This window comes from Sphingomonas sp. GW821-FHT12D09 (genome assembly GCF_058807215.1).
Window position 1 is genome coordinate 110,634 of record NZ_JBXAQL010000005.1, and the last position, 109,191, is coordinate 219,824.

The 109,191-nt window shown below is 65.9% G+C and carries 120 protein-coding genes, 2 other RNA genes, 1 pseudogene and 1 riboswitch (2 of these 124 running past the window's edge); of the genes and pseudogenes, 71 read left to right on the forward strand and 52 right to left on the reverse strand.

Annotated elements, in window-relative coordinates; all coding sequences use genetic code 11:
* Both AC1RPL_RS20250 and AC1RPL_RS20255 read right to left on the reverse strand, forming a co-directional pair.
* Positions 1-677 carry the 5' portion of an alpha/beta hydrolase family protein gene (locus AC1RPL_RS20250; protein ID WP_493071986.1) on the reverse strand. 19 nt of this gene lie to the left of the window's left edge, so only the first 677 of its 696 coding nucleotides appear in the window; the start codon lies at positions 675-677; its stop codon lies beyond the left edge, outside the window.
* Positions 674-946, reverse strand: coding sequence for an acyl carrier protein (locus AC1RPL_RS20255; protein ID WP_180140008.1), 273 nt, complete (start codon positions 944-946; stop codon positions 674-676). Before AC1RPL_RS20255 ends, AC1RPL_RS20250 begins: the two co-directional genes overlap by 4 nt.
* Before the next feature lie 72 nt (positions 947-1,018).
* Between AC1RPL_RS20255 and AC1RPL_RS20260 the strand changes: the two genes are divergently transcribed.
* The 3 genes from AC1RPL_RS20260 to AC1RPL_RS20270 all read left to right on the forward strand — a co-directional run bounded on the left by AC1RPL_RS20260 (position 1,019) and on the right by AC1RPL_RS20270 (position 6,305).
* Entirely contained in the window at positions 1,019-2,602 is a 1,584-nt protein-coding gene (locus AC1RPL_RS20260; RefSeq protein WP_493071988.1) for an acyl-CoA ligase (AMP-forming), exosortase A system-associated, read from the forward strand.
* Complete coding sequence (locus AC1RPL_RS20265) at positions 2,599-3,786, forward strand: pyridoxal-dependent decarboxylase, exosortase A system-associated (RefSeq protein ID WP_493071990.1); 1,188 nt, start codon at positions 2,599-2,601, stop codon at positions 3,784-3,786. Before AC1RPL_RS20260 ends, AC1RPL_RS20265 begins: the two co-directional genes overlap by 4 nt.
* Before the next feature lie 326 nt (positions 3,787-4,112).
* Positions 4,113-6,305, forward strand: a complete 2,193-nt coding sequence (locus tag AC1RPL_RS20270; RefSeq protein ID WP_493071992.1) for a hypothetical protein — start codon at positions 4,113-4,115, stop codon at positions 6,303-6,305.
* Between the two features lie 112 nt (positions 6,306-6,417).
* Here AC1RPL_RS20270 and AC1RPL_RS20275 read toward each other — a convergent pair whose 3' ends face one another.
* The 3 genes from AC1RPL_RS20275 to AC1RPL_RS20285 all read right to left on the reverse strand — a co-directional run bounded on the left by AC1RPL_RS20275 (position 6,418) and on the right by AC1RPL_RS20285 (position 10,714).
* The gene (locus AC1RPL_RS20275; RefSeq protein WP_493071994.1) at positions 6,418-8,835 is read right to left on the reverse strand and encodes a TonB-dependent receptor plug domain-containing protein; all 2,418 of its coding nucleotides are present in this window, start codon (positions 8,833-8,835) and stop codon (positions 6,418-6,420) included.
* 162 nt (positions 8,836-8,997) lie between these two features.
* Positions 8,998-10,263: a hypothetical protein gene (locus tag AC1RPL_RS20280; RefSeq protein ID WP_493071996.1), complete on the reverse strand. Its 1,266-nt coding sequence runs from the start codon at positions 10,261-10,263 to the stop codon at positions 8,998-9,000.
* An 85-nt stretch (positions 10,264-10,348) separates the two neighbouring features.
* A complete protein-coding gene (locus tag AC1RPL_RS20285; RefSeq protein WP_493071998.1) occupies positions 10,349-10,714 on the reverse strand; it encodes a hypothetical protein in 366 nt (121 codons plus the stop codon).
* A gap of 422 nt (positions 10,715-11,136) precedes the next feature.
* Between AC1RPL_RS20285 and AC1RPL_RS20290 the strand changes: the two genes are divergently transcribed.
* From AC1RPL_RS20290 to AC1RPL_RS20335, 10 genes are all read left to right on the forward strand, one after another.
* Positions 11,137-11,775 carry an XrtA/PEP-CTERM system exopolysaccharide export protein gene (locus AC1RPL_RS20290; protein ID WP_493071999.1) on the forward strand — a complete coding sequence of 213 codons (639 nt, stop codon included), beginning with the start codon at positions 11,137-11,139 and terminating at the stop codon, positions 11,773-11,775.
* Between the two features lie 10 nt (positions 11,776-11,785).
* Positions 11,786-13,300, forward strand: a complete 1,515-nt coding sequence (locus tag AC1RPL_RS20295; RefSeq protein WP_493072000.1) for an XrtA system polysaccharide chain length determinant — start codon at positions 11,786-11,788, stop codon at positions 13,298-13,300.
* A gap of 1 nt (position 13,301) precedes the next feature.
* Entirely contained in the window at positions 13,302-14,411 is a 1,110-nt protein-coding gene (locus AC1RPL_RS20300) for an AAA family ATPase (RefSeq protein ID WP_493072002.1), read from the forward strand.
* Positions 14,408-15,997, forward strand: a complete 1,590-nt coding sequence (locus AC1RPL_RS20305; protein ID WP_493072004.1) for a hypothetical protein — start codon at positions 14,408-14,410, stop codon at positions 15,995-15,997. Before AC1RPL_RS20300 ends, AC1RPL_RS20305 begins: the two co-directional genes overlap by 4 nt.
* Before the next feature lie 16 nt (positions 15,998-16,013).
* The gene (locus AC1RPL_RS20310) at positions 16,014-17,138 is read left to right on the forward strand and encodes an AAA family ATPase (protein WP_493072006.1); all 1,125 of its coding nucleotides are present in this window, start codon (positions 16,014-16,016) and stop codon (positions 17,136-17,138) included.
* 5 nt (positions 17,139-17,143) lie between these two features.
* Positions 17,144-18,013 (forward strand): XrtA system polysaccharide deacetylase, encoded by an 870-nt coding sequence (locus AC1RPL_RS20315; protein ID WP_493072008.1) that lies wholly within the window; start codon positions 17,144-17,146, stop codon positions 18,011-18,013.
* A complete protein-coding gene (locus tag AC1RPL_RS20320) occupies positions 18,010-19,083 on the forward strand; it encodes a FemAB family XrtA/PEP-CTERM system-associated protein (RefSeq protein WP_493072010.1) in 1,074 nt (357 codons plus the stop codon). Before AC1RPL_RS20315 ends, AC1RPL_RS20320 begins: the two co-directional genes overlap by 4 nt.
* Positions 19,083-20,333 (forward strand): TIGR03087 family PEP-CTERM/XrtA system glycosyltransferase, encoded by a 1,251-nt coding sequence (locus AC1RPL_RS20325; protein ID WP_493072012.1) that lies wholly within the window; start codon positions 19,083-19,085, stop codon positions 20,331-20,333. Before AC1RPL_RS20320 ends, AC1RPL_RS20325 begins: the two co-directional genes overlap by 1 nt.
* 128 nt (positions 20,334-20,461) lie before the next feature.
* Positions 20,462-22,003 carry an exosortase A gene (gene xrtA / locus AC1RPL_RS20330; protein WP_493072013.1) on the forward strand — a complete coding sequence of 514 codons (1,542 nt, stop codon included), beginning with the start codon at positions 20,462-20,464 and terminating at the stop codon, positions 22,001-22,003.
* 122 nt (positions 22,004-22,125) lie between these two features.
* Positions 22,126-24,018, forward strand: coding sequence for an XrtA/PEP-CTERM system amidotransferase (locus AC1RPL_RS20335; protein ID WP_493072015.1), 1,893 nt, complete (start codon positions 22,126-22,128; stop codon positions 24,016-24,018).
* Here the strand turns inward: AC1RPL_RS20335 and AC1RPL_RS20340 are convergent.
* From AC1RPL_RS20340 to AC1RPL_RS20355, 4 genes are all read right to left on the reverse strand, one after another.
* Positions 24,015-24,494: an MAPEG family protein gene (locus AC1RPL_RS20340; protein WP_493072016.1), complete on the reverse strand. Its 480-nt coding sequence runs from the start codon at positions 24,492-24,494 to the stop codon at positions 24,015-24,017. The genes AC1RPL_RS20335 and AC1RPL_RS20340 overlap by 4 nt on opposite strands.
* Before the next feature lie 59 nt (positions 24,495-24,553).
* Positions 24,554-25,135, reverse strand: coding sequence for a TetR/AcrR family transcriptional regulator (locus tag AC1RPL_RS20345; protein WP_493072018.1), 582 nt, complete (start codon positions 25,133-25,135; stop codon positions 24,554-24,556).
* A gap of 177 nt (positions 25,136-25,312) precedes the next feature.
* Positions 25,313-26,392, reverse strand: a complete 1,080-nt coding sequence (locus tag AC1RPL_RS20350) for a 1,9-bis(guanidino)-5-aza-nonane synthase (RefSeq protein WP_493072020.1) — start codon at positions 26,390-26,392, stop codon at positions 25,313-25,315.
* Between the two features lie 187 nt (positions 26,393-26,579).
* Positions 26,580-27,803: a type III PLP-dependent enzyme domain-containing protein gene (locus AC1RPL_RS20355; protein WP_493072022.1), complete on the reverse strand. Its 1,224-nt coding sequence runs from the start codon at positions 27,801-27,803 to the stop codon at positions 26,580-26,582.
* A 153-nt stretch (positions 27,804-27,956) separates the two neighbouring features.
* Between AC1RPL_RS20355 and AC1RPL_RS20360 the strand changes: the two genes are divergently transcribed.
* From AC1RPL_RS20360 to AC1RPL_RS20390, 7 genes are all read left to right on the forward strand, one after another.
* Entirely contained in the window at positions 27,957-28,925 is a 969-nt protein-coding gene (locus AC1RPL_RS20360; RefSeq protein WP_493072024.1) for a threonine ammonia-lyase, read from the forward strand.
* Positions 28,926-28,929: 4 nt separating this feature from the next.
* Complete coding sequence (locus AC1RPL_RS20365; protein ID WP_493072026.1) at positions 28,930-29,106, forward strand: hypothetical protein; 177 nt, start codon at positions 28,930-28,932, stop codon at positions 29,104-29,106.
* The gene (locus tag AC1RPL_RS20370) at positions 29,106-29,273 is read left to right on the forward strand and encodes a hypothetical protein (RefSeq protein ID WP_493072027.1); all 168 of its coding nucleotides are present in this window, start codon (positions 29,106-29,108) and stop codon (positions 29,271-29,273) included. Before AC1RPL_RS20365 ends, AC1RPL_RS20370 begins: the two co-directional genes overlap by 1 nt.
* An 85-nt stretch (positions 29,274-29,358) precedes the next feature.
* The gene (locus AC1RPL_RS20375) at positions 29,359-30,201 is read left to right on the forward strand and encodes an alpha/beta hydrolase (protein ID WP_493072029.1); all 843 of its coding nucleotides are present in this window, start codon (positions 29,359-29,361) and stop codon (positions 30,199-30,201) included.
* A 39-nt stretch (positions 30,202-30,240) separates the two neighbouring features.
* Positions 30,241-30,450: a DUF2093 domain-containing protein gene (locus AC1RPL_RS20380; RefSeq protein WP_493072030.1), complete on the forward strand. Its 210-nt coding sequence runs from the start codon at positions 30,241-30,243 to the stop codon at positions 30,448-30,450.
* A gap of 74 nt (positions 30,451-30,524) precedes the next feature.
* On the forward strand, positions 30,525-30,863 hold the full coding sequence (locus AC1RPL_RS20385; protein WP_493072031.1) for a hypothetical protein: 339 nt from the start codon (positions 30,525-30,527) through the stop codon (positions 30,861-30,863).
* 14 nt (positions 30,864-30,877) lie between these two features.
* Positions 30,878-31,306, forward strand: a complete 429-nt coding sequence (locus AC1RPL_RS20390; protein ID WP_493072032.1) for a hypothetical protein — start codon at positions 30,878-30,880, stop codon at positions 31,304-31,306.
* A gap of 19 nt (positions 31,307-31,325) precedes the next feature.
* Here AC1RPL_RS20390 and AC1RPL_RS20395 read toward each other — a convergent pair whose 3' ends face one another.
* On the reverse strand, positions 31,326-31,982 hold the full coding sequence (locus AC1RPL_RS20395; RefSeq protein ID WP_493072034.1) for an alpha/beta hydrolase: 657 nt from the start codon (positions 31,980-31,982) through the stop codon (positions 31,326-31,328).
* A 97-nt stretch (positions 31,983-32,079) separates the two neighbouring features.
* On the opposite strand from AC1RPL_RS20395, the gene AC1RPL_RS20400 reads away from it, so the two are divergent.
* From AC1RPL_RS20400 to AC1RPL_RS20435, 8 genes are all read left to right on the forward strand, one after another.
* The gene (locus tag AC1RPL_RS20400; RefSeq protein WP_493072035.1) at positions 32,080-33,156 is read left to right on the forward strand and encodes a cysteine desulfurase family protein; all 1,077 of its coding nucleotides are present in this window, start codon (positions 32,080-32,082) and stop codon (positions 33,154-33,156) included.
* Positions 33,153-34,244, forward strand: a complete 1,092-nt coding sequence (locus AC1RPL_RS20405) for a cysteine desulfurase family protein (RefSeq protein WP_493072037.1) — start codon at positions 33,153-33,155, stop codon at positions 34,242-34,244. The genes AC1RPL_RS20400 and AC1RPL_RS20405 overlap by 4 nt, the downstream gene beginning before the upstream one ends.
* Positions 34,241-34,573 carry a 2Fe-2S iron-sulfur cluster-binding protein gene (locus AC1RPL_RS20410; RefSeq protein WP_493072038.1) on the forward strand — a complete coding sequence of 111 codons (333 nt, stop codon included), beginning with the start codon at positions 34,241-34,243 and terminating at the stop codon, positions 34,571-34,573. Before AC1RPL_RS20405 ends, AC1RPL_RS20410 begins: the two co-directional genes overlap by 4 nt.
* Positions 34,574-34,738: 165 nt before the next feature.
* Complete coding sequence (locus AC1RPL_RS20415) at positions 34,739-34,963, forward strand: hypothetical protein (RefSeq protein WP_493072040.1); 225 nt, start codon at positions 34,739-34,741, stop codon at positions 34,961-34,963.
* A gap of 98 nt (positions 34,964-35,061) precedes the next feature.
* Positions 35,062-35,159, forward strand: an RNA gene (ffs, locus tag AC1RPL_RS20420) — signal recognition particle sRNA small type.
* Positions 35,160-35,526: 367 nt separating this feature from the next.
* Positions 35,527-37,149, forward strand: a complete 1,623-nt coding sequence (locus AC1RPL_RS20425; RefSeq protein ID WP_493072042.1) for a DNA polymerase III subunit gamma/tau — start codon at positions 35,527-35,529, stop codon at positions 37,147-37,149.
* A gap of 2 nt (positions 37,150-37,151) precedes the next feature.
* The gene (locus tag AC1RPL_RS20430) at positions 37,152-37,472 is read left to right on the forward strand and encodes a YbaB/EbfC family nucleoid-associated protein (protein ID WP_493072043.1); all 321 of its coding nucleotides are present in this window, start codon (positions 37,152-37,154) and stop codon (positions 37,470-37,472) included.
* 61 nt (positions 37,473-37,533) lie between these two features.
* Positions 37,534-37,818: a hypothetical protein gene (locus tag AC1RPL_RS20435; RefSeq protein ID WP_493072044.1), complete on the forward strand. Its 285-nt coding sequence runs from the start codon at positions 37,534-37,536 to the stop codon at positions 37,816-37,818.
* 3 nt (positions 37,819-37,821) lie between these two features.
* Here the strand turns inward: AC1RPL_RS20435 and AC1RPL_RS20440 are convergent, their stop codons facing one another.
* The 4 genes from AC1RPL_RS20440 to AC1RPL_RS20455 form a co-directional block, all read right to left on the reverse strand.
* On the reverse strand, positions 37,822-38,217 hold the full coding sequence (locus AC1RPL_RS20440) for an NUDIX hydrolase (RefSeq protein WP_493072046.1): 396 nt from the start codon (positions 38,215-38,217) through the stop codon (positions 37,822-37,824).
* Positions 38,218-38,895, reverse strand: a complete 678-nt coding sequence (gene mtgA / locus AC1RPL_RS20445) for a monofunctional biosynthetic peptidoglycan transglycosylase (RefSeq protein ID WP_493072412.1) — start codon at positions 38,893-38,895, stop codon at positions 38,218-38,220.
* Positions 38,896-39,210: 315 nt separating this feature from the next.
* A complete protein-coding gene (gene rpoH, locus AC1RPL_RS20450; RefSeq protein ID WP_493072048.1) occupies positions 39,211-40,113 on the reverse strand; it encodes an RNA polymerase sigma factor RpoH in 903 nt (300 codons plus the stop codon).
* Between the two features lie 53 nt (positions 40,114-40,166).
* A complete protein-coding gene (locus tag AC1RPL_RS20455; protein WP_493072050.1) occupies positions 40,167-41,114 on the reverse strand; it encodes an RluA family pseudouridine synthase in 948 nt (315 codons plus the stop codon).
* Between the two features lie 18 nt (positions 41,115-41,132).
* On the opposite strand from AC1RPL_RS20455, the gene AC1RPL_RS20460 reads away from it, so the two are divergent.
* On the forward strand, positions 41,133-41,531 hold the full coding sequence (locus AC1RPL_RS20460; RefSeq protein WP_493072052.1) for a M67 family metallopeptidase: 399 nt from the start codon (positions 41,133-41,135) through the stop codon (positions 41,529-41,531).
* 3 nt (positions 41,532-41,534) lie between these two features.
* Here the strand turns inward: AC1RPL_RS20460 and AC1RPL_RS20465 are convergent, their stop codons facing one another.
* Complete coding sequence (locus AC1RPL_RS20465) at positions 41,535-41,996, reverse strand: hypothetical protein (protein WP_493072054.1); 462 nt, start codon at positions 41,994-41,996, stop codon at positions 41,535-41,537.
* Positions 41,997-42,104: 108 nt separating this feature from the next.
* Positions 42,105-44,090 carry a sensor histidine kinase gene (locus tag AC1RPL_RS20470; protein ID WP_493072055.1) on the reverse strand — a complete coding sequence of 662 codons (1,986 nt, stop codon included), beginning with the start codon at positions 44,088-44,090 and terminating at the stop codon, positions 42,105-42,107.
* A gap of 149 nt (positions 44,091-44,239) precedes the next feature.
* On the opposite strand from AC1RPL_RS20470, the gene AC1RPL_RS20475 reads away from it, so the two are divergent.
* The gene (locus AC1RPL_RS20475) at positions 44,240-44,386 is read left to right on the forward strand and encodes a lmo0937 family membrane protein (protein ID WP_493072057.1); all 147 of its coding nucleotides are present in this window, start codon (positions 44,240-44,242) and stop codon (positions 44,384-44,386) included.
* 200 nt (positions 44,387-44,586) lie between these two features.
* Here AC1RPL_RS20475 and AC1RPL_RS20480 read toward each other — a convergent pair whose 3' ends face one another.
* Positions 44,587-45,861, reverse strand: a complete 1,275-nt coding sequence (locus AC1RPL_RS20480; RefSeq protein WP_493072059.1) for a serine hydrolase domain-containing protein — start codon at positions 45,859-45,861, stop codon at positions 44,587-44,589.
* Between the two features lie 146 nt (positions 45,862-46,007).
* Here AC1RPL_RS20480 and AC1RPL_RS20485 point away from each other — a divergent pair, with 146 nt between their 5' ends.
* The 14 genes from AC1RPL_RS20485 to AC1RPL_RS20550 all read left to right on the forward strand — a co-directional run bounded on the left by AC1RPL_RS20485 (position 46,008) and on the right by AC1RPL_RS20550 (position 56,160).
* A complete protein-coding gene (locus tag AC1RPL_RS20485; protein WP_493072061.1) occupies positions 46,008-46,652 on the forward strand; it encodes a histidine phosphotransferase family protein in 645 nt (214 codons plus the stop codon).
* The gene (locus AC1RPL_RS20490; protein WP_493072063.1) at positions 46,652-47,050 is read left to right on the forward strand and encodes an SMI1/KNR4 family protein; all 399 of its coding nucleotides are present in this window, start codon (positions 46,652-46,654) and stop codon (positions 47,048-47,050) included. Before AC1RPL_RS20485 ends, AC1RPL_RS20490 begins: the two co-directional genes overlap by 1 nt.
* Before the next feature lie 91 nt (positions 47,051-47,141).
* Positions 47,142-47,366, forward strand: coding sequence for a hypothetical protein (locus AC1RPL_RS20495; RefSeq protein ID WP_493072064.1), 225 nt, complete (start codon positions 47,142-47,144; stop codon positions 47,364-47,366).
* Between the two features lie 67 nt (positions 47,367-47,433).
* Positions 47,434-48,504 (forward strand): serine hydrolase domain-containing protein, encoded by a 1,071-nt coding sequence (locus AC1RPL_RS20500; protein WP_493072065.1) that lies wholly within the window; start codon positions 47,434-47,436, stop codon positions 48,502-48,504.
* A 72-nt stretch (positions 48,505-48,576) separates the two neighbouring features.
* Positions 48,577-50,898: a chemotaxis protein CheA gene (locus tag AC1RPL_RS20505; RefSeq protein ID WP_493072066.1), complete on the forward strand. Its 2,322-nt coding sequence runs from the start codon at positions 48,577-48,579 to the stop codon at positions 50,896-50,898.
* Positions 50,898-51,323: a chemotaxis protein CheW gene (locus AC1RPL_RS20510; protein ID WP_493072067.1), complete on the forward strand. Its 426-nt coding sequence runs from the start codon at positions 50,898-50,900 to the stop codon at positions 51,321-51,323. The genes AC1RPL_RS20505 and AC1RPL_RS20510 overlap by 1 nt, the downstream gene beginning before the upstream one ends.
* 85 nt (positions 51,324-51,408) lie before the next feature.
* Positions 51,409-51,774 carry a response regulator gene (locus AC1RPL_RS20515; protein WP_180140099.1) on the forward strand — a complete coding sequence of 122 codons (366 nt, stop codon included), beginning with the start codon at positions 51,409-51,411 and terminating at the stop codon, positions 51,772-51,774.
* A 131-nt stretch (positions 51,775-51,905) separates the two neighbouring features.
* Positions 51,906-52,865, forward strand: a complete 960-nt coding sequence (locus AC1RPL_RS20520) for a chemotaxis protein CheB (RefSeq protein ID WP_493072413.1) — start codon at positions 51,906-51,908, stop codon at positions 52,863-52,865.
* A 38-nt stretch (positions 52,866-52,903) separates the two neighbouring features.
* Entirely contained in the window at positions 52,904-53,707 is an 804-nt protein-coding gene (locus AC1RPL_RS20525; RefSeq protein WP_493072415.1) for a CheR family methyltransferase, read from the forward strand.
* 32 nt (positions 53,708-53,739) lie between these two features.
* Entirely contained in the window at positions 53,740-54,441 is a 702-nt protein-coding gene (locus AC1RPL_RS20530; protein WP_493072068.1) for an N-acetylmuramoyl-L-alanine amidase, read from the forward strand.
* Between the two features lie 107 nt (positions 54,442-54,548).
* Positions 54,549-54,851 carry a heavy metal-binding domain-containing protein gene (locus tag AC1RPL_RS20535; protein ID WP_493072069.1) on the forward strand — a complete coding sequence of 101 codons (303 nt, stop codon included), beginning with the start codon at positions 54,549-54,551 and terminating at the stop codon, positions 54,849-54,851.
* A gap of 32 nt (positions 54,852-54,883) precedes the next feature.
* Positions 54,884-55,254, forward strand: an RNA gene (gene rnpB, locus AC1RPL_RS20540) — RNase P RNA component class A.
* 64 nt (positions 55,255-55,318) lie between these two features.
* Positions 55,319-55,855 carry a J domain-containing protein gene (locus AC1RPL_RS20545; protein WP_493072070.1) on the forward strand — a complete coding sequence of 179 codons (537 nt, stop codon included), beginning with the start codon at positions 55,319-55,321 and terminating at the stop codon, positions 55,853-55,855.
* Positions 55,852-56,160 carry a (2Fe-2S) ferredoxin domain-containing protein gene (locus AC1RPL_RS20550; RefSeq protein WP_493072071.1) on the forward strand — a complete coding sequence of 103 codons (309 nt, stop codon included), beginning with the start codon at positions 55,852-55,854 and terminating at the stop codon, positions 56,158-56,160. The genes AC1RPL_RS20545 and AC1RPL_RS20550 overlap by 4 nt, the downstream gene beginning before the upstream one ends.
* 51 nt (positions 56,161-56,211) lie before the next feature.
* Here the strand turns inward: AC1RPL_RS20550 and AC1RPL_RS20555 are convergent, their stop codons facing one another.
* From AC1RPL_RS20555 to pspA, 11 genes are all read right to left on the reverse strand, one after another.
* Positions 56,212-56,616 (reverse strand): SufE family protein, encoded by a 405-nt coding sequence (locus AC1RPL_RS20555; RefSeq protein ID WP_493072073.1) that lies wholly within the window; start codon positions 56,614-56,616, stop codon positions 56,212-56,214.
* 25 nt (positions 56,617-56,641) lie between these two features.
* Positions 56,642-56,830 (reverse strand): hypothetical protein, encoded by a 189-nt coding sequence (locus tag AC1RPL_RS20560; RefSeq protein ID WP_493072417.1) that lies wholly within the window; start codon positions 56,828-56,830, stop codon positions 56,642-56,644.
* A gap of 82 nt (positions 56,831-56,912) precedes the next feature.
* Positions 56,913-57,185: a hypothetical protein gene (locus AC1RPL_RS20565; RefSeq protein WP_493072075.1), complete on the reverse strand. Its 273-nt coding sequence runs from the start codon at positions 57,183-57,185 to the stop codon at positions 56,913-56,915.
* A gap of 31 nt (positions 57,186-57,216) precedes the next feature.
* Positions 57,217-57,345, reverse strand: coding sequence for a hypothetical protein (locus AC1RPL_RS20570; protein WP_493072076.1), 129 nt, complete (start codon positions 57,343-57,345; stop codon positions 57,217-57,219).
* 78 nt (positions 57,346-57,423) lie between these two features.
* Positions 57,424-57,693: a hypothetical protein gene (locus AC1RPL_RS20575; RefSeq protein ID WP_493072078.1), complete on the reverse strand. Its 270-nt coding sequence runs from the start codon at positions 57,691-57,693 to the stop codon at positions 57,424-57,426.
* 12 nt (positions 57,694-57,705) lie between these two features.
* Positions 57,706-58,026: a hypothetical protein gene (locus AC1RPL_RS20580; RefSeq protein WP_493072079.1), complete on the reverse strand. Its 321-nt coding sequence runs from the start codon at positions 58,024-58,026 to the stop codon at positions 57,706-57,708.
* Positions 58,027-58,049: 23 nt separating this feature from the next.
* On the reverse strand, positions 58,050-58,358 hold the full coding sequence (locus AC1RPL_RS20585; RefSeq protein WP_493072081.1) for a hypothetical protein: 309 nt from the start codon (positions 58,356-58,358) through the stop codon (positions 58,050-58,052).
* Positions 58,359-58,383: 25 nt separating this feature from the next.
* Positions 58,384-58,617, reverse strand: a complete 234-nt coding sequence (locus AC1RPL_RS20590) for a hypothetical protein (protein ID WP_493072083.1) — start codon at positions 58,615-58,617, stop codon at positions 58,384-58,386.
* Between the two features lie 51 nt (positions 58,618-58,668).
* Complete coding sequence (pspC, locus tag AC1RPL_RS20595; RefSeq protein WP_493072419.1) at positions 58,669-59,046, reverse strand: envelope stress response membrane protein PspC; 378 nt, start codon at positions 59,044-59,046, stop codon at positions 58,669-58,671.
* Complete coding sequence (gene pspB, locus AC1RPL_RS20600) at positions 59,046-59,318, reverse strand: envelope stress response membrane protein PspB (RefSeq protein ID WP_493072085.1); 273 nt, start codon at positions 59,316-59,318, stop codon at positions 59,046-59,048. The genes pspC and pspB overlap by 1 nt, the downstream gene beginning before the upstream one ends.
* A gap of 3 nt (positions 59,319-59,321) precedes the next feature.
* The gene (gene pspA, locus AC1RPL_RS20605; protein ID WP_493072086.1) at positions 59,322-59,990 is read right to left on the reverse strand and encodes a phage shock protein PspA; all 669 of its coding nucleotides are present in this window, start codon (positions 59,988-59,990) and stop codon (positions 59,322-59,324) included.
* Positions 59,991-60,386: 396 nt separating this feature from the next.
* On the opposite strand from pspA, the gene pspF reads away from it, so the two are divergent.
* The 3 genes from pspF (at position 60,387) to AC1RPL_RS20620 (ending at position 62,809) form a co-directional block, all read left to right on the forward strand.
* Positions 60,387-61,424: a phage shock protein operon transcriptional activator gene (gene pspF / locus AC1RPL_RS20610; protein WP_493072088.1), complete on the forward strand. Its 1,038-nt coding sequence runs from the start codon at positions 60,387-60,389 to the stop codon at positions 61,422-61,424.
* 192 nt (positions 61,425-61,616) lie between these two features.
* The gene (locus AC1RPL_RS20615) at positions 61,617-62,240 is read left to right on the forward strand and encodes a superoxide dismutase (protein ID WP_493072090.1); all 624 of its coding nucleotides are present in this window, start codon (positions 61,617-61,619) and stop codon (positions 62,238-62,240) included.
* A gap of 221 nt (positions 62,241-62,461) precedes the next feature.
* Positions 62,462-62,809: a hypothetical protein gene (locus tag AC1RPL_RS20620; RefSeq protein WP_493072091.1), complete on the forward strand. Its 348-nt coding sequence runs from the start codon at positions 62,462-62,464 to the stop codon at positions 62,807-62,809.
* A 1-nt stretch (position 62,810) separates the two neighbouring features.
* Here AC1RPL_RS20620 and AC1RPL_RS20625 read toward each other — a convergent pair whose 3' ends face one another.
* The 3 genes from AC1RPL_RS20625 to mtaB are packed head-to-tail and all read right to left on the reverse strand — an operon-like array spanning position 62,811 to position 65,567.
* Positions 62,811-63,425, reverse strand: coding sequence for an inner membrane-spanning protein YciB (locus tag AC1RPL_RS20625; RefSeq protein ID WP_493072092.1), 615 nt, complete (start codon positions 63,423-63,425; stop codon positions 62,811-62,813).
* Entirely contained in the window at positions 63,418-64,353 is a 936-nt protein-coding gene (ftsY, locus tag AC1RPL_RS20630; protein WP_493072094.1) for a signal recognition particle-docking protein FtsY, read from the reverse strand. The genes AC1RPL_RS20625 and ftsY overlap by 8 nt, the downstream gene beginning before the upstream one ends.
* Positions 64,350-65,567 (reverse strand): tRNA (N(6)-L-threonylcarbamoyladenosine(37)-C(2))-methylthiotransferase MtaB, encoded by a 1,218-nt coding sequence (gene mtaB / locus AC1RPL_RS20635; RefSeq protein WP_493072096.1) that lies wholly within the window; start codon positions 65,565-65,567, stop codon positions 64,350-64,352. Before mtaB ends, ftsY begins: the two co-directional genes overlap by 4 nt.
* On the opposite strand from mtaB, the gene AC1RPL_RS20640 reads away from it, so the two are divergent.
* Positions 65,568-66,143: a DUF924 family protein gene (locus AC1RPL_RS20640; protein WP_493072098.1), complete on the forward strand. Its 576-nt coding sequence runs from the start codon at positions 65,568-65,570 to the stop codon at positions 66,141-66,143.
* Between the two features lie 126 nt (positions 66,144-66,269).
* Here AC1RPL_RS20640 and AC1RPL_RS20645 read toward each other — a convergent pair whose 3' ends face one another.
* On the reverse strand, positions 66,270-67,910 hold the full coding sequence (locus AC1RPL_RS20645) for a putative bifunctional diguanylate cyclase/phosphodiesterase (protein WP_493072099.1): 1,641 nt from the start codon (positions 67,908-67,910) through the stop codon (positions 66,270-66,272).
* Between the two features lie 268 nt (positions 67,911-68,178).
* Here AC1RPL_RS20645 and ffh point away from each other — a divergent pair, with 268 nt between their 5' ends.
* From ffh to AC1RPL_RS20685, 8 genes and pseudogenes are all read left to right on the forward strand, one after another.
* Positions 68,179-69,681 (forward strand): signal recognition particle protein, encoded by a 1,503-nt coding sequence (gene ffh / locus AC1RPL_RS20650; protein ID WP_493072101.1) that lies wholly within the window; start codon positions 68,179-68,181, stop codon positions 69,679-69,681.
* A gap of 30 nt (positions 69,682-69,711) precedes the next feature.
* Positions 69,712-70,164, forward strand: a pseudogene (gene rpsP, locus AC1RPL_RS20655) (30S ribosomal protein S16); the annotation flags it as partial.
* 216 nt (positions 70,165-70,380) lie between these two features.
* Entirely contained in the window at positions 70,381-70,914 is a 534-nt protein-coding gene (rimM, locus tag AC1RPL_RS20660) for a ribosome maturation factor RimM (protein ID WP_493072103.1), read from the forward strand.
* Positions 70,911-71,636: a metallophosphoesterase family protein gene (locus tag AC1RPL_RS20665; RefSeq protein ID WP_493072104.1), complete on the forward strand. Its 726-nt coding sequence runs from the start codon at positions 70,911-70,913 to the stop codon at positions 71,634-71,636. Before rimM ends, AC1RPL_RS20665 begins: the two co-directional genes overlap by 4 nt.
* 82 nt (positions 71,637-71,718) lie before the next feature.
* Complete coding sequence (locus AC1RPL_RS20670) at positions 71,719-72,060, forward strand: hypothetical protein (protein WP_493072106.1); 342 nt, start codon at positions 71,719-71,721, stop codon at positions 72,058-72,060.
* Between the two features lie 54 nt (positions 72,061-72,114).
* Positions 72,115-73,632, forward strand: a complete 1,518-nt coding sequence (locus tag AC1RPL_RS20675) for a serine hydrolase domain-containing protein (protein ID WP_493072108.1) — start codon at positions 72,115-72,117, stop codon at positions 73,630-73,632.
* 34 nt (positions 73,633-73,666) lie between these two features.
* Positions 73,667-74,245, forward strand: a complete 579-nt coding sequence (locus tag AC1RPL_RS20680) for a glycine-rich domain-containing protein (RefSeq protein WP_493072109.1) — start codon at positions 73,667-73,669, stop codon at positions 74,243-74,245.
* Between the two features lie 5 nt (positions 74,246-74,250).
* On the forward strand, positions 74,251-75,087 hold the full coding sequence (locus AC1RPL_RS20685) for a TIGR04222 domain-containing membrane protein (RefSeq protein ID WP_493072111.1): 837 nt from the start codon (positions 74,251-74,253) through the stop codon (positions 75,085-75,087).
* A gap of 45 nt (positions 75,088-75,132) precedes the next feature.
* Here AC1RPL_RS20685 and AC1RPL_RS20690 read toward each other — a convergent pair whose 3' ends face one another.
* From AC1RPL_RS20690 to AC1RPL_RS20700, 3 genes are all read right to left on the reverse strand, one after another.
* The gene (locus AC1RPL_RS20690; RefSeq protein ID WP_493072112.1) at positions 75,133-76,038 is read right to left on the reverse strand and encodes a hypothetical protein; all 906 of its coding nucleotides are present in this window, start codon (positions 76,036-76,038) and stop codon (positions 75,133-75,135) included.
* Positions 76,035-76,688, reverse strand: coding sequence for a hypothetical protein (locus tag AC1RPL_RS20695; protein ID WP_493072113.1), 654 nt, complete (start codon positions 76,686-76,688; stop codon positions 76,035-76,037). Before AC1RPL_RS20695 ends, AC1RPL_RS20690 begins: the two co-directional genes overlap by 4 nt.
* Before the next feature lie 104 nt (positions 76,689-76,792).
* Entirely contained in the window at positions 76,793-77,695 is a 903-nt protein-coding gene (locus AC1RPL_RS20700) for an NAD(P)/FAD-dependent oxidoreductase (RefSeq protein ID WP_493072115.1), read from the reverse strand.
* A 34-nt stretch (positions 77,696-77,729) separates the two neighbouring features.
* Between AC1RPL_RS20700 and trmD the strand changes: the two genes are divergently transcribed.
* Both trmD and rplS read left to right on the forward strand, forming a co-directional pair.
* A complete protein-coding gene (trmD, locus tag AC1RPL_RS20705; RefSeq protein WP_493072117.1) occupies positions 77,730-78,464 on the forward strand; it encodes a tRNA (guanosine(37)-N1)-methyltransferase TrmD in 735 nt (244 codons plus the stop codon).
* A complete protein-coding gene (gene rplS, locus AC1RPL_RS20710) occupies positions 78,464-78,853 on the forward strand; it encodes a 50S ribosomal protein L19 (RefSeq protein WP_493072118.1) in 390 nt (129 codons plus the stop codon). The genes trmD and rplS overlap by 1 nt, the downstream gene beginning before the upstream one ends.
* A 96-nt stretch (positions 78,854-78,949) precedes the next feature.
* Here rplS and AC1RPL_RS20715 read toward each other — a convergent pair whose 3' ends face one another.
* A complete protein-coding gene (locus tag AC1RPL_RS20715; RefSeq protein ID WP_493072119.1) occupies positions 78,950-79,402 on the reverse strand; it encodes a PA2169 family four-helix-bundle protein in 453 nt (150 codons plus the stop codon).
* 81 nt (positions 79,403-79,483) lie between these two features.
* Entirely contained in the window at positions 79,484-79,861 is a 378-nt protein-coding gene (locus AC1RPL_RS20720) for a VOC family protein (protein WP_493072120.1), read from the reverse strand.
* Between the two features lie 79 nt (positions 79,862-79,940).
* On the opposite strand from AC1RPL_RS20720, the gene soxR reads away from it, so the two are divergent.
* Complete coding sequence (gene soxR, locus AC1RPL_RS20725) at positions 79,941-80,408, forward strand: redox-sensitive transcriptional activator SoxR (protein WP_493072122.1); 468 nt, start codon at positions 79,941-79,943, stop codon at positions 80,406-80,408.
* A 2-nt stretch (positions 80,409-80,410) separates the two neighbouring features.
* Here soxR and AC1RPL_RS20730 read toward each other — a convergent pair whose 3' ends face one another.
* On the reverse strand, positions 80,411-80,917 hold the full coding sequence (locus AC1RPL_RS20730) for a group I truncated hemoglobin (RefSeq protein WP_493072124.1): 507 nt from the start codon (positions 80,915-80,917) through the stop codon (positions 80,411-80,413).
* Positions 80,918-80,928: 11 nt separating this feature from the next.
* Entirely contained in the window at positions 80,929-81,795 is an 867-nt protein-coding gene (locus AC1RPL_RS20735; RefSeq protein WP_493072126.1) for a DUF3034 family protein, read from the reverse strand.
* A gap of 96 nt (positions 81,796-81,891) precedes the next feature.
* Between AC1RPL_RS20735 and AC1RPL_RS20740 the strand changes: the two genes are divergently transcribed.
* The 3 genes from AC1RPL_RS20740 to AC1RPL_RS20750 all read left to right on the forward strand — a co-directional run bounded on the left by AC1RPL_RS20740 (position 81,892) and on the right by AC1RPL_RS20750 (position 85,832).
* On the forward strand, positions 81,892-84,111 hold the full coding sequence (locus tag AC1RPL_RS20740; RefSeq protein WP_493072128.1) for a S9 family peptidase: 2,220 nt from the start codon (positions 81,892-81,894) through the stop codon (positions 84,109-84,111).
* Between the two features lie 243 nt (positions 84,112-84,354).
* The gene (locus AC1RPL_RS20745) at positions 84,355-85,383 is read left to right on the forward strand and encodes an aspartate-semialdehyde dehydrogenase (RefSeq protein ID WP_493072130.1); all 1,029 of its coding nucleotides are present in this window, start codon (positions 84,355-84,357) and stop codon (positions 85,381-85,383) included.
* A gap of 2 nt (positions 85,384-85,385) precedes the next feature.
* Positions 85,386-85,832, forward strand: a complete 447-nt coding sequence (locus tag AC1RPL_RS20750) for a GFA family protein (protein WP_493072132.1) — start codon at positions 85,386-85,388, stop codon at positions 85,830-85,832.
* On the opposite strand, the gene AC1RPL_RS20755 is transcribed toward AC1RPL_RS20750, so the two are convergent.
* Entirely contained in the window at positions 85,829-87,658 is a 1,830-nt protein-coding gene (locus AC1RPL_RS20755) for a methyl-accepting chemotaxis protein (protein ID WP_493072134.1), read from the reverse strand. The two genes, AC1RPL_RS20750 and AC1RPL_RS20755, sit on opposite strands and share 4 nt — an antisense overlap.
* Positions 87,659-87,750: 92 nt before the next feature.
* The gene (locus tag AC1RPL_RS20760; protein ID WP_493072136.1) at positions 87,751-88,401 is read right to left on the reverse strand and encodes a hypothetical protein; all 651 of its coding nucleotides are present in this window, start codon (positions 88,399-88,401) and stop codon (positions 87,751-87,753) included.
* A gap of 154 nt (positions 88,402-88,555) precedes the next feature.
* Between AC1RPL_RS20760 and AC1RPL_RS20765 the strand changes: the two genes are divergently transcribed.
* Positions 88,556-89,905 carry a DUF418 domain-containing protein gene (locus AC1RPL_RS20765; RefSeq protein WP_493072138.1) on the forward strand — a complete coding sequence of 450 codons (1,350 nt, stop codon included), beginning with the start codon at positions 88,556-88,558 and terminating at the stop codon, positions 89,903-89,905.
* Here AC1RPL_RS20765 and AC1RPL_RS20770 read toward each other — a convergent pair.
* The 3 genes from AC1RPL_RS20770 to AC1RPL_RS20780 are packed head-to-tail and all read right to left on the reverse strand — an operon-like array spanning position 89,829 to position 93,025.
* On the reverse strand, positions 89,829-91,433 hold the full coding sequence (locus tag AC1RPL_RS20770) for a DHA2 family efflux MFS transporter permease subunit (protein WP_493072139.1): 1,605 nt from the start codon (positions 91,431-91,433) through the stop codon (positions 89,829-89,831). The genes AC1RPL_RS20765 and AC1RPL_RS20770 overlap by 77 nt on opposite strands.
* 1 nt (position 91,434) lies before the next feature.
* Positions 91,435-92,544 carry an HlyD family secretion protein gene (locus tag AC1RPL_RS20775; protein WP_493072141.1) on the reverse strand — a complete coding sequence of 370 codons (1,110 nt, stop codon included), beginning with the start codon at positions 92,542-92,544 and terminating at the stop codon, positions 91,435-91,437.
* Positions 92,537-93,025 (reverse strand): MarR family winged helix-turn-helix transcriptional regulator, encoded by a 489-nt coding sequence (locus AC1RPL_RS20780; RefSeq protein WP_493072143.1) that lies wholly within the window; start codon positions 93,023-93,025, stop codon positions 92,537-92,539. Before AC1RPL_RS20780 ends, AC1RPL_RS20775 begins: the two co-directional genes overlap by 8 nt.
* A 43-nt stretch (positions 93,026-93,068) precedes the next feature.
* On the opposite strand from AC1RPL_RS20780, the gene AC1RPL_RS20785 reads away from it, so the two are divergent.
* The 4 genes from AC1RPL_RS20785 to AC1RPL_RS20800 are packed head-to-tail and all read left to right on the forward strand — an operon-like array spanning position 93,069 to position 96,944.
* Positions 93,069-93,512 (forward strand): GFA family protein, encoded by a 444-nt coding sequence (locus AC1RPL_RS20785; RefSeq protein WP_493072145.1) that lies wholly within the window; start codon positions 93,069-93,071, stop codon positions 93,510-93,512.
* Positions 93,493-94,254 carry an alpha/beta fold hydrolase gene (locus AC1RPL_RS20790; protein ID WP_493072147.1) on the forward strand — a complete coding sequence of 254 codons (762 nt, stop codon included), beginning with the start codon at positions 93,493-93,495 and terminating at the stop codon, positions 94,252-94,254. The genes AC1RPL_RS20785 and AC1RPL_RS20790 overlap by 20 nt, the downstream gene beginning before the upstream one ends.
* A 60-nt stretch (positions 94,255-94,314) precedes the next feature.
* Positions 94,315-96,144 (forward strand): M2 family metallopeptidase, encoded by a 1,830-nt coding sequence (locus AC1RPL_RS20795; RefSeq protein WP_493072150.1) that lies wholly within the window; start codon positions 94,315-94,317, stop codon positions 96,142-96,144.
* A gap of 59 nt (positions 96,145-96,203) precedes the next feature.
* Positions 96,204-96,944: an SIMPL domain-containing protein gene (locus tag AC1RPL_RS20800; RefSeq protein ID WP_493072152.1), complete on the forward strand. Its 741-nt coding sequence runs from the start codon at positions 96,204-96,206 to the stop codon at positions 96,942-96,944.
* A 142-nt stretch (positions 96,945-97,086) separates the two neighbouring features.
* On the opposite strand, the gene AC1RPL_RS20805 is transcribed toward AC1RPL_RS20800, so the two are convergent.
* From AC1RPL_RS20805 to AC1RPL_RS20820, 4 genes are all read right to left on the reverse strand, one after another.
* Complete coding sequence (locus tag AC1RPL_RS20805) at positions 97,087-97,224, reverse strand: hypothetical protein (protein WP_493072154.1); 138 nt, start codon at positions 97,222-97,224, stop codon at positions 97,087-97,089.
* Between the two features lie 11 nt (positions 97,225-97,235).
* Positions 97,236-98,681 carry an AMP nucleosidase gene (locus tag AC1RPL_RS20810; protein WP_493072156.1) on the reverse strand — a complete coding sequence of 482 codons (1,446 nt, stop codon included), beginning with the start codon at positions 98,679-98,681 and terminating at the stop codon, positions 97,236-97,238.
* 75 nt (positions 98,682-98,756) lie between these two features.
* Positions 98,757-99,023 carry a hypothetical protein gene (locus AC1RPL_RS20815; protein WP_493072158.1) on the reverse strand — a complete coding sequence of 89 codons (267 nt, stop codon included), beginning with the start codon at positions 99,021-99,023 and terminating at the stop codon, positions 98,757-98,759.
* Positions 99,024-99,095: 72 nt separating this feature from the next.
* Positions 99,096-99,578, reverse strand: a complete 483-nt coding sequence (locus AC1RPL_RS20820; RefSeq protein WP_493072160.1) for a peroxiredoxin — start codon at positions 99,576-99,578, stop codon at positions 99,096-99,098.
* A 103-nt stretch (positions 99,579-99,681) separates the two neighbouring features.
* On the opposite strand from AC1RPL_RS20820, the gene AC1RPL_RS20825 reads away from it, so the two are divergent.
* Both AC1RPL_RS20825 and AC1RPL_RS20830 read left to right on the forward strand, forming a co-directional pair.
* Positions 99,682-100,242 carry a YqgE/AlgH family protein gene (locus AC1RPL_RS20825; RefSeq protein WP_493072162.1) on the forward strand — a complete coding sequence of 187 codons (561 nt, stop codon included), beginning with the start codon at positions 99,682-99,684 and terminating at the stop codon, positions 100,240-100,242.
* Between the two features lie 22 nt (positions 100,243-100,264).
* Entirely contained in the window at positions 100,265-101,050 is a 786-nt protein-coding gene (locus AC1RPL_RS20830; RefSeq protein WP_493072164.1) for a hypothetical protein, read from the forward strand.
* Positions 101,051-101,055: 5 nt separating this feature from the next.
* Here AC1RPL_RS20830 and AC1RPL_RS20835 read toward each other — a convergent pair whose 3' ends face one another.
* The 4 genes from AC1RPL_RS20835 to AC1RPL_RS20850 all read right to left on the reverse strand — a co-directional run bounded on the left by AC1RPL_RS20835 (position 101,056) and on the right by AC1RPL_RS20850 (position 105,597).
* Positions 101,056-101,583, reverse strand: coding sequence for a hypothetical protein (locus tag AC1RPL_RS20835; RefSeq protein WP_493072166.1), 528 nt, complete (start codon positions 101,581-101,583; stop codon positions 101,056-101,058).
* Between the two features lie 98 nt (positions 101,584-101,681).
* Positions 101,682-102,401 (reverse strand): acyl-CoA thioesterase, encoded by a 720-nt coding sequence (locus tag AC1RPL_RS20840; RefSeq protein WP_493072168.1) that lies wholly within the window; start codon positions 102,399-102,401, stop codon positions 101,682-101,684.
* The gene (gene metE / locus AC1RPL_RS20845; protein WP_493072170.1) at positions 102,401-104,701 is read right to left on the reverse strand and encodes a 5-methyltetrahydropteroyltriglutamate--homocysteine S-methyltransferase; all 2,301 of its coding nucleotides are present in this window, start codon (positions 104,699-104,701) and stop codon (positions 102,401-102,403) included. Before metE ends, AC1RPL_RS20840 begins: the two co-directional genes overlap by 1 nt.
* Positions 104,702-104,811: 110 nt before the next feature.
* A riboswitch (cobalamin riboswitch) is annotated at positions 104,812-105,010 on the reverse strand.
* Between the two features lie 65 nt (positions 105,011-105,075).
* The gene (locus tag AC1RPL_RS20850) at positions 105,076-105,597 is read right to left on the reverse strand and encodes a WG repeat-containing protein (protein ID WP_493072172.1); all 522 of its coding nucleotides are present in this window, start codon (positions 105,595-105,597) and stop codon (positions 105,076-105,078) included.
* Between the two features lie 194 nt (positions 105,598-105,791).
* Here AC1RPL_RS20850 and ahcY point away from each other — a divergent pair, with 194 nt between their 5' ends.
* The gene (gene ahcY / locus AC1RPL_RS20855) at positions 105,792-107,195 is read left to right on the forward strand and encodes an adenosylhomocysteinase (protein ID WP_493072173.1); all 1,404 of its coding nucleotides are present in this window, start codon (positions 105,792-105,794) and stop codon (positions 107,193-107,195) included.
* Positions 107,196-107,407: 212 nt separating this feature from the next.
* A protein-coding gene (locus tag AC1RPL_RS20860; protein ID WP_493072175.1) for a TonB-dependent receptor plug domain-containing protein crosses the window boundary here: on the forward strand, positions 107,408-109,191 show its 5' portion. Its footprint extends 1,207 nt past the window's final position; 1,784 of the gene's 2,991 nt are visible here — the first part of the coding sequence; the start codon lies at positions 107,408-107,410; its stop codon lies beyond the right edge, outside the window.

Here is a 109,191-nt window from a genome sequence, read left to right on the forward strand (position 1 = left end):
AGCCAGGCGGCGATATCGTCGGCGAGGACCGCGGCGAGAGCCGGATCATTGTCCGGTTCTGCGCGGCGCCATAGCGGGCTGCCTTCTACCCTTTGGTCGGCGTCGGCGGTGTCGGAGACGAGACGGACGATCCGCGCGCCCGGCGCGGGGCGGGCGGTGGGGAGTTCGCCGAGCAGGATCGGGGAAAGCAGGTTGCCGGCGATCTCGACCGAGGTGTCGCCGCCGAAGATCAGCGAATCCAGGTCATGGCGTTGCGGATCAGCAGCGATCGCCGCTCGCTTGAGCTCTCGCAAAAGCTTGTCGCCGAGCATCGGGGCGAAGTGCCAGCGCCCAGCGACGGGGGCGAGCGTGTCGAGCAGCGCGCCACTGCGAAGGCTCATCGCGTAGCAGCTGCGCCCCTCGCGATCGAAGGTGTCGCAGGCGAAGTTGAACGCGTCCTGCATCTTGAGGATCGAGGACTTGCTGGTCGGCACCAGGCTCTCGCCCTGGCCGGGCAGATCGGGCAGCGCGCCGGCGATGCCGCGCTCGGCGAGGAGGCGCAGGATCGTCACCACGAAGGCGCGGGTGCGGTTGGCTTCCTCGAAGAGGGGCAGCGCCGCGACTACGACCGGACCGTGTGCAGGGCCGAAGCGAAGCATCGCTTCCCGCCCGCCGGGCCAGTCGTAGTGACCGATCACCCGAGCGCCTTGGCGGCGGCGAAGCGGGTGAGGGCGCCGAAGCTTTCCAGCATCTCGCCGTCCACCTCGTCATCCTCGATCAGGATGCCGAGCCGGTCCTCCAGCTCGGTGAGCACGCCGGCAACGGCGAGCGAATCGAGCTCGGGCAGGGCACCGAACAGGGGGGTATCCGCACGGAAATCGGCGACGCGCTCGGCACTTAGCCCGAGGACATCGCGGAGAACGCCGCGGACGGTATCTTCGACTTGGAGCGACCCATCGGGCTGCAATGCACTTCCCCTAGGAGGTTTTTCGTTGCCCTAAGGGTTGGCGCCGCCGCTGCCAAGGGTAAGGGTAGTCCCGTGATCGAACTCGACCCTGTTCCCCGGCCCCTGGATAGCCTGCCCGCGAGGGGGAAGCCCGATGCCGTGGCGCTGGAGGACAAGGCCGGCACGCTCAGCTATGCCGAGCTGGAAGCGACCGTGGGCGGCATGGCCGCGGCCCTGCAGGACCTGGGGCTGAACCCCGGCGACCGGGTGGCGAGCTGGCTGCCCAAGACGCGGACGGCGTGCATGATGCCGCTGGCGGCGGTGCGGGCGGGGCTGGTGCATGTGCCGATCAACCCGGCGCTCAAGCGGGCGCAGGTGGCGCATATCCTGGCCGATTCGGGGGCACGGGCGCTGGTCAGCCAGAGTGTACGCCTCCAGTCCCTGGAAGGTGGCGATGTTCGCGCCGGATGCCGGGTGGTCGAGGAAACCTCGCTCACCTCGCAGCGGACGCTTTCGGTCTCGGATGTTGACACCGACACGCTGGCGGCGATCCTCTATACCTCCGGATCGACCGGAATGCCCAAGGGCGTGATGTTGAGCCATGCCAATTTATGGCTCGGAGCCATCAGCGTGGCGCATTATCTTCATATTGAATCTGAGGATCGGGTTCTCGGCGTGCTGCCGCTAAGTTTCGATTATGGGCAGAACCAGCTCTTCTCGACCTGGGCGGCCGGCGGGCGGGTCGTCCCCCTGGATTACCTGACCGCGCGCGACGTCATCAAGGCAGTGGGCCGGTTCGGGATCACCAGCCTCGCCGGGGTGCCGCCACTGTGGGTGCAGCTGCTCGAGGCGGACTGGCCGGTTGAGACCGCGTCCAAGCTTCGGCGCCTAACCAATTCAGGGGGCGCGCTTACCGCTAAGATGGTGCGCGACCTGCGGGCGCGCTTTCCCCACGCCGACCTCTATCCGATGTACGGGCTGACAGAGGCGTTCCGATCGACCTATCTCGATCCAACCTTGGTCGATGCCAATCCCGATTCGATCGGAACGGCCGTTCCGTTCGCCGAAGTTCTCGTGGTCGGCCCTGACGGGGAGCCCGCCTCTCAGGGCGAACTGGTCCATGCGGGCCCTCTGGTCGCCCAGGGGTATTGGCAGGACGCCGAGCGGACCGCGCAGCGCTTCCGTGCGGCCCCTGCGTTCTCGGAAAGCGGCGGCATGGCAGTCTGGTCGGGCGACACGGTGCGGCGGGGCGAAGACGGGCTGCTGCGCTTCGTCGGGCGCGACGACGAGATGATCAAGTCGGCCGGTAACCGGATCAGCCCGACCGAGATCGAGGAAGCCGTGCTTTCGGGTGGGGAGACCGGCGAGGCGGCGGCGTTCGGGGTGCCCGACGACCGGCTGGGCCAGGCGATCATGGTGGTTGCGCGGGGGGACGGTGGCCGCGAGGCGGAACTGCGCGATCGGCTGCGGCGCGAATTGCCGAGCTTCCTGCAACCTGCGCGCTATGATTGGCGTGTGGAGCTGCCCAGAAACGCCAATGGCAAGCTGGATCGGGCGGCGTTGAGGGAAACACTTCGTCATCCCGGCGAAAGCCGGGACCCGGAGCCAGAAGCGGCGTCACCGGTGACCTTGGGCCCCGGCTTTCGCTGGGGTGACGACAAGGGGAGTGGGAAGTGACCGTTACCGCCAAGCCTTCCGGCCCGATCCCGCCCGAGTTCGCAGCACTCCAGACGCTTCCATGGCTCGATGTGCGCACGCCGGCCTATGTCTACGACTTCGCGGTCGTAGAAGCGCGGGTGAAGCGGCTGCGCGCGGCGCTGCCTGCCAGGATCGGCGTACATTATGCGATCAAGGCCAACCCGTTCCCGTCGCTGCTGGCGCGGATCGCGCCGCTGGTCGACGGGATGGACGTAGCCTCGGCGGGCGAGCTGGCCAGGGCGCGCGACATCATGGCGGCGGCGCAGATCAGCTTCGCCGGGCCGGGCAAGCGCGATTTCGAGCTGGAGGCGGCGATCCGGGAAGGCGCGACGCTCAATCTCGAATCGGAAGCCGAAGCGGAGCGTGCCTTTGCCATTGGCGAGCAGCTGGGCATCGTGCCGCGCCTGGCGGTGCGGGTGAACCCGGACTTCGAGCTGCGCGGGTCGGGGATGAAGATGGGCGGGCGGGCCTCGCCCTTCGGGGTCGATGCCGCGCGCGCGGCGGCGCTGGTCAGGCGGGTGATCGCGGCGGGCGCCGAGTGGCGCGGCTTCCATATCTTTGCCGGATCGCAGGCGCTCGATGCCGCCGCGGTGATCGAGACCCAGGCGGCGACCGTGGCGCTTGCCGCGCGGCTGGCCTGCGAAGCGGGGGCGATGCCGCCCTTGGTCAATCTCGGCGGCGGCTTCGGCATCCCCTATTTCCCCGGCGATACGGCGCTCGATGTCGAAGCCGTGGGCGCGGCGTTGGACGAGGCGATCCGGGGCCTCGATACGGAATATGCGATCGAACTGGGCCGCTGGCTGGTCGGCGAGGCGGGCGTGTACCTTGCCCGCGTGATCGACCGGAAGGAGAGCCAGGGCGAGACCTTCCTGGTGGTGGACGGCGGCCTCAACCACCACCTCGCCGCGACCGGCAATTTCGGCACGGTCGTGCGGCGGAACTATCCGGTCGCGGTGGCGCACCGGATGCAGGACCCGGCGGAGGAAGTGGTGACGGTGGTCGGGCCGCTGTGCACGCCGCTCGACCGGCTGGCAGACCGCGTGGCGCTGCCGCGCGCCGAAGTGGGGGATGTGATCGCAGTGTTCGCCTCGGGCGCCTATGGCGCGACGGCGAGCCCGAGCGCATTCCTGGGGCATCCGGGGGTCGAAGAGCGGATCGCCTGAAGGCGATCCGTTCAAGCCCGCTCTAGACATTCGCTTGCTTGTTCCGAGGCTCGCCCTCGGAGGCGCTTGGTTGATTGTCGTTCTTGTCTGTCTGCCCGATTTTATAAGGCGATGAATTCCTTAGCTCCGGAAGAATCTTTGCTGCCTTGTTAACCTCGATGTTATGAAGCTACACTTGCAGATCGTGGTTCCGAAACGCGTACAACTTGGAATAATGTAGTGTGGGCGTAACGTCGGGGTGTGCGTACTTCGTAATAGCGAAGGATGCATTGCGGGGAGGGCAGGGGATGAGTCAGTCAACATGGGCAGCGTTACGGGCTGCCGAAATGCTCAAGTCTTTCGGCGGATCGACGGGGAATCCCCTGAATGCATTGATGGGGTTTTTCCAACCGCTCCTGATTGATCGTGCAGACAAACGGTTTGATCCCAAGGAGTTCGCGGCTGCCGTGCGCAGCGCCTATGGATGGAACTTCACCGATGATGTCGCTGACGGCTTCCGCAAGACTCTTGCAGAGCAAGGCTGGCTTCGCACGGCCTATGACGAGAATGGGCGGGTTCGAACAGATGACGGGCGGCCAGTGCAGAACATCGTTTGCCCTGCGACAACCGCCTTGTCGTTCGAGCAGCCGATCGAAGAGATCATCAAACGGCTGACGGCAGCATTCCGAACGTTCATTACCAGCCAGAACATGCCGATCGAAGGCGTGTTCAAGGACGATGAGGATATCGTCGGCGCCATCGTTGAGCATCTCGTCGACAGCTACGGGACAAGCGGAAAATACGAGATGGGTGTCGAAGCGCCCGACATGTCCGAATTCCCCAGTGCTGCCGAGAGCTATAATTCCGACCAGAAAGTCTATCAGGTCTATCGGTTCATTTCCGACATCCAGTCGTCGGGAAACCCGTTGTCCAACGACCTTGAGCGAATCGCCGCGGTCGGTCTCCTCGCTGAACTGGCGCAAGATTTCAGCAAGCCAACGTCGCGCGTAACCAAATCCAATCTCGCGGTGTATTTGGATTCCCCGATAGCGCACGATCTCGTTGGCGTGTCGGGCAAGGAGGCCGCGCAACAGACCCGAAGCGTTCTCAGGAAGCTCCAGGAAATGGGGGCGAGCCTGAACATATTCGATCAATCAGTGAAGGAGATGCAGATCTCGCTCCGCACGATCCTGGCCAAGGATCCCGCCGATCGTTTCGGAGCGATACAAGAGGCCTTCCTGCACGACGAAATCAATGAATCCTACGTCCATACGATTGTCGCGGACCCTGCTCGTGCGTTCAAGGAATGGGGTGTGCAGGTAAAGACCCCCGGCATCCAGAACGCGCTCAAGCCCGATCATTTCTTCACGCAGGCGCAATATTACACATTCTATGACAAATTGACTCGCGCCCAATGGAACTGCGACGCGAGTGCGGCGGCCCGGTGCCGGCACGATGCCAACGCGGTCGCCTATATCATGCGCCTGCGTAAAGGGCATGAGAGTGACGACATGTTCGCGGCGGGGCATCTGTTCCTCACACGGAACCGGAGCTTCTCGTCGCTGGCGCGCCGTTTTTGCGTCCAGGAAGATCTGATCTCCGACGAATCCGTCGGCCCCTTCGTCAACATGCATGATCTGGCAGCATCGCTTTGGCTGCGGACGGGCCTTTACGAGACGTCTTTCGAAATTCCACGGGGGCAATTATTGGTGGGCTGCGAGCGCGTCCTCGCCCTCAAGCGGCCCGTTATCCAAAAGGCTCAGCGCGCCATCCTGAGGCTGCGCGAGCGTCCGGATATCGATTCCGAGAAGAAGCGTCAGATGGAAGCGATCCTATCGCAGGATCGCAGTAGGATCCTGATTTCGGATCGCATCCGAGGAGCGCATCAGGAAGTAACCGATGATGACCTGATCGAAATCTATCGGAGAGTTCTGGCTGACGAGGAGACCAGAGGTGTCCAGAAGGGCCGCCTGGAAGTTGCGGAAGAGCGGGACCGCGTCGCGCGTGAAAAGGCCGAACTCGAAGAACGGCTTGCGAGAATGGACGAGGAATCGCGTGCGCGGGAGGCAGCGCTGAGCGCTGAATTGACGGCCGCGAAACAGCAGGCTGCGAATGAAGTTGCCGAAAAATCGGGGCGCCTCGATGCGCTGCTGGCAGAGATCAATGGCGAAATCTCTTCGCGCAACCGGATGATCTTCGCTTCGCTCGCGATTCTCTCCGGGCTCTTGGTGATCGCATCCTTATGGAAAGAGATATTCTCGGTTTTCGGGCAAGAGCTCACGTCCGGCGCACATGGCGTCATGCTCAGCCCCCTCTTCCTGCTGCTATGCGCGTGCTTCGCGCCGGTGGCCGCGTTCGTTGACCAGATATTTCGCGTGGCGGGGCACGAGAAGCCAGTCAGGAAGTGGCTCGTGGAGGCATGGGCCATCCGGCGTTTCCTGCTGAAGGCGGATGAGCGGGGATTATGGGAAACACTCGGAAGCGATCCGGCAGGCAAGGTCCATTACAAGGATGGGCAGATCGTTCTCAATCTGCCCTGATGCCGGTCGTAATAGCCCGTGTTCGATTTCGCTGCGGACTTGGGCAGGTATCGCAATCGCACGACGCCCTTGCCGGAAGGGAGCGGCCCATCCAGGCCGCTCCCCGCCAGGCTCACCAGCTCAGGCCGATGCGCGCATAGACGTAGCGCCCGCCGAAACCGAAGGGCGAGTAGTACGGGAAGCCGACCACGCCGGTCGAGTTGTTCGCGGCGATGGTGGCGTCCGGATATTCGTCGAACAGATTGTTCACGCCGAGCGCGAACTGGGCGCCCTTGAGTGCCTGGTAGCGCAGCTCGAGGTCGGCGATGGTGTGCTTGCCGGTGTTGATGTCGGCCGAGCCGTTCGCCGCGGTGCCGGGCTGGTTGACGTTGCCGTAATAGCTGGCGCGCGCAGTGATCGCGATCTTGTCGAGCGACCAGTCGATCGTGCCGGTGACCTTCTCGCCGGGCGTGCCCTGCTCGATCGTGTAGATGCGGCTGCGGGCGAACAGGACCGGGGCAGGGTTGATCGTGCCGGTCGAGGTCGGGATCGAGCTGCGGTCGAGCTTGGTCTGGTTGACGTTGCCGGCGATCGTGAAGTCGAAGGTGCCGGCATCGTCGGTGGGCAGGCGGTAATGCGCGACGGCGTCGATGCCGCGGACGCGCGAGCGCAGGCCGTTGATGAAGAAGCGTGCGGCCGAGACATTGTAGGGCAGGAGCAGCGCCGCGACCTGGGGGCTGAAGGTGGCCGCGATATTCTCCGACAGCGCGAGCTGGTTGCGCAGGCGGATCTGATAGGCGTCGATCGTCAGGTCGAACCCGCCGGAGCGGATCACCGTGCCGAGCGAGAGGTTGGTCGAGCGTTCCGGCTCGAGCGGAAGTCCGCCGAGCGCGGTGGCGACGGCGCTGGTCGAGGGGAAGGTGCCGGTGAGGATCGGGTTGCCGTTCTGGATCACCGAGGCGACCGAGGTGAAATATTGCTGCTGGAGGCTCGGCGCGCGGAAGCCGGTCGAGGCGGTGCCGCGGATCGCGAACCAAGGGGCGAAGTCGTAACGCAGCGAGACCTTGCCGGTGCCGGTGTCGCCGAAGTCGGTATAATGCTCGGCGCGGCCGGCGAGCCCGACCAGCAGCTTGTCGGTCACCTGGGCTTCGAGATCGATGTACGCCGAGGCGTTCTTGCGGTCCTGCTCGGTGGCGTTGAGCGGGGAGAAGCCGCCAAAGCCCTGCGCGCCCGGTGCCTGGCCCGCGACCGGGGTGGTGGGGTAGCCATAGGAGGCCTGCTCGCCCGGGGTGATCTTGAAGCCTTCGCGGCGAGTCTCGACGCCGAACGCCACGTTCAAGGACTGGAACACGTCGAACTTGCGCGACACGTCTACGCCGGCGACCCACTGATCATAGATCAGCGCGCCGTCATAGAAGCTGGTCGGCGAGGCGTTGCCATAGGCGTAATTGGCCGAATTGCGCGTGTAATAGGCGATCTTGTTGCGGCCATAGGCGACGTTCAGATCGACGTTCCAGCCGGCGAGCTCGCCCTTCAGGCCGAGCGCGCCGTTCGCATTGGTCGACTTGGTGTTGATGATCGGCAGGAAGCCATTGGGGTAAATGGCCGAGACCGCGGCTGCGGCGGCGGGCAGGCGCGGGAAGGCGGCGCTGCGGCTGTCGCGGTCCTGATAGCCGAACCAGCCATACAGCTTCCAATTGTCGCCCAGGCCGGTGCCGGCGTTGACATAGCCGGTATACTGCTCGACCTGCGGGTCGCCGAAGCGGCCGGTGACGCGGGTAGGCGTGACGCGCGGATCGTAATCGGCGCGGTTGGTCGCCTCGCGGTTGAGATACTCGCCCGATACCGTGACATAGCCGTCATTGCCGAAGCCGATGCCCTGCCAGGCCGAGGCGGTGAAGGTCGGCTCACCGGTGACCGAGCGGCTGCCGCGCGCCGTGTCGATATCCGTCGCATAGAAGCCATAGGTGGCGGTGGCGCCGCCGCCCGAGCGCGCTTCCTTCAGGCGGACGTTGATGACGCCGGCGATCGCGTCCGAGCCGTACTGGGCCGAAGCACCGTCGCGCAGCACTTCGATCCGCTCGAGCGCCGAGACGGGGATGGTGTTCAAGTCGACGGCAGCCGAGCCGCGGCCGACCGAGCCGTTGATGTTGAGCAGCGCCGAGGCATTGGCGCGCACGCCGTTGATCAGGACGAGCGTCTGGTCGGGCGAAAGGCCGCGCAGCGTCGCCGGGCGGATCGCATCGGTGCCATCCACCGCCGAAGGGCGCGGGAAGTCGATCGAGGGCGCGACGGTGGCGAGCGCGGCGCCCAGCTCGGTGCTGCCCTGATTGCGCAGCGCGGCGCCGCTCAGCACGTCGACCGGCGAGGCGGTGTCGAGGCGCGTGCGGCCCTGGGTACGGGTGCCGGTGACGATGATCTGGGTATCCTCGGGGGGCGGGCCCTGATCAGCCTGGGGCTCGGCGGCCGCGGTGTCCTGCGCGAGGGCGGGAGATGCGGCGAACGCCAGCGTGGTGGCGATGGCGAGGAGCGACGAGGAAACTAAACGCATGGAAGCCCACCTTTTTCTTATGGTGAGCAAAATGTCCATCAATTCGCTGGGAATTGACACAAAGGAAAGCTTGGCGCCGGGAAAAGCGGATTTTGGCGGTGTTGCGTGCATGCAACGCACCAGGCCCGAAAACGCGCGTTCGCGGGATCGGTTCCCGCGATTTCATCCTCCCGGCGGGGTGTAGCTGATGGCGACTTCGAACCAGGCGGCGAGATAGTTGCCGCCGGTGACATTGGCGATCGTATAGTTGCTGCCCGCGGGCACGCTGGCGGTCAGCGTGCCGTCCCGGATGCCGCTGAGCAGCGTCTTGGATCCGTCCGTCAGGTCGAAGGCGAGTTCGGTGCCGGCGGGGGCGTTGGGGATAGACCATGCAAGCTTGCCGGCCGGATTGGGCTGGATCAGCGGGAAGGGCACGCTGCAGGCGCCGTGCTTGCCAACCGGCGAGGTGGCGCCGCGGATGACCGTGGTGGCATAGCCGGCGGGCAGCTGGACCAGTGCGGTGTTCAGCCAGGGCTGGGCCGGCTCCGCGCCATAATAGGGCGGCATATAGGTGCCGAGCGACGGCTGGGGCGCCCAATTGCCCGGCGCGAGGAAGATCGCGGTGCCGCGCTTCTCGCTATAGGCGCAGGCGCCAAAGGTGGAGATGTTCCACAGCGTCTGCTTGTAGACGGCGTAATCGGCGTTGTGCCGGCTATAGGTTGCTTCCCAGCCCTCGAGCTGGAGGAAGCTGTTGTACATGCTCGGGTTGCAGCTGATCTCCGCCACGGTGGGGCAGCAGAGCAGGGCGACCAGCAGAGGGCAGTTGGCCGGCGCGCTGTTGCTGGTGATGTCGGGCACGTAATAGCCGCAGATATTGGTCAGGCTGGTATAGTGCGAGTTGCCGGGGTCGTGCCGCAGATAGGGCGCCAGCGCCGAGCTGCTCTTGAACAGCGACCAGAGCGCGCCGACCTGCTGGCCATAGGCCAGGTCATAGGCGGCGTGGACCGCGACGAAATGGGCGCCGTGATAGAGCAGCTCGAGGAAACTCGATACCACGGCCAGGTCCCAGCTGCCGCCGGGGTTGAACGCGCTCTGCTGATAGCCGGAGACGGTATAGACCGGGGGCTGGCCCGCGGGCAGGCTCGCCGGGGCCAGTGTCGGGACGTAGAGCGAAAGCGCGTTGTCGCCGATATAGCCCGCCAGGAAGCCGAGCGCGGCCGCGTCGCTGGCCGGGCAATGCGCGAAGTCCGTGGCGTTGTAGGGCAGGCCCTGCGATTGCTGCCAGGCGGCCAGCCAGACCGGCAGGATCACCGAAAGCTGGTCGGAAAAGGCGGCGGTCAGGCTGCCGGCGGCGATCGCATCGGTGATGACGCTGGATGCGCGGACATCCGTATCGAACAGGCTGTCGATGAATTGCTGGATGTTCGAGAAGTCGGAATTGATCGGCACGACCGGCATGACATGTCCCCCGCCTGAAACCCGGAACGCGCGGCAGTCGAAGAGCCCCGGGCGGGACTCTTCGACCGCCGTGGGATCAGGCCAGTTTCTGCAGGTTGATCGTGCAGGAGGCGTCGTGGTGGGGCAGGTTGTTGATCGGCATGCTCGACGTATAGCCGTTCGGCGAACTGACGTTCACATAGGTCGTGCCCGTGCCATAGGGATGGTTGTAGTTGAAGTTGAAGGCGCTGCCCGAACCGTCCTGCAAAGCATAGCTGAAGCTGCCCTGCGGTCCGATGAGGCCGCTATTCTCCGTGTAAAGAACAGCTTGCGCGCCATTGGGGAGCGGGTTGGGGCCCGAGGTGATCTTGATCTGCTCGCCGTGGATCGTGGTGACATTGCCGAATTGCAGGGTAACACCCGACTGATTGACGACAGTGATAGTAAGCGGACGTGCGGCCATTTGTATTCCCCCTCGCATTTATGTGGTGAGTCGCAATTTAAATTGCATGTGGGAGATTGGAATTAGACTCGTAATCGAGTCAACAGCCGAAACGATCAATTATTTATTGATGAAACCATTATAGTTTAATTCGACTCGAATTAATTCAATTTCGAGCCTTTCAATATGGATTCGTGATGTAGGTGAAATTTATCGTGGCGATTGCACGGAATTGGTTGATTCGAAATTCGGGTTATTATGATCTTTATCGGCGGCAGGTTTCCCTGGCCCGCCGTCCCGCACCGGGATCGCGTTTCCGTCTGGGATAAATGCAGTGACCCCTAACCCGATATTTACCTCTCGCGTCGATAGCTGACCGTGATCCTGTGCGGGTTGCTGTCGAGACGTCGGCTGCTTCCGCCCGCCGGGAAAAGGAGCTCGGCATGCGTTTCATCGGTTTCGGCAAGACACTTCTGGCTCTCGGCCTGGCGGCGACGCTGGCCGCATGCGGCGGCGGGAGCCGTCCCGAGCTGCCCTCCGCGCAGGCAGTGGCCGGGCGCGAAGTGCCGAGCGAGGAATATGTCATCGGCCCGATGGACTCGCTCCAGGTCTTCGTGTGGCGCAATCCGGAACTGTCGGCGAAGGTGCAGGTGCGCCCCGATGGCCGCATCACCGTTCCGCTGATCAGCGACATGCCCGCCGTGGGCAAGACGCCGGCGATGCTGGCGGACGACCTGAAGTTCGCGCTCAGCGAATATATCAAGGACCCGATCGTCTCGGTGATCGTCGAGAATTTCAACGGCACCTACAGCCAGCAGGTACGCGTCGTCGGCGCGACCGAGAAGCCGGCGTCGATCCCGTACCGCGCCAACATGACCGCGCTCGACGCGATGATCGTGGTGGGCGGCCTGAGCGAGTTCGCGGCGGGCAACCGCGCGCGGCTGGTCCGCTACGACCGGCAGACCGGCAAGCAGACCGAGTACAAGCTCCGCCTGGGCGACCTGTTGAAGAACGGGGACATCAAGGCGAACGTCAAGCTCGAGCCGGGCGACGTCATCATCATTCCTACAAGCATGTTCTGAGGTAGCGCCGGTGGGGAGCCTATACGACGAACTTCGCGGCGCACTGCACGCGATCTGGATGCGGCGCTGGGTGGCGCTGGCGGTGGCGTGGGGCGTGTGCCTGGCGGGCTGGCTGGTCGTCTCGCAGATGCCGAACAATTATGAATCGCGCGCGCGCATCTTCGTGCAGCTGCGCCAGATCATCCCGACCGACGGGACCACGGCGCTCAACCAGCAAAAGGATCTCGACCGGATCCGCCAGACGCTGACCAGCGCGGTGAACCTGGAGAAGGTGGTGCGCGGCACCGACCTGGCGCGCACGGTCTCGACCGACCGCGACGTGGCCGACCGGGTGGCGGGCCTGCAGAAGGCGATCAAGCTGACCGCGCAGCAGGACAATCTGTTCGAGATCGCAGTGACGGCGCCGAGCGGCAAGCTCGCCCGCCAGATCGCGCAGAAGCTGATCGACATCTTCGTCGAGGCCAACCTCTCCGACAATCGCGACCAGTCCAGCCAGTCGCTCGACTTCATGGACCAGCAGCTCGCCGAGCGGCAGAAGCAGCTCGCGGACGCCGACACCAAGCGGGCCGATTTCCAGGCGCGCTTCCTCGGCTCGCTGCCGGGCACCGGATCGATCGACGACCGCGTTTCCGCAGCGCGCACGCAGCTGGCGCAGATCCAGGGCGACCTGGCGGCCGCGCAATCGGGCCTCAACGTGGTCAATGCGCAGATGGCAGGCACCCCGGCGAATGTCGCGGGCTCCGGCGGCGGCGCCGTGACGGGTCCGGCGCGGGCGCGCTTCGCGGCGATCCAGGGCCAGCTCGCCGACGCGCGGGCCAAGGGCTTCACCGACAGTCATCCGGACGTGATCGCGCTCAAGAACCAGCTGGCGGCGGCACAGAGCGCCGCGGCGCGCGAGCCGGTGGTGAGTGGTGCTTCGGCAGGCGCTTCCAACCCGGTCTATATCGGCCTGCAATCGATGCGGGCGGACAAGCAGGCGACCGTCGCCGCGCTCGTCCAGCGCAAGGCGCAGATCGAGGGCGACCTCAACGTGCTGAGCGCCAAGATGGCGGAGTCGCCGGGCGTGGCGGCCGAGCAGGGCGAGATCGAGCGCCAGTACCAGGTGCTCAAGGGCCAGTATGACACGCTGCTCGCCCAGCGCGAGCAGATGAAGATCTCGAGCCAGGCGCAGACCGTCGCCGATGCCGACAAGTTCAACGTGGTCGATCCGCCGACGCAGCCGCGTGCGCCGACGTCGCCCAACCGTCCGTTGCTGCTGACCGGCGTGCTGATCGCCGGGCTGGGTGCGGGCCTTGCCGCGGCGTTCGCGCTGGGCAAGCTGACCACGACCTTTGCGACGGCGGGCAAGCTGGAAAAGGCGAGCGGCATGACCGTGATCGGATCGATCGGCGAAGTGGTGACTGCGGCGCAGACCGCGATGCGGCGCAAGAAGCTGACGCTGTTCGCAGGCGGACTGGCGGCGCTGGTCTGCGCCTATGTCGGGCTGATCGGTGTCGAATTCGTCCAGCGCGGCATGGGGGCCTGACATGAACGACCATACGCCCCGCCGCCTGAAGGGTTCGCTGCTCGAGCGCGCGGCGCAAGGCTTCCATTATGCGCCCGCGCCGATCGAGGATGTGCCGGTTGTGCCGGTGGCGAAGGCCAAGCCGAAGCCGCCGGCTCCGGTGGTGGCGCCTGAGGTGCAGGCTCAGCCGGCTCCCGTACAGCCGCAGCCTATGCCGGTTGTTGCGCCCCAGCCCGTGCTGCAGGCTGAGCCTTACCCCGGCGAAGGCCGGGGCCCAGCCTCAGCGTCCCAGACTGAAAGTCTGGCCCCCGGCCTTCGCCGGGGAGAAGCTTTGGAAGAAGCTGCAGCCCCCCAGATCGCCACCGCGCGCCCGACCGGCCGCCGGATGGCGCCGCTCGACCGTGCAGTGCTCGAACAGGGCGGGATGCTGATGCCGGGTGCGGCGATCGGCCCGCTGGCGGAGGAATTCCGCATGGTGAAGCGCCAGCTGCTGCTCACCGCGCGCGCCGTTGCCGCCAAGGATACGGTGAAGGCCGCCGACCGGGCGCGGATGATCCTGGTCTGCTCGGCCCAGCCGAGCGAGGGCAAGACCTTCTGCGCGATCAACCTCGCGCTCTCGATGGCGACCGAGAAGGACGTCGAGGTATTGCTGGTCGATGCCGACTTCCCCAAGCCCGACGTGCTGCCGCGCATGGGCCTGCCGAGCGGCCCGGGGCTGCTCGACGTGCTGGCGGGCTCGGTGGCGAACGTCGAGGACTGCATCATCGATACCGACGTGCCGCAGCTTTCGGTGCTGCCGGCCGGTGCGCGTTCGATCAGCGACACCGAGCTGCTGGCGAGCGACCGCGCGCGGGCGGTGATCGACGGCCTGGCCGAGGCCAATCCGCGCCGCATCGTGATCTTCGATTCGCCGCCGGCGCTGGCCGCGTCGCCCGCTTCGGTGCTGGCGCTGCACGTCGGGCAGGTGATGCTCGTCGTGCGCGCCGACCAGACCAGCGAGAGCGACCTGCGCGCCGCAGTGAACACGCTCGATGCCTGCGAGCATATCCAGCTCGTGCTCAATTCCGTGTCGTTCCAGCCCGGCGGGCGCCGGTTCGGCAGCTATTATGAACATGGGGAGGAAAGCCGGTGAAGCGGCTGATCATTCTGGCGGGTGTTGCTACGGGGGTGGCGGCGCCGGCACAGGCACAGCGCGTCAGCGTCACGCCCTATGTGGAGGCGAGCCAGGTGGTCGCCGCCGATCTCAATGGCGGCGACGTGCTGACCTATTCGACCGTCGGCGCCGGCGTCGATGTCGGCGTGCATTCGCGCCGCGTCGAGGTGCAGGTGAGCTACCGCTACGAGCACCGGTTCGACTATCAGAACAAGCTCAACAACGATCACACGCATAGCGGCCTGGCCACGGTGCGCGCGACGGTGGCGCCGGGCCTGTCGATCGAGGCGGGCGGCATCGCGACGCGGACGCGCTCGGACATCCGCGGCGACGTGCAGACCAGCAATGTCGGCAATTTCAGCAATTCGGCGCAGGTCCTGTCGGGCTATGTCGGCCCGAACCTGGCGACGCATTTGGGGCCGATGTTCGTCAACGGCGCCTATCGCTTCGGCTATACCAAGGTGGAGGCGCCCGGACAGACCGGCGTCGATCCAAGCCAGCCGCGGCTCGATTATTACGATGATTCGACCGTGCACGTCGCAACTGCGAGCGTGGGCGTGAAATCGGGGACGGTGCTGCCGGTCGGCGTCACCGCCAGCGGTTCCTACACCCGCGAGAATGCCGGCCAGCTTGATCAGCGCTTCGAAGGCAAATGGGGCCGCGGCGACGTGGTGCTGCCGGTCCTGCGCGGCCTCGCCCTGGCGGGCGGCGTCGGCTATGAGCAGATCAAGATCACGCAGCGCGATGCGCTGACCGTCGGTGGCGTGCCGGTGGTCGACGGGGCGGGGCGGTTCAAGACCGATCCCAATTCGCCGCGCCGCATCGCCTATGATTTGAGCGGCGTGTTCTGGGATGCCGGCGTGATCTGGAAGCCCAGCCGCCGCACCTTCCTCGAAGCGCGCGTCGGCCGGCGCTATGGCTCGATGAGCTATACCGGCTCGCTCAGCTATCAGGCGGGCCCGGGCAGCGGCATCCAGATCGGCGTCTATGACACGGTGCAGACCTTCGGCCAGCAGCTGAACGGCCAGCTCGGCACGCTGCCGACCTCGCTTGCCAGCACCACCGATCCGTTCGGCAATGAATTCTCGGGCTGCATCTATGGCACCACGGGCGCTGCCACCGGCGGCTGCATGACCGGCATCCTGGCCTCGGCGACGACCTCGGCCTATCGCGGCCGCGGCGTGACCGGTGTGGCGGTGATGGGTCGCGGCGGCACCCGCATCGGCATCGGCGGCGGCTGGGCCAAGCGCGACTTCATCGCGCCGAGCACGGGCGGCACCGCCTTCACCACCAACGGCACGAGCGACACGACTATCTATGGCCAGCTGTTTGCCTCCACCGATGTCGGCCCGAACGGCTCGCTCCAGGGCAGCGTGATCGGCAGCTATTACGACACCGACCTGGCGGGCAATGCCGGCATTTACGGTTGGGGAGCGAATGCCGCCTATACCCATCGCTTCGGCCGACTCGGCGCGACGCTTTCGACGGGTGTGTTCGGGTTCGAGCGGGATGGCGAGAGCAGTGCGAGCGCCCAGGCGCTGCTCGGCTTGCGTTACGGTTTTTAAGGTCGGGACGAAAAGAATGTACGACGACCAATATGGATTGACCGGCCGGCCCTTCCAGCTGACCCCCGATCCGAAATTCTGGTTCGATACGGCCACCCACCGCAAGGCGATGGCCTATCTCGGCTATGGCCTGAGCCAGGGCGAAGGCTTTGTGGTGATCACCGGCGACCCCGGCGTGGGCAAGACCACGCTGATGGGGCATCTGCTCGGCGAGATCGACCGCGAGCGGCTGAACGTCATCAAGATCGTCTCGACCCAGCTGCGTCCCGAGGACTTGCTGCGGCTGGTCTGCCAGGGCCTGGGGATCGACTCGTCGAGCCTCAACAAGGCCGAGATGCTGAGCGCGATCGAGCGCGGGCTGCACAGCGTCGCGCGCACCGGGCGCCGTACGCTGGTCGTGGTCGACGAAGCGCAGTCGCTGCCGATCGAGAGCCTGGAGGAGCTGCGTATGCTCTCCAACTTCCAGGCCGGCGGCTATCCGCTGCTCCAGATCTTCCTGCTCGGCCAGCCCGAGTTCCGTCTCACGCTGAGCGATCCCCGTCTCGAACAGTTGCGCCAGCGCGTGATCGCGATGCACCATCTCGATCCGATGCAGGCCGATGAAGTCGAACCCTATCTGATCCACCGCCTGTCGTGCGTTGGCTGGCGGGGCAAGCCGCGCTTCACCAACGACGCCGTGGCGGCGATCCATCGCTGGTCGGGCGGTAGCCCGCGCCGCGTGAACCAGCTCGCCAGCCGCGTGCTGCTGTTCGGTGCGGTCGAGGAGCTGGAGACGTTCGGTGCGAACGAGCTTGCGGCGGTGATCGCCGACCTCAACCAGGATACGCCGATCTCGGCCTATCGCCCGGCGCCTGCGCCGCAGCCCGAGCCGTTCGAGCTGACCGACATCGCGCCGATGCCGATGGGTGCGCCGGTGCCGCCGCCGCAGCCGGTCGATCCGGTGCCGCTGCAGACAGCACCTGCGCCCGCGCCGGTCTCCGGCGATCCCGTGCAGCAGCGCATCGCCGAGCTGGAGGCGCAGGTGGCCGGCCAGGACGAGGCGCTGCGCCGCGTGCTGGGCTTGCTGGTCGACTGGGTCGAGCAGGGCGAAGGCAATGGCCGCCGTCCGGACCTGTCGGCGGTGCGCGGAAACGCGGCCTGAGCCCCATGGTCATCAATGCCCTCTCGGTGGATGTCGAGGACTGGTTCCAGGTCGGTGCGTTCGAGAACACGATCGCGCGCGAGGATTGGGACGGGCTTGAGCATCGCGTCGAGGCGAATACCGACAAGGTGCTGGCGCTGTTCGACGCCGGCGGGGTCAAGGCGACCTTCTTCACGCTTGGCTGGGTAGCGGAGCGCTATCCGGCGCTGATCCGCCGCATCGCCGAGGCGGGGCATGAAGTCGCCAGCCACGGCTGGGACCATGCCCGTGTCTTCACGCTCGACCCCGAGCAGTTCCGCGCCGACCTCGCCCGGGCGAAGGCGGCGCTGGAGGATGCCAGCGGGCAGCAGGTGACCGGATACCGCGCGCCGAGCTTCTCGATCGACCGCCGCACGCCCTGGGCGCATGAGGTGCTGGCCGAGGAGGGGTACACCTATTCGTCGAGCGTCGCGCCGGTGAAGCATGACCATTATGGCTGGCACGATGCGCCGCGCGGGGCCTTCTGGCCGGTGCCGGGCGCCGATCTGGTAGAAATCCCGATCACGCTGGCGAGCTTCTTCGGCCGCGAAGTGACTACGGGCGGCGGCTTCTTCCGGCTGCTGCCGGGGGAAGTGACTTATCGCGCCGTACGCGCCGCCAATGACGCGGCTCGTCCCGCGATCTTCTACTTTCATCCCTGGGAGATCGACCCGGGCCAGCCGCGCGTGCAGGATGCGCCGCTCAAGTCGAAGCTGCGCCATTACAGCCGGTTGGGCGCGATGGCGGGTAAGCTGGGGACGCTGATCGCGGGGCATGAATGGGGCCGGATGGACACAGTCGCCGCCCGCGAGACGGCGCGGCTGAAGGAAAAGTGCCGGAAGGCGCTGGCGCAGTGAACGCGCCGCTGCTCGCCAAGCCGGTTGCGCTGCGCTTCGCCAATCTGGCGGACGCGATCGAGCGGGCGCGGATCGGCGCGTTCGTGCACGATCATCCCGAGGGCACGCCTTTCCACCTGCCCGCCTGGAGCGTCGCGGTGGCGCGGGGCTGCGGGCAGAAGAGCCATTATCTGGTTGCTGAGAACGCCAAGGGCGACCTGACCGGCGTAATGCCGCTCACCGAGGTGAGCTCGCCGATCTTCGGCAAGGTGCTCGCCTCGGCCGGGTTCGGCGTTGGTGGCGGCATCCTGACCCATGATCCGCGCCTCGTCTCGCAGCTGGCCGAGGCGGCCTGGACGCTGGCGGGCGAGCTGAAATGCCCGGTGATGGAAGTGCGCGGCGGTCCGCTGCCGGGTCCGGAATGGAGCGTGGACGACACGCGTTACCTGGGCTTTGTGCGCGCGCTTGCCGAGGACGACGACGCCCAACTCCTCGCCATCCCGCGCAAGCAGCGCGCCGAGGTGCGCAAGGCGCTGGACAACGATCTCGATATTTCGATCGGCTGTCATCCGGACGACGTCGCCGCGCACTATGCGGTCTATGCCGAATCGGTCCGCAACCTCGGCACGCCCGTATTCCCGCGGGCGCTTTTTTCCGAGGTTTTGCGGGAATTTGGCAAATCGGCGGACGTGCTTATAGTCCGCCACGGCGGAGTGGCTGTGTCGAGCGTATTGAGCCTGTATTGGAAGGGGACGGTGTACCCCTATTGGGGTGGCGGCACCCGGGCGGCGCGTGCCCTGCGCGCCAATGACCGCATGTATTTCGAGCTGATGCGCCATGCCCGCCTGCGCGGCTGCAAGCGCTTCGACTTCGGCCGCTCCAAGGTCGGCACCGGGCCGGCGGCGTACAAGAAGAATTGGGGCTTCGAGCCCAGGCCACTGGCCTATTACGATCGGGTGGCAGAGGGCGCCAAGCCGCGCGATGCGAGTCCGGTGAACCCGAAATATTCGCTCCAGGTCCGCGTCTGGAGCAAGCTGCCCTTGTGGGTCGCCAACCGCGCCGGACCCTTCATCGCGAAGGGCCTTGGCTGATGGGCGATATCCTGTTCCTAGCGCACCGCGTGCCCTATCCGCCCGACCGGGGCGACAAGATCCGCGGCTTCCATATCCTGAAATACCTGTCGACGAAGCAGCGCGTCCACCTGATCGCGTTCGCCGACGATCCCGCCGACCTGAAGCAGAAGGGCGGGCTGACCAAGTATACGGGCAACCGATCGATCGTGTGGCGCGCCAAGTCGCAGCTGGTGGCGGGCGTGCAGGCGATGATCCAGCACCGGCCGGTATCGCTGACCGCGTTCGACAATGACGCGTTGCGCCAGGCGGTGGACAACATCCTCGCGCGCCACCGCATCGACACGATCTACGTCTTCTCGAGCCAGATGGCGCAGTATCTGCCGTCCAATCCGCGGCAGCGGGTGATCATGGACTTCGTCGACATGGATTCGGCCAAGTTCGCGGCCTATGCGAAGACGAGCAAGGGCCCGATGAGCTGGATGCTGGGGCGCGAGGCGCGGCTGCTGCTGGCGCATGAAAAGGCGATCGCGGCGCGGGCGGATGCCAATTTATTCGTCAGCGAAGCCGAGGCGGACCTGTTCCGCGCACGCACGCGGGCAGACCGCGTCCATGTGATCGAGAACGGCATCGACACCGAATATTTCGATCCGGCCGCGACGTTCAAGCGCGTCGATGTCATGGGATCGACGATCGTCTTCACCGGGCAGATGGATTATCGCCCGAACATCGAGGGCGTGACCTGGTTCGTCGAGACGATCCTGCCGCATGTCCGGCTGGCGCATCCCGATGCGCGCTTCATCATCGTCGGCCGCAACCCGACCGACGCGGTCAAGGCGCTGGCCAAGCATCCCGGCGTCGCGGTGATCGGCGAGGTGCCCGATGTGCGCGGCTGGCTGGCACAGGCTGCGGTGGTCGTGGCCCCGCTCAAGCTGGCGCGCGGCATCCAGAACAAGGTGCTCGAAGGCATGGCGATGGCGCGGCCGGTGGTCGCTTCCGAGGCTGCCGCGACGGGCATCGATCATGGCGGGACGATCCTGGTCGGATCGACCGTGGGCGAGATCGCCGAGCATGTGACGCGGCTTCTTTCGGACCGGCGCAAGGCGTCTGCGCTGGGCGATGCCGCGCGCAAGCAGGTGGTCGATCACTATAGCTGGGAAGCGCGGCTGAGCCCGCTCGACGCCGTGCTGGGCGAGCCGCTGCGCCCGGCCAAGGATGCGCGCGTGTCGCGCGTGACCGACGTGCCGAAGAAACCGCGGCGGGCGGCGTGAGCCCGAAAAAGGGCGTGGCGTTTATCATTTCTCCGTCATCCCCGCGTAGGCGGGGATCCAGGGTAACGAGCGATGTCCTGCTTGGCTCTGGATCCCCGCCTTCGCGGGGATGACGAGGTTTGGTTCTGATGGCTGATGTAGCGATCCCTGCGCAGGCTACCATGCCTGCCACCGCCACGTTCGACGCACGCTGGAAGCGGCATGCCGCGATCCTGGCGGCGGTGTGGCTGGCGCTGCTGGCGATCTTCCACCGCGACACTGCCGACCTGGCGACGATCTACTGGACCAACACCACCTTCGGGCATTGCCTGTTCATCGCGCCGGTGATCGGCTGGCTGGTGTGGCAGCGCCGCGTCGAGCTTTCGGAAGTGCCGCCGCAGGGCTGGTGGCCGGGGTTGGCCGTGGTTGCCGCGGGCGGCCTGGGCTGGATGGTCGGCGATGCCGCGGGCGTCGCGCTGTTCCGCCATGCCGGGCTGGTGCTGATGCTGCAGGGCGCGGTGGTGAGCGTTCTCGGGCCCAACGTCGCCCGGGGGCTGCTGTTTCCGCTTTGCTACATGGCGTTCCTGGTGCCGTTCGGTGACTTCCTCGAAGGGCCGCTGCAGGACATCACGATCGCCATGGTGATGCCGTTGCTCCATGCGTTCGGCGTGCCGGCCACGCTGGATGGAGTGCTGATCACCACGTCCAATGGCTATTTCGAAGTGGCAGAGGCCTGTTCGGGCGCCAAGTTCGTGATCGCGATGGTCGCGTTCGGGGTGCTCGTCGCGAATGTCTGCTACGTGTCGTGGCGCAAGCGCGCGGCGTTCATGGTCGCTGCGATCGTCGTGCCGATCCTCGCCAATGGGCTGCGCGCGTTCGGGACGATCTATGCGGCGTGGTGGACTTCGGTCGAGCAGGCGACGGGCTTCGACCATATCGTCTATGGCTGGGTGTTCTTCGGGCTGGTGATGGCCGTGGTGCTGGCGATCGGCTGGAAATGGTTCGACCGCGATCCCGATGCGCGCTGGTTCGACGCCGCCAAGCTGCAGACCGTGCCGGTGCGGCGCGTCGATGCGCCGGTGGCGGGGCTGCTGGTGCTGGTGGTGGCGAGCCTGTTCCTCGGCTGGTCTAGCCTCAACGATGCGCGGGCGACGAAGCTGCCGGCTTCGTTGCAATTGCCGGAAGTGCCGGGCTGGCACCGAGTGGCTCCGGCTACCCGCGCGGCCTGGTCGCCGAACTATCCGGGCGCGGACCATGTGCTGGTCGGGCGCTATGCCGATGCGACGGGGCGGAGCGTGGACCTGGCGGTGGCAGTCTATGCGACGCAGCATGAGGGGCGCGAGCTGGTCGGATTCGGGATCGGGGCGATCCGCGAGAATGACCGCTGGGTGAAGATCGAGGATCTGGGCCCGGTGCGGCGCGGTTCGGCGCTGCGCATGACCGGGCCGGGGCGTGTCGAGCGCGAAGTGGTCACCTGGTACCGAATCGGCGGGGTGCTGACCGGCAGCGAGAAGCGGGTGAAGCTGGAGACGCTCAAGACCAAGCTGCTTGGCGGCAACCAGGCCGGGGTAGCGGTGCTGCTCTCGGCCGAGCAGGGTCCGGATGCGGGGGCGCATGCCGCGATCCAGGACTTCCTGGGGGCGATGGGGCCGGTGGAGGACCTTGCGGATCGTATGACGGGGGTGCGCTGAGCTTGCCAACTTCCGTCATCCCGGCGAAAGCCGGGACCCAGAGCCCCAGGCGTCGCGCTTCGTAACCCTGGGCCCCGGCTTTCGCCGGGGTGACGATTAGAGATTTGGGGGACTTCACCTAGATGTGCGGCATCGCCGGCCTGTATTACCCCGCCATTCCCAAGCCGGTGGACCCGGCGCGCATCGTGCAGATGACCGATGCGCTGGTGCATCGCGGGCCGGACGGTTCGGGCGTGTGGGTGACGTCGGGCGTCGGGCTCGGCCACAGGCGCTTAGCGATCATCGATATCGAGGGCGGCGTGCAGCCGATGGCGACGCCCGATCAGGGCGTGGTCGTCACCTACAATGGCGAGATCTACAATTTCCAGGAGGTCCGCGCCGAACTCGAAGCCAAGGGCGCGCGCTTCGCGACCGACAGCGATACCGAGGTGCTGCTCCATGGCTGGCGCGCCTGGGGGCCGCGGATGCTCGAGCGGCTGAACGGCATGTTCGCCTTCGCGCTCTATGATTCGAAGGCGCAAAGCCTGTTCCTGGCGCGCGACCGGTTCGGCGTGAAGCCGCTCCATTATGCCGAGCTGTCGGACGGGGCAGTGGCGTTCGCCTCCGAGCTGAAGGGACTGCTCGCGCATCCGCTGTTCCGGCGGACGCCGGACTTCAAGGCGGTCGAGGACTATCTCGGGCTCGGCTATGTGCCCGACGACGCCTCGATCCTGAGCGGCGTGAAGAAGCTGCCGGCCGGGCATTTCCTGCTGCTCGAGCGCGGCAAGCCGGTGCCGCGGCCGCAGCGCTGGTGGGACATCGATTTCTCGCAGCGGGCGACGGGCAAGACCCGAGACCTCGAGGCCGAGCTGATCGACCTGATGCGCGGCGCGGTGCGTTCGCGGATGATCGCCGATGTGCCGCTCGGGGCGTTCCTGTCGGGCGGCGTCGACAGCTCGGCAGTAGTCGCGCTGATGGCCGAGGCGAGCAAGTCGGCGGTGAAGACCTGCACGATCGGCTTCGACGAAGCGAGCCACGATGAGACGGCCTATGCGCAAATGGTCGCCGAGCGCTTTGCCACCACGCACCAGACGCGCAAGGTGGCCTCGGACGATTTCGCGCTGATCGACACGCTGGTCGCGGCCTTCGACGAGCCCTTTGCCGATGCCTCGGCGCTGCCGACCTACCGGGTATGCGAGCTGGCGCGCGAGAGCGTGACGGTGGCGCTGTCGGGCGACGGGGCGGACGAGGCGATGGCGGGGTATCGCCGCTACAAGTTCTTCGCGGCCGAGGAGCGGATGCGCTCGCTGCTGCCGCAGGAGGTGCGCGAGCGTGTGTTCGGTACGCTGGGGCGGCTCTATCCCAAGGCGGATTGGGCGCCGCGGCCTTTCCGCGCCAAGACGACGCTGCTCGCGCTCGCGGAAGGGGGCGAGTTCGCCTATCCCAAGGCGGTGGGCGTCACAGGGCCAGCGCTGCGCAATGCGCTCTATTCGGACGCGATGCGCAAGGCCTTGAACGGGCACACCGCCGAGCAGCGCTATACCGATGCGATGCGCCAGGCGCCGGCGCGCGATGCGCTCGACCGGGCGCAATATGCCGATATCCAGCATTGGCTGCCGGGCGACATCCTCACCAAGGTCGACCGCGCGAGCATGGCGGTGAGCCTGGAGGCGCGCGAGCCGCTGCTCGACTATCGGCTGGTCCAGTTCATGGCGACCTTGCCGCCGGCGCTGCGGATCAAGGCGGGGCAGGGCAAGTGGCTCATGAAGAAGGCGCTGGAGCCGTATCTGCCCAAGGACGTGCTCTACCGGCCCAAGATGGGCTTCGTGACGCCGATCAGTGCCTGGTTCCGCAAGGCGCTGGCCGACGAGGCAGCGGGGCTGGGGCGCTCCAAGCTGCTGAACAGCACCGGCTGGTTCGACCTCCACGCGATCGAGAAGCTCGCCGCCGACCACAAGGTCGGGCGGGTGGAGCATGGCCGGACCCTGTGGCAGCTGCTGATGCTGGAGCGGAGCCTGACGCGGCTGTTCGGCTAGCGGTCGTACACCGAAGTCGCCGTCTCGATCGGAGTCGCGTGCGTAGCGTGCAGCACGATCGCCATCCCCGCGTGCAGCGTCAGCGCCGCCAGTACCAGCGTCGACAGCAGGAACAGCGTGAAGCGCAGCGACACCCGGTTGACCGTCACCTGTACCAGGCTGTGGGCGATGCGCAGGATCACATAGGCCCAGGCGAGCCAGGTGTTGAAGCCGTTACCCTGGCCGAGCAGGGCAAGCGCCAGCGCGATCGCGTAGAACAGCGTCGGCTGCTCGTGGAGATGGTTGTAATTGTGCGCCTTCCACTGGGCCTGGGGCGGCAGGACCTTGTCGGCGTCGGCGCCCTTGGCGCCGATAAGCTTGCCCATGTCGATGCCGGCCCGGCGCATTGCGGGCATGCGCACCACCATCATCCAGACCAGCATCACCAGCGTCCAGGCGATGAGCGCCACCACGGGCGCCAGGATTTCGCTGTGCATTGCAGTCCCCTCCACCTGCGTCAGCGCGAAAGGCTGCCGCAGTCGGTTCGGGAATGCAACTAAGCCGGCGCGAGCAGCCGCTCGAGCAGCAAATGGAGCGCGTGGCGCAGCGCCGCTTCGTCCTGCGCGGACCAGACCGCGTTGCGGCAGAGTACCCCAAGCAGATGCGCCTGGATGATCCAGCCCACCGCGTCGGGATCGGCATCGGCGCGCGCGGCACCGCTGTCGATCAGTGTGCGCACTTCCGCTTCGACGGCATGGCGCAGCCGCTCGAGATTGGCGGTCATGCGCCGGCGCAGGCCGGCATCGGTGGTGCTCGCCGCAGTCATCTCGATGCCGAATCGGGCATTGGCGGCAGGCAGGGCGGGGGCGATCTGATGTGCGAAGATCGAATCGGCGAGGGCCGCGATGCTGCCCCCCTCGATCGGCCCAAGTTCGGCAGAGAGCTGGTCGGTCACTGCATGGATCAGCGCCTCCTTGCTTGGGAAATGGCTGTAAAAGGCCCCTTTGCTGATCCCGGCCGAGGCGCAGACGTCATCGACCGAAGTTGCGAGCAGCCCGCGCTCGAACAGGCAGCGCGCAGCTGCGTCGAGGATATGCGCCCGTCGCTTGGCGGCAGTGGCTTCAGTAAGGCGCGGCATCGCGTTCTCGTTGGCTTCCCGCGCGCAGATTGCATCGGATTTGGTTCCAGTATGTTGCTGAGCCTTCCTGTCACCAAGGGACTTGTTCCCGTTGCGGGACGGTGATCCGCGACAGGACAAAGAAAAGGGCGGCCGGGATGTCCCGGCCGCCCTGTTTCTCGTGCGATCTGAAAGCGATCAGGCGAAGAGCTTTGCCCAGGCGCGCTTGGCGCGGTCCTTCCAATGGCCGCGGTGATAGGCGTCCGACGCGAGCAGCGGCATGACCGAGCCGGCTTCGGCGAAGACCATCTGCTCGATGCCGGTGTTGACCTTGCCCCACGACGCCGCCTCCTGGAGGGTCGAGGACGAGCAGGCGCCGTCGCGCACGTCGGCGACGGTGATCTGCACTGCGTATTTGTGCACGGCGACATCGTCATGGCCGAGGATCTCGGCGCAGACGACGGTGTCCTGGATGAAGTTCTTCGGCACGCCGCCGCCGATCATCAGCAAGCCGGTGGTGCCCGCCTGGATCTTGATCTCGGTAAGCTCGCGGAAATCGGCGATGGCGTCGAGCACAAGATAGGGCTTGCCGGCCTTGGCGCGGTCCACCTGGTGCTTGACCAGGCCGAAGCCGGCCGAGGAATCGACGAACGCCGGGCAGAAGATCGGCACGTCATGCTCGTACGCCAGCTTGACGAGGCTGTTGTCCTTCTTGCCATGCTCGACGAGATACTTGCCCATCTCGCGAATGAACGCGCGGCTCGAATAGGGCTTGGCTTCCAGCGTCTCGGCGATCTCGAAGATCGTGTGGTCGACGTTCTGGAGCGCTTCCTCGTCGATATACGTGTCGTAGATGCGGTCGATGTAGAGCGAGCGAAGCGTGTCGTCGTCGGGGATCTCGAGCGCTTGATAATGCTTGTGGCCAAGGCCCTCGAAGAAATCCATGTCGACGATGGTGGCGCCGGTGGCGACCACGACGTCGACCATGTTGTTGCGGATCAGCTCGGCATAGAGATCCATGCAGCCGCCGGCCGAGGTCGAGCCCGCGATGACCAGGACGACGGTGCAGTCCTTGTCGGCCAGCATCTCGTTGTAGATCTTGGTCGCGCGGCCGAGGTCGCGGCTGGTGAAGCTCATATCCGCCATCGCATCGACGATCGGACGCGCATCGAACGACGTGATGTCGATGTGCTTGACCTGCTTCGACAGCAGTTCCGCCTTGCGGGTGTCGTTGATCGGGGCGTTGGCCGCCGCGGTCTTGGTGAGGGTGTCGGTCATGGGGTCTCCCATTTTCTTGCCATGCCGCCGTCATTCAAAGGGGACGCGGAAACCCGGATGCGGGGCCCTTAGACCCCAAAACCATATTCGTCACCCCACGCGGGCGGGGATCCCGAGCCAGGCAAGGCGTTGCCTGCGACTCTGGATCCCCGCCTGCGCGGAGATGACGGTTTAAAGCGGTGTGTCGTTACAGCTTTACGACGTTCGAGTGGAGCGGCCGTTCTGTCTGGGGCAGGTACAGCGACGCCATCGGCTCGTCGTCGATCACGACGATCTCGTCCGAGCCGAAGCCGTTGAACGCCGTGCGCATCGCCGAGCCATAGGCGCCGAGCATGCCGATCTCGATGAAATCGCCAGCGCGCACGTCTGCCGGAAGGTCGAACGGGCCGGTCATGTGATCGAGGTCGTCGCAGGTCGGGCCATAGAAGCTGAATGCCACATCCTTGGCGTTCGATTCGGGCTCGCGCAACAGGCGGACCGGGAAGCGCCAGCCGATATGCGCCGCATCGAACAGCGCGCCATAGGCACCGTCGTTGATGTAGAGCTCGTCGCCGCGGCGCTTTTCGACGCGCACGATGATCGAGCTATACTCGGCGCAAAGGGCACGGCCCGGCTCGGCCCAGAGCTCGGCCGAATAGCTGATCGGCAGGCTCTCGAACGCGCGGTGGATCGTCTCGAAATAGCGCTCGAGCGGCGGAGGCTCCATGCCCGGATAGCTGGACGGGAAGCCGCCGCCGACATCGACCACATCGACGGTGACGCCAGCCTCGACGATTGCCGCGCGGACGCGCTCCATCGCGTTGGAATAGGCGTCCGGCGACATCGCCTGCGAACCGACATGGAAGCAGATGCCCAGGGCATCCGCGACCTGGCGGGCCGCCATCAGCAGTTCCTTGCTCTCGTTCGGCATGACGCCGAACTTGGACGCGAGGCTGAGCTTCGACAGGTCCGACGAGACACGCAGGCGCACGCACAGCGTCAGATCGGTCGCGCCGCTGGTGGCAGCGACGATCTTGTCCAGCTCTTCCATCGAATCGAGGCTGAAGGTGCGCACGCCGTGCGTGAAATACGCCTCGGCGATCGCTTCCTCGGCCTTGACCGGGTGCATGAAGCATAAGGTGGCTTCGGGCAGGGTACGGGCGACCAGACGCACTTCCGCGATCGACGCCACGTCATAATGCGTGATGCCGTTATCCCAGAGGATCTGGAGCAGTTCCGGACTCGGGTTCGCCTTCACCGCATACATCGAGCGGCCCGGGAACTTCTCGACGAAGAAGCGGGCGGCACGCGCAGCGGCATGCGGACGGACGAGGGTGACCGGCTGAACCGGACGTGCCTTCACAATATCGGCAATGCGGGCATTGCCGGCGGGGACGGTCGCTAACCCCAGCGCGCTATGATGCTTGCGCAATTCAAGGGACCTCCAAATGCCTTGCGGCAAACATTGACGAAAAGCTGCCTTGCGGTTGGAAGTCCCATGGGGCAGCGGAAGGCGGCACATAAGGACGTTGGATCGGGGTGTAAAGTGATTCGCGTGTCCGGACTTTTACGGCGGGGGTGAACTGTGACGATTGTGCGACAGCCGACGCGCGCCGGGGTTCGGGACGCCGCTGCCAAGATTGCGGCGATCCTGCCGCAAACCCCTTTGTTCGTTCACGAATTTCGCGGGCATCCGGTGTGCTTCAAGGCCGAATGCCTGCAGCCGATTGGCGCGTTCAAGATCCGCGGGGCATGGCATCGGCTGACTGCCCTGGACGATCGGCAACGCGAAAAAGGCGTGGTCGCCTTCTCGTCGGGAAATCATGCGCAGGGAGTCGCCTGGGCGGCGAAGAAATTGGGTATCCCGGCGGTGATCGTGATGCCGGCCGACGCGCCCAAGGTGAAGCGCGATGCGACGCTGGCGATGGGGGCGGAAGTGGTCTCCTATGACCGCGCGACCGAGAGCCGCGAGAAGATCGCCGCACATCTGGCGCACGCCCGCGGCGCCACGCTGGTGCCCAGCTTCGACGATCCGTGGATCATCGAGGGGCAGGGCAGCGCGGGGATCGAGGCGATGAGCCAGATCGTCGAGGCGAAGCTGCCCGACTTCGAGACCGTGCTGGTGCCGTGCGGTGGCGGTGGGCTGGCGGCCGGGCTGGCGCTGGCGCTACCTGACGCGCAGATCATCGTGGTCGAGCCCGAGGGCTGGGACGACATGACGCGCAGCCTGGAGGCCGGCTGGATCGAGCCGGTGGGCGACAATCCCCCGCCGACGGCCTGCGACGCGCTGCAGACCACCTTGGTGTCGCCGCTGACCTTCGACGTGCTCTCCAGGCGCGGGACCACCGGGCTTGCGGTGAGCGAGGCGGAGATACGCAACGCGCAGCGCTGGGCAGCGGCGAAGCTGCGTGTTGTGGTGGAGCCGGGCGGTGCCGTGGCGCTGGCAGCGCTGCTTGCCGGCAAGATCGATGTGAAACCGGGCTTGCTCGTGGTGCTTTCGGGCGGCAATGCCGATCCCGATGCCTATGCCCATATCCTTTCCGGGAAAGACTAAGCCCGTGGCCAACCGCTTCGGCAGCGTGATCGCGAACGTGATGAGCGTTGGTGCGCGCGTGCTTGGCTATATCATCTTCGGCTTGCTGCTGATGATTTATCGCCGCGATCCCAAGATGATCGCGCTGTTCGGCGGGGCGTTCGCGCTGCTCGCGCTCGGCATCTGGCTGCTCGTACGCTGATGGGCGATCCTTCGCTCGAACCGATCTGGCTGAGCATCGCGGTGATCGCGGTGGGCGTGCTCGTGTGGGGCGGGTGGCGCCAGCTCCGGGCGGACCGGACCAAGGCGATCCTGATGTGGATCTGCGCGGTGGTGATACTGGGCAATCTGCTGATCCTACGGGTCTGATCCCGACACATCTCGTTACACAAGAATGTTGGACGCCCCTGGAGTGCCTGCATATCCTCGCAGCATCGGTTCGATGAGGTGTGCGATGCGCAAGTCCCTGCTCCTGCTGCCCTTCCTCCTTGCGGCCAGCCCGGCACTCGCGCAGTCCGTGCCTGGCCGCGAAGTCGCCTATGGCACCGCTGCGCTCCAGAAGTTCGATTTCTACAAGGGTGCGAAGGCGGACTCGCCGCTGGTCGTGTTCATCCATGGCGGCGGCTGGAAGCGCGGCGACAAGGGCAATGCCACCGGCGCGGAGAAGATCGCGCATTTCACGGCGAAGGGCTATGCGTTCGCGAGCGTGAATTATCGGCTGGTGCCAGGTGCCACCGTCGAGCAGCAGGCGCAGGACGTGGCCGATGCGCTGGGCTGGATGGTGAAGAATGCCCGTGCGATGGCGATCGACCCTCGGCGCATCGTGGTGATGGGGCATAGCGCGGGCGCGCATCTCGCCGCGCTGATTTCCACCGACCCCAGCTATCTGCAAAAGGCCGGATGGGGCCTCGACAAGCTGGCGGGCGTCGTACTGGTCGACGGCGCCGCCTATGACGTGCCGGCGCAGATGGCAGAGGGGCCGCGGATCATGGGCGACACCTATGCAGCGGCGTTCGGCAGCGAGCCGGCGCGCCAGCGGGCATTATCGCCGACGCTGCAGGCCGCATCCCCCAATGCACGGGACTTCCTGATCCTGCATGTGCAGCGCGAGGACGGCACCCGCCAGTCCGAAGCGCTGGGGCGTGCGCTGATAGCGGCGGGGGCCAGGGTGAAGGTGCAGGGCTTCGAGGGGCGCGGCTTGCGCGGCCATATGGCGATCAACCGGCAGCTGGGCGATGCGGACTACCCGGCAACGGCGGTGGTCGATCAGTGGATCGACGCGGTTCTGACGCGCTGAGTGTTGGCGGAGCGCACGGCACTTCCTAGATAGGCGCGCATGAACGGCCCCGCGCAAATCCACTACGGTACCCCCGAGATCGATATCCTGAGCCCCGGCAGCTATGTGCTGTGCGCGGTGAGCGGCGATCCGATCCCGCTGAACGAGCTCAAATATTGGAGCGCCGAGTTCCAGGAAGCCTATCGCAGCGCCAACGAGGCGACCGCCGCGATGCTCGCCGGCGGAGCGAAGAACCTGAAAAAGGACTGATCCGCCTCGAATTGACTTGGTGCGGAAGCGCTGACAGCCTGCGCCCATCTCGGCATTCGCCGAAGAGGGACGAAATGGTGGGCTGGCCGTTGTTTTCGCTCGTCGCATTTTCGTTGGCTGCACCGGCCGCCGCCCTTGCCGGACAGGAGACCAGGCAACAGACTAGCGCCGGGCAGGAAAAGCCCGAGGACGCGATCCTGGTGCAAGGCGAGAAGGATTCGAAGAAGCGCAAGGTTTGCCGCGGCGCGGTCTTGACCGGATCGATCATCCGCAAGCAGACTTGCATGAGCCAGGCGGACTGGCAGCAGCGCGAGGCGGATGACAAGGCGACGGTGGAAGCGATCAAGGAAGATACGCATCGGCGCCAGAACACCAGGACGATCGTCTGCGCGGCCAGGAATCAAGTATGTTAAGCGCCGCCTGAGCGATGCGACTGCGCGATCTCCGGTGCAGCGGGCCGGCCTGGCTGTTCGGCTGGGTGACCGCGGTGTTCCTGCCGGGATTGCTGATGGCGCTCGATCGCCACGGCCTGGACCGGTTGCCGGCGAATACTTGGAAAGCGGGCGACGCTATCGGGCCGGCGGCCAAGCTGCTGCTCGGCGCGCTGCTGATCCTGTGCTTCTTCCTGGCGGTGCGTGTCCGGATCGGGCCGCTTGCGGTGCGCGCGGTGCTGGGCGGGCTGGCGACGATGGCGCTTACGCTGGCGCTGATTCCAGCAGCATATTCCCGAGGCTTCGGCATCGGATTGACCGGCGCCCGCTTCGATCCCCCAGCGCTGCCCTGGTACGCGATCGGCGCGGCGGCGGCGGGGCTGGTCTTCGCGCTGTCGTTCGCAAGGTGCCGGGCGCGGGCCTGAAGCCCGCGCCCGCACGATATCAGCGGATCGGCGAGTTGGGGTCGAGCCGCATGTCCAGATACTTGTCCACGCTGCCCATCAGGTCTTCCATTTCATTCTCGAAGAAATGGTTCGCACCCGGGATGGTGTCGTGGTGGATGGTGATGTGCTTCTGGGTGCGCAGCTTGTCGACCAGCTTCTGGACGGCGCCCGGCGTGACCACTTCGTCATTCTCGCCCTGAACGATGACGCCCGACGAGGGGCAGGGCGCCAGGAAGGTGAAGTCGAACATGTTCGCCGGCGGGGCGACCGAGATGAAGCCACGGATTTCCGGGCGGCGCATCAGCAGCTGCATGCCGATCCAGGCGCCGAAGCCGAAGCCGGCGACCCAGGTGGACGATGCCTCCGGGTGGAAGCTCTGCACCCAGTCGAGCGCCGACGCAGCGTCGGACAGCTCGCCGATGCCGTTGTCGAACGTGCCCTGGCTCTTGCCGACCCCGCGGAAATTGAAACGGAGCGTCGCGAAGCCGCGGCGCTGGAAGGTCTTGTAGAGCTCCTGGACGATGCGATTATTCATCGTGCCGCCCGCATTGGGATGCGGGTGGAGGATCATGGCGACCGGTGCGCGCGGCTTGGGCGCGGGAGCGAAACGGCCTTCGAGGCGCCCTTCGGGGCCGGGGAAGATTACTTCGGGCAAGGCTTTTCCCTGTATGAATTCATGTGCGCGGTGGAGCGCGGAGAGTTGGGCGCTATATAGGCAGCGCGCCCGTTTGCGCAATTATTACGAGAGCAACTTGGCCGACCGCATCTATCTCGATCATGCCGCGACCACGCCGATGCTGCCGGAGGCCCTGGTGGCGGTAGCGGAAGGGATGCGGCATTGGGCCAATCCCAGCTCTCCCCATGCCGAGGGCCGCGCCGCCCGTGCCGCGCTGGAAAAGGCGCGCCGCGATGTGGCCGCGGCCTATGGCTGGGCGCACGAACTGATCTTCACCGGCGGGGCGAGCGAATCGCTGCACATGGCGCTGACCCGCTCGATGGCGCCGCGTCGGCTGATCAGCGCGGTGGAGCATGATTCGGTACTGCGGCACTCGGAGGGCGCGCAGGTGCTGCCGGTGGATGGCGACGGTATCCTGAACCCCGACACGCTCAGGACGGCGCTGGCCGAGGGGCCGCGGGCGCTGGTCGGCATTCAATGGGCGAACAGCGAGACCGGCGTGCGCCAGCCGATTGCGGAAATCGCCGCGATCGTGCGGACTGCGGACGGCATATTGCTGATCGATGCCGCGCAGATGCCCGCGCATGCCGACGACGCGGTGCTGCGCCATGGCGATTTGGTCGCGGTCTCGGCGCACAAGCGTGGCGGGCCGCCGGGGGTCGGGGCGTTGCTGGTGCGTGACTTCGCCGTGTTGCTGCCGATGGGCGGGCAGGAGAAGGGCTATCGCGCAGGGACGGAGAACCTCCCCGGCGCGCTCGGCTATGCCGCGGCGGTGGCAGTGCCCGAGGATCTGGTGCGGATGAAGGCGCTGCGGGCGCGGCTCGAGGCGGCGATCCGTGATGCGGGCGGCGAGGTTGTGGGCGCCGACACCCCGCGCAGTCCGCTGATCGGCGCATACCGGATGCCGGGCGTGTCCTCCGCCGCGCAGCTGATCCGCTTCGACATGGCCGGGATCTCGGTTTCCGCCGGCAGCGCCTGTTCCTCGGGCAGCATGCGGCCAAGCCATGTGCTGGGCGCGATGGGCTGGGAGGAGCCGGCGCTGCGCGAAGTGGTGCGGGTGAGCTTCGGGCGCGGCACGACCGAGGCCGAAGTGGATGCCTTCACGACGCTCTGGCGCCAGATCGCGATCGAGGCCAGAACCAGGGCCGCATGACCTATCTAGATTATCAGGCGACTACGCCGCTCGCTCCCGAGGCGCTGGCCGCGATGCTGCCGCTGCTGGAGAGCAATTTCGCCAACCCGCACTCCGCCCATGCCCCGGGCAGGGCTGCCAAGGCGACGGTGGAAGTGGCGCGCGACGATGTCGCCGGGCTGCTGCCGCCGGGAGGCAAGGTCAGCTTCACCAGCGGCGCGACCGAGGCGCTCAACTGGGCGATCAAGGACACGACCGGCGGGATCGTGACGATCGCCACCGAGCATGCCGCGGTGCTCGATACGGTGGAGGCCGAGCGGCGCAAGGGCAGGGACGTCACCGTGCTGCCGGTCGGGCCCGAGGGGCTGGTCGATCTCGCCGCCGCTCGGGCCGCGATCGGGCCGGGTACCGGGCTGGTCGCCGCAATGCTGGTCAACAATGAGATCGGCGTGATCCAGCCGATCGAGGAACTCGCCCACCTCGCCCATGCCGTCGGCGCGCTGTTGCTGTGCGACGCGGTGCAGGGCTATGGCCGTGTGCTGATCCCTGATGGCTGCGACCTGATCGCGGTCTCGGCGCACAAGATCCATGGGCCCAAGGGCATCGGTGCCCTTTGGATTCGCGACGGCGTGACGCTGGAGCCGCTGATGCATGGCGGGGGACAAGAGCCCGCCGGACGATCGGGTACGCTCTCGCCGGCGCTCTGCGCGGGGTTCGGGGCGGCGGCGAAGCTCGCCAAGCAGCGCTTTGGCGTCGATCATGCCCATGCCGAGCAGCTGTTCCGCGCGGCGCTTGGCCGGATCGGCGGGGACTGGGCGCTCAACGGCTCGCGCGAGGACCGCTATCCGGGCAATCTCAACCTGCATCATGCCGGGCTCGACGTCGCCCGGCTGATTTCGGACCTGCGCGATATTGCCTTTTCCGCGGGCTCGGCCTGTGCGAGCGGATCGGGGCGGCCGAGCCATGTGCTCGCGGCGATCGGGCTGGGCACCGTAGAGGCGCGAGCCAGCATCCGCATCGGCTATGGCCGCTACACCAGCGAGGACGAGCTGCTCCACGCGATCGATCGGATCGTCGCCGCTGCCCGGCTGCAGAGCCCCGCGGCATGATCCGGGTCACCTTCGTCGGCGCCGATGGCCAGCAGCATGACGTGGAAGCCCAGGAAGGCCTGCGCCTGCTCGAAGTCGCGCAGAATGACGGCCAGCCGCTGGAAGGGACGTGCGAGGGGCAGATGGCCTGCTCCACCTGCCATGTGATCGTCGATCCCGAGCATTTCGCCCGGCTGCCGCGCGCGGCGGAGGAAGAGGAGGATATCCTCGACCTCGCCATGGGCGCGGTGCGGACCAGCCGGCTCGCCTGCCAGATATTGCTCACGCCCGAGCTGGACGGGCTGGTGGTACGCATGCCGAGCGCCCACCGCGACATGCAGGGGCGCTGACTCCCGCCCCTTCGCCTTTATCGGCAGGTTCGAAACGTTCCGGCAACGAACCGGACATTCAGCCCCGCGCAATCCGTCCCGTTTCAGGATCGTGCATGGAACCGAAACGATCTCGTCCGGTTTCGCCCCCACAGGGATACCCCCTGCCAGCAGGAGAGAGCTGACATGAAGTTGCTTCCCATTCTCGCGGCCGCCGCCGCCGCCGCGCTCGCCATCCCCGCCGCCAATGCCGCCGCTGCCCCGGCCGCTCCGGCCTTCGCCGCCAAGGCGGAAATCCAGCATCACCGCCCGCATGCCCGCAAGCGCGTATATTGGCGCAAGGTCTGCACCACCAAGGTGCGTCATGGCCATCGCAACCGCGTGTGTCGCAACGTGCGCTACTACCGCTAAGAGCTGGCGCTAGAAGGTTTTGGGGCGGGAGCGTCGGGAACGCTTCCGTCCCCTCTCCTAATCATCTTGCCTATCCCGCCGACTTTGCCCATATGCGCCGCGGGAGTCGGGCGGACGTAGTCGTCGCCAACTTGGTCAGATCCGGAAGGAAGCAGCCACAACGATTTCGCTGCGGGTCGTTCCGGCTCCCACCGCTGCTCACATCGACAAGCTTTGCATGTAAGTGGAAATTCTCCGCGCGGAGCATTTCAGCATCTCCGTTCCGGCAGGCGTTCGCGATGATCTCGAGCAAGGGATCAGTGACGGCGGCTTCCCTGGCCCGGGCGAATATGTCGCCGCGCTGATTCGAGATCACCGCCAACGTCGCGAGGAATTGATCGCTGCTCTCATCGAAGGTGAGGAGAGCGGTATCGCAAATTGCTGCATCGCGAGCACATCATCTTCTATCGGATCCTGTCCGCACAGGTAGAAATAGCGCGCATCCTCCACCCGCGCGTGGATGTGTCCCGTCACGTCGCCTGAAGCTTCGACAAGCGCGCTCGCGCACCCTAGATAGGGCATCAATGTCCGATTCCCTGCTTGGCCTCGACGAACCCGCGCAGCCGCGCGATGCCGCTTATCGCGTGCTCGCGCGCAAATACCGGCCGCAGACCTTTTCCGAGCTGATCGGGCAGGACGCGATGGTCACCACGCTGGGCAATGCGATCAAGCGCGACCGGCTGGCGCATGCCTTCCTGCTGACCGGCGTGCGCGGGGTCGGCAAGACCTCGACCGCGCGGCTGATCGCCAAGGCGCTCAACTGCATCGGCCCGGACGGGCAGGGCGGGCCGACGATCGATCCGTGCGGCGTCTGCGATCCCTGTCGGGCGATCGCCGAGGGGCGGCATATCGACGTGATCGAGATGGACGCCGCGTCGCATACCGGCGTCGACGATGTCCGCGAGATCATCGAGGCGTCGCGCTATTCGGCGGTGTCGGCGCGCTACAAGATCTACATCATCGACGAAGTGCACATGCTCTCGAAGAGTGCGTTCAACGCGCTGCTCAAGACGCTGGAGGAGCCGCCGGCGCATGTGAAGTTCCTGTTCGCCACGACCGAGGTGAACAAGGTGCCGGTGACGGTGCTGTCGCGCTGCCAGCGCTTCGATCTGCGTCGCATCCCGGCCGAGCTGCTCGCCGAGCATTTCGCACGGGTTTCGCAGGCTGAGGGCGTGGAAGCCGAGCCCGAGGCGCTGGGGCTGATCGCGCGCGCCGCGGAAGGGTCGGCGCGCGACGGGCTCTCGATCCTCGACCAAGCGATCGCGCATGCGGGCCTGGAGGGCGAGGGCGTGAAGGCGGATGCGGTGCGCCAGATGCTCGGCCTGTCCGACCGCGGCGCGATCCGGACCTTGTTCGGGTTGTTGCTGGAGGGCGACGCGCAGGGGGCGCTGGCCTCGCTGCGCGGGCAGTATGATCTCGGCGTCGATCCGCAGGCGGTGCTGCGCACGCTGCTGGAGACGGTACACGCCGTGACGCTCGCCAAGCTCGGCACCGATGGCAATTCGGGCCAGTCGGCGGAGGAATTGCGCGCGCTTGAGCGCTGGGCGGCGGGGCTGAGCTTCCCGGCGCTGCACCGGCTGTGGCAGCTGGTGCTGCGCGGGCATGACGAAGTCGCCAAGGCGGTGCTGCCGATCGAAGCGGCGGAGATGGCGCTGCTGCGCGTGATCCATGCCTCGCAGCTCCCCGATCCGGGCGAGCTTGCGCGGCAGATCGCTAGCGGCAGCGTGACGATCTCGGGCGGTGCGGCACCCAGTGCGCCGGCGGGCGCGAATGGCGCGGCGATGCCGACCTCGCTCGGCCAGCTCGCCGATTATCTTGAGGCTAAAGGCAAGCCGAGACTTTCCATCCAAGTTACGGACTACATGCGCCCGATCCGCTTCGAGGGTACCGAGGTCGAGTTCGCGGCGGCTCGTGCGCTGCCCCATGATTTCATCAAGGAACTCGGCGCCGTGCTCAAGGAGTTGACGGGGAGCAACTGGAAGCTCCAGTGCGTCGATGTGCCGGCGCAGGCGATGACCTTGCGCGAGGAGCAGGCCGCGAACGAACAGGCAGAGCGCGACGCAGTGCTCGCGTCGCCGATGGTCGCCGCGGCGATGGAAGCCTTTCCCGAAGCCGAGCTGATCGGCTGGTCCAAGACAGGAAGTTGAGTATGGATCTCGAAAAGATGATGGCCATGGCGCAGAACGTCCAGGCCGAGCTCACCAAGGCCCAGGCTGATCTCGACAAGATCGAGGTCGAGGGCGCCGCCGGCGGCGGACTGATCAAGGTCCAGGCTTCGGCCAAGGGCCGGATCATCGGCATCCACATCGACGATTCGCTGCTCAATCCGGCCGAGAAGGGCATGCTCGAGGACCTGCTCGCAGCCGCCTTCAACGATGCCCGCGCCAAGGCCGATGCGGCGTCGCAGGAGTCGATGGCGAAGATGACGAGCGGCCTGCCGCTGCCGCCGGGCTTCAAGCTGCCTTTCTGATTTCCGGAACCATCGTTCGTTCTCCTCGGTTGCTGTCGGCACAAGTTCGAGGAGGATGAAGATGGTGGAACGTGTAACCGAGCGTACCGACGGCGTAACTGCCGAGCGCGTCACCGAGACGGGTGGCAGCACCGTGGTGGTCGAGCGGAGCGGCGGCAGCGGCGTGGGCCTGCTGGTCGGGCTGGTGCTGCTGATCGCGGTGGTGATCGGCGCCGTGTATCTGTTCAACCAGAACAACCGCGAGAACGCCAAGACCGACGCGGTGACGCAGGCGGCCAAGGACGTCGGTGGCGCGGCGAAGGATGTGGGCGACGCGGCGCAGGATGCTGCGAGGAAGGTTCAGTAACGCTCAGACCAGCCCGAGAGCGATCGGCAACACGTGCTCGCGTGTCATCGGCGCGAGCACAAGTTCGTCGGCGCGGGTGATCTCGACCCAGATCGCTTCCTCGATCTCCGCCGCGATGGCGGGATCGTGCGGCGCGGTCAGGTGGAACAGTTCTGCCTCGACCACGCAACCCGGCTCGTTTGCGGCGGGTGCCCGGAAGCTGCCGAGACGAGTGGGTTCGGTCGCGGGGGTGAGCCCGATCTCCTCCGCCAGTTCGCGACGCAGCGCGGCGAGCGGGGTCTCTCCGGGCTCGATCTTGCCGCCTGCCTGCATGAAGGCCGTGGTCCCCGCCTTGCGGACCAGCAGCATATTGCCCGCACCGTCGTCGATTAGCGCGGCAGCGATGCGGATCGGCTCCATTCAGCGCAGGCAGCCATCCAGGCCGTCACCACGGACGGTTCCGATGCGGACGGTGATCGCGTTGCCATAGCGGCGCGTGAAGCCGCGCGGATCGGTGCCGGCGCGCTTCTTGGGAAGCGGCAGGACAGCGGCGATCTGGGCAGCCTCGCGCGGGCTCATCTGCGACGCGTCATGCTTGAAATAGCGCATCGAGCCGGCGTTGACGCCGTAGGTGCCGATCCCCGTCTCCGCGACGTTGAGATAGACTTCCATGATCCGGCGCTTGCCCCAGATATTCTCGATCAGAACGGTGAAATAGGCCTCCAGCGCTTTCCGCGCATAGCCGCCGCCCTGGAACAGGAAGACGTTCTTCGCGGTCTGCTGGCTGATCGTCGAGCCACCGCGGATGCGGCCGCCCTTCTGGTTGCGGGCATAGGCTTGTTCGAGCGCGGCGAAATCGAAGCCATGGTGCGAGCAGAAACGCGCATCCTCGGCAGCGATCGCGGCGCGCGGCATGTCCGGGTCTATGCGGTCGATCGACATCCAGCGTTTGGTGACACCATGGCCCGAAAAGATGTCGCCGATCTGCGTCCAGGTGATCGGCGGGGGCACGAACTTGTAGAGCATCACCATGCCGATCGAGACAGCCAGGAAGGCGAGGACGAGCTTCAGGATCCAGAAAAGGATGCGACGGAGCAGGGGTTTGCGGGGTTTGGCTGTGCGTACTTCTTTCCCCGGCGAAGGCGGGGGGCCAGACTCAGCGTCTGGAAGAAGCGTTGCCGCGCTCGAGTTTGATTCAGGGTGCTTTCGCCGGGGCGATGATTCCTCGCCGAGCGGCCGCAAATCCGGCATCGGCGCGTTGCCGAGATCCGACTGCAGCAGCGTCGTCGCCCGGGGCGTCCACTCGCGCGGACGGGACGTAGAATCGGAAGGCGCCGACGGGATGTCCGCCGGCGCTTCCGGGAGGTGTGGGGCCTCCTCGTCGTTTTGATCACCGTCACCCATGCGCAGGCGTCAGGCGGGGAGGAGCCGCTTTTCGCCGGCGATGCGCATCATCGCCTTTTGCAGCTTCTCGAACGCGCGCACTTCGATCTGGCGGACGCGCTCCCGGCTGACGTCATAGACCTGAGAGAGCTCCTCGAGGGTCTTGGGGTCATCCGTCAGGCGGCGCTCGGTGAGGATGTGCTTCTCGCGCTCGTTGAGGTCCTCCATCGCCGACACGAGCATGTCGTGGCGGACCGTGGCTTCCTGGGCGTCGGCGACGCGCTCGTCCTGGAGCTGATCGTCGTCCTGAAGCCAATCCTGCCACTGGCCCTCGCCATCCTCGCGCATCGGCACGTTGAGCGACGTATCGCCGCCCATCGCCATGCGGCGGTTCATCGAGGTGACTTCGTCCTCGGTGACGCCGAGATCGGTGGCGATCTTGGTGACATGCTCTGGGCTGAGATCGCCATCCTCGAACGCGTCGAGCTTGGCCTTCATCCGGCGCAGGTTGAAGAACAGCTTCTTCTGCGCGGCGGTGGTGCCCATCTTCACGAGGCTCCACGAGCGCAGGATGAATTCCTGGATCGAGGCGCGGATCCACCACATGGCATAGGTGGCCAGGCGGAAGCCCCGATCGGGCTCGAACTTCTTCACGCCCTGCATCAGGCCGATATTCCCTTCCGAGATCAGCTCGGAAACGGGCAGGCCATAGCCACGATAGCCCATGGCGATCTTCGCCACGAGACGCAGATGCGAGGTGACCAGCTGGGCCGCGGCATCCGTGTCGCCATGCTCCTGGAAGCGCTTGGCGAGCATGAACTCCTGCTCGGGGCTCAGGATCGGAAACTTCTTGATCTCGGCCAGATAGCGGTTGAGGCTCTGCTCACCACCAAGCGCGGGGATCGTCGCCGGGACGTTGCTTCCGCTTGCCATGATCACTTCTCCCTTTACTAGGCACGCTTACCCTCAGGCCAGCGCACCGAAAATCATACGATGAGGTTATCGAACAGTTCCTGCATGTCCGCAGGGATTTCGCTTTCGAACGCCAAAGCGGTACTATTGATGGGGTGAATGAACCCCAGATGGGCCGCGTGCAAGGCTTGCCGCCGGAAATTCAAGGTTTCCAGAAGTTCACGGTGGGTCTTGCGGACACTCCCATAAACCGGATCGCCGACGAGCGGATGACCCAAAGAGGCCATGTGCACCCGCACCTGATGGGTACGCCCGGTCTCCAGCCTGCATTCGACCAGCGCGGCGTCGTGAAGTTCTCGAAGCTTGCGCCAATGGGTAACCGCGCGCTTTCCGTTCTTCACGATCGCGACTTTCTTGCGATTGTGCGGCGACCGCGCCAGCGGCGCATCCACGGTACCCTCGGAAAGTCTCAAAAGTCCCGACACGATCGCACGATAGCGCCGGTCGATTGAATGGGCCTTGAACTGCGCGGCCAGCCCGACATGCGCGCGGTCGTGCTTGGCGGCGACCATCAGGCCCGACGTGTTCTTGTCGATCCGGTGAACGATCCCGGGGCGCGCCTCGCCGCCGATGCCCGAAAGCGAGCCGTGGCAATGGTGGAGCAGCGCGTTGACCAGCGTGCCGTCGAGATTGCCGGCGGCGGGATGGACGACCAGCCCGGCCTGCTTGTCGATCACGATCAGGTGCTCGTCCTCGTAGACGATATTGAGCGGGATCTCCTGCGCTTCGTTGTGCGCCGGCTTGGGATCGGGGACCGCCACGCTGTACATCCCGCCGCCCAACGCCTTCTTCGCGGGATCGCGGACCAGGCCCTGGGGTCCGGTGACCGCGCCGCACGAGATCAGCACCTTCAGCCGTTCGCGCGACATGGTCGGCACGGCGTCGGCGAGCGCACGATCCAGACGCCAGCCATCGGCTGTGTCCGCGATGCGTGCTTCGATGATGGAAACCCCCGGATTCATGTTTTATCGTAAATGGGTATGAGGTTCACGATTTCAAGATCTGTACTGATCGGTATCCGACAGATTTCTGCGGTTTCCATGCCCAACGAGGCGTGCGGATTGCTGTTCGGCGGGGACGGTGTGATCGACGCGTTCCAAGCTGTTGAAAATGTTGATGAAGCGCCGGATCGGCATTTCGAGATAGATCCTGTCGCATTGTTTACCGCGCTCCGCGCCGAGCGCGCGGGCGGACCGAAGATCGCCGGATATTGGCATTCGCACCCCAGCGGGGACGCGACGCCTTCGGCAACGGATGCCGAAAGGGCTGCCCCCGACGGCAAGCTGTGGCTCATCGTCGGGGGAGAAGCGGTCACTGCGTGGCGCGCCGTGGAGCGGGGGTCGCTCCACGGGCGCTTCGATCCTGTGGAGATCGACTGACGCTCAGTTGGTGGGCGCCGGCGGCGTCGGGGCATCGGCGGGCGGGGGAGGCGGCGGGCCCATGCGGTGGCCGGGGCCACCGGGACCGCCCGGACCTTCGCGACCCGGGCCGCCCTGAGGACCGCCGTGCGGCCCATGCTGCCAGCCAGGGCCCCCACCGCGACGTCCGCCCTCATGGCCGCGGCCATGACCGCGATGCTCCTCGAAGCGGCCGAAGCGCATCTCTTCGCGCGAGAGCTTGCCGTCCTTGCTGACGTCGAAGCGCTCGAAGCGCGCGGCGGCGGCCTTCATCCACTCGTCCTTGCTGATCGAACCGTCCTTATTGAGGTCGATCTGGTGGTGACGGGGGCCTTCGGCCTTCTCGGCCTTGGGCGGGGTGCGGTCCTGCGGGGCGGCCATCGCGGCGCCGGTGCCGAAGGTGAGTGCGCTGGCTGCGAGCAGCGCGGCGAGTTTCAGTTTCATCATTGCCTTTTCTCCGCTCCAGGTGATGTCTGGATGACGAAGAAATAGGCCTGGCCTGTCGCGAAGGTTTCTCGGGTGGGGGGCGAAATTGTCGCAACTTGTCCGGCACCGCTAGAGCGCGCCGTTGTCCTCGCCGTCCAGCGTGGGCAGGGTGAAGGTGAATTCGGCGCCGCCTTCGGGCGCGTTGGTCGCCGAGAAAACGCCGCCGTGCAGCTCGACGATACGCTTCGAGATCGACAGGCCGATGCCCATGCCTTCGCTCGTGCTGTTCGCCGAGAAGCGCTGGAACAGATGGGCGAGCGCCTCGGGCGGAAGGCCGGGGCCGTTGTCGCGGCACGTCACCTCGACCATCGCATCGTCGGTGGGGCAGGCGGTGATGCAGATGCGCGGCTTTTCCCGGCCGCTGTCACGCAAGGCCTCCACGGCGTTGCGCATCAGATTGACCAATACCTGCTGGACCTGGACGCGATCGACGAAGACGCGAAGATTGGCAGGCTCGACGTCGCAATCGATGTGCGCGGCAAGGCGGCTCGAGCCCACCAGCACCAGCCGCGCGGCATCCTCGATCATCGGCTGGAGCAGCTCGACGCTGCGTTCGGTGTCATTGCGCTCCGTAAAGCTGCGCAGGCGGCGGATGATGTCGCCGGCATGCATCACCTGCTCGCGGGCATTGCCGACCAGTTCGGTGCCCGGCCCCTCGGTGCCGGTCTTGCGCGCGAGCATGGCAGCGGCGGACAGGTAATTGGCGGCGGCGGTGAGCGGTTGGTTGAGTTCGTGCGCGAGATCGGCGGCGGCTTCGCCCATCGCGCTCTGGCGGGCGAGATGGGCGAGCTCAGAATTGAGCTGGGCCACCTGGTCTTCGACGGTGAACTGCGCGGACATGTTGCGCACGAAGATAGTCAGGCAGCGGGTATCGGCTGCCTGGACCCGGCCGGCGCGCGCTTCGAGGGGAAACAGCGAGCCATCGCTGCGCTGCCCGACAGCGCTGAGCGGCTCGGCATTCCAGGGATCGGGCTCGCGATCCTGCAGGGCCGCGAGTTCGGCCTCGTAGCGCGAGGCATGGGCCTGGGGGGCGAGCAGAGTCACGGGCTTGCCGATCACATCCTCGGCGCGATAGCCCCATAGCCGCTCGGCAGCGGCGCTGAACTCGACGATCGTGCCGGATTCCTCGATCAACATGACTGCATCCGGCACCATCGCCAGCACTGCGCTCAGCTTCGCCTCGCGAACGGCGAGTGCGCGGCTTTGCGCGTCGGCATGGCGGATCGCGCGCACCAGCACGCCCGCGAGAATCAGCACATTGCCGGCCAGGACCAGGAATTGCGCCGCGCCGAAGCCGAGCAGGTCCGTCCGATAGGCTGCGAAGCCGGCCAGCGAGGGGAGGGCGGGCAGGATGATGATCGCCGGGGTGAGCCGGATGAGCAGGTGCCATCCGCGCTCGCCGCTATGGCGCCGCATGGCGTAGAGGATCACGCCGGTCGCGGGGAGCAGTGCGATCGCGCTCGAAACCGCGGAGCGCCCGAGAAAGGCGGGAGAGGTGCCTCCCGGTTCGGCGAGCAGCGCCGTGGTGGCCAGGAGGGTGAGCGCGATCGACGCGCTCGACAGGATGATGGCGAAGACGCGGTGAATCTGGCGCTCCGAGGTAACGGCCAGCGCGGCGAGTGCTCCGATTCCCGCCACCGCCATCGTGCCGCCGGGGCTGAGCCCGTTGTTGCGCACGCCGAGCCGCTGCACGGTCTCGTAGAAGAAGAACCGCTCCACCGCTATCGCGCCGGTCAGATACTCCACCGCGATCAGGGTGAGCAGGATGGCGGCGGGGACGAGGACGATCCTTGTCAGCCAGCGGCGTCCGCTCACTGCCAGGAACGCCGCGGACGTTACCAGGCAGCCATTGATCGCGCTCAGCGGCGCGACGGCATAGTCGGGATTGCCGAACCCGCGCAGCACCGGCACTTCGAGCAGCCAGCCAAGCAATGGCAGCGACAGGATCACGCAGCCGATCGCCGTTAACCATTGCGGCAGGGCGGTCGCGCCGAGGCCGGTCCAGCCGGGGCCGGGAATCGTCTCGCCTCTGTTGTTCGCCGCACTGCGCGTCATGTTGGTTCCGGAGGTTGGGCAATGCCCATAGCTTCATATTGTAGCAGCAGCGTCGCGGGGCGGGTAATCCGGAAAAGACCGCAGGCGTCCGCGGAACGTTTCGGCGGCGCAACCCGTTGATGGGGAAACCCTGAACGGAGAGCGTGCCGATGCTTTGGACAATCGTCGTAATTCTGCTGGTGCTGTGGCTGCTGGGCTTCTCCCTGCACATCGGCGCGGGCCTGATCCACATCCTGCTGGTCGTCGCTCTGGTGATCGGCCTGATCCAGCTCTTCACGGGCCGCAAGGTCGTCTAGACGGGTATATTGAAGAACAGCGCGAGCTGGGACCTCTCGGCGATCCGTGCCGCCTTGGCCTGAAGGGCCATGGCGAGCGCGGGCGCCGGTAGTTTGCGTGTTTTCGTCCATTAGAGCGAGCCGGCGGCTGATGAACTACGCCTTGTGATGCTCTGATGCCTCGCGCACATAGGGACGATATGCGCGCCGCCCATGGCGGCCTAGTCCCCAATTGGGCCGAGATAGGCATCGCCATAGACCGCCCGACGAAAGTCGCGGTGGAGCGTGGCCTGGAAAGGCTTGGTCTGGACGAACAACACCGCGGCCAGCTTGTTGGCGGGGTCCACCCAGAACAGGGTGGATGCCGCGCCGTCCCAGAAGAATTCGCCCAGGGCGCCGCGGTTTTCCTCGGCGCCCTTTGGCTGTCCGATACGTACGGCGAAGTCGATGCCGAAGCCGACATTGCCCTTGCTCGGTAGCCAACTCTTCTCGGTGATGCGCGGATCAAGCTGGTTGGTGGACATCAGCCGCACGGTGGAGGGTTTTAGGATGCGCACGCCGTCCAGCATGCCTTGCCCGAGCAGCATGCGGGTGAAACGCATATACTCGTCGATCGGCGCGACGATGCCGGCGCCGCCCATCGTCATCGCCGGGCGCGGGAAGTTGCGGGCGCGGGTGATCGCATCGGCCTCGCGGACAAGTTTCTTGTCGGCACCTAGGATGTAGGTGGCGGCGAAGCGATCGAGCCGTGCGTCCGGCTGGGTCCAGCCCGCTTCCCTGATGCCGAGCGGGTCCAGCACATGCTGGCGGACATATTCCTCGAACTTCTGGCCCGAGAGCTTCTCGACGAGCAGCGCCTGCACATCGACCGCCGAGCTGTAGCGCCATTCGCTGCCGGGCTCGAAGAGAAGCGGGACATGGGCGAGGCGATGGCCGAACTCGGTGAGGTCATGGCCGAGCCCCAGCGGGTCTGCGGCGGCAAAGGCCTTTTCCGCGGCGCTCGCGCCGTCGCCATAGGCGAAGCCGGCGGTATGGCGAAGGACGTCGCGGATCGTCACCGGGCGCTTAGAGGGGCGCCAGAGAGGCTGGCCGGCGGCATCGGCGCCGTCCTGGACCAGCATCGTAGCGAATTCGGGGAGGTAGCGGGAAAGCGGATCGTCGAGCCCGAACTTGCCCTGTTCCCAGAGTTGCATCAGCGCGGTGCCGGTGACCGGCTTGGTCATCGAATAGACCTGGACCAGCGTGTCGCGCCGCATCGGGCGGTTCGCCTCGCGATCGGCGAGGCCCGTGCTGCCGAAATATACTTCGCGACCGTCCTTCCACACCAGCGCCTCGACACCGGTCGCACGGCCGCTCCTTACCATATCGGCGAGGGCGCGATCGATGCGGGCCTTGTCGATGCGGAAGCTAGCGGTGGCGGCGGGTTTCTCCTGGGCAGGCGCGGGCAGGGGCTGCGCGATCAGCAGCGCGGCGAGGATGGGCAGGACCTGTCGCATATGCTCTCCCTCATTTCAATTTTGCGGCGATGGTAGCGCTACCGCCGCGGCGCACACAAGCACGACCTTTGTCGCGGCCGGAGGCACGCGCTTGCAGCATGGCGCGCCCTGCGCCAAAGAGGCTGGACCTCGCGGGAGCCTGCACCTTGAACATCAGCCCGACCGATTTCGCCAGCCTGCTCTGCTCGCGGCTCTGCCACGATCTGCTGAGCCCGGTGGGGGCGCTCAACAACGGGCTGGAACTGCTCGCCGACGAGCATGATCCCGAGATGCGCGCGCGCTGCCTGGAGCTCCTCAACGAGAGTGCCAAGGCGAGCGCCAACAAGCTGAAATTCTTCCGCCTGGCGTTCGGCGCGGCCGGCGGTTTCGGCGAGACCGTCGACACGCGTGAGGCGCAGGCGGCGATCGAGGGGCTGTTCGGCGAGAACCACCGCGTCAATGTCGGCTGGATGGTCGAGGATCCTGTCCTGCCCAAGCAGGCGATCAAGGTACTGATGAACTTGTCGCTGATCGGCGGCGACGCGCTGATCCGCGGCGGGCAGCTCGATATCGGTGCGGAGATCGTCGATGGGGCGATCGAGATCGTCGTGCGCGCCGATGGCCCGCGCATCGTGCTCGACCCCGAGCTGCGCAGCGCGCTGGCCGGCGGCAAGGACGACCTGCCGATCACCCCGCGCGCGGCGGCGGCGTACCTCGTCCATGCGCTGGTGACGCAGGGTGGCGGCGTGCTCCAGGTTAGCCCGCCCGATGCCGAAGTGCTGCTGTTCGGGGCGAGCTTCAAGGTCGCGTGATGCTCGCGGGGCGCGACTGGTCCGGGCATGCCGGGGCGGCTCCCGAGGTGATAGCGGTGCTGCGCGAGATTGCACCGATCCCGTTGCCGGCGGCCTATGTCGCGCTGCTTGAATTCAGCAATGGCGGGGAGGGGCCATTGTCGGTCCAGCCCCTGAATTTCTGTCTCTATCCCGCTGAGGACGCGGCGCAGTTCGAGCGCGAGGGCGCGTATCACGAATTCTTTCCGGGCTACTTCATCATTGGCAGCAATGGCGCCGGCGAGGCGATCGCGATCGACACGGCCGATCAGGGCAGGGGGATCGTACATTTCGACATGGTCAATTCCCACCTTGAGGAGAGCGTCGTCCCGCTTGCGGCGAATTTCGATGCGTTCCTCGATCTGATCGGACGGGAATAAAGCGCGAACGAACCCTTAAGGGTTAACAGCAGCTTGGCCGATGCGGGCCCTTAAGGTTTCCTAGGGATAACCACCCTTCGGAGTCGCATCCATGTTTCTCGATACTGGGCCGCTCGGGCCCAGCTGGGGCGAAACGCCCCAGCCCTTGTGCAAGAGCTGCCGCCAGCCGATCCTCGATCATCACCATACCCAGGACGTCCAGTTCCCGGACCATGCCGATAGCGCCGACATGAGCGGGCGCTACCATGCTGCCTGCGCCAAGCCCTTTGCAAGCATCGCGTATGCGCTCGACATGCTGAGCCGGTTTCGCTGCTGACTACTGTTGTAGTTGAATAACACGCATCGCCATGACATGTTCGCGTATCTTGAGCAGGGAGATGCGGATGCGTAGTTGGAGAATGGCGGCGTGCGCGTTGGCGCTTGGCACGGCAACGCCTTGTGCTGCGCAATCCTATCACGACCTGGTCGATGCGAGCGAAGGGTTCAACGGCGTCGCGCTGGTCGGCACCGGACGCCACGTCGCCTATGTCGAGGGTATCGGCCAGGCGGATGCCGAGCACGGCGTGCCGATTCTGCCCGGCACCCGGTTCGAAACGGGATCTGTGTCCAAATGGATCGCCTCGATCATCATCCTCAAGCTGGTCGATGAGGGCAAGCTAGACCTCGACGCGCCGATCATCCGTTATCTGCCAGAATATCGCGCCGATACCGGCGCCAGGCTCACTCTGAAACGCTTGATGAGCCATTCGAGCGGGGTGCCCAACCAGGTGCTCGAAGCGCGCAAGGACATCCAGTCGCGCGGGGTCGAGCTCGATCAGATGGAAGCGGTGCGCCGCTATGCCAGCGGCGATCTCGCCTTCGAGCCCGGCACCGCCTGGGACTATTCGCACTCCAACTGGATTCTCGCCAAGGCGATCGTCGAGCGCGTGAGCGGCGTGCCCTATGCGACGCTGGTCGAGCGGTTGCTGGTCAAGCCGCTCGGGCTGAAGGACAGCGGCATCTATCGCGGCGATTCAGGCGGCATGAAGGGTATGGCGCTGGGCTATGCGACGCTGGTGCCCGCGCCGGTGCGCAAGCCGAACCCGACCCCCGATTTCATGGCCATGGCCGGCGGCTTCTACACCAGCGCGCCAGACCTGATGACGCTGATGGACGCGGTGCTGGACGGCAAGCTGCTCAGCCCCGCGTCGCGCAAGGCGCTGATGACGACGCTGATGCCCGACCAGCGTTATGCCCTGGGCGGCCGAGTGCGGATCGAGAAGATCGCGGGCAAGGATCGCGAGGCGGCGTGGGAAGACGGCTCGAACGGCGGCTTCCGCATGCTCGCGCACCGCGTGCTCGCCGACGGGCATACGGTCATCGTGTTCAGCAACGCCAGTTACGACTATCAGAAGCTCGGCGACCTGGGCGCGCGCCTGCTCGATGCGAGCTACGATATACCCGCCAAGCAATAGCGCCGAGTGCTAACGCCCTTTTAACCACCGAGAGCGCAGAACGGCCCGGCAAATTTGCTTATCCGGGGCCCCATGGACGACCTGCTACAGGAATTCATCGCCGAGACGCGAGAGACGCTCGAAGCGCTTTCGGGCGAAATCGTCGCGTGGGAGGCGCATCCCGAGGATCGCGCCCGGCTCGATGCGATCTTCCGCTTCGTGCACACGGTGAAGGGAAGCTGCGGCTTCCTCGATCTGCCGCGGCTCGGCCGGCTCAGCCATGCGGCCGAGGACGTGCTGGCCCAGGTGCGCGAAGGCGAACGTTCGCCGGACCGCGCGCTGGTCAATGCCGTGCTGGCGGTGGTCGACCGGATCGGCGAACTGGTCGAGGCGATCGAATCGGGCACGGGCCTGAGCGATACCGGCGACGAGCTGCTGATCGCCGCCCTTGCCGAAGGCGCCGAGGAAATCGCACAGGCCGGCCCCGCCGCGCCGCGTGCGCCGGCCCGCAGCGTCCGCCTGAACGTCGAGCTGCTCGACCGGATGATGTCCGGCATGTCGGACATGGTGCTGGCGCGCAACGAGCTGTCCCGGCGCCTGCGCCAGGGGGAAGTCGATCCCGCGATCGAGGCCGCGCTCGAGCGCCTGTCGCTCACCGTGGGCGAGATGCGCGACACGGTGACGCGCACCCGCATGCAGAAGATCGACGCGCTGTTCTCCGCGTTGCCGCGCATGGTGCGCGACACCGCGGCGGGGCTGGGCAAGTCGGTGATGCTTCAGGTCGAGGGCTCGGACGTCGAGCTCGACCGCGAGATGATCGAAGTGATGCGCGACCCGCTGGTCCACATCATCCGCAATTCCATCGACCATGGCATCGAAGCGCCGGGCGAGCGCCGCGCGAGCGGCAAACGCGAGAATGGCCGCCTGTCGGTCTCGGCGCGCCAGTCGGGCAACCAGATCATCATCGAGATCGTCGATGACGGCCGCGGCATCGACACCGAGCGGCTGATCCAGAAGGCCGTGGCGAGTGGCCGCGACGAGAGCCAGCTGCGCAAGCTTTCGAACCGCGCCAAGCTCGACCTGGTCTTCGAGGCGGGGCTTTCGTCCAAGGACTCGGTGAGCGAGATTTCCGGACGCGGTGTGGGCATGGACATCGTCCGCGCCTCGATCGAGCAGATCGGCGGCCGGGTCGAACTCGACAGCACGCCCGGCAAGGGCCTGCGTATCGCCATCCATGTGCCGCTGACGCTCTCGATCATCTCGACGATCGTGGTGGGCGTGGGCGGCCAGCGCTTCGCGATCCCGCGCCAGTCTATCGAGGAGATCGTGACCGAACGCGGCGAGGCGATCCGCGTCGATGTGATCGGCGGCTCGCCGGTGGCTTCGGTGCGCGAGCGCCGCATGCCGCTTATCCATCTTTCCGACATGCTCGGCCTGCCGCCCGACGCCTCGCGCGACGAAGGCGCGCAGATGCTGGCCATCGTCAGCGTGAGCGAGGGCAGCTACGCACTCGCCGTCGAGACGGTGCTCGACAATGAGGAGCTGGTGATCAAGCCGGCTTCGCCCGCCGTCATGTCCACCGGCCTTTATGCCGGCCAGACGCTGCCTGATTCGGGTCTTCCGATGCTGCTGCTCGATTGCGCCGGCATGGCCAAGGTCGCCGGGCTCGATTTCAGCCGCGGCGAGCAGATCTTCGAAGAGGAAGAGGAAGTCACAGAGGCCCCGGGCCTGCCGGCCCTGCTGTTCCGCGACCTCGACGGCGTGCGCCGCGCGGTGCCGCTGGCGGCGGTCGACCGGGTCGAGCAGGTCGATGCAACTAATGTCCGCTTCGCCGCCGGCCGCTTCCGCGTGACGATCGACGACCGCATCCTGCCGCTCGCCGCGCATGGCGACCTGGAGGGGTTGGAGCGGATCAACGTGCTGCGCCTGAAGGACGGCACCAACGAAGTGAGCTATGCGATCCAGGAGGCGCTCGACATCGTCGTGCTGCCCGAAGCAATCGCGCCGGCGCGCGAGCCGGGGCCGATCGCGGGCGTCGTGCTGGTCGATGGCGAGCAGATCGAGCTCGTCGACATGCTGTGGATCTTCAACGAGCATGCCGAGCGCGAAGTGGAAGACACGTCGCCGCTTTGCCTGATCGCGGGCGACAGCGACGGGTGGATGGCCTCGTTCGTGAAGCCGCTGCTCGAAGCTTCGGGCTACCGCGTCGCGCTGAAGCTTGCCGTGGGCGAGGCCCCGGCGGTGGTGCTTTCGTCCGAGGACACGCCCACCGGCGGCGAGGCGGCTCCGGTCGTGCGCCTGCGCAGAAAGCGCGCATCGGGCGGGTCGGGCGACGATAGCGTCTATAGATATGACAGGGCCGGACTTCTTTCCGCGCTCGAAGCCCGGGTTTCCTCCGGCAAGGCAGGCCGCTGATGTCGCATCTCTATCTCATTGCCCAGATTGCCGGGCGCGCCGTTGCGATCGATTCCGAGCAAGTGGAATCGGTGGTCGATATCGGTGAAGTGACCGCGGTGCCTTGCGCCTCGGTACATGTCCGCGGCCTTGCCGCGCTGCGCAGCCGCGTGGTGACGGTGGTCGACACCCAGTCGGCACTCGGCATGGCAGGCGGCAGCACTGCCCGCCGCGCGGTGATCACCCATGTCGAGGGACATCATTATGCGATGCTCGTCGATGCGCTGGATGATGTCGCGCCGTTCGAGCTTCTGCCGCTCGCCAGCGGCGTGGCGCTCGATCCGGCCTGGCGCGGTGCGGGGCGCGGGATCGTGGAGCGGGACGGCGAGCCGATCCTGGCGATCGATCTTGCCAGCCTGGTTCCCGGCCACGCCATCGTGAATTGATTTAGTCCGAGATTAACGTGGCGCTTACGCCTTTCGTGCACTGTCCACTCCTACCTAGACACCTGAAAGCGGGGAACAGGGGAAAATGAAGACTTGTCTGGTCGTCGATGATTCCAAGGTGATCCGGAAGGTTGCCCGGCACATCCTGGAGACTCTCGACTTCGAAGTGCGCGAGGCCGGTGACGGCCGTGAAGCGCTCGACTCCTGCCTGCAGACCCCGCCGGATGTTATCCTGCTGGACTGGAACATGCCCGTGATGAGCGGCATGGACTTCCTGCGCGCGCTCAAGGATTCGGGGCTGCCGACGCGCCCGAAGGTAGTGTTCTGCACCACCGAGAACGGCATGGCCTATATTCGCGCTGCCATCGAGGCGGGTGCGGACGAATATGTCATGAAGCCGTTCGACCGCGAAACGCTCGAGAGCAAGCTGCAGATCGTCGGCGTCGCGTAAGCGGCGCACTCAAGGAGCCACACGTGGCGCACGCACATCTTGCGGACACCGGGTTCGGCGGCACCACCGCCGGGCTGGCGCAGGTGCTGATCGTCGACGATTCGGTCGTCGCACGGTCGGTGCTGGGGCGCATGGTGGAAGGCACGCGGCGATTCCGCGTTGCCGCTGCCTATAGCGACGTCCGCGCGGCGCTCGACTATCTCAAGAACCATTCGGTAGACATCATCCTGCTCGACATCGAAATGCCCGGGATCGACGGCCTCACCGCGCTGCCTGACATGATCGCGGCAGGGCGGGGAGCCAAGGTGCTGATCGTCTCCTCGGCGGCCGAACAGGGCGCTGCGGTGAGCGTGCAGGCATTGGCGCTGGGTGCCGCGGATACGCTGGTGAAGCCCGGCATCGGCGCGTTCGGCGGCCGTTTCGCCGAAGTGCTCGAGGAGCGGCTCTCGCGCCTGATCGAGGCGCATGGCCATAGCGAAGTCCATCATCATCACGGCCCCGTCGCGGCGCCCGACGATTTCGACCTGGTCGCGATCGGCGCATCGACCGGGGGCATCCACGCGCTGAGCCAGCTGCTCCGCGCGATCCCGGCGAGCTTCCAGGTGCCGATCCTGGTGACCCAGCATCTGCCGTCCAGCTTCATGACCTATTTCGCCACCCAGCTCGCCGTGCTCGGCGGGCGGCCCTGCGAAGTCGCGACCGATCGCATGCGCATACGGCCCGGCCGGATCATCGTGGCGCCCGGCGATGCCCATATGCGCGTCGTCCGCATGTCCGACGGCGCGGCGATCCGGCTGACCCACGAAAAGTCCCTGAGCGGCTGCATGCCCTCGGTCGATCCGATGTTCGAGAGCGTCGCCGAAGTGTTCGGCAATCGTGCGCTCGGCGTCGTGCTCAGCGGCATGGGCCGCGACGGCTGCGAAGGCGCCAAGTACCTTATCGATTGCGGCGGGCGCGTGCTGGCACAGGACCGGGACAGCTCGGTGGTGTGGGGCATGCCCGGTGCGGTGGCCAATGCCGGCCGTGCCAGCGCAGTGATGCCGCCGGACGAGATCGGGCGGCTGATCGCCCGCCGGGGAGGCGCGGCGTGATCCCGCCCGCCACCACGCCGATCGCCTCGCAAGGGGCAATGAACATGCTCGCCGCGCTACTGGAGCAGCGCGCGGGCCAGCAGATCGCGGCGAACCGCACCTGGCGGATCGAAACGGCGTTGAAACCGATCCTTCGCGAGAAGGGTCTGGCGAGCCTGGACGAGCTTGTTGCCAAGCTCATCACGGCGCGGACAGGGGAGTTGGCGGACTTGGTAGTCGATGCGCTTCTCAATCAGGAGACGAGCTTCTTCCGCGACGCGGCGGTGCTCGACATGATCGCGGACGCCGCCCAGGCGATGCAGGCCCAAGCGGGTCACCGCCGCCTGCGCATCTGGTCGTCGGGCTGTTCGACGGGGCAGGAGCCGCTGAGCCTGGCGATGCTGTTCTCGGAACGTGGCATGCCCGACCCCGAGATCGTGGCGACCGACGTCTCGCCGGCGGCGTTGGCGCGTGCCCGTAGCGGCCGCTTCTCGCAGTTCGAGATCCAGCGCGGGTTGCCGGTGCGGCGGATGATGACCTGGTTCGACACGGTCGGCGCCGATTGGGTCGCCAAGCCCGAACTGGTCCGCAAGCTCCAGTTCCGCCAGCACAATCTCACCCAGGATGCGGCACCGCCGGGTGCCTTCGACATCATCCTGTGCCGTAACGTGATGCTTTATTTCTCGCCTGCGGTACGCCGCCAGGTGTTCGACACGCTGGCCTCCGCAATGCGGCCGGGCGGCTTGCTGGCGTTGGGCGCGGGCGAGACGGTGATCGGCCAGACCGATCATTTCACGCCGTGCGAGACCTATCGCGGCTTCTATCGCGGAGTCGATGTACCCGGGATGCGCGCGGCGGGTTGATCCCGCCGCCGAACCGGCTAGCTTCCGGCGCGATGCATAACGGCCTGACCTTTATCGACGCGCCGTCGCCAAATTTCGACGAGCGCGCGCTGCCGGTGACGATGATCGTGCTCCATTACACCGGCATGGAAAGCGCCGAGGCGGCGCTCGCGCGGCTGCGCGACCCGGAGGCCAAGGTCTCCGCGCACTATCTTGTCGACGAGGACGGCGCGATCCACCGGCTGGTGCCCGAGGCCAAGCGCGCCTGGCATGCCGGCCGCGCGCATTGGCGCGGCATCAAGGACATCAATTCGGCCTCGGTGGGCATCGAGATCGTCAATCCCGGCCATGACCATGGCTATCGCCCGTTCCCGGCGGAGCAGATGGGTACGCTGATCCCGCTCGTGGCAGAGATCAAGGAGCGCTACGGCATCACCCGCGGCAATGTCGTCGGCCATTCGGACGTGGCGCCGGCGCGCAAGCAGGATCCGGGCGAACTGTTCAACTGGCACGCGCTCGCACGGCTGCGACTGGCGCTGCCACGGCCGACCAAGAGCCTGGTCGATCCCGGCTGGCCCGATGCCGGCTTCATCATGGCCCTGGAGCGCTTCGGCTATGACGTGACCGACGAGCGGGCTGCGGTCACCGCCTTCCAGCGCCGCTTCCGCCCGGAGATGATCGACGGCGAGATCGACATGGAATGCCGCTGCCTCCTGCTCGCGCTGCTGCTGCCCAAGCCCCAGGGGGACGAATAGGGTTTACGCGCCTTGCACCAGCTCCGTCGAGATATCTGCAAGTAAAGGATGATCTTATAGGAGGCCGGGAGGCTTGTACCTTGATCAATAGCGGAATCAGACCGGCGATGACCACGATTGGCCCCGTGCGCGTACGGCTGGCCGGCGTGGTCCACGGCGATGCGGACGGCCATCAGTCGATCAACTCGCCCAAGGTGACCGAGGCAGTCGCCCAGTTGCGCCAGGCGGCGCGACTGAAGGGGGCGGACGATGTCGTCGCCGTCTCCTCCGACTATCGGCGGGCCGCGCTGGCGGCGGGACCGCTCACCACCCAGTGGAGTATCGTGGTCGAGGCCTATGGCACTGCGGTGTCGCGCGGCGAGGCGGCTCAGGCCGCCGAGGCGGTGAGCCAGGCGCAGCCCGACGCTTGAAGTCCTGCGGATAGCCGCTAGAGCGGTCCCCGCCAGAGGGTTGGGCGGCCGCGGGTGCGCAAGCACGCGAGGAAAGTCCGGGCTCCACGGAAACACGGTGCCGGGTAATGCCCGGCGGGGGCGACCCCAGGGAAAGTGCCACAGAGAGCAGACCGCCCACTGGTCTTTCGAGACTAAGGGCAAGGGTGAAAGGGTGCGGCAAGAGCGCACCGCGCGACCGGTAACGGAAGCGGCATGGTAAACCCCACCGGGAGCAAGACCGAATAGGGGCGGCGTATAGGCCTGGTTCCGGCCTGTCGCCCGGGTTGGTTGCTGGAGCGGCGGAGCAATCCGTCGCCTAGAGGAATGGTCGCACATCGCCGAAAGGCGAGGACAGAACCCGGCTTATAGACCCTCTGGCATTTTTACGGGACAGCGTGAGGCGAGCGCACGCTTGCGCCTGCGGGCCGAGTGTCTATCTGGGCGGGATGGCAAGATCGACACGCTCGACCGACTGGGGTTTTCCGCGCTGGCGCGCATATGGCGCCGAGCGCGAGGCCGTGCAGGTCCGCATGTGCGACCGTCATGGCTGCGATCAGCCCGGCGACCGGCCCGCGCCCAAATCGCCCAACAGCCCCGAGCGCTGGTATTTCTGCGAGACGCACGCCGGCGAGTATAACCGCAACTGGGACTATTTCGCCGGCCTCACTGCCGAGGAAGCGGCCGAGCGCGAGGCAAACGAGCGGCGCGACGCTTCAGGCTTCACCGAGGCCAAATATAATGGCTGGGCAGGGCCGGGCGACGGCAGCCGCTCGCGCGACGAGATGAAGGCACTGGAAGTGCTCGAGCTTGAGGTCGATGCCGATTTCGAAGCGGTACGCCTCGCCTGGCGCCGGCTCGCCAAGGCCAGCCATCCCGATGTGAAGCCGAACGACGCCGAAGCGGCCAAGCGTTTCCAGGCGATCCAGGCGGCGTACGACGTGCTCAAGGCCGCGGAGGAGCGGCGTACCTGGAAGGGCGATTGAGCAAACTTCGCGTCCATTCGAACTGGGAACATGCCGTTCTCGTCTGCGCGAAATGCTCGAAGAAGCTGGACGGCGGCTTCGGGCCCAAGGGCAGGCAATCGCTCGCCAAGGCGTTGCGCAAGCATCTCGGACTTAAGAAGGGCCGAAAGGGCGAGGCGGGGATCGTCGAAGTGAAATGCCTGGGCGTCTGCCCGCGCGGCGCAGTGACGGTGATCGATGCCGGCGGACCGAAGGAGTGGTTGCTGGTGCCGAAGGGCGCGGATCTGGACCGGGTGGCGGAAGAGCTGGGGCTGGGGCGGGACTAGCCCTACTTGTTCCCTTCCCTTCCAGGGAAAGGAGTGAGAAGGTGCTTTGCCTTAGGCGTACCGCTCCGCAGTTGCCCGAACCAGCGCGATCATGTTCGGGATGCCCTGGGTCCGGTTCGAACTCAGCTGGTTCTTCAAGTCGAACGGTGCCAGCGCGCCTTCGATATCGGTTGCCAGTATCTCGGCCGGAGTCCTGTCCTGCACCGTGAGCAGCACCAGCGCGATGATGCCCTTGGTGATCGCCGCGTTGGAATCGGCGAGGAAATGGAGCCGGCCATCGTCCAGGCGGGTGGGGTAGACCCACACTGCCGCCGAGCAGCCGCGAACCAGCGTCGCATCGGTCTTTAGGGCCTCGGGCATTTGTTCGAGGCCGCGGCCCAGATCGATCAACAGGCGATAGCGGTCATCGGCTTCGAGGAACGCATATTCGTCCTGCAGATCGGCGAGGTTGGTCATGTCCTCGCCGCTAGCCGGGTGGGCCTCAGAGGTCCACCCCGGCCGCGATCGCTTCGAGCTTGCGGATGCGCTCCTTGAGATCGGCGATCTCGATCCGCGAGCCTGCGGTGGGCGCGCCGATCGGGGCTGCATCCGGGGCGTGGAGCGTATTCAGCTCCTGGCGCTTCAGGGCCAGCCAGCCGCGCCAGCCCGAGAGCCCGGCGGTGGTGATCATGCCGATCCCGGCTAGGCCGGAGACGGCGAGGGTGAGGTACAGTGTCGGATCTTGGGTCACGTCATGCCTCCCTGGTCTGACGTCAGTTTTTGTCGCGCAGCGACTCGATCTCGCGGTCGAGACGGACGCTGCCTTCGGTGTCGGTAACCACGCGCTCGAGGACCTGGACGCGCTCCTTGAGAGCGCGGATCTCGTCCTTGAGGCGGGCATTCTCGACGGCAGAGGTCTTGTCGGCGGTGTCGCCGCGATAGACTTCGTTGCCGTCCCTGTCCTTGTGGATCCCGTAGCGCGCCTTGAGCACGCTGCCGATCGTGACGATCACGATAATCGCGACAACCATCTCGAACGGGTTCATTCCACTGCTCCTTCAAACACGCTTGGCGAGGTTAGTTCTGTTGCGCGATCCGGGCCTGCCGCTCGGCGCGGCGGACGGGACGATCACGCTTTTCGGCGAGCACAATAGCTCCCCCGCACAGTGCCGTCAGCACTGCGACCATCATTATGGCGGCGATCATGTTGGACTTCCTCTTGCTTGCAGCGCTGGGCGCTGCGGGCTCTTTACTGGCGGCGCGCCTTGGCGCCGCGGTGGATCTTCAATTCAGCGGGCTGTCGTCCCGCAGGCTTTCAATCTCGTTGGCGAGGTCGACACCCTTGTCGGTGACGATCCGCTCCAGGACCCGCACCCGCTGCTCCAGCCTCTCGGTCTGGGCGGCGTATTGGGCGGCCTTTTCGGCGACCATCTGGGCTTCGAGCTCCATCTTGCGCTGCTGCAGCGCGAGCCAGGGCTTGATGAACACCCCGCCCAGTATGGCCAGCAGGCCGCACGAGATGCCCAGGATGGGAATGATGAGCGGGTTGATCACCGTCTGAACTCCTCAGTTACGCGGGCCGCGCAGCTGCTCGATCTCACGGTCGAGCATGTGCGAGCTGTCGGTCACGATCCGCTCGACATTGGCGAGTCGGTCCTTGATCGCGCCGAGCTCGGCACGGAGCTGGGCGTTTTCCTGGCTCAGGAGCTTGATCCGCTCCATCGCCTCTTCGTTCTTTCGCGGATAGACCGCCTGGCCCCAGCTTCCGTCCAGCGGGTAGCCGTGCTTGATCCGCATCCAGGTGGTGACCACCCAGCCGGCGACCCCGGCCACGCCGATGATCGCGATCATCGGTGCGAAGTTGGTGAAGAGCTGAACCTTGTCCATTTTCCCCTGTTCCTTTTATTTTCTCAGCGCAGGCTATCGATTTCGCGGGCCACGCGCTCTGCGGGATCGGTGGCGATCCGTTCGAGCACTGCGATCCGCTCTTCGAGCCGCGAGATCTGCCCGGTCAGCCGCTCATTCTCCGTGGAGAGAAGCGCGATCTTGCGATCGATCTCGAGGCTCTCGCCCCGTCGCTGGCCCCGATAGCTGCGGCCGCTGCAATTCTCGTCCTCGACCGGATAGCCGTGCTTGGCGCGGACCCAGGTCTGGAAGGCTCTGGACGCCATCACTGCGGCGACGATCAGAACCGGAACCAGCCAACCGAACTCCCTCATGTCTTCCTCCTTGACTGCCTGGCGCTCAGCGCAGGCTGTCGATCTCTGCTTCGAGCCGGTGCGGCTGATCGGTGATGATCTTTTCCAGCACGGCGAGGCGGCGATGCATTTCGAGCGTTTCGCGGCGCTGCTGGCGGTTTTCCTCCAGCGCTTCCGCAGGCGGTGCGGCTTGCGCGATCTGGGCCAGTGCGCGCTTCACCTTGCGGTTCGCGAAGAACTGGATGGCCAGGGTGCCCGCGATCCCGGTGAGCATCCCCATGATGAAATATGGCGTCGGATCCATGTCTCTTCCCCTTTTGACGGCCTGCGCTCAGCGCAGGCTGTCGATCTCGTCGGCGAGGCGCGTGTTGCGTGCCGTGTAGTACATCTCGATGTCGGCCATACGACGGTCGATGTCGCGGAACTTGGAGCGGACCTCGGCGGTCGTGCGGCTCGGGTTGGAGCGGACGCCCTGCCAGAACTTCGCCTCTTCGGGGCCCTGGTAGAGGCCGTAGGGCTTGGTCGGTGCCATCCAGGCGATCAGCACATAGCCGACCACGTTGATCGGGAAGATCCCGAAGGACAGCAGCACGAAGCCGAGGCGAAGCCAGATGACGTCGATGCCGGTATAGTCCGCAAGCCCCGAGCATACGCCCAGCCACTTGCCATTGGCCTTGTCGAGGTAGAATTTGGTGCGGCTCGACATGATCAATTCCTCCTCGTGATATCGTAGGGGCTCTCCTCTGGACGCTGGTCGCGGAGGGGCCGGAAGTCGGGGTTGTCGGCGGCGAGGATGCGCTCGATCGTGATCAGGCGCTCTTCGAGCTGGCGGGCGGTGTAGTGCAGCTCGTCGAGCAGCTTCTCATCCTCACCCGTGATCGTCGCCGACTGCTTCCACTTGGTGATGTAGTGCATGATCACCCAGGGGAGCCCGATGAAGAGCATCCCCACGATCATGATCGGAAGAAAGACGTCCTCCATCGCTTAGGCTCCCTTTGCCAAGCGGGCCTTCAGAGCCTCGAGCTCGGCATCGACCTTCTCCGACGAGCGGAGTTCGGCGATTTCCTCGTCGAGCGACTTCGGTGCGCCACCCAGACCGGCGGCATCGGCGCGGCCCTCGGCCATGTCGACCCGGCGCTCCAGCACGTCGAAGCGCGAGAAGGCGTCCTGCATGCGGCTGCCATTGGTCATCTCGCGCAGGCGCACCCGGTTGTTGGCGCTTTCCAGTCGCGTGACGATCGAGTTCTGGCGGGCGCGGGCCTCGCGCAGCTTGGTCTGGAGCTTGTTGATGTCCTCTTCCGAAGCCTTGAGGGCCTCGTCGAGCACAGCGATCTCTTCGGAAAGCTGGTCGCACATGTCGGCGGCCTTCTGCTTCTCGGTGAGGGCGGCCTTGGCCAGATCCTCGCGGCCCTTCGAGAGCGCCAGCTCCGCCTTCTCGGTCCAGCTCTCCTGGAGCTTGTCGAGCTTGGCGATGTGACGACGCATCTCCTTCTGGTCGGCGATGGTGCGGGCCGCGGAAGCGCGGACTTCGACCAGCGTCTCCTCCATCTCGAGGATGATCATGCGGACCATCTTCGCCGGGTCTTCCGCCTTGTCGAGCAGATCGGTGACGTTGGCGGCGATGATGTCCCGGGTTCGCGAGAAGATACCCATGTCGTCATTACTCCTTCGTTTTTTGTTTCCCGACCGGGAGAGGTCTAGGGGGTGACCCCTCCCGGTGGGTGTCCGCTCGCGCGGGGTGCGAGCGGGGGGACCCGTTATGCGATCGCCGGACCAACCGCGCCGGCCATGAAGACCAGCCCTGCAGCAACCGAGAAGGCCACTGCGAAGAAGGCGTTGCGGTAGTAGGCGGCGTTGTTGGCGTTGGCGTTCATTGTCTTGTCCCTGAACCTTGGTTTTTTCTGGCCCATCTGCGGGCTTGCTCAATGCGTTGCAGGGGGCGTGCCAATTTATGAAAACCGCAGAAATCTGCCGTTCTTGCCGTTCATTTGGCATTCAGGTAGCGGATTTAACTTGCCAAGTATTGGGAAAATACACCAAGGATTTGGCATGGAGCGTATCACCCAGGTCATCGGCCAGTCCACGGCATTCCTTGAAGCGCTGGAGCTCGCCAGCCGGGCGGCCGCGCTCGATCGCCCGGTGCTGGTGATCGGTGAACGCGGCACCGGCAAGGAGCTGGTTGCCGAGCGTCTCCACCGCCTGAGCCCGCGCTGGGACCAGCCCCTGGTCACGATGAACTGTGCTGCGTTGCCCGAGACGCTGATCGAAGCCGAATTGTTCGGGCACGAGGCAGGCGCCTTCACCGGTGCGACCAAGGCGCGGATCGGCCGCTTCGAGGAGGCGCATCGCGGCACCTTGTTCCTCGACGAGCTCGGCACGCTTTCCATGGGTGCGCAGGAGCGGCTGTTGCGTGCGGTCGAATATGGCGAAATCACCCGGATCGGCTCGTCGCGGCCAGTCCAAGTCGATTGCCGCATCGTCGCGGCGACCAACGAGCATCTGCCGGAGCGCGTGGAGAAGGGGACGTTCCGCGCCGATCTGCTCGACCGGCTGAGCTTCGAAGTGGTGACGTTGCCGCCGCTGCGCCACCGAGGCGGCGATGTTGAGGTGCTCGCCGAATTCTACGGCAGGCGCATGGCCAGCGAGATCGGCTGGGCCGACTGGCCGGGCTGGGGGCCGAACGCGCTCGACATCCTCGTCCATTATGACTGGCCCGGCAATGTCCGCGAGCTGCGTAACGTGGTCGAGCGCGCGGTCTATCGCTGGGAGCAGAACGGGCCGATCGACGCGATCGAGATCGATCCCTTCCAGTCGCCCTATCGCATCCGCACGATGCAGGGGAGCGCTTCGAGCGCGCCGGCGCCTGCCGCGGCGCCCGCATCGACTGCATTGGAAGAACAGCCCGCCTCACTCGCGGGTACGACCGACTTCAAGACCCGGGTGGCGCGCTTCGAGAAGGAATTGCTCCAGCGTTCGCTTGCCGACCACCGCTTCAACCAGCGCGCCACGGCCGAGGCGCTGGGGCTTACCTATGACCAGCTTCGACATGCGTTGAAGCGGCATGAATTGCTCCAGGCCGGCGGCTGAAAAGCCTCGCGACTTCAGGCTAATGCGTAGCGTTCGCAATAGTAATTCTGCCACTCGCCCGAGATCGGAATTTTCATTTGCGCGACGCAACGATTTTTCCGCGACAGCAGTGTTTTTTGCGCGCTAGGGGAGGGACCGCATCGCCCGGCGGTTCGTTGCCCGGGTGAACCTTGGCTTACCTGGAGAGACCGCATGGCCTTCGAACTTCCCCCGCTTCCCTTCGACAAGGACGCGCTGGCGCCGCACATGTCGGCCGAGACGCTCGAGTTTCATCATGGCAAGCATCACAAGGCCTATGTCGACAAGACCAATGGCTTCATCGCCGAGAAGGGCCTGGAGGGCCGCAAGCTCAGCGAAGTGATCGCGCATGCCAAGGAGACGGGCGACAAGGGCCTGTTCAACAACTCCGCGCAGATCTGGAACCACAGCTTCTTCTGGCAGGGCCTGACCGGCGAGAAGACCGCGCCGAGCGGCAAGCTCGCCGAGCTGATCACGTCGCAGTTCGGCTCGACCGACGAGCTGGTGAAGAAGCTGGTGGCCGAATCGACCGCGCACTTCTCGAACGGCTGGGGCTGGCTGGTGCTCGACGGCGACGCGCTCAAGGTGACCTCGCTGCACGATGCCGACACGCCGGTGGTCTATGAGGGCATGAAGCCGCTGCTGACGATCGACGTGTGGGAGCACGCCTATTACATCGATTATCGCAACCTGCGTCCGAAGTATCTCGAGACGATCACCGCGAACATCATCAACTGGGACTTCGTGTCGCAGAACCTCGACGGCGCCGGCGTCAGCCGCGCGGATCAGGACAGCTGATCTTCCGACGGCGATTTAGGAAAGGGGCGTCCGGTAGCGGGCGCCCCTTTTTTGTGGTTTCGTCATGCCGAACTTGTTTCAGCACCCAAGGCGCCGCGAAGGATCGCCCGAGGATAGTTGGACCCTGAAACAAGTTTAGGGTGACGGGATTGATGGCGTTCAGTCCGCGTTAAACTGCCCGGAGCGAGCCTGCCACCCACACTTCTTTGGGGAAAGACGTGATGCGCCGCTATCTGATCCTTGCAACCCTGCTGTTCGCCGCCGCGCCGGCCTCAGCGCAATTCTGGCCCGGACCGTCGATGCATGGACCTTCGGGCGGGTCGTTGACGCATGACCGGAGCGCCGCCGAGACCGCGAAGATCCGCAGTGATATCCGCGCCGGTCGAAACAGCGGGCAGCTCACCCGGCGCGAGGCGAAACAGCTCAAGCGCGAGGCTTTCCAGATCGATACGCTGGAGGAGCGCTATGCCACCGGCGGCCTCACGCCTTCGGAAGAGGCCGAACTCTATACCCGGCGCGAGGCGCTGCGCAGCGACGTGATCGCCAAGCGCAGCGGCACGCGCAAATAACTCACTCCTGCGGCGGAACCGGCGCGTCCTCGGGCTTCTCCAGCTGCAGGCCGTGCTTGAGCAGCATCGGGATGTTGAGCATCGCGAAGACCAGGGTGACCGGGATCATCACCCAGGTCTTGAACAGCACCCATTGATCCCAGTTGACGAAATGCCGCACCCCTTCATTGGCGACCGCGGCGACGGCGAAGAACGCCGCCCAGTTGATCGTCAGCAGCCGCCAGCCCTTGGCCGAAAGCCCCGGATAGGCCTGTTCGAGCAACGTCTGGAGCAACGGCTTGTCGGCGACCAGACCATAGCCGAGCACGATCGCGAACATCGCATAGATGATCGTCGGCTTGATCTGGATGAAGGTCTGGTCGTGGAAATACAGCGTCAGCCCGCCGAACAGCAGTACGAAGGCGGCGGTGATCCACAGCATCGGCGACACATGGCGGGTCTTCCACCAGCTGAGCGCGATCGCGCCGGTCATCGCGACCATGAACGCGATCGTGGCGGCGAAGACGCGCGCCAGCACGGGCCCATGGGCAAAGCTGTTGACCAGGAAGAACACCGCGAGCGGCCCGTAATCGATCAACATGCGCACGCCGGGCGAGGCGGCCTTCTTCTCAGCCATTGGTAAGCTCCTCCACACCCGCGATGATCCGTGCGACTTCCTCGGCGTTGAATGGGCGCAGGTCATCGACCTTTTCGCCCACGCCGATCGCATGGATCGGCAGGCCGTATTTCTCCGCCGCCGCGACCAGCACGCCGCCGCGCGCAGTGCCGTCGAGCTTGGTCATGACGAGGCCAGTGACCCCGGCGACTTCCTTGAACACTTCGATCTGGTTGAGCGCGTTCTGGCCGGTGGTCGCGTCGAGCACGAGCACAACGTCGTGCGGGCTCGCCGGGTTGATCCGGCCGAGCACGCGGCGGATCTTGGCTAACTCGTCCATCAGCTCGCGCTTGTTCTGCAGGCGCCCGGCGGTGTCGACGATCAGCACGTCGGTGCCGATCTCGGTCGCTTTCTTCACTGCCTCGAACACGATGCCCGCGGCATCGCCGCCCTCGGCGCCCGAGATGATCGGCACGCCGATCCGCTCGGCCCAGGTGCGTAGCTGGCCAATCGCGGCGGCACGGAACGTGTCGCCGGCGGCGAGCATCACCGAATAATCCTGCTCCATCAGCAGGTTCGCCAGCTTGGCGATCGTCGTGGTCTTGCCCGATCCGTTGACGCCGATGACCAGGATCACCTGGGGGCGCGGGAACGCCTCGATCTCGAGTTTCCTGGCGACGGGGGCGAGCACCTTGGCGACTTCCTCGGCCACCACCAGGCGAATGCCCAGCTCTTCCATGTTGCGCTCATACTGGCCTTCCTCGAGCCGCTTGCGAATGCGCGCGGCGGTGGCAGGGCCGAGGTCGGAGGCGATCAGTGCCTCCTCGATCTCGTCGAGCGTCGCATCGTCGAGCCGGGCCAGTCCCAGGCCGGCAAGGTTGCCGATCAGCCGGTCGGACGTCTTGCGGAAGCCGCCGAGCAGCTTCTCGTGCCAGCTGGGGCCGCTCATGCGATCAGCTTCCCGTCTTGGACGTCCACGATCTCAACGCTCACAATCTCTCCGACTTCATGGGGGGCGAGGCGGACCTCAGCGAAATTGCCGGCATGGCCCCGCTCGCCGGGGCGCTCTACCAGCACTTGCTGGGTGCTGCCTACCAGGCTTTGCAGCCACGTGCCCCTGGTGCGGGCGGCTACGTCGCGCAGGCGGGCAGCGCGGGCTTTCACGATCTCGGGCTCGACCTGCGGCATCTTCGCCGCGGGCGTTCCGGCACGGGGGCTGTAGGGGAAGATATGGGCGTGGACGATGCCGCATTCCTCGATCAGCGCCAGCGTGTTCTCGAACATCGCCTCGTTCTCGGTCGGGAAGCCGGCGATCAGGTCGGCGCCGATCGCGATGTCCGGACGTGCGGCGCGCAGTCGCTCGACCAGCGCCACCGACTGGGCGCGGCTGTGCCGGCGCTTCATGCGCTTCAGGATCATGTCGTCCCCCGCCTGGAGCGAGAGATGGACGTGCGGCATCAGGCGGGGCTCCCCGGTGAGCAGGGCAAACAACCGGTCGTCGACTTCGATCCCGTCGAGCGAGGAAAGCCGGAGGCGCCGGAGCTTGGGGACGTGCGCCAGGATACGCTCGACCAGCTGGCCCAGGCTCGGGCTGCCGGGCAGGTCGGGGCCATAGCTGGTCAGGTCGACACCAGTCAGCACGACCTCAGCATGGCTCTCGGCAAGCTGGGCGACGCGCTCGATCACGGCACCGGCGGGGACCGAGCGGCTGTTCCCGCGGCCAAAGGGGATGGCGCAGAAGGTGCAGCGATGGTCGCAGCCATTCTGGACCTCGACGAATGCGCGGGCGTGGGTCGAGAAGCTGGCGGCCAGGTGCGGCGCGGTTTCCCGCACGGCCATGATGTCTTGGACGATCACCGGGGCGTTCGAGAACCAGGCATCGGCACGTAGCTTTTCCGCATTGCCGATTACCCGGTCCACCTCGGGCATCGCAGCGAAAGCAGCCGGATCGATCTGCGCCGCGCATCCCGTCACCACCAGCTCCGCCTCGGGCCGCTCGCGGCGTGCGCGGCGGATCGCCTGGCGAGTCTGCTTGACCGCTTCATTGGTCACGGCGCAGCTGTTGATCACGACCGTGTCACGCTCGGACAGCAGCGCACGGATCGTTTCGCTTTCAGCGAGGTTGAGCCGGCAGCCCAAGCTGATGACGTGAGGGGATGACATTTGGTCGGTGATCTAGGCGCAGCTACTCTCGATGTCCACGCGAAGGCCCGCGAAGTGCTGGGCTTCTGGTTCGCGCTCACGCCCGAACAGCATTTCGCCAAATCGGCCAGGGTGGATGCGCAGATCGAGGAGCGCTTCGGCGCGCTTCGCGATCTCGTGCTCGGATCGGATGCCCAGGGCTGGCGCGACGATCCCCAGGCCTTGCTCGCCGCGATCATCCTGCTCGACCAGTTCAGCCGCAACATCCACCGCGACTCTGCCCAAGCCTATGCCGCCGATCCGCTCGCGCTGGAACTGGCATTGACGGCGATCACCAAGGGCTGGGACCTGGCGATGAATGGCGAGCATCGCCAGTTCCTGTATTTGCCGCTGGAGCATGCCGAAGACTCGCTGATGCAGAAGCTGAGCGTGGAGAAGTTCACCACGCTGGGCGACGCGTACGTGTTCGATTTCGCGGTGAAGCATGCCGAGGTGATCGCGCGGTTCGGGCGCTTCCCGAGCCGGAATGCCGTGCTCGGACGGGCATCGACGCCAGAGGAACTGGCGTTCCTCAGCCAGGAAGGGGCGGGTTGGTGATCTTGCGCCGCCCAGCCTCGATCCCGCCGTCACCCTGAACTTGTTTCAGGGGCCAAACTCCTCAGGCCGTGTTGCTGGTGGAGAGTTGGGTGCTGAAGCAAGTTCAGCATGACTAAGGAAGAAAGCTCAGCCCGCCATCCGCTGGTCGTCGGACGAAGCTTCGGAAGGGGGCGTCGCAACCCTTGCCCCCGCACCCGGCAGGATCAGCCGGCGCTCGGCCAGCAGCCGCCGGACACCGCTCACCGACAGCGGCTTGCTGTACAGCCAGCCCTGCGCCTTGGCGCACCCCGCCGCGCGCAGCCGCTCTTCGATCGCGGCGTCTTCCACGCCCTCGGCGGTGATCGGCAGGTTCAGGCTCGCACCCAGGCTGATGATCGCGTTGACGATCGCAGCCGAGTCGGCGCTGGTGTTGAGCGACATGATGAAGCTCCGGTCGATCTTGATCCGGTCGAACGGCAGCGCGCGCAAATGCGCCAGCGACGAATAGCCGGTGCCGAAATCGTCGAGCGCCAGCTTGGCGCCCTGGTTCTTGAGGCTGCCGACGATCGACTGGGCGAGCGCGAGGTTGTCGAACAGCGAGCTCTCGGTGATCTCCACCTCGAGCCGGCTCGCCGGGAAGCCGGTCTCGGCCAGCACCTTGATGATCTTCTGTGCCAGCCATGCATCGCGCAGCTGCCAGGGCGATATGTTGATCGACAAGGTAAGCGAGGGATCCCAGTCACGCGCGGCGAGGAAGGCCTGGCGCATGATCGACAGCGAGAGATCGGCGATCATGCCGGTCTCTTCCGCGATCGGGATGAACAGTTCCGGCGAGATCAGTCCGCGTTGCGGGTGCTCCCAGCGCGCCAGCACTTCGAAGCCGTGCAGGCGGTTGGTGCTGAGGTCGATCTGCTGCTCGAAATAGGGGACGATCTCGCCGCGCGGGATCGCGGTGCGCAGGCCATTTTCCAGCTCGTTGCGGATCTGGAGCTCGCGCTCCATCGAATGATCGAACCAGGCATAGCGATTGCGGCCCGATTTCTTGGCCGCATACATCGCGATGTCGGCGGAGCGCGTCAGTGCGTCGATGCTCGCGCAATCGAAGTCCGAGCGGGCGATGCCGAGCGAGCAGCTGATGTGGAGGCGCAGGCCTTCGGCCTCGAAGGGCTGTGCCATGCGGCTGACGAGTCGCTCGGCGATCCGTTCCACTACGGCGGGCTCGGCGGGATCGAACAGGAAGCCGCAGGCGAACTCGTCGCCGCCAAGCCGCGCGGTGACGGCGATCGGCGGCATGACATGTGCGATCTCGGCGGCGACCGCGCGTAGCAGCGCATCGCCCACGGCATGGCCGTGCATGTCGTTGATCGTCTTGAAGTGATCGAGGTCGAGCATGACCATCGCCATCGCCTTGCGGCGGCGCTGGGCCCGGACGAACATCGCAGCGCCTTCCTCGGCAAGGCTGCGGCGGTTGTAGAAGCCGGTCAGCGGGTCGCGGCTGGCGAGCTGCTGGGCGCGCTCCTCGGCTGCAGCGCGGATCTGCACTTCCTGGCTGAGCGCGGAGTGGCGGCGCCAGCCGAACAGGATCAGCGCGACGTTGAGCAGCAGCGCGATCACCAACGTGCGATCCGCGGGCGCGCCGCCCTCGAAATAATATTGCAGCGTCTTGGACAGGACTGCGCTGCCCGTGCCCACGAACAGCAGGATCGCGGAAACGCTGATCGCGCCGGACAGCAATGCCGGGCGCGGGGCGCTTTGCGAAATGGCTTGGTCTTCGAGGTCCAGCGACATGCCGGGAAATTTCCCCCAACTGCAATCGAGGGTGTTTCCCATGGGCAGGGTATAGAACGGGTTAAGCTCGGGACATGTTTGCGTAATATTTCTGCTTGGGGTCCGGGCTTGCCTCGCGCGGGGGGATGGGCTAGGGGCCGCGGCGACCGTTCTCTTAGGACGCGAGACATTTGCCACCCCATGGGGTGACGCCGGCCGACGAGTTCTCGTCCGCCGGCGTGTTTTGCGTTTGGCGGATTATGGTCCTGATTTGGAGTTTTTTGGTCCGATGTTCGAAAGTCTGAGCGAACGGCTGGGTGGCGTCTTCGATCGCCTGCGCGGTCGTGGCGCGCTCAACGAAGCCGATGTCCGCACCGCCATGCGCGAAGTGCGGATCGCCCTGCTGGAGGCCGATGTCGCGCTTCCGGTGGCGCGCGACTTCGTCGAGAAGGTGACTGAGAAGGCCGTCGGCCACGAGGTCCTGCGCTCGGTTACCCCGGGCCAGCAGGTCGTGAAGATCGTCCACGATGCGCTCGTGGACATGCTGGGCCCGGACACTGCCGAGCTGCACATCGACGTGACGCCGCCGGCGATCATCATGCTCGTCGGCCTTCAGGGTTCGGGCAAGACGACCACCACCGCCAAGCTCTCGAAGCTGCTCAAGAGCCAGGGCAAGAAGGTGATGATGGCGTCGCTGGACGTCAATCGCCCGGCCGCGCAGGAGCAGCTCGCGGTGCTCGGCACCCAGACCGAGGTGGCGACGCTGCCGATCGTCGCCGGCCAGCAGCCGGTCGAGATCGCCAGGCGGGCGCTCAACGCCGCCAAGCTCCAGGGCTTCGACGTCCTGATGCTCGACACCGCCGGCCGCCTGCACGTCGACCAGGCGCTGATGGACGAGATGAAGTCGGTCGCGGACATCGCGCAGCCGAACGAAATCCTGCTCGTCGTGGACTCGCTGACCGGCCAGGACGCGGTCAACGTCGCGTCGAGCTTCTCCGAGCAGGTGCCGCTCACCGGCGTGATCCTCACCCGCATGGACGGCGATGCCCGTGGTGGTGCCGCGCTTTCGATGCGCGCGGTCACCGGCAAGCCGATCAAGTTCGCCGGCATGGGCGAAAAGCTCGACGCGCTCGAGCCTTTCCATCCCAAGCGCGTCGCCGGCCGCATCCTCGGCATGGGCGACGTCGTGTCGCTGGTCGAGAAGGCGGCGGCGGCGATCCAGGAGGAAGATGCCGAGCGCATGGCGGCGCGGCTCGCCAAGGGACAGTTCGACATGAACGACCTGCGCGGCCAGCTCGCCCAGATGCGCCGGATGGGCGGCATCGGCGCGCTCGCCGGCATGATGCCGGGCATGAAGAAGGCGCAGGCGGCCGTCGATCAGGTCGGCGGCGACAAGGTGCTGATCCGCATGGACGCGATGATCACCTCGATGACGCCCAAGGAGCGCGCAAAGCCCGATCTGATCAACGCCAAGCGCAAGATCCGTATCGCCAAGGGCTCCGGCACCACCGTGCAGGACGTCAACAAGCTGCTCAAGATGCACCTCGAGATGCAGACCGCGATGAAGCGGCTGAAGAAGATGGGCGGCTTGAAGGGCCTGATGGGCATGCTCGGCAAGGGCGGTCCCGGCGGCGGCATGGGCGGTGTCGGCAATGCCCTGGGTGGCGCCGAGCTGGGTGACATGATGGGCAAGCTGGGCGGTCCCGGTGGCGCCGGCGGGCTTCCCGGCCTGAGTGGTCCCGGAGCACCCCAGCTTCCGCCAGGTTTCGAGAATTTCCTGAAAAAGAAGTAATTTAACTCAAGATCGTAAGAAGGAACTGTAATGGCTATTTCCCTGCGTCTGTCGCGCGGCGGCTCCAAGAAGCGCCCGTACTACCGTATCGTCGTCGCTGACGCCCGTTCGCCCCGCGACGGCAAGTTCATCGAGAAGATCGGCACCTACAACCCGCTCCTCGCCAAGGACGACGCCAAGCGCATCGTGCTCGACAGCGATCGCGCCACCTACTGGCTGGGCGTCGGCGCACAGCCTACCGACCGCGTTGCCCGCTTCCTCGACGCCGCAGGCCTCAAGGAGCGCACCGCCAAGAGCAACCCGAACAAGGGCAAGCCGGGTGAGAAGGCCATCGAGCGCGCTGAAGAGCGTGCCGAGAAGGCCAAGGCCGCTGAGGAAGCCGCTGCCGAGGCAGCCGCCGCTCCGGCGCCTGAGCCGGTCGCCGAGGAAGCTCCCGCCGCTGAGGAAGCTCCGGCCGAGGGCTCGAACGAGGAAACCGAGGCCGTGATGGCCGCCGAAGTCGAAGCCGCCACCGAAGAGCCGACCCCGGAGGCCGAGCAGGTCGCCGAGGCAGTCGCCGAAGAGACCCCGGCCGTTGAAGCCGCTCCCGCCGCTGAAGAGGCTCCGGCCGCCGAAGCCGGCGAGGAAAAGGCCGAGGGCTGATCCTCAAGTCCCCCTTCCGCTTGCGGGAGGGGCTAGGGGAGGGCATGAGCCGCCGCTATGAGCGTTGACCAAACCCCTCCCCCGACCCCTCCCGCAAGCGGGAGGGGAGACAAGACCGTCACGCTTGCTGTCGTCATTGGTGCGCACGGCGTGACGGGCGAGGTCCGCCTCAAGGTCTTCGCCGAGGACCTGTCGGCGCACCGCCAGTTCAACGGCGGTGCGCTGACGCTCAAATCGGTACGCGGTGGGTCGAACGGCACCATCGCGCGCTTCGCCGAAGTGGCCGACCGCAACGCTGCGGAGGCCATGCGCGGGACCGAACTCAGCGTCCCGCGCTCGGCGCTGCCCCCGCTTGGCGAGGGCGAATATTATCATGTCGACCTGCTCGGGCTTCCCGCGGTCTCCGACGAAGGCGAGGCGTTGGGCAAGGTCGTCGCGATCGACGATTTCGGCGCGGGCGACGTGATCGAGATCGAGCGGCCGGCCGACGAGAGCGGCAAGGCCAAGCGCTTCATGGTGCCGATGAACGCCATCGCCGTGCCCGAATGGGATGCCGAGCGGCTGGTGGTGAGCGCTGCCTTCGTCGAATGACGCGGACCGCGGTCCTTTCCGACATCCACGGCAATCTGCCGGCCCTGATCGCAATCGTCGCCGATGCCGAGGCGCGGGGCTGCACCGCATTCCTCAACCTGGGCGATATCCTGTCGGGTCCGCTCTGGCCGGCCGAGACGGCTGCCTGGCTGATGGCGCGCGACTGGCCGACCATCTCGGGCAATCACGAGCGCCAGGTGCTCACCGATCCGCCCGAGCGGATCAACCAGACGGACGCCTTCACCAAGGCCGCACTGCCGCCGGAGGCGCTGGCCTGGATGGCGGCGCTGCCCGACACGCTGGTGCTTGACGGCATGTTCCTCTGCCACGGCACCCCGGACAGCGACATTGCGCCGCTGGCCGAAACCAGGACGCCTTCGGGTCCGCGCATCGCCACCAGCGACGAGATCGCCGCCCGCCTCGCCGGGCGCGGCGAGCTTCTGACCCTGTGCGGCCATACGCATATCCCGCGCCTCGTCGCGCTTCCCGACGGTCGCCGGGTGCTCAACCCCGGCAGCGTCGGTCTCCAGGCCTATGCGGGCGAAAATCCCTGGCCCTACAATGTCGAGAATGGCGATCCGCTCGCCCGCTATGCCGTGATCGACGGCGAGGAGATCACACTCCACGCTGTTGTCTATGACCATCTCGCCGCAGTCAGGAAGGCAGAGGTCGAGGGGCGGCCGGATTGGGCGATCGCCCTGGCCACGGGCCGGATGCGCTAGGGTCGTTTTTCGGGGTTTTCCCCGATCATCGCGCGCCGTTCACCCTGATAAAATCCCGCTCCATCCAGTTGGAGCCAAGGTCATGAAAACCAGCCATTTGCTCATCGTCGCGCTGCCGCTCGCCATGCTGGCGGCAGGGCCTGTCGCCGCGCAAAATCTCAGCTCCAAGGAGCGGGCCCGCGTGCAACGCGCAGCGCCGGCGGACCAGGACGCGGTCTATAATTGCCTGATGGCCAAGAAGAAGGGCGCCAAGACCGGCACGATCGCCGGCGGTGCCGCGGGTGTGGCCGGCGGCGTGATCGGTGGCGCCAGCGTGGGCGGCACGATCATCGCAGGTGCGGTGGGCGCGGGAGCCGGGCGGCTGCTCGGCCAGGGCACTTCGACCAACGACTATTGCGATGAGGTGCTCAAGCGCAACAAGTGACGTAGGCTGCGGAGCCGGTTATCCATCCCCTGCGACTATCGGGGGATGCACGAGATGAACTGGTTCCGCGTCACGCTTGCCGCCGCGATCTGCTGCCTGGCCACGCCCGCGCTGGCACAGACCAAGGCGGCGGCGCTCGAGCCGCAATTCGACGCGATCGACCGCCAGTTCGAGGCCTTCCAGCGCGACACGCCTACGCCCGGGTTGGTCTATGGCGTGGTAGCCGAGGGCCGGCTCGTCCATGTCCGCGGCTTTGGGGTGCAGGACGTGGCGAACAAGCGCCCGGTAACCCCCGACACGCTGTTCCGCATCGCCTCGATGACCAAGGCTTTCACCGCGCTGTCGATCCTGTCGTTGCGCGACGCCGGCAAGCTCTCGCTTGACGACCTGGCTGAGAAATACGTCCCCGAGATGCGTGGCTGGAAATACCCGACCAGCGACAGCCCGCGGATCCGCATCCGTGACCTGCTCTCGCACGTCGCTGGCTTCGTCACCGATGATCCCTGGGGCGACCGCCAGACGCCGATGCCCGAGGCCGAGTTCACCCGGCTGCTCCAGACCGGCGTCCCGTTCAGCCGCGTGCCCGATACCGCGCATGAATATTCCAACTTCGGCTATGCGCTGCTCGGCCATATCGTCGCGCAGGCCTCCGGCATGCCCTACCGCACTTATGTCGAGCGCACGCTGCTCAAGCCGCTTGGCATGACCTCCAGCGGCTTCGAAGTCGGCGAATGGCCGATCGAGCGCCGCGCGATCGGCTATCGCTTCGAGGATGGCGCGTGGAAGGAGGAGCCGACCATGCACCACGGTGCCTTCGGCCCGATGGGCGGGCTTCAGGTCAGCGCCAACGACTATGCCAAATGGGTCGCCTTCCTGCTCTCCGCCTGGCCACCGCGCGACGGACCCGATACCGGACCTGTCAAGCGCTCCACGGTGCGCGAGTTGGCGCAGGGGCTGAACTTCGTGCGGATGACGCCGCGCTATGGCGCCACCGCCAAGACCGGCTGCATGCAGGGCACCGCTTACGGCAAGGGCCTGCGCGTCTCGCAGGATTGCGAGCTTGGCATGATGCTCCACCACGGCGGCGGCTATCCCGGTTATGGCTCGCATGTGCTGCTGGTGCCGGAAGCAGGGGTGGGGATCTTCGTCTTCACCAACCGCACCTATACCGGGGCCGCGGGCACGGCCTGGGATGCGATGTTCACGCTCGATAAGGCTGGGGCGCTGACGTTCGCCGAGACCCCGGTCACCGCCGACCTGCTCGCCGCGCAGGAAACTGCGCGTGCGATATATGCCGCGGGCGATGTGTCAGTCGCGCTACCTTCGCTGGCGGGAAATTTCCTGCTCGATCGCTCGTCCGATCTGTGGCGCGCCGACCTGGTGGCGATCCGCGCGAAGATCGGCGCCTGCAACGGCGCGGTCGAGCCGATGGCACCCAGCGGCCGTCTCTCTTCCGCTTTCCGCTGGCATTGCGAGAAGGGCATGCTCGACGGCACCGTCCTGCTCGCGCCGATCACGCCGATCACGATCCAGGCGCTGAAACTCACCCCGGTCCCGGCCGCCAAACCTTGACATTCAATATCCACTATGATAGTGGGAATTATAGATGAGCAAGGCCCCCGGTCTGTCTCGAACCCCCACCGACCACCCGGTCTGGACGGCGCTTTCCGATTATTCCATCGGCCCCGAGGACGCAGCGCTCAGCTTCGCCGAGCGGCTGGCGCGCGACAATGGCTGGAGCCGGGCCGAAGCCGAGCGGGTGATCGAGGAGTATAAGCGCTTCTGCTTCCTCGCGGTCACTGCGGACCACCCGGTCACTCCCTCTGACCAGGTCGATCAGGCCTGGCACCTGCACCTCACCTATAGCCGCGATTACTGGGAGCGCTTCTGCCCGGACGTGCTCGGCCGCGCGCTCCATCATGGCCCCACGGCTGGCGGGCGCGAGGAGGGGCATCGCTACTTCACCCAATATGCCGAGACGCTGCGCAGCTACGAGCGCGTCTTCGGCACGCCACCCGCGGATCTGTGGCCCGACGCGGGGCGGCGGCTGCTGCAGGACCACAAGGCGCGCCGCGTGCATCCGCGCGACGCTTTCATCGTGTCCCGGAGGCCATTCTGGATCGCGCTGCTGGTTATGATGGCAGTGTTCTCCGCGCTGGCGCTGGGATATTTCTTGAGGAGCTAGGACTCATGTCGCCCTTCGACCTCACCGGCGGGCCGTTTCTCTTACTCTATGGCGGGCTGCTGGTCCTCACCCTCCTTGCCGGGTTCATCATTCCGCGCTGGCTGAGGCCCGAAGGGCGCATACCGCGGCGCATCGACACCGACGATCTCGCCTATCTCGCCGGCGGCGGCATGCGCTTCGCCGAGACCGTCGCCGCCCGATTGCTCTCGACCAACCGCCTGGCGATGGACGGCAAGAGCAACTTCACGCCCAGCCAGTTCGTCGGCGGAACGCCCGCGGAGCGCAGCGTGCTTGCGCTGCCTGACGGATCGGACTGGGCCAGGGTCGCCATCGCGATCGGCAAACATGCCGGCGGCATCCGCGAACGCCTGATCGACAGTGGGCTGCTGATGGGCAGGGGAGAGGCGCTGCAGATGCGCTTCTTCCAGACCTTGCCCTACTTCCTGCTGCTCGGCTTCGGCTACACCAAGCTGCTGATCGGCGAGGCGCGGGGCAGGCCGGTGGGGTTCCTGACCCTGTTCCTGGTAGTCACCGCCATCTTCGCGGTCATCCGCTTCGCCGCGCTCGACCGCAAGACGAGGGCGGGCAGGGAGGTGCTGGCCGAAGCGCGGGAGCGCTCCGAGCGCCTGCGCCGCGCACCGGCCGGTGGCGAGGCCGACCTGGGCGTGGCGCTGTTCGGCACGGTGGTGCTGGTCGGCTCCGACTGGGGCGGTTTCCACCAGATGCGCACGGCAAGCTCCGGCAGCGACGGCGGCAGCGACGGCGGCAGCAGCGGTGGTGACGGCGGAGGCGGAGGCGGCGGTGGTTGTGGGGGTGGCGGCTGCGGTGGTTGCGGCAGCTGAGCCCGAAATCGACCGGGCGCTCGCAGGAGCGCCCGGCCTCATGCGTCAGGGCACCGCGATGCCCGTGCTCGCGTCGATCACCTTGTCGCGCTGATAGGCGAGCACGCCCGGGATCGGCATCAGCCGGTCGATTTCGAGGCCCAGATAGTTGGGGACATGGCTGCTGGCCTGCAGCGCGGCGGGAACCACCGTGTAGCTGGCCAGCCGCGGGTCGATCCTGTCGCCCGCGATCGGTGCCTGCCAGCCGGTGCTGGTCATCGTATCGGGCAGGTCGAGCGCGTTCTTGGGCACCGGCTTCCCTGCTGCCTTGGCCTTTTCGCGCTCTTCCACCAGCGTCGTCGTCATCGTGCCGACATTGACGATCTGGCCGCGCTTCACTTCGAACTCGAACGTGCCCATGCACATGCAGGTGCCCGCATAGGCGCCGTTGGGTGCTGCCAGGATCGGGCCGTAAAAGGCATAGCGGCCCGGCCGTACACCGAACATGTAGATAGCGATGTCACCCTTGGCGAAGCGGTTGAATGGGCCGAACGAGATCAGGTTCTCCAGGTCGATCGGCGTGAAGGCCAGATTGGCGTCGCTGGGCTCGATCGGCGCGGGGCCGGGATTGGGCGCGGCATATGCACCTTTCGGGCTCTTTTGATATTCGGCCAGGTCCTTGACCCAGCTGGCGTGCTTGCGCTCCCACTTCCTGTGCGCCTTTTCGAGCGCCGCCGCGCGCCGCGCCTTATAGTCGGCCAGGTCCTCCGCATCGGGGATGCGGATGAAGGAGAAGGGCGAGGCATCGCGGCTGCGCACGACGAGGTAGCTGGTGTCGGGATCGAGCGTGAGGACCGGCTTGTCCTTCACATAGCCGAGATCCTTGGGCACCGGCGCGGCGGTCTGCGCGTGCGCGGCGGGGGTGAGGGCGGCCGCGGCCAGCGCGGCGGCCAGGGCGATATTGCGGTTCATCGGCCCAGGGCCTCCCCCTTGGGCTCGATCACCGAAGCGATCTTGGCCTGTTGCTTCAAAAAGGTCTGGCGCTTGCTCTCATCGATGCTGCCAAAGCCTTCCTCGAAGTTGAAGTCCTTCCAGATGTCCTTGGCCAGGCCGTAGCGGTCATAGCCCTTGAACGACATGCACCGGCGCATGTTGGTGCGGCGGGTGGCACGGACCTGGGCCGAGCCGAAGACCGCGACGACGATCGCGTTGCCGATCGCGCCGCCGAGCGCACCGGCCATCGTGTTCTGATAGGTATAGGGCACCGGCGCGGCATAGTTGGAATAGGGGCTGGCGAGCCCCCGTGCGAGGCCGTCGCAATCGCGCAGGTCGCCCAATGCGGTGTTGAAGTCGGTGCTGGCGCGGTGGAAATAATAATATTTGTCGTAGGTGCCGATGTCCTCTGGCGTCGGCTTGAAGTCGAGCGATGGCACCTGGATCCCAGCGACGTCGATCGTCTCGCTGGCGTCAGGAAGCCGTACCGTCTCCATCGTGTCTCCGGCAGGCGCAGCAGCCGCGTCCTTCGATGCGGGCGCGGGCGCGTCGCCCGATTGCTGTGCCATCGCCGGCACGCACCATAGCAGAAGCGCGCAGGCCGAGCCGCGCGCGATCGTCGATTTCATGACTTCCCCCCTATTCTCTGACGAGAATGCGGCGAGCCTATCCTCGCGGCCGCGCCTCTCGCAAGTATCCGGTTCGGAAAACCGTTCCGGATTCGGCGCAGTTTCTAGCGACGGATCGGACGCTGCTCAGCCAGCAGGTTGCGGATCGTCGTGGCGGCGACGCCGGCCTCGCCCATTGCGTGGCTGATCTGGTCGAGCCCGCGCGCGACATCGCCCGCCGCGAACAGACCGGGGACCGACGTGCGCTGGTGGTCGTCCACCTCCAGGCACCCGCTCTCATCCGCACGGGCGCCGACCTTCACCGCCAGTCCCGAGCGGATCTTCGATCCCAGCGCCGGATACACGCTGTCGAAGGTGAGCCGGCCCTGCGCTGTATCGAAAGCGAACTGGTCGCCCTCGATCGCATAGTTGCCACACGGCCCATCGATCCGGGCGATCCCGGCTTCGTCCAGCGCCTGGGTGTCCTCTTCGGCCAGTTCGTGCGCTTCCGGCGCGATCAGCGTCACATCGGCGCTGTAGCCGCGCAGGAACAGCGCCTCGGCCATGCCGTGGCTGCCGGTGCCGATCACCCCGATCCGCTTGTCGGTAACCTCATAGCCGTCGCAGATCGGGCAATAGCGCAGCAGCCCGCGGGCCAGCGCATCGTCGTGCAGATCCCGCGGCATCTCAGGGCGGTTGTTCACTACCCCGGTGGCGAGCAGCACCGTCCGCGCGGCATATTCGCGCTCGCCGACCCGCACGCCAAAGCCGTCCTCCAGCGCCCGCAGGCTCGTGACCTCGGCCATCTCCCGTACTGCGCCGTATTTCTCCGCCTGCTCCAGCATCAGCGCGAGCAATGCCTTGCCCGAAATCCCTTCGGGGTAGCCGGCATGGTTGCGCGTGCAGGGGATCAGCGCCGCCCGGCTCGATCCGCAATCGAATAGCCGGATGCTCAAATGGAAGCGCGCCAGATAGATGGCGGCGGTGAGGCCCGCGGGGCCGGCGCCGATGATGATGCAATCGTCCACTTGCCAATCGCGCTCCCGAAGGGGAAAGGCTCCCATGCCTTTCGCTGCAACTGTCCTAACGCTTTACCCCGAGATGTTTCCCGGACCGCTTGGTGTTTCCCTTGCCGGCCGCGGGCTGCGTGAGGGACTGTGGAGTCTCGAGGCTGTCCAGATTCGCGACTTCGCCACCGACAAGCATCGCTCGGTCGATGACACGCCGGCGGGCGGCGGGGCGGGCATGGTGATGCGCGCCGACGTGATCGCCTCGGCACTCGACAGCGTCGCTCCCGGTCGCCCGATCCTCGCGATGACCCCGCGCGGCAAGCCGCTCACCCAGGAGCGTGTGCGGGCGCTGGCGGAGGGGCCCGGTGCGATCGTGCTGTGCGGCCGGTTCGAGGGGATCGACGAGCGGCTGTTCGAAGCGCGCGCGATCGAGCAGGTCTCGATCGGCGACTATATCCTATCCGGCGGCGAGATGGCGGCGCTGACCCTCCTGGACGCTTGCATTCGCCTCATTCCCGGAGTAATGGGCGCGGCTTCCAGCGGCATGGACGAGAGCTTCGAAACGGGGCTGCTCGAATATCCGCAATATACCCGACCTGTCGAATGGGAGGGCCGCACGATCCCCGAAGTGCTGCGATCGGGGGATCATGCGAAGATCGAGGCCTGGCGACGCCAGCGTGCCGAGATCGATACACGGTCACGGAGACCGGATCTTTGGGAGCGCCATGAGGGCGCTCGGATCCAGTCTCCCTCTGGCGCGCGGCGACGAAAACAGGACGACAAGTAATGAACCTGATCCAGACGCTCGAAGCCGAGCAGATCGCCAAGTTCAACGAGGCGAAGAAGATTCCGGTGTTCCGCCCGGGCGACACCCTCAAGGTCGGCGTGAAGGTCGTCGAAGGCGAGCGTACCCGCGTGCAGAACTATGAGGGCGTGTGCATCGCCCGTGCCAACAAGGGCATGGGTTCGAGCTTCACGGTCCGCAAGATTTCGTTCGGTGAGGGCGTCGAGCGCGTCTTCCCGCTCTATTCGCCGAACATCGACAGCATCGAAGTGGTTCGCCGCGGTGTCGTGCGTCGCGCGAAGCTCTATTATCTGCGTGGCCGCACCGGCAAGTCGGCGCGTATTGCCGAGCGCCGCGATCCGCGTCCGAGCGACGTCGCCGCAGCCGAGTAAGCGTCAAGCTTCACGGAACGCGAAAAGGGCGCGGTGGCATGGCTACCGCGCCCTTTTTCTATTCTATCCTCCCTCGCAGAGACGGGGAGGAAAAACTCAATCCGCCGCCTGCAGCAGGTCGCGCAGCTTCTTCGTCGTGTCGTGCCCCTTGAGCACCGAGGTGTAGCATTCGCGGACCACGCCCAGCGCGCCTGCGGACATGCGCTCGTCCGCCAGTACCCTGTCGAACTCCTCCTTCAGATAATCCTCGCCGCGCTCGATCTCGCTCAGGATCGCCTCGTCACCGCCGCCGAGTACGCGGCGCAGATCCTCGATGCGGCGGTGGATCGTCGCGGCCGTGGAGCCATATTCAGCAGGGGTGCCGCCCAGTTCGCGGCTCTTGGCCGAAAGCGCCTCGACCACGCGAAGACGCTCATCGGCCATGTCGGCGAAGAATTTCTGGAAGCGGCCGGCATCGGCATGCTTGGCCGAATGCTCATAGCCGCGGGCGCTGTCGATGGTGGTGACGATCAGGTCGTCGAGCTTGGACACGTCATGGTTGGTGGACACGCGGGGTTCTCCTTGAGAGGCTTGGCAGAAGAACCCGGCGCGGCCGCCGTAGTTGCCGATAATTGATGGTTAGCCAGGTGTTTAGGCGTAGCTGACGATCTCGAACTCGGTGCCGTCATGATCGAGGAAGTAGAAGCGGCGCCCCGGATCATAGTCGCCATGGGCGAAGGGAAGGAGCCCCGCTGCGATTACCCGCCGCTCGATATCGTCCAGATCGTCGACCAGGATGCCGACATGGTTGAACGGCCGGCCTTTCTCGAAGATGTCCGCGCCTGGTGCCTCGGCGGGGGTGTAGGCGGCCAGGTAGGTGCGCTCGTCACCGACATGGATCACCCGGCCGCCGTCGCGCGCCGGGCCTTCCCAGCGGACGTGCCAGTCGAACAATTCGCCCAGCAGCCCGGCCATGCGCTCAGGATCGCTGACGGTAAGGTTGACGTGCTCGATATAGGGGGCAGGCATGGAGTTCCTTTCCAGGTTGGAGGCCATGCCGAGAGCAGCTACAACCTCAACCTAAGTTGAGGTCAAGCAGGAAATTTCGGTGCGCGGGAACGAGCTTCTGACGATCGGCGAGCTGGCCGCGCGGACGGGTATCGCCGTCTCCGCGGTGCGCTTCTACGAGGGCAAGGGGATCGTCCATCCGATCCGGACCAGCGGCAATCAGCGGCGTTTCCTGCGCTCGGACATCCGCCGCATCTCCTTCGCGCTGATCGCCCAGCAGTTGGGGCTTACCTTGCCGCAGATCGCGGAGGAGCTGACCCGGCTGCCCGAAGGGCGCACCCCCACCAGCCAGGATTGGGCGCGGATCAGCGCCGGCATCCGCAAGCGGATCGAAGTGCAGATCGCCCAGCTCCAGCGCACGCTCGACGATCTTGACGGCTGTATCGGCTGCGGCTGCTTGAGCCTGAAGAAATGCGCGCTCTACAATCCCGACGACCGGGCGGCAAAGAACGGCGCGGGGCCGCGCTTCATCCTGGTCTCGCGCAAGGTCGCGCTGGGCCTGGACTAGCGCTAGCGCTCCACCACGTCCTTGCGCATCGGGGCCAGCTTGGAGAGGAACTTGTTCTGCGCCGCGAACGAGACCCGTTCCTTGCGCATCGCCGCCTGGAGCAGTTCGACAAGACGGTTCATGTCCTTCTGCTGGCTGCCGAGATTCTTGTGCGACGCGAGCATGTCGCGGCCGGTATAGGTGCAGCCGGCGCCAAGGATGTAGCAGAACTGCTCGAACAGGGTGCGCTGGAAGCGGACCTTGTCATGGCCCTTGAAGATCTCGCCGATCACCGGGTCGGCGAAGCTGCGCTCGGTGAGGTCCGCCACGATCCGGCGGATACCGTCCTGGCCATGGAATGCCCTGGCCATGCCGCTGCCCTTGAACGGCGTCGTGCCGGCATTGGCGTTGCTGGACGTGTACGGATCGACTCTCTCCTCGCCCGGCATCGCATAGGGCGCGGGCGCGCTCTGGGCGTGTGCGAGGGCAGGGGAAAGCAGGGCGGCGGCGAGGATCAGCGGGCGGAGCATCGAGTCGGTCCTCAAAAGGCGGTCTGAAGCTGGAGCAGCGCGCCGCGCTGGCCCTGCACGGTCGCGATCGAACCGAGGTCCGTATAGGCGGCCGTGATGGTGAAGTTGCGCGTGGGCGCCCAGGCGGCGAAGACGTCGAACCAGTCGTCCTCGCGCGCGATGGCGAGATTGTCGGGCTTGGAGCGGAACTCGGCGCCAAAGGCCAGGCGGCGCGAGAGCTGATAGGCGGCCGATGCTTCGAACTGGACGCGGTACTTGTCGTCGCGCCCGCCAAAGCCGAGCAGGCCGGTCTGGTTGGCGCGGGTCAGCCGCACCGTGGTGTTGAGCAGGATCGACGGGCCGAGCAGCAGCTTGGTCGCCGAGGCATAATAATCGGCATCCTCGGAGCGGCGCGCGCCTAGCAGCTTCACGATCGGGGCGTTGAGGTTCTTCTTGTACTGCACGCCCACCGCCACCGCCGGCAATGCGGAGGGGCCATAGACGACGTCGCCGAACAGCCGGAGCTTGGCGCCGTAGATGTCCTGGCGAAAGGCATAGTCGTTGCCCAGGCCCAACGCGCCGCCGATCTCATTGGTGTTGAAGTCCTGGCGGTCATAGCTGAGCTCGACCCGGTCCTTGATCCCGATCGCGAACGAATAGCTCCGGAAGTCGTAGCTCTTGAGTTCCGCCGCGGTAACGCTCCCCTGCACGCCGATCCCGTCCTTGGTCTCGTTGCCGGCGATCACCGCCCAGGGCGTCAGGCCGCCACCCGAACTGCCCTCTATCGTCGAGATGCCGTTGGTGAGCAGCAGCTTGCCCCCGGCGCGATCATGATCCTGGGCGAGGGCCGGGCAGGCGAGGGTGCAGGCGGCTAGGGTGATGGGGAAAATACGCAACATGCACAGGTTCCTAGCCTGTCATGTTTAACGAACCCTTGGGCACTTTACCCAGCGGCTTTGCACCGCGATAACGCGGCTCCAAGGAGATCGGGGTTTATGCGGAAATACTTGGTTGGGCTTGCAATGCTGGGAGCGCCGTTGATGGCAAATGATGCTTTGGCGCAGACCAAGGGACTCACGCTCGAGCGTGTCTTCGCCAGCCCGGATCTGAACGGCCCGCAGCCGCGCAACGCCAAGCTCTCGCCCGACGGCAAGTTCCTGACGCTGTTGCGCAACCGTGCCGACGAGAAGGAGCGGTTCGACCTGTGGGCGATGGACACGCGCACTGGCGAATGGCGGATGCTGGTCGATTCGAAGAAGTTCGGCAGCGGCGCCGAGCTGTCCGAGGCCGAGAAGATGCAGCGCGAGCGCGCGCGCATCGCCGGCAGCAAGGGTATCATCGCCTATGACTGGGCGCCCGACGGCAAGTCGGTGCTGGTGCCGCTCGACGGTGAGCTCTATCGCGCCGGGCTCGACGGCAGCATCGCCAGGCTGCCCGCCAAGGCCGGTCCGAAGCTCAATGCCGAGATCAGCCCCGCGGGTGGCTATGTTTCCTATGTGCAGGAACAGAACCTCGTCGTGATGGGCCTGGCCGGCGGCGCCCCGCGCGCGATCACCGACGATGGCGCCGGTACCGTCCATTGGGGCGAGGCCGAGTTCGTCGCGCAGGAGGAAATGGCGCGTTTCAAGGGCTATTGGTGGTCGCCGGGCGATCGTTATGTCGCGGTCGAGCGCTTCGACGAGGCACCCGTCGGCGTCGTCACCCGCGCCGCGATCGGTGCCGAGGGCACCCAGCTCTTCCAGCAGCGCTATCCCAAGGCCGGCACCCCCAATGCGACGGTCGAGCTCTACGTCATGGACCCGAACGGCGAGCATAAGGTCGCAGTCGATCTGGGTACCGACAAGGACATCTATCTGGCACGCATCGACTGGTCGAAGGATGGCAAGACGCTCTACGTCCAGCGCGAGAACCGGGAGCAGACGGTGCTAGATCTGCTCCAGGTCGATCCCGCCACCGGCAAGTCGACATTGCTGTTCAGCGAGAAGGCGCGCGCGAAGAGCTGGGTCAATCTGTCGAACGCGCTCACCCCGCTCGACGATGGCAGCCTGCTCTGGTGGTCCGAGCGCGACGGCCACGGCCATCTCTACCGCTTCGCCAAGGGCAAGTTCACCCAGCTCACCAAGGGCGATTGGGAAGTGACTCCCGACGTCGCCGGCGTAGACGAGGCCAAGGGCCGGGTCTTCTTCCTGGGCAACAAGGACGGGGTGCTCGAGCGGCATCTCTATTCGGTCGACTACAGGAAGGGCGGGGCAGTGACGCGCCTCACCGAGGCCGGCTGGTGGAACGAGGCGACGATGGACCCCTCGGGCACCCGCGCGATCGTCAAGCGCTCGAATACCGGCCAGCCTGCGCAGACTTATCTCGCAGACGCCTCGGGAAACCGTATCGCGTGGGTCAACGAGAATGCGGTCACCGCCGCCGATCACCCCTATAACGCCTATCTGACCCAGCACCGCGAGCGGACCTTCGGCACGATCAAGGCGGCCGACGGCTCGGTGCTTCATTGGGAGATGATCACCCCCAAGCTGGAGCCGGGGAAGAAATACCCGGTGTTCTTCCAGCATTATGGTGGCCCGCACTCGCAGACGGTGAGCAAGGCCTGGGGCGGATCGCTCCAGCAGTACCTCGTCTCGCGCGGCTATATCTGGTTCCAGCTCGACAATCGCGGCTCGGCCAATCGCGGCGTCGCGTTCGAGAGCCAGATCTGGCACGCGATGGGCTCGGTCGAGGTCGAGGACCAGGTTGCCGGCGCGAAGTACCTGAAGACGCTGAACTATGTCGATCCGAACAAGGTCGTCACCTATGGCTGGTCCTATGGCGGTTATATGACGCTCAAGCTGCTGGAGAAGGCGCCGGGCGTGTTCGCCGCGGGCGTAGCCGGCGCGCCGGTGACCAAGTGGGAACTCTACGACACCCATTATACCGAGCGCTATATGGGCGATCCGAACAAGGTGCCCGAGGCGTACAAGGCGTCTGACAATATCGGCGAGGCGGCGAAGATCGCCGATCCGATGCTGCTGATCCACGGCATGGCCGACGATAACGTGGTGTTCGAGAACAGCACTGCGATGGCGGCCACCTTGCAAAAGGCCGAAGTGCCGTTCGAGATGATGTTCTACCCCGGCCACACCCACCGCGTGGGCGGCCCCGGCATCAGCGTGCACCTGTGGAACACGATCCTCGACTTCCTCGATCGAAAGACTGCAACGAAGTGATCCTACCCGGTGGCGAGACAAAAAGTTTCACGGAATGTCTCGCCACCGCAATTTCCTTCTGCTATCGGCCTGGCCATGCTTCGCATTCGAACCAAACGAACTAGCAAACGAATTACCGCGCGCCCGTAATCGGGCGTCCAAGCGGTGCTTTGGCCGCGAAGCACAGGAATGCACTGGCATTCCGCCACTCTCTGACAGATAGGCGTCCTCGCAGCTGTGTTGCGAGGTTCGGAAAGGACTAAAATGGGCTACCGTGTCGTCGTCGCAGGCGCCACCGGCAATGTCGGGCGCGAAATGTTGAACATCCTGGCCGAGCGGGAATTCCCGATCGACGAGCTGGCCGTGCTGGCGTCTTCGCGCAGCCAGGGGGACATGGTCGATTTCGGCGACACCGGGAAACAGTACAAGATCCAGAACATCGACAATTTCGATCCCACCGGCTGGGACATGGCGCTATTCGCGATCGGCTCCGAAGGCAGCGCGCTGCACGCGCCCCGCTTCGCCGCCGCCGGCTGCACGGTGATCGACAATGCGTCGCTCTACCGCATGGATCCGGACGTGCCGCTGATCGTGCCCGAGGTGAATCCCGAGGCGATCGACGGCTACAAGAAGCGCAACATCATCGCCAACCCCAACTGCTCGACCGCGCAAATGGTCGTCGCGCTGAAGCCGCTCCACGATGCCGCGAAGATCAAGCGCGTCGTCGTCGCCACCTACCAGTCGGTCTCCGGCGCGGGCAAGGCGGGCATGGACGAGCTGTTCGAGCAGAGCCGCAACATCTTCGTGGGCGACAGCGCCGAGCCGAAGAAGTTCACCAAGCAGATCGCGTTCAACGTGATCCCGCACATCGACTCCTTCCTCGACGATGGCTCGACCAAGGAAGAGTGGAAGATGGTGGTCGAGACCAAGAAGATCCTCGATCCCAAGATCAAGGTGACCGCGACCTGCGTGCGCGTGCCGGTGTTCGTCGGCCATTCGGAAGCGATCAACATCGAGTTCGAGGACGAGATTTCGGCCGCAAAGGCGAAGAGCATCCTGCGCGAGGCGCCCGGCGTGATGCTGATCGATAAGCATGAGGATGGCGGATACATCACGCCGATCGAGTGCGTCGGCGAGTATGCGACCTTCATCAGCCGCGTCCGCGAGGACTCGACCGTGGATAACGGCCTGTCGCTCTGGTGCGTCTCGGACAATCTCCGCAAGGGAGCCGCGCTCAACGCGGTGCAGATCGCCGAGCTGCTCGGCCGCCGCCACCTGAAGAAGGCGGCATAATCGTGATCGCGGGCGGCTGCCGTTGCGGCGCCGTCCGCTACACGCTGGCGATGGACGACCTGCCGGCCGTATATTGCTGTCATTGCCGCGATTGCCAGACGGGCTCCGGCAGCGCCTTCGCCGAACAGGCACCGGTGCGCGAGGCTGCACTGGCTGTGGAAGGCGAAGTGGTGGATTTCACCTTGCCGACTCGCAGCGGCGCCATCTCGCGCCACTTCGCCTGCGGCATCTGCCACACGCGGCTGTACAATGTGAACAGCAGCCGCCCCGGCATCGCTATCGTCCGTGCCGGCACGCTCGACCGCAGCGACGAGCCCAGTCCGCACGCACATATCTGGACCAGCCGCAAGCAGCCTTGGATCGTCATTGCCGACGATGTGCCGCAATGGCCGGAGAGCGCGCCGATCGAGGCTTTCGCAGGGTTGCTGTTTCGCGCTGAGCGAGCTTAGAAGCTCGCCCAGGCGTCCGCGTCGCCGACCGGCTTGGCCGGCACCGGGCGGGTGCTGGCCAACGGCTTGAATGTGCGCGGGCTCGAGGCGACACGCCCGTCCGAAATCCGGAAGGTGCTCGCCTGGGTATCGAGGCGGCTCACCTGGTCGGTCAGCGCGCGCGCCGCCGCCGAGGTTTCCTCGACCATCGCCGCATTCTGCTGCGTCGCCTGGTCCATCGTGCCGATCGCGATGCTGACTTCGCTGATCGCGACCGATTGCGCCTGGTTGTCCGCGGCGATCGTGCCGAGCAACTGGTGCACTTCGCCCACCGTCTCCACGATGTTCGAAAGCGCCGCATCGACCCGCTCGACGGCGCCCCGCGCGGTCTCGACCTCGGCCTGGGTGACGGTGAGCTGGTCGCGCGCGCGCTTGGCTTCTTCCTCGGCGCGCATCGCAAGCGCCGAGACGAGATCGGCGACCACCGCAAAGCCGCGGCCGGCTTCACCGGCGCGACCAGCCTCGACCGCAGCGTTCATCGCGAGCACGCGCGTCTGGAAGGCGATCTTGTCCAGGCCCTCGATGACCGAGTCGATGCCCTTGGCGCTGTCGCTTACCCGGTTCATCGCCTGCACCGCCTCGTCGGCCGTCTCGCGGCCCGAACCCACCACCGCGATCGCCGCATCGGCGCGCGTGACCGTCTGGCCCGCAGCATCGGCGGTGGCGCGCAGTCGTCCGTTCATCTGGGTTACGGCAGCCGAAGTCTCCTCGAGGCTCGCGGCATTGCCTTCGGTGCGGCGGGCAAGGTCCTCCGACGCGGCGGCGATCTCGCTCGATCCGGTCTGGATCGCGCCCGTGCTCTCCAGCACCGTGCCGATCAGCTCGCGCAGGCTCGCGAGCGCCGCGTTGTAATGGCCGCCCAGTACGGCGTAGTCGCTCGGGAAGTCGCTGCCGACATCGGCGGTCAGGTCGCCGCCGGCAACGCGCTCCAGCGCACCGCCCAGCATCGCCATCGCCTTTTCACGTTCGGCCTCGCCCAGCTTGTTGCGCGCTTCGGCAGTGGCCTTGTCATTGGCGGCGATGCGGAAGCGCTCGAGCGCGCGGGCCATCTGGCCGATCTCGTCGGCGCTGCGATGCTCGGGCACGGCGATCGACGCGTCGCCCGACGCGAGGCGCTGCATCGCATTGGTCATCTGGACGAGCGGGCGGAACATCGCGCGGCTGAACAGGAAGCATAGGAAGGTGACGAGCAGGGTCACCAGCACGCCGCTGATCGCCATCGAGCTGCGCAGCGACTGGATGCCGGCGAGCACGTCTGAGCGCGGGATGCCGACATACAGCACGCCGACCACCTTGCCGCTCTCGTCCTTGATCGGATCATAGGCCGTGAAGAAGGGTTTGCCGAGGATGTCGGCGGTGCCGCGATAGGACTTGCCTTCCGCGAGCACCGCGTCCTTCGCCGGGCCGGCGGCAAGCGGGGTGCCGACCGCGCGGCTGCCGTCGGGCTTGAGCACGTTGGTGGTGATGCGCGTGTCGCCGGCGAAGATCGTCGCAGTGCCGCCGACCAACTGCTTGATCTCGTCGACCGGCTGGGTCCAGCCATTGAGCTTGTGCGCGCCGACATAGAGGTCGCCGCCATCGGCGCGGAAGGTCGCACCCTGGTCGTGCAGCACCTTCCAGGCGACGCGCATATTGGTCTCCTGGCGCTCGGCGGCCATGCGCTCGGCATCGGCGGTGACGACACGGTCGCTCAGCACGAAGGTGGTGAGCGCCAGCAGCACCAGGCCGGCAATGGTGACGATCGTGGTCTTGGTGGCGAGGGGGAGGTTGGAAAATCGCTGGCGCATGGGATAACTCGTTACCTGCGCGGAATGCGCAGGAATGAAGATGATCCCTCATTATAGGCGGCCTCCGCCTACACGGGTCGCCGGGCGCAAGTTCAGCTATCGCAGCTATAATCGGGCGGATAGATCGAGCTGCCCAGATCCTTGCGAACGCGGCGGGAAAGGGCCAGCGCCTCGCGGTTGCCAAGCTTCTCGGCATCGGTGAGCAGGTCCGCCAGCGGTCCTGAGCAGCCGCCTGCCTTGTTAAGCATCGCTACCATGCGCGAGGCGCGTACCGCGCCGTCGCTAGCGTCCACCCGTGCCGGCGGGAACCAACCGAGCTCGAACGCCGGGCGCGTCTGCTCGGCATAGCCGAAATCCTTTTTGTCGGTCGGCTCGATCACCTTGGTGCCGAGCAGGATCGCGCCCGCGGCAGCTGCGACGGTGCCGACGCGCGAAGGGCTGGTGGTCAGCCGATTTGGCTCCGCCATCGCATAATAGCTGAGCAGAAGCGCTGCGAGGGCGCGGGCACTCTGCTTGTCCTCGACCAGCACCAGCGCGTCGGGGTCGATCTCGATGCGATCGGCACGGGCGCGGGCGAACGCGCCGCGCTCCTCGACGGGGATAGTCGCGAGGGTGAACTCGGCGCCGCTGGCGGTGAGTTCGTGCAAGGCGACGTCGAGTTGCTCGATCGGGGCAGGGCGGGGTGGCGCGGCAGCGCCCAGCAAGAGCGCGGTGGAGATTATCGCGAGCATCCTGAACCGCATCTGCATTCCCGTCTTTGGGTCCCGATCATAGCCGAGATCTGCCCCTTGTGCGAGACGGAGCGACGGCGCCCGTACCGGAACGCGAACCTGTTCTTTACTCGGAATTGACTGATCGACGTTAAGCCGGCGGCTTCTTTCGGGTGGGTCGCGTAGCGTGGTGGATGTGAGCAATGCCGGATTGGCGCCGGTGCAGGGCAAGGCCCGCATCGATGTGCTCGACATGCTGCGCGGGCTCGCGATCCTCGGCATCTTCTACATCAACGTGCCCTATATGGCGGCGAGCGTGTGGACCTTCTCGGCCGATGTCCGCCTGATCGGCTGGACGCCGATCGACCGCGACGCCTGGCTAGCGATCAACCTGGTCTTCGCCGGCACCCAGCGCTGCCTGCTCGAATTCCTGTTCGGCGCGGGTATGATGGTGCTGGTGCGCAAGGCGATGACGCCGGACGGTCCGGTGGCGGTCGCCGATCTCTATTATCGCCGCAATCTGTGGCTGCTCGCTTTTGGGCTGTTCGACGTGTTCGTGCTGCTCTGGCCGGGCGACATCCTCCACATCTACGCGCTTGCGGCGCTGTTTCTCTTTCCGTTCCGTTTGCTGGGGCCGAAGACGCTGGTGGCGCTCGGCCTTGGTTGGGCGGTGCTCACAGGCTTGGGCATCCCCGAATATGGCGTGCGCGAATATGCCGCGCGCACCGAGCTGGTCCACCGGGTTGAGGCGGGCGACACCGCCGCCGTTACCGAATGGCGCAAGCTCGCCACGCACAAGCCTGATCCCGCGCTCGTCGCGAAGGAGCACCAGGCGCACAAGGGCGGCTGGCTGCCTTACGCCAAGAATGCGTGGAGCTATTGGAGCTATCTCGCCAGCCTGTGGCTGGTCTGGGACGTGATCGAGGCGTTCTGCACGATGTTGATCGGCGTCGCGCTGTGGAAATGGGGGGTGATCCAGGGCCAGCGAAGCGCGCGCTTCTACATGTGGCTATTGCTCGTCAGCTATGGCTTCGGCCTCACCGCGCGGGCGATTGGCCTCTCCGAGACGCTCAGTTTTGCGCCGGGCCCGCGCAGCCTGTGGATCACCGGCGAGTTCGCGCGCATGGCGATCGGCCTGGGGCATCTCGCCCTGGTCAACCTGGCAGTGAAGAGCCGCGTCGGCGAAGCCGTGCTGGGGGTATTCAAGGCGCCCGGCCGCATGGCCTTCTCGCTCTATTTCCTCCAGCAGATCGTAGGCATGTACATCCTGTTCGCGCCCTGGGGCTTCAACCTCTGGGGACGGTTCGGTTGGGCCGAGATGGCGGTGATCTCTACGATCGGGATCGTCGTGCTGGTGATCTTCGCCAATTGGTGGATGCGCCACTTCGTCAGCGGACCGCTCGAATGGGCGTGGCGCAGCCTTGCCTATGTGAAGCTGCAGCCTTTCCGGCGGGCGGGGCTCAATGCCCCGCCGCAGCCGGATCGTTCTCAACCTTCCCGCCCGGCTTCTGCAGCAGCACCACCAGCGGCACGCTGACCGCGGTCACGATCGCCATCAGCCAATAGTCGTTGAGATAGGCGATCATCGCCGCCTGCTTGTTCACTTCGGCGTCGATCATCGCCGTCACCAGCGCGCCCTGTTGGCCGAGGCCCTGCACGATCGAGCCGATTCCGTTCATCGTCGTCGCGGTGACGTGCTCGCTCAGATACTGGTGGCTGCGCTGGATGTTCTGCGCGAGCAGGGCGCTGACGATCGAGATGCCGACCGACGCGCCGACATTGCGCAGCAGGTTGAGCAGGCTCGATGCTTCGGTGCGGAAGCGCGGGGGCAGGCCGGCAAAGGCGAGGCCGTTGAGCGGCATGAACACCAGGCCTAGGCCCAGGCCCTGGACGAAACCCGAGATGATGAACGGCGTGCTGCTCATCTCCAGCGTCCAGCGCGACATTTCCCACAGCGACACGGCGGCGATCGCCAGGCCGATGCCCACCGACCAGCGTGGATCGAGCCAGCCGCGCTGGATCAGCTGCGATCCGACCATCATCGTCAGCAGCACGCCGACGCCGCGCGGCATCAGCAACAGGCCGGCGTCGAACACTGAATAGCCATAGAGATTCTGCAGCATCGGCGGCAGCAGCGCCATCGTCGCCATCATCACCAGGCCGATCACGAGCATGAAGAAGATGCCGGTCACCAGGTTTCGATGCTTCCACAGCTCGCGCTCGAACATCGGGTTCTTGCCGGTGAAGAGGTGGACGACGAACATCCACAGCGCGATCACCGCGAACAGCATCTCTACCCAGATCTCGATTGACGAGAACCAGTCCTGGTCCTGGCCACGGTCGAGCATGAGCTGGAGCGAGCCGATGCCGATGGCGAGCAGGCTGAAGCCGAACACGTCGAAGGTGCGCTTGCGGATCGGGCGCGAGGGGAGGAGGAACCACAGGATCGCGAAGGTGACCACGCCAACCGGCAGGTTGACATAGAACACCCAGCGCCAGTCGAAATTGTCGGTCAGATAGCCGCCGATCAGCGGGCCCATGATCGGGCCGATCATGATGCCCATGCCCCAGATCGACATCGCCTTGGGCTGGTCCTTGGGCGTGTTGATGTCGAGCATCACCGTCTGGCTGAGCGGATTCAGGAACGCAGCCGTGATCCCCTGCAGGATGCGAAAGGCGACCATTTCCTCGAGCGTCTGCGCCGCGCCGCACATGGCGGAGGCGATGACGAAGCCGACGGTGGAGATCAGGAACAGGTTGCGCGAGCCGATCCTGTCCGAAAGCCAGCCGGTGATCGGGATCGCGATGGCGGAGGCGACGATATAGCTCGTCAGCACCCAGTTGATCGTGTCGCGCGTGGCGCCGAGCGACGCCTGCATGTGCGGGATCGCGACATTGGCGATCGTCGTGTCGAGGATCTGCATGATCGTCGCCATCATGACGCCGAGCGTGAGCAGGCCCTTGTACTTTACGGGAAGCGCGGCGCCGCCCTCGGGTAGCGGGCGGGGAGGCGTGGGGGACGCCTCACCCGCCCCATTGGCGCGGCCGGGGGCTGCCGTCGCCATATTACTTGCAGGGTCCGTTGAAGATCACCTCGACGTCTGCCGAGAGGCCCGCGATCAGGGCGCGCTGGCTCTTGTCGTCGATCGCGATGCGCACCGGCACGCGCTGGGTGACCTTCACCCAGTTGCCATTGGCGTTCTGCGCCGGGAGCACCGAGAATTCGGAGCCCGTGCCCGCGCCCATCGACTCGACATGGCCCTTCAGCTTCATGCCCGGATAGGCATCGAAGGTGACGACCGCGCACTGGCCGACCCGCATCTTGTTGAGATCGGTTTCCTTGAAGTTCGCGTCGATCCAGGCCGGCTTGTCCGAGACGATGGTCACGGCGGCGAGGCCGGTGATCATCTGCTGGCCCACCTGCAGGCTCTTGGTCTGGCTGACGATGCCGCTCACCGGGGCGCGCACCTCGGTGCGCTGCAGGTCGAGCAGCGCCTTGCTGAGCTGGACGCGCGCGGCGGCGATCTGCGGGTTCTCACCCGGCACCGCGGCGCCGGTGGCGATCTTGGCGCGTGCCTCGGCAGCGCTCGCCTCGGCATTCTGCAACTGGGCGCGTCCCTGCTCGAGCGCGTGCTGCGCAGCCTGGAAATTGGCGCGGGTGGTGAAGCCCTGCTTCATCAGCGCGGCCTGGCGGTCGTAATTTTCCTGGGCGTTGGCGATCACGTCGCGCGCGGCCTGGATGTCGGCGCCCTTGCCCTGGGAGCTCACCTGGTCGGTGTTGAGCTGGACCTGCGCCGCGGCGATCGCGGCCTGGGCCTGCTGCACCGCGATGCGATAGGGCGCGGGATCGATGCGGAAGAGCAGGTCGCCGGCCTTGACCGCCTGGTTCTCCTTCACGCCGACTTCGACGATGCGGCCGCCGACATCGGTCGAGACCGAACTCTTGTCCTGCTGGACATAGGCATTGTCGGTCGACACGCTGCCGCCTGAAGTGAGGTAGAAATACCCCACGATGGCGAGCAGGATCGCGGGCACGCCGAACATCAGGAGCGGGCGCAGCAGGCCGCGCTTCGGCTTTGCCGGGGTCTCGGGCGCCTCGGGCACGGTCGTGCCTTCGGTCGGAATGGTGATCTTCGTCGCTTCGGACGTTTCGATCTTCGGTTCTGCGTCAGCCATTTGCGGCCTCTTTGCCCTCTTGGAGATTGGTCAGGTTCGCGCGGAGCCCTTCGAGCGCTCCGATCAATTCTTCGCGCTGCCTGGGGTTGAACCCATGAAGCGTCTCTTCGATCAAATCGGCCGCCAGCACGTGCAGCTCGTCGAGCACGGGGCCGGCCTTTTCGGTCAGGTGGATGCGCCAGGCGCGGCGATCGGCGGGATCGCGGCGGCGCTCGACGAAGCCGGCTTCCTCGAGTCGGTCGATCATCCGGCAGGCGGTGATCGGTTCCACTTCCAGGAGCTCGGCAAGCTGGCCCTGATTCGCGCCTGGGTGCCGTACCAGCAGCTTGAGCACGCGCCACTGCGCCACGCTGGCGCCCGTTGCCCGCGCGCGCTCGTCGAAACGACGGCGCAAAAGGCGCGATACATCGCTAAGCAGGAACCCAAGACTCTCCGACATAGTGTGCATATAATAAGCACACTCATAGATTTCAAACGACAACCTGATTGTTTTTTGCGACGCAGCAATTGCAGGGAGCGGAACGATGGCGGAGGAAATGCGCGGCGGCTGCCAGTGTGGCCGGGTGCGCTACACGGTGCAGATCGAGGACGACGAAGCCTATCTCTGCCACTGCCGGATGTGCCAGCGCGCCACCGGCGGCGTCTCGATCGCGTTCAAGAATATCGGCAAGGCAGATGTGCGTTGGGAAAAGGAGCCTGAGCGCTTCGCATCCTCGCCGATCGCCAATCGCGCCTTTTGTCGGGAATGCGGCACGCCGCTGACCTATGAGGCGCATGGCCATGACCGGATGGACCTAACCGTCGGCAGCTTCGACGAACCGGATCGTTTCGTCCCCACCGAGCATTCGGGCTGCGAGAGCTGGCACCGCGCGTGGCTTGACACGAGCCACCTGCCAGCATCACGGACCGACGAGAACCCGAGCCTCGTCAAACGCTGGATGGACAAAGTTGGCCGACTTCCCGACTGAAACGCACCGCTTTCAAAGCTTCGACGGCACCGAGCTTGCCTGGTCCGAAATGGGTGAGGGGAGGCCGGCTGTGCTGATCCACGGCTATTTTTCCACCGCCGAGGTCAACTGGATAAAATATGGCCATGCCGCCAAGCTGGCTGCCAGGGGCTTCCGGGTGATCATGCCGGATCTTCGCGGTCATGGGCAGAGCGCCAGGCCGCATGACGAAGCCAGCTATCCGCGCGATGTGCTGATGCACGATGGCGTCGCGCTGATCGACCATCTCGGCCTCACCGATTACGACCTGGGCGGCTATTCGCTCGGCGCGCGGACGATCGTGCGGATGCTCGCCAATGGCGCTGCCCCGCGCCGCGTGGTGTTGGCCGGCATGGGCCTGGCCGGTCTCACCCACACCGAGGGCCGGGGTCGCTATTTCCACCGCGTGCTGACCAATCTCGGCAGCTTCGAGCGCGGCACGCCCGAATGGCTGACCGAGGCTTTCCTCAAGACGACCAAGGGCGATCCCGAGGCGCTGCTCCGCATCCTCGACACCTTTGTCGATACCCCGCGCGAGGCAATCGCCGCGATCCACCAGCCGACTCTGGTCGTCTCGGGCGCCGAGGATTTCGATAATGGCGCGGCGCATGAAGTGGCGGACCTGATCCCCCACGGCGAATATCGCGAAGTGCCGGGCAACCATATGAGCGCCGTCACGCGCCCGGAGTTGGGCGACGCCGTCGCCGATTTCCTCGCGGCTTGACCGGCTGGCGGGGCGCGCGCATCGTCCCGCCATCCAGAAGGTCCCAGGGGAATTCCGAACATGATCCGCACCGGCATTTCGATGCTCGCGCTCGCTTCGTTGCTCGCCGCCGCGCCGCTTGGCGCTCGCGGCCGTGACGGCCAGACGCCCACGCCCACCGCCGCCGAGGCCAAGGCGTTCGTCGCCGATGCCGAGGCGAAGCTTTTCGCCCAGGGCGTCGTCGCCGCGCGCGCCGAGTGGGTCTACGACACCTATATCACCCAGGATACCGAGGCGATGACCGCTCGCGAAAGCGGTGCGCTCACCAAGATGCAGGTCGATATCGCGCTTGAGGCGGCGAAATACGCCAATGTCGCTGGCCTTGATTACGATACCAGCCGCAAGCTCGGCATGCTGCGCAACAAGATCGTGCTGCCGGCCCCGGTGCGCGCCGGCGCGGCGGACGAGCTGGCTGCGGTGTCGGCGAAGATCACCGGCATGTATGGTGCCGGCAAGGGCACGCTCGACGGCAAGCCGATCAACGGCAGCGATATCGAAGCCGCGATGGGCGAGGTCCGCGATCCAGCCAAGCTCAAGGAAATGTGGACCAGCTGGAACGACAATGTCGGCGCGCCGATGCGCCCCGACTATGCCAAGCTGGTCGGCCTGTCGAACGACGGTGCCAAGGGCCTTGGCTATGCCGATGTCGGCGCGATGTGGCGCTCGGGCTATGACATGGATCCGGATGCCTTCGCGGCGATGACTGACAAGATCTGGAACGACCTGAAGCCGCTCTACGTCGCGCTCCACACCTATGTCCGCCACAAGCTCAACCAGAAATATGGCGACGCCGTCCAGGCCAAGACTGGTCCGATCCGCGCCGATCTGCTCGGCAATATGTGGGCGCAGGAATGGGGCAATATCTACGATATCGTCGCGCCCCCGGGCACCGGCAGCGTCGGCTATGACGTAGGCGAGCTGCTCAAGGCCAAGGGCTATGACCATACCAAGATGGTGAAGGCGGGCGAGGGCTTCTATTCATCGCTCGGCTTCCAGCAGCTGCCCGAGAGCTTCTGGCAGCGCTCGCAGTTCGTGAAACCGGCGGACCGCGAAGTGGTGTGCCACGCTTCGGCCTGGGATATCGACAATGTCGACGACCTGCGCATCAAGATGTGCATCAAGGTCAATGCCGACGACTTCGTGACGATCCACCACGAACTCGGTCACAATTATTATCAGCGCGCGTACAACAAGCAGTCGCCGCTGTACCTCGACGGTGCGAATGACGGCTTCCACGAAGCGATCGGCGACTTCATCGCGCTGTCGATCACGCCCGATTACCTCGTCCAGATCGGCCTGCTCGACAAGGGCCAAGTGCCCAGCGCCGACAAGGATACCGGCCTGCTGCTGCGCCAGGCGATGGACAAGGTCGCGTTCCTGCCCTTCGGCCTGCTCGTCGACAAATGGCGCTGGGGCGTGTTCTCGGGCCAGATCCCTACGGGCGGCTACCAGGCCGGTTGGGACAAGCTGCGCCTGCAGTACCAGGGCATCGTGCCGCCGGTGGCGCGTGACGAGACGAAGTTCGATCCGGGCGCCAAGTTCCACATCCCGGCGACGACGCCCTACACGCGCTACTTCCTGGCGCGGGTGCTCCAGTTCCAGTTCTACAAGGCGGCATGCGACCAGGCCGGCTGGAAGGGCCCGCTCCACCGCTGCTCCTTCTTCGGCAACAAGGAAGTGGGCGCGAAGCTCGACAAGATGCTGGCAATGGGTGCTTCCAAGCCCTGGCCCGATGCGCTGCAGGAATTCACCGGCACCCGCGAGATATCGGGCAAGGCGATGGCGGAATATTTCGCGCCGCTGAAGAAGTGGCTCGATCAGCAGAACAAGGGCCAGCCCCAGGGCTGGTGACGACACAAGGGGCGGGCCGCTGGCTCGCCCCTTTTTCTTATCGGAATGGAGTCCCGCACATGCTCAAATATGCCGTCGCACTTACCGTGATGACCATGCCCGCCGCCGCGATGGCGCAGACCGCGCCTGTGGATGGCCCGGTAGCCGTGGAGATCGTCGCGGCTGGACAGGTCGTGGTCCCTGCCAACCGTTTCCGTTTCTCGGTGAAGCTCACCGGAAAGGGTGCGGACGAGAAGGCGGCGGAGGCCGCGTTGGCCGCCAACCGCACCAAGCTCGTCCAGGCGCTGGGCGCGCAGGGCATTCATGAAGGCAAGCCCCTGGAAGGCGCCAACGGCAATCCGCTTGCCAGCCTGTTCTCCGCCTTTGCCGGGCGCGGCAAGACCAGCTTTGCGCTTGATACGGCGGATGAAAGCGAGAAGCCGCAATCGACGGCGAGCGAGACGATCTTCTTCGATGCTTCCACGCGTGCGGCAGCACTGGGCGCCAAGCCGGCGGTAGAGGCGAACCACGGCACGATGGACGATGACGTTGCCGCGCTGCTCGACGATTATGTGGGTCCGACGCGCCAGGCCAAGGCCGATGCCATCGCGAGGGCGCGGGCTGAGGCGGCTGCCTATGCCACTACGCTCGGCCTGAAGCGCGCGTCGATCACGCGGATCAGCGAGAAGCAGGATATCGTCGCGGGATCGATGAGCTTCTTCCTCCAGCTGATCGGCATGTTCGCGCCCAAGACCGGCGCCGCGTCCGATGGCGTGACCGTGCAGGCGAACCTGGCGGTGGAGTTCCAGCTCAGCCGGTGAGGGGCCGCAGCAGTTGCGCTCCAGCTGTTCCCCGGCGAAAGCCGGGGCCCAGTATCGGCCCACCACGTTAGGCGGTCGACCTTCTCGAGCGACATCCTTGTCCCGGCTTTCGCCTGGGAACGGGGATGTCGGCCCTAGTCGATCACTCCCCCGGCGGATCGCTGTCCGGGATCATGCTCTCGTCGGCGATCTGCGCCTCCCATTCGGCCGAGCTGTCGGTGCCGTCGGGCTGGTGCGCGTGCGGCGTCTCGGCTTCGGGCTGTTCCTCGGGGTCGATCATCGCTCGTCTCCTTATCTGAAAGGCGGCTCGTTGAATGCGCGCAGCTTGCGCGAGTGGAGGCGGGGGCCTTCGCGGCGCAGCTCCTCGCAGGTCTCGATGCCGATCTTCAGATGCTCGGCGATCGCGCGCTCATAGAAGAGGTTGGCCTGGCCGGGCAGCTTGAGTTCGCCGTGGAGCGGCTTGTCCGAGACGCAGAGCAAGGTGCCATAGGGTACGCGGAAGCGGTAGCCCTGCGCGGCCAGCGTGGCGCTCTCCATGTCGATGCCCACCGCGCGGCTCAGCGAGAAGCGGAGCGCCGACTTGGAGTAGCGCAGCTCCCAGTTGCGGTCGTCGGTGGTGACGATCGTGCCGGTGCGCAGCCGCTGCTTGAGCTCCTCGCCCGACTGGCCCGAGACCGTCTCGGCCGCGCGGGCGAGCGCGAGCTGTACTTCGGCGATCGCAGGGATCGGGATTTCGGGCGGCAGCACATCGTCCATGATGTGATCGTCGCGCAGATAGGCGTGGGCGAGGACATAGTCGCCGATCCGCTGGCTGGGGCGCAGGCCGCCGCAATGGCCGATCATCAGCCATGCCTCGGGGCGCAGCACCGCGAGGTGGTCGGTGATCGTCTTGGCGTTGGACGGGCCGACGCCGATGTTGACCAGGGTGATGCCGGTGCCGTCCGCCGCCATCAGGTGATAGGCCGGCATCTGGTGGCGGCGCCAGGCCGAGGTATCGTTGAGCAACCGGTCGGTGTCGTCCCGGGCCTCGACCATCACGCCGCCCGCGCCCGACACGCCGATGAAGCGCGAGCCTTCGCCCAGCTGGTCCACTGCCCAGCGCACGAACTCATCGACATAGCGGTGATAGTTGGTGAACAGGATGTACTGCTGGAAATGCTCGACCGGGGTGCCGGTATAGTGGCGGAGACGTGCCAGCGAGAAATCGGTGCGCAGCCCGTCGAACAGCGCGAGCGGGCGGGTATCGTCCACCGTCATCCACAGCCCGTCGGCGATCTCGTCGCCGATATGGGCGAGTTCGGTAGCCGGGAAGTGACGGCCGAGCTCGGTCACCGAAATCTGGTCCATCGCTGCGATGTGGCTGGGATCGAGCACGTAGGGGAACGGGATCTCCTGCCGTCCGGTGACGGCGTGGACCTCGACGTCGTAATCCTCGATCAGGAAGGTCAGCTGCTCGATCAGGTAGCGGCTGAACATCTGCGGGCGCGTGACCGAGATGCGGTACTCACCTTCCTCGACCAGCCGGCCGAACGAGCGGCGCGGGGTGGGGCGGTTGCGGTCGTTGCCGCCGCGATAGGTGACGCGCAATTCCGGATAGGCGAAGCTGCCATCGACCCGGTCTTCCGGCGCCGGCGGCGTGCCGTCGGTGATGTAGCGGTTGAGGGCGGCCTTGAGGCGCTGGACCGAGGCGTTGTAGAGGCGCTCGAGGTCGGCGACGATATCGGAAGCTTGAGTCATCTTTGACGGCTAATGCGCAAAGATGACGCTGGCAAGACCACTCCCCCTTTTCGAGGGAGTGGTCCGCACGTCTTCTTACTTCTTTGTCTTGGGTGCCGGCTTGGTCTCGCCGCCCAACTGGGTGGCGGCATAAGCGGCACCGCCTACTGCGGCCGCGACGCCGGCGGCAATGCCTGCCGCGGCGATCGGATGCTCCTTCACCGCGGTCACGGTGGCATCCACCGCGTCGCCGATCACTTCCTGTGCCTGGGCGAGGAAGCTCTTGGCCTGCTCGGTGGCGTCTTCGAGCGTGGTGGGGGTGGTGCTGGTGCTGTTGGCAGTCGTGGTATCGGTTTCGGCCATGACGGTTCCCTTTCTGAAAGGCTCGCCGAATCAACTCGGCGAGCCCCCAGCGGTTCCGTTACGGCCGCGATCTTACAGTTGGCCGAGCAGATAATCGGCCGAACTGACCTCGAACTGGCCCGGCGCCTCGACATTGAGCTGCTCGACCACGCCGTCATTGACCAGCATCGAGAAGCGCTGGCCGCGCTGGCCCATGCCGAACTTCGAGCCGTCCATCTCCAGGCCCAGCGCCTTGGGGAAGTCGCCATTGCCGTCGGCGAGCATCGTCACCTTGCCGGCAACGCCGCTCGACTGGCCCCAGGCGCCCATCACGAATGCGTCGTTCACTGCGGTGCAGGCGATCTCGTCGACGCCCTTTGCCTTGATCTCGTCGGCCTTCTCGACAAAGCCCGGCAAATGCTTGGCCGAGCAGGTGGGGGTGAAGGCGCCCGGCACCGAGAAGAGCGCCACCTTGCGGCCGGCGAAATAGTCGTCCGAGCTGATCTGCTCGGGGCCACCCTCGGTCACCTTCACGAACGTGACGCTGGGGATGCGGTCGCCAACCTGGATGGTCATTCTTCTCTCTCCTTGGGGAAATTGAGTCTGTGTCCCAATCGGCCCCTGCGCTACCTTTTTCAAGCGTGGCGGAGCCGAAACGGTGCGGCTACGTTGATCGACCATGGATTCGACGCGCTTCCTTACCGGCCAGTTCCTCCTCGCCATGCCGGGCATCGGCGATCCCCGCTTCGATCACGCCGTGATCGCGATGTGCGCGCACGACGTGGAAGGCGCGCTCGGCATCGGCATCGGCGACACGATCGAGGGACTGACCCTCCATGACCTGCTCCAGCAATTCGAGATCGATCCCGGCGTCGCGCCCGACACGCCGGTACATTTCGGCGGCCCGGTCGAGCCCAGGCGCGGCTTCGTGCTCCATGCCCCCGATTGGGGCGGGCAGGATACGATCGACGTCGGCGGCCGCTGGGCGTTGTCCGGAACGGTGGACGTGCTGCGCGCGATCGCGGCGGGGACCGGCCCGTCCAGATACCTGGTCGCGCTCGGCTATGCCGGCTGGGGCGAAGGGCAGCTCGACGAGGAACTCGCGCGCCACGGCTGGTTCAACACGATGGGCACGCCCGACCTGATCTACGATATCGATGCCGAGGACCGCTGGGCCGTCTGCTTCGCCGGCGCGGGCATCGATCCGCGGATGCTCGCCAGCAGCGCGGGAACGGCCTGAGGCTCTCTGGGAGGAAAGTGCGATGCGATCCGCCGTGAAGCAACTGGCGATGCTGGGGGCAGTGGCTCTGCTGAGCGGCGGGGCGCGCGCACCCGAAGGCAAGCTGCTTTCCTCGATCGACCTGGCCGAGCCGTTCGGCGCCCGCTCGCCCTGGCGCTTCACTGCGACGCAAGGCCCCGATACGCCCGGCGTGTTCGACGAACCCGGGCCGGGCCTCGTCAAGCTGTGCATCAGCCGCGACAATGGACGTTCCTGCCTGCCGATATTGGGCGACATGCTCGACTTGGCTTCGGGGGCCGACAGTTTCTCCGACGTGCATTTCCTGCGCGACGCGCGCATCGTCCATCCGGCGCGCGGCAACGCACTCTTCCTGGTGCAGGCCGGCAGCATGTATGGCGGCAATGGCGATCAGCGCGTCGGTACGCAACTGCTCGCCTATGACCAGGCGAAGGACAGCTTCACGCTGGTCTATGCGAAGCGGGTGGGGCGCAACAACAACCAGGAAGTCCGCTTCGTCGCGGACGGCCCATTGCGCGGCGCGATGATCTCGGCTGAACCGACCAGCGACAAGCCCTATGGCTATTGGATCACCGTCAGCAAGCCGGACACGGGGCTGCGCTACCGCCAGGCGCTACGCTATCGCAGCGCCACCCATTATGGCGACGGCAACCCGCTCGCGGCGATCGATTCCGAAATGCCCAACATCCAGCGGCAGCTGGGGCTGTGGCGGCCGGGCATGAAGCTGCCCCTGCCAGCCGGGGCCTGCCCCCGGCCGCGCCTGGTCGATACGGTGCTATGGTGTAGCTGAGGCGATCAATGCGTCTCGTTCGGGTCCGGCTCGTCGTCGCCGCGGACGAACACCTTGCCTTCCAGCATCTTGATGCGGATCAGCGAGTCCTGGTGCGGCGCGGTGCACAGACTGGCGGTGCCTTCGATCTCGGTCTTGTCGCGCGTCTCGCGGTGGCGCAGCACGAAGCGGACCGGCAAGTCGCACATGTCGGGCGCCTTGCCGGTCTTGAAGCGCAATGTCGCCTTGGCGGGCCATAGCGGCTCGCTGAACTGGTTGCGGCTCCAGCGCGCGTCTTTCCGCGCATCGACGTAGAAGCCGACCACGTCGTACAGGCCGGTATCGTTGATGATCAGCAGGCAGCCCAGGTCCCAGCAATTGCTGACGACCTGCTTGTTGGTGCCGGCAAGGATGGCGACCAGATCCTGCGCGCCCTGCACCGAAGTGCCACGCGGCGGGATCACGCCGGCGCTGCTCGCTTCGGAAGTCTGGGCGAAGGCACCGGGAGCAACGGCGACGGACAGGAGCAGGGCAGGCGCTAGAAACCGGAACATGAGCGTGGCTCTCGGCTGTGGATGACGCTGCACTGTTCTGCGCCCTTCCGGGGTCTTCGTCACCTGCCAAAATCTGGGGTACCAATCGGCCGGCCGCTTCAAGAATCTCCCGAGGCGGTGGCAACCATCACGAACTCCGCCGAGGCCGCACGCCGACGCTCGGCGCTGAGCAGGTCCTCCGCCCATAGTTCGACTCGTACCCGCTGCGACCGGTTGCCGCGCATCGTTACCCGCGCCGCCATCTCGATCATCTCGCCCTCGTTTATCGGCGTAGTGAAATCGACGCGCTCCGAGGCGGCCATCACCATCACTTTCCGCGTGTCCCGCGTCGAGGCGATGAAAGCGGCCTTGCCGAGCATGCGCAGCGACTCGCCGCCGAACAGCGTGCCGTAATGGTTGGTCTGCGGCGGGAAGACCATGTCTGCCATCAGCAATGCGCCCTCGGGCTCGTCTTCGGGCGGCGCGAGAGCGGGCAAAGGTCCACCCTCGCGCGCCACCAGCGTGAAGCGGCCACGCGTACACAGACGCCGCTCCCCGCTGAGCAGTGCCTCGGCGACCAGCTCGACCTCGACATCGAGCGAGCGGGTGCCGACCCGAACCACGCGTCCCGTCGCCTCGATCAATTCGCCCTTCAGCGCCGGTGCGGCGAAGTCGATCCGATCGGAGGCGGCGGTGACGAAGGGCGCCCGGCCATGGCGTGAGGCGGCGAGGAACGCCACCTTGTCCATGTGCGCGAGCGCCACCCCGCCGAACAGCGTGCCGTGGTGGTTGGTGTCGCCCGGGAACACCATGTCGATGAGGCGGACGACACCAGCCATCAGGCGGGCTCCGCCACGCGGACGCGCAAGGTCCGCGCCGCCGCGACCATTGCGTCGATCGCCGGCTTCACTTCCTCCCATTTGCGCGTCTTGAGGCCGCAATCGGGGTTCACCCACAGCTGCTCGGGCGCGAGATGCGCCTGGGCAAGCTGCATCAGCGAGACCATCTCCTCGACCGAGGGGACGCGCGGGGCGTGGATGTCATAGACGCCGGGCCCGATCGCGCTCGGATAGCGATAGGCGGCGAAGCCCTCGAGCAGCTCCATCTGCGATCGCGCGGTCTCGATCGAGATCACATCGGTGTCCATCGCGCCGATCGCCGGCAGGATGTCGTTAAACTCCGAATAGCACATGTGCGTGTGGATCTGGGTCGCATCGGCCACGCCCGCCGCCGAGAGCCGGAAGCTGTCCACCGCCCAGTCGAGATAGGCCTGCCAGTCGCGCTTGCGCAGCGGCATGCCTTCACGAAGCGCTGCCTCATCGATCTGGATCGCCTTGCAGCCCGCCTTTTCGAGATCGACCACCTCGTCGCGGATCGCCAGTGCGATCTGCTGGCACGATGTCGCGCGCGGCTGGTCGTCGCGCACGAAGCTCCAGTTGAGGATCGTCACCGGGCCGGTGAGCATGCCCTTCATCGGCTTGTCTGTTAGCGACTGCGCATAGCGCCACCACTCGACCGTCATTGGCTCGGGCCGCGAGACGTCGCCGAACAGGATCGGCGGGCGGACGCAGCGCGAGCCATAGGACTGGACCCAGCCATTCAACGTGAAGGCGAAGCCGGCGAGCTGCTCGCCGAAATACTGGACCATGTCGTTGCGTTCGAACTCGCCGTGCACGAGCATGTCGAGCCCGGCTTCCTCCTGCCAGCGGACCGTGCGCGCGGTTTCCTCGCGCAGGAACTGCTCATAGGCGGCGCTCCCCAGATTGCCGCGATTATGCTCGGCGCGGGCGTGGCGGACCTCGGCGGTCTGCGGGAACGATCCGATCGTCGTGGTGGGGAAAGGCGGCAGGTCGAGCACTTCGGCCTGGACCTTGGCGCGATCGGCATAGGGCGAGATGCGGTCGCGCATCGCATGGGTCACCGCGAGCATGCGCGCCTGGACCTGCGGGTTGTGGATGCGCAGCGATACTTGCCGTGCCGCCGCCGCTTCGCTCGATGCGAGCAGCTTGGCCGCGACGGTCTCCCGGCCCGCGTTGAGCGCATCCTTCAGTGTCACCAGCTCATCGACCTTCTGCACCGCGAAGGCGAGCCACTGCTTGATCTCATCGCCGAGCTTGGTCTCGAGCGCCAGGTCCACCGGCACGTGGAGCAACGAGCAAGAGGGGGCCAGGATCACGTCGCGGGTGGCGGCGATCGGCTTGATCCGGTCGAGGATTTTCTCCAGGTCCGCGCGCCAGATGTTGCGGCCGTCGATCACGCCGAGCGAGAGCAGCAGCTTCTTGGGTGCCGCCACCAACACCTTGTCGAGCTGGTCCGGCGCGCGGACGAGATCGATGTGCAGCCCGGCAACCGGCAGGTTCACGGCGAGGGTGAGGTTGTCTTCCAGCGCGCCGAAATAGGTGGCGAGCAGGATGTTGAGGCCCAGCCGCGGCAACTTGGCATAGGCGCGGGTGATCGCGGCGCGCTGGCGCTCGCTCAGGTCGAGCGCGAGGATCGGCTCGTCGATCTGCACCCATTTGGCGCCGGCATGCTGGAGCTGGGTGAGTACAGCTGAATAGAGGCCGAGCACCTCGTCGAGATAGTCGAAGGGATCGACGTCGCGGCCCTTGGCGAGGCTGAGCCAGGTGACCGGGCCGAGCAGCACCGGGCGCGTCTCATAGCCGAGCGCCTTGGCCTCGCGATATTCGTCGACGATCTTGGAAGAGGAGAGGGCGAGCTGCTGCCCCGCCGCCAGCTCCGGGACCATGTAATGATAGTTGGTGTCGAACCACTTGGTCATTTCCTGCGCGGTGTGGCCATGGCCGTGCGCGCAGGATGCCGTCTCTCCCGTGGTGCCGCGTGCCATCGCGAAATAGGTGGCGAGGTCGGCAGTGCCGGCGGCGACGCCGTAGCGCTCGGGGATCGCGCCCAGCATCAGGCTGGTGTCGAGCACGTGATCGTAGAAGGAGAAGTCGTTGCTCGGCAGCCAGTCGGCCCCCAGCGCGGCCTGGCGGGCCCAGGCGGCGGCGCGCAGGCCCTGGGCGGCCTCCAGCAGCTCGGCTTCGGACGACTTGCCCGACCAGAATTTCTCGAGTGCGAACTTGAGTTCGCGGCGTGGCCCGATCCTTGGGAAGCCGAGCGTGGCAACAGTAACGGTCATGGTCTTCATACCCCGATGAAACGGCGGGGGAGACCGGCATGACACACAGGCATGCGAGGACGGTTGCCCGGCCGCGGCATGCAAGCGGCCAGACCGGGCACCCCGCCGGTGGACGTTATCGCGTCGGAGGCAGGTCTCCTGGCTCACGGGTCAGCGCGGACGATCCGTCTTCCCAAGGGGCAAGCCCCTCAGTGACACAGCTTGGATCGCCGCTCGCCGCTTACAGTTGCGGGGGCAGCGCCGGTTTCGCACCGGCTTCCCGTCTTAGCTTCCGGGCAAGCCGGAAGAACCTCGACGCCTTAAGCATCTGCCGCTCGGGGTACGGCGTCAAGGGTGATATAAAGAATTCTTTATATGAGCTTCTCGCCGATACTCTATTCCGTCATCCCCGCCTTCGCGGGGATGACGATGGCAGGCAACTCCCGCCCACGCCGATCCACCCGCATCCACCGCCCGCCGGCGTACCAGCCATGCTCCCCGTCGCTGGCCAGCGTGCACCCGATGCAAACCTCCGCCACGCCCTTCTCGAACGGCATGGCGCCATCATAGCGGCGCGGGATCACCAGGTGCAGCGCGCGGTCGATATAGCCGATCTTCCCGCCGAGCTGCGAGCGTGCCCGGCCATCGACGAAGTCCTCGGCGCCATTGTCCATCGTCATCACCGGCGCGGTGCGGCCGTCGCGGGCGACATAGTGGAAGCTCTTGCCGACATGGACCGTGGCCAGGCCGCCCCAGTCATAGTCGAGCTTCGCGCGGTGCGCCGGCGCCAGCCGGATCGTCCCGTCGGCTTGCTCCGCGGCGCAGTCCGGGAACGTGTCGAGCTCGCCCCCACGCGGCGCGTAGAAGCAGGCGAGGGGATAGGGTTCCGCAGCCGGTCCGGCGGCCGCGGTCAGCATGAGGAGCGGGGGGATCGGCCAGCGCATTGCGCAAGGCTATCATACCGGACGCCGTGTCCAAAGACCGGCTGAGCATGACATATAAAGATATCTTTATATTAGGAATTGCACGGCGACGGCGAAGTCTGTAGGGCGCCCGCATCCGCTGCCGGCGATTCCCGGCGCGTAACCGATTCACATCTGGAGACCAGCTCGTGGCTACCGTGCTCGACAAGGATTACGTCATCAAGGACCTCTCGCTTGCCGCCTTTGGCCGCAAGGAGATCGAGATCGCCGAGACCGAAATGCCCGGCCTGATGGCACTGCGCGCCGAGTTCGGCGCCTCGAAGCCGCTCAAGGGTGCGCGCATCACCGGCTCGCTGCACATGACGATCCAGACCGCGGTGCTGATCGAGACGCTCAAGGAGCTGGGCGCCGAGCTGCGCTGGGCGACCTGCAACATCTATTCGACCCAGGACCACGCCGCGGCCGCGATCGCCGAGGCCGGCATCCCCGTCTTCGCCGTGAAGGGCGAGACGCTCGAGGAATATTGGGACTACGTCATCCGCATCTTCGACTGGGGCCAGGACCAGACCTGCAACCTCATCCTCGACGACGGCGGCGACGCCACCATGTTCGCGCTGTGGGGCGCGCGCGTCGAGGCGGGTGAAGAGCTGTTCACCCCGTCGAACGAAGAGGAAGAGATCTTCGTCGCCACGCTGAAGCGCTTCCTGGGCGAGCGCCCGGGCTACCTCACCAAGACCGTCGCCACGATCAAGGGCGTCTCGGAAGAGACCACCACCGGCGTGCACCGTCTCTATGAGCTGTCGAAGAAGGGCAAGCTGCCCTTCCCGGCGATCAACGTGAACGACAGCGTCACCAAGTCGAAGTTCGACAACCTCTATGGCTGCAAGGAATCGCTGGTCGACGCGATTCGTCGCGCCACCGACGTGATGCTCGCCGGCAAGGTCGCCTGCGTCGCCGGCTTCGGCGATGTCGGCAAGGGTTCGGCCGCGTCGCTCCGCAACGGCGGCGCCCGCGTGCTGGTCACCGAAGTCGATCCGATCTGCGCGCTGCAGGCGGCGATGGAAGGCTATGAAGTCGTGACGATGGAAGAGGCCGCCACCCGCGCCGACATCTTCGTCACCGCCACCGGTAACGAAGCCGTGCTCACCGTCGACCACATGCGTGCGATGAAGAACATGGCGATCGTCTCGAACATCGGCCATTTCGACAGCGAGATCGAGATCGCCGGCCTGGCGAACTTCAAGTGGACCGAGATCAAGCCGCAGGTCGACGAAGTCGAGTTCCCGGACGGCAAGAAGATCATCGTCCTGTCGAAGGGCCGCCTGGTGAACCTCGGCAACGCGACCGGCCACCCGTCGTTCGTGATGTCGTCGTCCTTCACCAACCAGGTGCTGGCGCAGCTCGAACTGTGGAGCGGCGCGGACAAGTACAAGAACGAAGTCTATGTCCTGCCGAAGCACCTCGACGAGAAGGTCGCCGCGCTTCACCTCGACAAGCTGGGCGTGAAGCTCACCAAGCTGAGCCAGAAGCAGGCGGACTATATCGGCGTGCCGGTCGAAGGTCCGTTCAAGCCGGATCACTATCGTTACTAATCGGTAAAAGACCGCAACAAATTGGCCGCGTTCCCCTGAGGGAGCGCGGCCTTTTTGTTACTGAAACGATGTTGTAATTTTGCAACGCAACATCGGAAAGCGTTGTTCGAGCGCAACTGATCGCCACCATACGGCGTCTTGCACACATCTCGGACAAAATGCGGAAACATTCGATTCCGAGGACGGGAGGACTTTTTCAGAGGGATGTACAAATGCGTCAGATTGTTGCGCGCAAGCAAAACCGCTTCTCGTTGACCGCGTCCGCCGTGGTGCTCGCACTCGCGATCGCCACGCCGGCCTTCGCGCAGACCGCCGACCAGACTCCGCCTGCCGACGCGCAGGACGCCGCCGCCGTGCCGCAGACGGATCAGGCCGCAGCGCAGGAAGGCGCCATCGTCGTCACCGGCTCGCGCATCCGCCGCCAGGATTTCGAGACGCCGAACCCGGTGGTGACCCTGGGTGCGCAGACGCTGCAGGATTCGGGCACCACCAACCTGACCGACTTCCTCACCGGCTATCCGGCGCTGCAGGGATCGTCGACCTCGGCCAACAACTCGGGTGACCGGGCGGGCATCGGCTATACCGGCCTCAACCTGCTCGACCTGCGCAACCTCGGCACCCAGCGCACGCTGGTGCTGGTCGACGGCCGTCGCCACGTCTCCGGCGTGCCCGGCACTGCCTCGGTCGACATCAACACCATCCCCAACGACCTGGTCGATCGCATCGAAGTGCTGACCGGCGGCGCCTCGGCCATCTACGGCGCGGACGGCGTGACCGGCGTGGTCAACTTCATCATGAAGAAGAACTTCGAGGGCATCAGCGCGCGCGCGCAGGCGGGCATTTCGGAGCAGGGCGATGCCGGCCAGCGTCTCTTCTCGATCACTGCGGGCAAGAACTTCGCCGATGGCCGCGGCAACATCGCCGTCGCCTATGAATATGGCTCGGAAGACCGCCTCGATTCGCACAATCGCAGCCGCTTCTCCGGTTCGAACCGTATCGGCTTCTATCGCAATCCGAACGGCACCAGCCCGACCTATGTGCCGCTGAACGACATCCGCTATTACGACACCGCCCGCGAAGGCGGCATCGACATCGATTTCGACGGCATGCCCGACTATCTCGTCGGGGCCGGCGGCCTCCAGCTGTTCGATCACGGCACCTATGTGCCGAGTGCCTATCAGCAGGGCGGAAGCGCCACCCGCGTCGCCGATTACGGCAATGATCTGCTGCCGCAGGTCGATCGCCACGTCGTCAATGCGCTCGCGCATTTCGATATCAGCCCGGCCTTCCAGGTGTTCGCCGAGGGCAAATATGCGCGCACGCACAGCTATTCGCTGGCACAGCCGACCTTCGACTATTACCTCCTGATCCCCGAGGACAACCCCTACATCCCGGCGGCCCTGCGGCCGATCATCGCGGCCGCGGGCAATGGCGGCGTGCTGCTCAACCGCGACAATTTCGACTTCGGCCAGCGCGGTGAGGACATCACCCGCGAGACTTATCGCGGCGTGTTCGGCGTGCGCGGCGACCTCAGCAGCCACCTGAACTACGAAGTGTCGTACACCTATGGCCGCACCGACGTGACGAGCCGTTACCTGAACGACATCCTCGACGACCGCTACTATGCGGCGATCGACGTGGTGCAGGGCGCCAATGGCCCGACCTGCCGCGTCAATGTCGATCCGACCTGGACGCCGGACCAGCCGTACAACTCGACGCGCGACGTCTTCGCCCCGACGACCTTCACGCCGGGCCAGTGCATTCCGCTCAACCTGTTCGGCGAAAATGCCGGCAGCCAGGCGGCGCTCGACTGGATCAAGGCGGATACGCTCGATCGTGCCCGCATCCAGCAGCATGTTGCCTCGGCGTATCTGAGCGGCGATCTGGGCGGCCTGTTCTCGATGCCGGGCGGCGGCAATATCGGTTTCTCGGTCGGTGCCGAATACCGCAAGGAAAAGAGCAGCTTCACGCCCGATCCGCTCGCGGCGCAGAGCCT

Excerpts from the sequence above, each read along its gene's own strand:
- AC1RPL_RS20500 (WP_493072065.1), top strand. The coding sequence starts at position 47,434 with ATGCGTAGTTGGAGAATGGCGGCGTGCGCGTTGGCGCTTGGCACGGCA.
- trmD (WP_493072117.1), top strand. The coding sequence starts at position 77,730 with ATGCCTTTCGCTGCAACTGTCCTAACGCTTTACCCCGAGATGTTTCCC.
- AC1RPL_RS20620 (WP_493072091.1), top strand. The coding sequence starts at position 62,462 with ATGCGCCGCTATCTGATCCTTGCAACCCTGCTGTTCGCCGCCGCGCCG.
- AC1RPL_RS20665 (WP_493072104.1), top strand. The coding sequence starts at position 70,911 with ATGACGCGGACCGCGGTCCTTTCCGACATCCACGGCAATCTGCCGGCC.
- AC1RPL_RS20775 (WP_493072141.1), bottom strand. The coding sequence starts at position 92,544 with ATGGCTGACGCAGAACCGAAGATCGAAACGTCCGAAGCGACGAAGATC.
- AC1RPL_RS20505 (WP_493072066.1), top strand. The coding sequence starts at position 48,577 with ATGGACGACCTGCTACAGGAATTCATCGCCGAGACGCGAGAGACGCTC.
- AC1RPL_RS20510 (WP_493072067.1), top strand. The coding sequence starts at position 50,898 with ATGTCGCATCTCTATCTCATTGCCCAGATTGCCGGGCGCGCCGTTGCG.
- AC1RPL_RS20535 (WP_493072069.1), top strand. The coding sequence starts at position 54,549 with ATGACCACGATTGGCCCCGTGCGCGTACGGCTGGCCGGCGTGGTCCAC.
- AC1RPL_RS20425 (WP_493072042.1), top strand. The coding sequence starts at position 35,527 with ATGTCCGATTCCCTGCTTGGCCTCGACGAACCCGCGCAGCCGCGCGAT.
- AC1RPL_RS20565 (WP_493072075.1), bottom strand. The coding sequence starts at position 57,185 with ATGAACCCGTTCGAGATGGTTGTCGCGATTATCGTGATCGTCACGATC.
- AC1RPL_RS20340 (WP_493072016.1), bottom strand. The coding sequence starts at position 24,494 with ATGCACAGCGAAATCCTGGCGCCCGTGGTGGCGCTCATCGCCTGGACG.
- AC1RPL_RS20410 (WP_493072038.1), top strand. The coding sequence starts at position 34,241 with ATGATCCGGGTCACCTTCGTCGGCGCCGATGGCCAGCAGCATGACGTG.
- AC1RPL_RS20850 (WP_493072172.1), bottom strand. The coding sequence starts at position 105,597 with ATGCTGACCGCGGCCGCCGGACCGGCTGCGGAACCCTATCCCCTCGCC.
- AC1RPL_RS20675 (WP_493072108.1), top strand. The coding sequence starts at position 72,115 with ATGAACTGGTTCCGCGTCACGCTTGCCGCCGCGATCTGCTGCCTGGCC.
- AC1RPL_RS20795 (WP_493072150.1), top strand. The coding sequence starts at position 94,315 with ATGATCCGCACCGGCATTTCGATGCTCGCGCTCGCTTCGTTGCTCGCC.
- AC1RPL_RS20560 (WP_493072417.1), bottom strand. The coding sequence starts at position 56,830 with ATGATCACCACCGCCGGGCTCTCGGGCTGGCGCGGCTGGCTGGCCCTG.
- AC1RPL_RS20805 (WP_493072154.1), bottom strand. The coding sequence starts at position 97,224 with ATGATCGACCCCGAGGAACAGCCCGAAGCCGAGACGCCGCACGCGCAC.
- AC1RPL_RS20270 (WP_493071992.1), top strand. The coding sequence starts at position 4,113 with ATGCTCAAGTCTTTCGGCGGATCGACGGGGAATCCCCTGAATGCATTG.
- AC1RPL_RS20345 (WP_493072018.1), bottom strand. The coding sequence starts at position 25,135 with ATGCCGCGCCTTACTGAAGCCACTGCCGCCAAGCGACGGGCGCATATC.
- xrtA (WP_493072013.1), top strand. The coding sequence starts at position 20,462 with ATGGCTGATGTAGCGATCCCTGCGCAGGCTACCATGCCTGCCACCGCC.
- AC1RPL_RS20310 (WP_493072006.1), top strand. The coding sequence starts at position 16,014 with ATGTACGACGACCAATATGGATTGACCGGCCGGCCCTTCCAGCTGACC.
- AC1RPL_RS20475 (WP_493072057.1), top strand. The coding sequence starts at position 44,240 with ATGCTTTGGACAATCGTCGTAATTCTGCTGGTGCTGTGGCTGCTGGGC.
- AC1RPL_RS20380 (WP_493072030.1), top strand. The coding sequence starts at position 30,241 with ATGAACGGCCCCGCGCAAATCCACTACGGTACCCCCGAGATCGATATC.
- AC1RPL_RS20680 (WP_493072109.1), top strand. The coding sequence starts at position 73,667 with ATGAGCAAGGCCCCCGGTCTGTCTCGAACCCCCACCGACCACCCGGTC.
- AC1RPL_RS20435 (WP_493072044.1), top strand. The coding sequence starts at position 37,534 with ATGGTGGAACGTGTAACCGAGCGTACCGACGGCGTAACTGCCGAGCGC.
- AC1RPL_RS20760 (WP_493072136.1), bottom strand. The coding sequence starts at position 88,401 with ATGCGGTTCAGGATGCTCGCGATAATCTCCACCGCGCTCTTGCTGGGC.
- AC1RPL_RS20530 (WP_493072068.1), top strand. The coding sequence starts at position 53,740 with ATGCATAACGGCCTGACCTTTATCGACGCGCCGTCGCCAAATTTCGAC.
- AC1RPL_RS20405 (WP_493072037.1), top strand. The coding sequence starts at position 33,153 with ATGACCTATCTAGATTATCAGGCGACTACGCCGCTCGCTCCCGAGGCG.
- ftsY (WP_493072094.1), bottom strand. The coding sequence starts at position 64,353 with ATGAGCGGCCCCAGCTGGCACGAGAAGCTGCTCGGCGGCTTCCGCAAG.
- AC1RPL_RS20455 (WP_493072050.1), bottom strand. The coding sequence starts at position 41,114 with ATGAATCCGGGGGTTTCCATCATCGAAGCACGCATCGCGGACACAGCC.
- rimM (WP_493072103.1), top strand. The coding sequence starts at position 70,381 with ATGAGCGTTGACCAAACCCCTCCCCCGACCCCTCCCGCAAGCGGGAGG.
- AC1RPL_RS20390 (WP_493072032.1), top strand. The coding sequence starts at position 30,878 with ATGCGACTGCGCGATCTCCGGTGCAGCGGGCCGGCCTGGCTGTTCGGC.
- AC1RPL_RS20460 (WP_493072052.1), top strand. The coding sequence starts at position 41,133 with ATGAGGTTCACGATTTCAAGATCTGTACTGATCGGTATCCGACAGATT.
- AC1RPL_RS20465 (WP_493072054.1), bottom strand. The coding sequence starts at position 41,996 with ATGATGAAACTGAAACTCGCCGCGCTGCTCGCAGCCAGCGCACTCACC.
- AC1RPL_RS20695 (WP_493072113.1), bottom strand. The coding sequence starts at position 76,688 with ATGAAATCGACGATCGCGCGCGGCTCGGCCTGCGCGCTTCTGCTATGG.
- AC1RPL_RS20800 (WP_493072152.1), top strand. The coding sequence starts at position 96,204 with ATGCTCAAATATGCCGTCGCACTTACCGTGATGACCATGCCCGCCGCC.
- AC1RPL_RS20585 (WP_493072081.1), bottom strand. The coding sequence starts at position 58,358 with ATGAGGGAGTTCGGTTGGCTGGTTCCGGTTCTGATCGTCGCCGCAGTG.
- AC1RPL_RS20690 (WP_493072112.1), bottom strand. The coding sequence starts at position 76,038 with ATGAACCGCAATATCGCCCTGGCCGCCGCGCTGGCCGCGGCCGCCCTC.
- AC1RPL_RS20325 (WP_493072012.1), top strand. The coding sequence starts at position 19,083 with ATGGGCGATATCCTGTTCCTAGCGCACCGCGTGCCCTATCCGCCCGAC.
- AC1RPL_RS20520 (WP_493072413.1), top strand. The coding sequence starts at position 51,906 with ATGGTGGAAGGCACGCGGCGATTCCGCGTTGCCGCTGCCTATAGCGAC.
- AC1RPL_RS20785 (WP_493072145.1), top strand. The coding sequence starts at position 93,069 with ATGGCGGAGGAAATGCGCGGCGGCTGCCAGTGTGGCCGGGTGCGCTAC.
- rpoH (WP_493072048.1), bottom strand. The coding sequence starts at position 40,113 with ATGGCAAGCGGAAGCAACGTCCCGGCGACGATCCCCGCGCTTGGTGGT.
- AC1RPL_RS20470 (WP_493072055.1), bottom strand. The coding sequence starts at position 44,090 with ATGACGCGCAGTGCGGCGAACAACAGAGGCGAGACGATTCCCGGCCCC.
- AC1RPL_RS20480 (WP_493072059.1), bottom strand. The coding sequence starts at position 45,861 with ATGCGACAGGTCCTGCCCATCCTCGCCGCGCTGCTGATCGCGCAGCCC.
- AC1RPL_RS20820 (WP_493072160.1), bottom strand. The coding sequence starts at position 99,578 with ATGACCATCCAGGTTGGCGACCGCATCCCCAGCGTCACGTTCGTGAAG.
- AC1RPL_RS20685 (WP_493072111.1), top strand. The coding sequence starts at position 74,251 with ATGTCGCCCTTCGACCTCACCGGCGGGCCGTTTCTCTTACTCTATGGC.
- AC1RPL_RS20815 (WP_493072158.1), bottom strand. The coding sequence starts at position 99,023 with ATGGCCGAAACCGATACCACGACTGCCAACAGCACCAGCACCACCCCC.
- rplS (WP_493072118.1), top strand. The coding sequence starts at position 78,464 with ATGAACCTGATCCAGACGCTCGAAGCCGAGCAGATCGCCAAGTTCAAC.
- AC1RPL_RS20840 (WP_493072168.1), bottom strand. The coding sequence starts at position 102,401 with ATGGCTGGTGTCGTCCGCCTCATCGACATGGTGTTCCCGGGCGACACC.
- AC1RPL_RS20625 (WP_493072092.1), bottom strand. The coding sequence starts at position 63,425 with ATGGCTGAGAAGAAGGCCGCCTCGCCCGGCGTGCGCATGTTGATCGAT.
- AC1RPL_RS20810 (WP_493072156.1), bottom strand. The coding sequence starts at position 98,681 with ATGACTCAAGCTTCCGATATCGTCGCCGACCTCGAGCGCCTCTACAAC.
- pspA (WP_493072086.1), bottom strand. The coding sequence starts at position 59,990 with ATGGGTATCTTCTCGCGAACCCGGGACATCATCGCCGCCAACGTCACC.
- AC1RPL_RS20440 (WP_493072046.1), bottom strand. The coding sequence starts at position 38,217 with ATGGAGCCGATCCGCATCGCTGCCGCGCTAATCGACGACGGTGCGGGC.
- metE (WP_493072170.1), bottom strand. The coding sequence starts at position 104,701 with ATGACCGTTACTGTTGCCACGCTCGGCTTCCCAAGGATCGGGCCACGC.
- AC1RPL_RS20335 (WP_493072015.1), top strand. The coding sequence starts at position 22,126 with ATGTGCGGCATCGCCGGCCTGTATTACCCCGCCATTCCCAAGCCGGTG.
- AC1RPL_RS20275 (WP_493071994.1), bottom strand. The coding sequence starts at position 8,835 with ATGCGTTTAGTTTCCTCGTCGCTCCTCGCCATCGCCACCACGCTGGCG.
- AC1RPL_RS20735 (WP_493072126.1), bottom strand. The coding sequence starts at position 81,795 with ATGTTGCGTATTTTCCCCATCACCCTAGCCGCCTGCACCCTCGCCTGC.
- mtaB (WP_493072096.1), bottom strand. The coding sequence starts at position 65,567 with ATGTCATCCCCTCACGTCATCAGCTTGGGCTGCCGGCTCAACCTCGCT.
- AC1RPL_RS20430 (WP_493072043.1), top strand. The coding sequence starts at position 37,152 with ATGGATCTCGAAAAGATGATGGCCATGGCGCAGAACGTCCAGGCCGAG.
- AC1RPL_RS20745 (WP_493072130.1), top strand. The coding sequence starts at position 84,355 with ATGGGCTACCGTGTCGTCGTCGCAGGCGCCACCGGCAATGTCGGGCGC.
- AC1RPL_RS20300 (WP_493072002.1), top strand. The coding sequence starts at position 13,302 with ATGAACGACCATACGCCCCGCCGCCTGAAGGGTTCGCTGCTCGAGCGC.
- AC1RPL_RS20770 (WP_493072139.1), bottom strand. The coding sequence starts at position 91,433 with ATGGCGACGGCAGCCCCCGGCCGCGCCAATGGGGCGGGTGAGGCGTCC.
- AC1RPL_RS20615 (WP_493072090.1), top strand. The coding sequence starts at position 61,617 with ATGGCCTTCGAACTTCCCCCGCTTCCCTTCGACAAGGACGCGCTGGCG.
- AC1RPL_RS20385 (WP_493072031.1), top strand. The coding sequence starts at position 30,525 with ATGGTGGGCTGGCCGTTGTTTTCGCTCGTCGCATTTTCGTTGGCTGCA.
- AC1RPL_RS20825 (WP_493072162.1), top strand. The coding sequence starts at position 99,682 with ATGGATTCGACGCGCTTCCTTACCGGCCAGTTCCTCCTCGCCATGCCG.
- AC1RPL_RS20490 (WP_493072063.1), top strand. The coding sequence starts at position 46,652 with ATGCTCGCGGGGCGCGACTGGTCCGGGCATGCCGGGGCGGCTCCCGAG.
- AC1RPL_RS20415 (WP_493072040.1), top strand. The coding sequence starts at position 34,739 with ATGAAGTTGCTTCCCATTCTCGCGGCCGCCGCCGCCGCCGCGCTCGCC.
- AC1RPL_RS20555 (WP_493072073.1), bottom strand. The coding sequence starts at position 56,616 with ATGACCAACCTCGCCGATCTGCAGGACGAATATGCGTTCCTCGAAGCC.
- AC1RPL_RS20525 (WP_493072415.1), top strand. The coding sequence starts at position 52,904 with ATGAACATGCTCGCCGCGCTACTGGAGCAGCGCGCGGGCCAGCAGATC.
- AC1RPL_RS20755 (WP_493072134.1), bottom strand. The coding sequence starts at position 87,658 with ATGCGCCAGCGATTTTCCAACCTCCCCCTCGCCACCAAGACCACGATC.
- AC1RPL_RS20515 (WP_180140099.1), top strand. The coding sequence starts at position 51,409 with ATGAAGACTTGTCTGGTCGTCGATGATTCCAAGGTGATCCGGAAGGTT.
- AC1RPL_RS20315 (WP_493072008.1), top strand. The coding sequence starts at position 17,144 with ATGGTCATCAATGCCCTCTCGGTGGATGTCGAGGACTGGTTCCAGGTC.
- AC1RPL_RS20590 (WP_493072083.1), bottom strand. The coding sequence starts at position 58,617 with ATGGGGATGCTCACCGGGATCGCGGGCACCCTGGCCATCCAGTTCTTC.
- AC1RPL_RS20495 (WP_493072064.1), top strand. The coding sequence starts at position 47,142 with ATGTTTCTCGATACTGGGCCGCTCGGGCCCAGCTGGGGCGAAACGCCC.
- AC1RPL_RS20370 (WP_493072027.1), top strand. The coding sequence starts at position 29,106 with ATGGGCGATCCTTCGCTCGAACCGATCTGGCTGAGCATCGCGGTGATC.
- AC1RPL_RS20545 (WP_493072070.1), top strand. The coding sequence starts at position 55,319 with ATGGCAAGATCGACACGCTCGACCGACTGGGGTTTTCCGCGCTGGCGC.
- ffh (WP_493072101.1), top strand. The coding sequence starts at position 68,179 with ATGTTCGAAAGTCTGAGCGAACGGCTGGGTGGCGTCTTCGATCGCCTG.
- AC1RPL_RS20645 (WP_493072099.1), bottom strand. The coding sequence starts at position 67,910 with ATGTCGCTGGACCTCGAAGACCAAGCCATTTCGCAAAGCGCCCCGCGC.
- AC1RPL_RS20580 (WP_493072079.1), bottom strand. The coding sequence starts at position 58,026 with ATGGACAAGGTTCAGCTCTTCACCAACTTCGCACCGATGATCGCGATC.
- AC1RPL_RS20730 (WP_493072124.1), bottom strand. The coding sequence starts at position 80,917 with ATGCTCCGCCCGCTGATCCTCGCCGCCGCCCTGCTTTCCCCTGCCCTC.
- AC1RPL_RS20830 (WP_493072164.1), top strand. The coding sequence starts at position 100,265 with ATGCGATCCGCCGTGAAGCAACTGGCGATGCTGGGGGCAGTGGCTCTG.
- AC1RPL_RS20670 (WP_493072106.1), top strand. The coding sequence starts at position 71,719 with ATGAAAACCAGCCATTTGCTCATCGTCGCGCTGCCGCTCGCCATGCTG.
- AC1RPL_RS20375 (WP_493072029.1), top strand. The coding sequence starts at position 29,359 with ATGCGCAAGTCCCTGCTCCTGCTGCCCTTCCTCCTTGCGGCCAGCCCG.
- AC1RPL_RS20740 (WP_493072128.1), top strand. The coding sequence starts at position 81,892 with ATGCGGAAATACTTGGTTGGGCTTGCAATGCTGGGAGCGCCGTTGATG.
- AC1RPL_RS20720 (WP_493072120.1), bottom strand. The coding sequence starts at position 79,861 with ATGCCTGCCCCCTATATCGAGCACGTCAACCTTACCGTCAGCGATCCT.
- AC1RPL_RS20285 (WP_493071998.1), bottom strand. The coding sequence starts at position 10,714 with ATGGCCGCACGTCCGCTTACTATCACTGTCGTCAATCAGTCGGGTGTT.
- AC1RPL_RS20570 (WP_493072076.1), bottom strand. The coding sequence starts at position 57,345 with ATGATCGCCGCCATAATGATGGTCGCAGTGCTGACGGCACTGTGCGGG.
- pspF (WP_493072088.1), top strand. The coding sequence starts at position 60,387 with ATGGAGCGTATCACCCAGGTCATCGGCCAGTCCACGGCATTCCTTGAA.
- pspB (WP_493072085.1), bottom strand. The coding sequence starts at position 59,318 with ATGGAGGACGTCTTTCTTCCGATCATGATCGTGGGGATGCTCTTCATC.
- AC1RPL_RS20290 (WP_493071999.1), top strand. The coding sequence starts at position 11,137 with ATGCGTTTCATCGGTTTCGGCAAGACACTTCTGGCTCTCGGCCTGGCG.
- AC1RPL_RS20350 (WP_493072020.1), bottom strand. The coding sequence starts at position 26,392 with ATGACCGACACCCTCACCAAGACCGCGGCGGCCAACGCCCCGATCAAC.
- AC1RPL_RS20835 (WP_493072166.1), bottom strand. The coding sequence starts at position 101,583 with ATGTTCCGGTTTCTAGCGCCTGCCCTGCTCCTGTCCGTCGCCGTTGCT.